The organism is Brevibacillus sp. NRS-1366 (assembly GCF_050467985.1).
The window spans coordinates 1-99,030 of sequence record NZ_JBITPN010000041.1 but is presented as its reverse complement, the minus strand read 5'-3'; the positions used below and the strand labels follow the sequence as shown (position 1 = coordinate 99,030).

Annotated in this window: 130 protein-coding genes; 119 read left to right on the top strand and 11 right to left on the bottom strand. The window is 45.4% G+C overall.

From position 1 onward, the window contains the following. The first annotated feature begins 146 nt into the window (after nt 1-146). From ACIFQN_RS26850 to ACIFQN_RS26760, 19 genes are all read left to right on the top strand, one after another. A complete protein-coding gene (locus ACIFQN_RS26850; RefSeq protein ID WP_429836103.1) occupies nt 147-875 on the top strand; it encodes an RcpC/CpaB family pilus assembly protein in 729 nt (242 codons plus the stop codon). After that, the gene (locus tag ACIFQN_RS26845) at nt 872-2,278 is read left to right on the top strand and encodes an AAA family ATPase (protein ID WP_429836102.1); all 1,407 of its coding nucleotides are present in this window, start codon (nt 872-874) and stop codon (nt 2,276-2,278) included. The genes ACIFQN_RS26850 and ACIFQN_RS26845 overlap by 4 nt, the downstream gene beginning before the upstream one ends. 12 nt (nt 2,279-2,290) lie before the next feature. Continuing rightward, entirely contained in the window at nt 2,291-3,778 is a 1,488-nt protein-coding gene (locus ACIFQN_RS26840) for a CpaF family protein (RefSeq protein WP_429836106.1), read from the top strand. 10 nt (nt 3,779-3,788) lie between these two features. Further along, nucleotides 3,789-4,688: a type II secretion system F family protein gene (locus ACIFQN_RS26835; protein WP_429836101.1), complete on the top strand. Its 900-nt coding sequence runs from the start codon at nt 3,789-3,791 to the stop codon at nt 4,686-4,688. Nucleotides 4,689-4,690: 2 nt separating this feature from the next. Continuing rightward, the gene (locus ACIFQN_RS26830) at nt 4,691-5,599 is read left to right on the top strand and encodes a type II secretion system F family protein (RefSeq protein WP_429836100.1); all 909 of its coding nucleotides are present in this window, start codon (nt 4,691-4,693) and stop codon (nt 5,597-5,599) included. A 66-nt stretch (nt 5,600-5,665) separates the two neighbouring features. Continuing rightward, nucleotides 5,666-5,842: a pilus assembly protein gene (locus ACIFQN_RS26825; RefSeq protein WP_429836099.1), complete on the top strand. Its 177-nt coding sequence runs from the start codon at nt 5,666-5,668 to the stop codon at nt 5,840-5,842. Further along, nucleotides 5,839-6,336 carry an A24 family peptidase gene (locus tag ACIFQN_RS26820; protein ID WP_429836098.1) on the top strand — a complete coding sequence of 166 codons (498 nt, stop codon included), beginning with the start codon at nt 5,839-5,841 and terminating at the stop codon, nt 6,334-6,336. The genes ACIFQN_RS26825 and ACIFQN_RS26820 overlap by 4 nt, the downstream gene beginning before the upstream one ends. Continuing rightward, nucleotides 6,333-6,764, top strand: a complete 432-nt coding sequence (locus ACIFQN_RS26815) for a TadE/TadG family type IV pilus assembly protein (RefSeq protein WP_429836097.1) — start codon at nt 6,333-6,335, stop codon at nt 6,762-6,764. The genes ACIFQN_RS26820 and ACIFQN_RS26815 overlap by 4 nt, the downstream gene beginning before the upstream one ends. Continuing rightward, nucleotides 6,761-7,270 carry a hypothetical protein gene (locus ACIFQN_RS26810; RefSeq protein ID WP_429836096.1) on the top strand — a complete coding sequence of 170 codons (510 nt, stop codon included), beginning with the start codon at nt 6,761-6,763 and terminating at the stop codon, nt 7,268-7,270. Before ACIFQN_RS26815 ends, ACIFQN_RS26810 begins: the two co-directional genes overlap by 4 nt. 98 nt (nt 7,271-7,368) lie before the next feature. After that, entirely contained in the window at nt 7,369-7,986 is a 618-nt protein-coding gene (locus ACIFQN_RS26805; protein ID WP_429836095.1) for a hypothetical protein, read from the top strand. A 109-nt stretch (nt 7,987-8,095) separates the two neighbouring features. Then, nucleotides 8,096-8,374 carry a hypothetical protein gene (locus tag ACIFQN_RS26800; RefSeq protein ID WP_429836094.1) on the top strand — a complete coding sequence of 93 codons (279 nt, stop codon included), beginning with the start codon at nt 8,096-8,098 and terminating at the stop codon, nt 8,372-8,374. Between the two features lie 156 nt (nt 8,375-8,530). Beyond that, nucleotides 8,531-9,289 carry a hypothetical protein gene (locus ACIFQN_RS26795; protein WP_429836093.1) on the top strand — a complete coding sequence of 253 codons (759 nt, stop codon included), beginning with the start codon at nt 8,531-8,533 and terminating at the stop codon, nt 9,287-9,289. A gap of 2 nt (nt 9,290-9,291) precedes the next feature. After that, a complete protein-coding gene (locus ACIFQN_RS26790; protein ID WP_429836092.1) occupies nt 9,292-10,167 on the top strand; it encodes a hypothetical protein in 876 nt (291 codons plus the stop codon). Continuing rightward, a complete protein-coding gene (locus tag ACIFQN_RS26785; protein WP_429836091.1) occupies nt 10,164-10,952 on the top strand; it encodes an SAF domain-containing protein in 789 nt (262 codons plus the stop codon). Before ACIFQN_RS26790 ends, ACIFQN_RS26785 begins: the two co-directional genes overlap by 4 nt. Further along, entirely contained in the window at nt 10,949-12,067 is a 1,119-nt protein-coding gene (locus ACIFQN_RS26780) for a hypothetical protein (protein ID WP_429836090.1), read from the top strand. Before ACIFQN_RS26785 ends, ACIFQN_RS26780 begins: the two co-directional genes overlap by 4 nt. Continuing rightward, nucleotides 12,067-13,416 carry an ATPase, T2SS/T4P/T4SS family gene (locus tag ACIFQN_RS26775; protein ID WP_429836089.1) on the top strand — a complete coding sequence of 450 codons (1,350 nt, stop codon included), beginning with the start codon at nt 12,067-12,069 and terminating at the stop codon, nt 13,414-13,416. The genes ACIFQN_RS26780 and ACIFQN_RS26775 overlap by 1 nt, the downstream gene beginning before the upstream one ends. Nucleotides 13,417-13,682: 266 nt before the next feature. After that, nucleotides 13,683-14,312 (top strand): hypothetical protein, encoded by a 630-nt coding sequence (locus ACIFQN_RS26770; RefSeq protein WP_429836088.1) that lies wholly within the window; start codon nt 13,683-13,685, stop codon nt 14,310-14,312. Beyond that, nucleotides 14,312-15,151, top strand: a complete 840-nt coding sequence (locus tag ACIFQN_RS26765; protein WP_429836087.1) for a hypothetical protein — start codon at nt 14,312-14,314, stop codon at nt 15,149-15,151. The genes ACIFQN_RS26770 and ACIFQN_RS26765 overlap by 1 nt, the downstream gene beginning before the upstream one ends. Before the next feature lie 13 nt (nt 15,152-15,164). Then, nucleotides 15,165-15,311, top strand: a complete 147-nt coding sequence (locus ACIFQN_RS26760) for a hypothetical protein (protein WP_429836086.1) — start codon at nt 15,165-15,167, stop codon at nt 15,309-15,311. Between the two features lie 144 nt (nt 15,312-15,455). Here ACIFQN_RS26760 and ACIFQN_RS26755 read toward each other — a convergent pair whose 3' ends face one another. The 4 genes from ACIFQN_RS26755 to ACIFQN_RS26740 all read right to left on the bottom strand — a co-directional run bounded on the left by ACIFQN_RS26755 (nt 15,456) and on the right by ACIFQN_RS26740 (nt 18,711). Then, a complete protein-coding gene (locus tag ACIFQN_RS26755) occupies nt 15,456-17,030 on the bottom strand; it encodes a recombinase family protein (RefSeq protein ID WP_429836085.1) in 1,575 nt (524 codons plus the stop codon). A 21-nt stretch (nt 17,031-17,051) separates the two neighbouring features. Next, entirely contained in the window at nt 17,052-17,405 is a 354-nt protein-coding gene (locus tag ACIFQN_RS26750; protein WP_429836084.1) for a hypothetical protein, read from the bottom strand. After that, the gene (locus tag ACIFQN_RS26745; protein ID WP_429836083.1) at nt 17,402-18,031 is read right to left on the bottom strand and encodes an ImmA/IrrE family metallo-endopeptidase; all 630 of its coding nucleotides are present in this window, start codon (nt 18,029-18,031) and stop codon (nt 17,402-17,404) included. Before ACIFQN_RS26745 ends, ACIFQN_RS26750 begins: the two co-directional genes overlap by 4 nt. A 299-nt stretch (nt 18,032-18,330) precedes the next feature. Further along, nucleotides 18,331-18,711 (bottom strand): helix-turn-helix domain-containing protein, encoded by a 381-nt coding sequence (locus ACIFQN_RS26740; protein WP_429836082.1) that lies wholly within the window; start codon nt 18,709-18,711, stop codon nt 18,331-18,333. A 145-nt stretch (nt 18,712-18,856) separates the two neighbouring features. Here ACIFQN_RS26740 and ACIFQN_RS26735 point away from each other — a divergent pair, with 145 nt between their 5' ends. The 15 genes from ACIFQN_RS26735 to ACIFQN_RS26665 all read left to right on the top strand — a co-directional run bounded on the left by ACIFQN_RS26735 (nt 18,857) and on the right by ACIFQN_RS26665 (nt 29,067). After that, nucleotides 18,857-19,105, top strand: a complete 249-nt coding sequence (locus ACIFQN_RS26735; protein WP_429836081.1) for a helix-turn-helix transcriptional regulator — start codon at nt 18,857-18,859, stop codon at nt 19,103-19,105. 16 nt (nt 19,106-19,121) lie between these two features. Then, a complete protein-coding gene (locus ACIFQN_RS26730; protein ID WP_429836080.1) occupies nt 19,122-19,295 on the top strand; it encodes a hypothetical protein in 174 nt (57 codons plus the stop codon). A 128-nt stretch (nt 19,296-19,423) separates the two neighbouring features. Beyond that, nucleotides 19,424-20,056: a helix-turn-helix domain-containing protein gene (locus ACIFQN_RS26725; RefSeq protein WP_429836079.1), complete on the top strand. Its 633-nt coding sequence runs from the start codon at nt 19,424-19,426 to the stop codon at nt 20,054-20,056. Further along, entirely contained in the window at nt 20,053-20,244 is a 192-nt protein-coding gene (locus tag ACIFQN_RS26720; protein ID WP_429836078.1) for a hypothetical protein, read from the top strand. Before ACIFQN_RS26725 ends, ACIFQN_RS26720 begins: the two co-directional genes overlap by 4 nt. Then, nucleotides 20,241-20,393 (top strand): hypothetical protein, encoded by a 153-nt coding sequence (locus ACIFQN_RS26715; RefSeq protein ID WP_429836077.1) that lies wholly within the window; start codon nt 20,241-20,243, stop codon nt 20,391-20,393. The genes ACIFQN_RS26720 and ACIFQN_RS26715 overlap by 4 nt, the downstream gene beginning before the upstream one ends. Before the next feature lie 53 nt (nt 20,394-20,446). Next, nucleotides 20,447-20,683, top strand: coding sequence for a hypothetical protein (locus ACIFQN_RS26710; protein ID WP_429836076.1), 237 nt, complete (start codon nt 20,447-20,449; stop codon nt 20,681-20,683). 43 nt (nt 20,684-20,726) lie between these two features. Beyond that, entirely contained in the window at nt 20,727-20,888 is a 162-nt protein-coding gene (locus ACIFQN_RS26705; RefSeq protein ID WP_429836075.1) for a hypothetical protein, read from the top strand. 192 nt (nt 20,889-21,080) lie between these two features. After that, entirely contained in the window at nt 21,081-21,311 is a 231-nt protein-coding gene (locus ACIFQN_RS26700) for a hypothetical protein (RefSeq protein WP_429836074.1), read from the top strand. A gap of 60 nt (nt 21,312-21,371) precedes the next feature. Beyond that, nucleotides 21,372-22,322 carry a hypothetical protein gene (locus tag ACIFQN_RS26695; protein ID WP_429836073.1) on the top strand — a complete coding sequence of 317 codons (951 nt, stop codon included), beginning with the start codon at nt 21,372-21,374 and terminating at the stop codon, nt 22,320-22,322. Then, on the top strand, nt 22,322-24,469 hold the full coding sequence (locus tag ACIFQN_RS26690; RefSeq protein WP_429836072.1) for a hypothetical protein: 2,148 nt from the start codon (nt 22,322-22,324) through the stop codon (nt 24,467-24,469). The genes ACIFQN_RS26695 and ACIFQN_RS26690 overlap by 1 nt, the downstream gene beginning before the upstream one ends. Continuing rightward, entirely contained in the window at nt 24,459-26,312 is a 1,854-nt protein-coding gene (locus ACIFQN_RS26685; RefSeq protein WP_429836071.1) for an ATP-dependent helicase, read from the top strand. The genes ACIFQN_RS26690 and ACIFQN_RS26685 overlap by 11 nt, the downstream gene beginning before the upstream one ends. Next, the gene (locus tag ACIFQN_RS26680) at nt 26,309-26,671 is read left to right on the top strand and encodes an HNH endonuclease (RefSeq protein ID WP_429836070.1); all 363 of its coding nucleotides are present in this window, start codon (nt 26,309-26,311) and stop codon (nt 26,669-26,671) included. Before ACIFQN_RS26685 ends, ACIFQN_RS26680 begins: the two co-directional genes overlap by 4 nt. A 28-nt stretch (nt 26,672-26,699) precedes the next feature. Further along, nucleotides 26,700-27,764 (top strand): DnaD domain protein, encoded by a 1,065-nt coding sequence (locus ACIFQN_RS26675; protein ID WP_429836069.1) that lies wholly within the window; start codon nt 26,700-26,702, stop codon nt 27,762-27,764. Nucleotides 27,765-27,784: 20 nt separating this feature from the next. Continuing rightward, complete coding sequence (locus ACIFQN_RS26670; RefSeq protein WP_429836068.1) at nt 27,785-28,513, top strand: Rha family transcriptional regulator; 729 nt, start codon at nt 27,785-27,787, stop codon at nt 28,511-28,513. Between the two features lie 17 nt (nt 28,514-28,530). Beyond that, complete coding sequence (locus tag ACIFQN_RS26665; protein WP_429836067.1) at nt 28,531-29,067, top strand: Holliday junction resolvase RecU; 537 nt, start codon at nt 28,531-28,533, stop codon at nt 29,065-29,067. Nucleotides 29,068-29,326: 259 nt separating this feature from the next. Here the strand turns inward: ACIFQN_RS26665 and ACIFQN_RS26660 are convergent, their stop codons facing one another. After that, nucleotides 29,327-29,545, bottom strand: a complete 219-nt coding sequence (locus ACIFQN_RS26660; protein WP_429836066.1) for a hypothetical protein — start codon at nt 29,543-29,545, stop codon at nt 29,327-29,329. A 74-nt stretch (nt 29,546-29,619) separates the two neighbouring features. Here ACIFQN_RS26660 and ACIFQN_RS26655 point away from each other — a divergent pair, with 74 nt between their 5' ends. From ACIFQN_RS26655 to ACIFQN_RS26620, 8 genes are all read left to right on the top strand, one after another. Further along, complete coding sequence (locus ACIFQN_RS26655; protein ID WP_429836065.1) at nt 29,620-29,748, top strand: hypothetical protein; 129 nt, start codon at nt 29,620-29,622, stop codon at nt 29,746-29,748. Between the two features lie 40 nt (nt 29,749-29,788). Beyond that, complete coding sequence (locus tag ACIFQN_RS26650) at nt 29,789-29,977, top strand: hypothetical protein (RefSeq protein ID WP_429836064.1); 189 nt, start codon at nt 29,789-29,791, stop codon at nt 29,975-29,977. Nucleotides 29,978-29,999: 22 nt separating this feature from the next. Then, nucleotides 30,000-30,749: a DNA cytosine methyltransferase gene (locus ACIFQN_RS26645; protein WP_429836063.1), complete on the top strand. Its 750-nt coding sequence runs from the start codon at nt 30,000-30,002 to the stop codon at nt 30,747-30,749. Nucleotides 30,750-30,786: 37 nt separating this feature from the next. Further along, nucleotides 30,787-31,536 (top strand): DNA-methyltransferase, encoded by a 750-nt coding sequence (locus tag ACIFQN_RS26640; RefSeq protein ID WP_429836062.1) that lies wholly within the window; start codon nt 30,787-30,789, stop codon nt 31,534-31,536. A gap of 623 nt (nt 31,537-32,159) precedes the next feature. Continuing rightward, nucleotides 32,160-32,480: a hypothetical protein gene (locus ACIFQN_RS26635; RefSeq protein WP_429836061.1), complete on the top strand. Its 321-nt coding sequence runs from the start codon at nt 32,160-32,162 to the stop codon at nt 32,478-32,480. Between the two features lie 36 nt (nt 32,481-32,516). Continuing rightward, a complete protein-coding gene (locus tag ACIFQN_RS26630; protein ID WP_429836060.1) occupies nt 32,517-32,804 on the top strand; it encodes a hypothetical protein in 288 nt (95 codons plus the stop codon). Nucleotides 32,805-32,990: 186 nt separating this feature from the next. Then, the gene (locus ACIFQN_RS26625) at nt 32,991-33,281 is read left to right on the top strand and encodes a hypothetical protein (protein WP_429836059.1); all 291 of its coding nucleotides are present in this window, start codon (nt 32,991-32,993) and stop codon (nt 33,279-33,281) included. 254 nt (nt 33,282-33,535) lie between these two features. Continuing rightward, nucleotides 33,536-33,904 (top strand): hypothetical protein, encoded by a 369-nt coding sequence (locus tag ACIFQN_RS26620; protein ID WP_429836058.1) that lies wholly within the window; start codon nt 33,536-33,538, stop codon nt 33,902-33,904. A gap of 16 nt (nt 33,905-33,920) precedes the next feature. Here ACIFQN_RS26620 and ACIFQN_RS26615 read toward each other — a convergent pair whose 3' ends face one another. Beyond that, nucleotides 33,921-34,292, bottom strand: coding sequence for a hypothetical protein (locus tag ACIFQN_RS26615; protein ID WP_429836057.1), 372 nt, complete (start codon nt 34,290-34,292; stop codon nt 33,921-33,923). A 164-nt stretch (nt 34,293-34,456) separates the two neighbouring features. Between ACIFQN_RS26615 and ACIFQN_RS26610 the strand changes: the two genes are divergently transcribed. The 38 genes from ACIFQN_RS26610 to ACIFQN_RS26425 all read left to right on the top strand — a co-directional run bounded on the left by ACIFQN_RS26610 (nt 34,457) and on the right by ACIFQN_RS26425 (nt 63,053). Beyond that, a complete protein-coding gene (locus tag ACIFQN_RS26610) occupies nt 34,457-34,963 on the top strand; it encodes a hypothetical protein (RefSeq protein WP_429836056.1) in 507 nt (168 codons plus the stop codon). A 245-nt stretch (nt 34,964-35,208) separates the two neighbouring features. Continuing rightward, nucleotides 35,209-35,415 (top strand): XtrA/YqaO family protein, encoded by a 207-nt coding sequence (locus ACIFQN_RS26605; protein WP_429836055.1) that lies wholly within the window; start codon nt 35,209-35,211, stop codon nt 35,413-35,415. Nucleotides 35,416-35,513: 98 nt separating this feature from the next. Then, on the top strand, nt 35,514-35,726 hold the full coding sequence (locus ACIFQN_RS26600; RefSeq protein ID WP_429836054.1) for a hypothetical protein: 213 nt from the start codon (nt 35,514-35,516) through the stop codon (nt 35,724-35,726). Between the two features lie 21 nt (nt 35,727-35,747). Continuing rightward, on the top strand, nt 35,748-36,254 hold the full coding sequence (locus tag ACIFQN_RS26595) for a sigma factor-like helix-turn-helix DNA-binding protein (protein ID WP_429836053.1): 507 nt from the start codon (nt 35,748-35,750) through the stop codon (nt 36,252-36,254). Nucleotides 36,255-36,323: 69 nt separating this feature from the next. After that, the gene (locus ACIFQN_RS26590; RefSeq protein WP_429836052.1) at nt 36,324-37,730 is read left to right on the top strand and encodes a hypothetical protein; all 1,407 of its coding nucleotides are present in this window, start codon (nt 36,324-36,326) and stop codon (nt 37,728-37,730) included. A 124-nt stretch (nt 37,731-37,854) separates the two neighbouring features. Then, the gene (locus ACIFQN_RS26585) at nt 37,855-38,064 is read left to right on the top strand and encodes a hypothetical protein (protein WP_429836051.1); all 210 of its coding nucleotides are present in this window, start codon (nt 37,855-37,857) and stop codon (nt 38,062-38,064) included. 78 nt (nt 38,065-38,142) lie between these two features. Continuing rightward, nucleotides 38,143-39,282: a terminase small subunit gene (locus tag ACIFQN_RS26580; RefSeq protein WP_429836050.1), complete on the top strand. Its 1,140-nt coding sequence runs from the start codon at nt 38,143-38,145 to the stop codon at nt 39,280-39,282. Continuing rightward, entirely contained in the window at nt 39,279-40,682 is a 1,404-nt protein-coding gene (locus ACIFQN_RS26575; RefSeq protein ID WP_429836049.1) for a terminase large subunit domain-containing protein, read from the top strand. Before ACIFQN_RS26580 ends, ACIFQN_RS26575 begins: the two co-directional genes overlap by 4 nt. Nucleotides 40,683-40,696: 14 nt before the next feature. Beyond that, on the top strand, nt 40,697-42,244 hold the full coding sequence (locus ACIFQN_RS26570; RefSeq protein ID WP_429836048.1) for a phage portal protein: 1,548 nt from the start codon (nt 40,697-40,699) through the stop codon (nt 42,242-42,244). Then, a complete protein-coding gene (locus tag ACIFQN_RS26565) occupies nt 42,241-43,149 on the top strand; it encodes a minor capsid protein (protein WP_429836047.1) in 909 nt (302 codons plus the stop codon). The genes ACIFQN_RS26570 and ACIFQN_RS26565 overlap by 4 nt, the downstream gene beginning before the upstream one ends. Nucleotides 43,150-43,207: 58 nt before the next feature. Beyond that, complete coding sequence (locus tag ACIFQN_RS26560; RefSeq protein ID WP_429836046.1) at nt 43,208-43,420, top strand: ribosomal-processing cysteine protease Prp; 213 nt, start codon at nt 43,208-43,210, stop codon at nt 43,418-43,420. Then, nucleotides 43,417-44,091: a hypothetical protein gene (locus ACIFQN_RS26555; RefSeq protein WP_429836045.1), complete on the top strand. Its 675-nt coding sequence runs from the start codon at nt 43,417-43,419 to the stop codon at nt 44,089-44,091. The genes ACIFQN_RS26560 and ACIFQN_RS26555 overlap by 4 nt, the downstream gene beginning before the upstream one ends. Before the next feature lie 14 nt (nt 44,092-44,105). Next, nucleotides 44,106-45,089 (top strand): phage major capsid protein, encoded by a 984-nt coding sequence (locus ACIFQN_RS26550; protein WP_429836044.1) that lies wholly within the window; start codon nt 44,106-44,108, stop codon nt 45,087-45,089. A gap of 29 nt (nt 45,090-45,118) precedes the next feature. Next, nucleotides 45,119-45,289, top strand: coding sequence for a hypothetical protein (locus ACIFQN_RS26545; protein ID WP_429836043.1), 171 nt, complete (start codon nt 45,119-45,121; stop codon nt 45,287-45,289). Then, a complete protein-coding gene (locus ACIFQN_RS26540; RefSeq protein ID WP_429836042.1) occupies nt 45,270-45,587 on the top strand; it encodes a DNA-packaging protein in 318 nt (105 codons plus the stop codon). Before ACIFQN_RS26545 ends, ACIFQN_RS26540 begins: the two co-directional genes overlap by 20 nt. Beyond that, complete coding sequence (locus tag ACIFQN_RS26535) at nt 45,575-45,961, top strand: hypothetical protein (protein ID WP_429836041.1); 387 nt, start codon at nt 45,575-45,577, stop codon at nt 45,959-45,961. The genes ACIFQN_RS26540 and ACIFQN_RS26535 overlap by 13 nt, the downstream gene beginning before the upstream one ends. Further along, nucleotides 45,961-46,458: an HK97 gp10 family phage protein gene (locus ACIFQN_RS26530; RefSeq protein WP_429836040.1), complete on the top strand. Its 498-nt coding sequence runs from the start codon at nt 45,961-45,963 to the stop codon at nt 46,456-46,458. Before ACIFQN_RS26535 ends, ACIFQN_RS26530 begins: the two co-directional genes overlap by 1 nt. Next, nucleotides 46,448-46,915: a hypothetical protein gene (locus ACIFQN_RS26525; RefSeq protein WP_429836039.1), complete on the top strand. Its 468-nt coding sequence runs from the start codon at nt 46,448-46,450 to the stop codon at nt 46,913-46,915. Before ACIFQN_RS26530 ends, ACIFQN_RS26525 begins: the two co-directional genes overlap by 11 nt. Then, entirely contained in the window at nt 46,905-47,108 is a 204-nt protein-coding gene (locus tag ACIFQN_RS26520) for a hypothetical protein (RefSeq protein ID WP_429836038.1), read from the top strand. Before ACIFQN_RS26525 ends, ACIFQN_RS26520 begins: the two co-directional genes overlap by 11 nt. Then, nucleotides 47,109-48,524, top strand: a complete 1,416-nt coding sequence (locus tag ACIFQN_RS26515) for a phage tail sheath N-terminal beta-sandwich domain-containing protein (RefSeq protein WP_429836037.1) — start codon at nt 47,109-47,111, stop codon at nt 48,522-48,524. Between the two features lie 11 nt (nt 48,525-48,535). Next, nucleotides 48,536-48,937 (top strand): phage tail tube protein, encoded by a 402-nt coding sequence (locus ACIFQN_RS26510; RefSeq protein ID WP_429836036.1) that lies wholly within the window; start codon nt 48,536-48,538, stop codon nt 48,935-48,937. Between the two features lie 30 nt (nt 48,938-48,967). Beyond that, nucleotides 48,968-49,399: a phage tail assembly chaperone gene (locus ACIFQN_RS26505; RefSeq protein ID WP_429836035.1), complete on the top strand. Its 432-nt coding sequence runs from the start codon at nt 48,968-48,970 to the stop codon at nt 49,397-49,399. Nucleotides 49,400-49,599: 200 nt separating this feature from the next. Next, complete coding sequence (locus ACIFQN_RS26500) at nt 49,600-51,939, top strand: phage tail tape measure protein (protein WP_429836034.1); 2,340 nt, start codon at nt 49,600-49,602, stop codon at nt 51,937-51,939. Nucleotides 51,940-51,994: 55 nt separating this feature from the next. Further along, nucleotides 51,995-52,255, top strand: a complete 261-nt coding sequence (locus tag ACIFQN_RS26495; RefSeq protein WP_429836033.1) for a hypothetical protein — start codon at nt 51,995-51,997, stop codon at nt 52,253-52,255. Between the two features lie 52 nt (nt 52,256-52,307). Next, nucleotides 52,308-52,892, top strand: a complete 585-nt coding sequence (locus ACIFQN_RS26490) for a hypothetical protein (RefSeq protein WP_429836032.1) — start codon at nt 52,308-52,310, stop codon at nt 52,890-52,892. Nucleotides 52,893-52,908: 16 nt separating this feature from the next. Further along, complete coding sequence (locus tag ACIFQN_RS26485; RefSeq protein WP_429836031.1) at nt 52,909-53,901, top strand: XkdQ/YqbQ family protein; 993 nt, start codon at nt 52,909-52,911, stop codon at nt 53,899-53,901. After that, nucleotides 53,898-54,317 carry a DUF2577 family protein gene (locus ACIFQN_RS26480; RefSeq protein WP_429836030.1) on the top strand — a complete coding sequence of 140 codons (420 nt, stop codon included), beginning with the start codon at nt 53,898-53,900 and terminating at the stop codon, nt 54,315-54,317. Before ACIFQN_RS26485 ends, ACIFQN_RS26480 begins: the two co-directional genes overlap by 4 nt. After that, nucleotides 54,314-54,754: a DUF2634 domain-containing protein gene (locus tag ACIFQN_RS26475; protein WP_429836029.1), complete on the top strand. Its 441-nt coding sequence runs from the start codon at nt 54,314-54,316 to the stop codon at nt 54,752-54,754. The genes ACIFQN_RS26480 and ACIFQN_RS26475 overlap by 4 nt, the downstream gene beginning before the upstream one ends. Then, nucleotides 54,751-55,860 carry a baseplate J/gp47 family protein gene (locus ACIFQN_RS26470; protein WP_429836028.1) on the top strand — a complete coding sequence of 370 codons (1,110 nt, stop codon included), beginning with the start codon at nt 54,751-54,753 and terminating at the stop codon, nt 55,858-55,860. Before ACIFQN_RS26475 ends, ACIFQN_RS26470 begins: the two co-directional genes overlap by 4 nt. Further along, the gene (locus ACIFQN_RS26465; protein ID WP_429836027.1) at nt 55,857-56,429 is read left to right on the top strand and encodes a putative phage tail protein; all 573 of its coding nucleotides are present in this window, start codon (nt 55,857-55,859) and stop codon (nt 56,427-56,429) included. Before ACIFQN_RS26470 ends, ACIFQN_RS26465 begins: the two co-directional genes overlap by 4 nt. Further along, nucleotides 56,429-56,710 carry a hypothetical protein gene (locus ACIFQN_RS26460; protein WP_429836026.1) on the top strand — a complete coding sequence of 94 codons (282 nt, stop codon included), beginning with the start codon at nt 56,429-56,431 and terminating at the stop codon, nt 56,708-56,710. Before ACIFQN_RS26465 ends, ACIFQN_RS26460 begins: the two co-directional genes overlap by 1 nt. After that, a complete protein-coding gene (locus tag ACIFQN_RS26455) occupies nt 56,710-56,982 on the top strand; it encodes a hypothetical protein (RefSeq protein ID WP_429836025.1) in 273 nt (90 codons plus the stop codon). Before ACIFQN_RS26460 ends, ACIFQN_RS26455 begins: the two co-directional genes overlap by 1 nt. A 68-nt stretch (nt 56,983-57,050) precedes the next feature. Next, nucleotides 57,051-60,599, top strand: a complete 3,549-nt coding sequence (locus ACIFQN_RS26450; protein ID WP_429836024.1) for a DNRLRE domain-containing protein — start codon at nt 57,051-57,053, stop codon at nt 60,597-60,599. 29 nt (nt 60,600-60,628) lie between these two features. After that, nucleotides 60,629-60,817 (top strand): hypothetical protein, encoded by a 189-nt coding sequence (locus tag ACIFQN_RS26445; RefSeq protein ID WP_429836023.1) that lies wholly within the window; start codon nt 60,629-60,631, stop codon nt 60,815-60,817. Nucleotides 60,818-60,829: 12 nt separating this feature from the next. Beyond that, a complete protein-coding gene (locus ACIFQN_RS26440; RefSeq protein WP_429836022.1) occupies nt 60,830-61,105 on the top strand; it encodes a hypothetical protein in 276 nt (91 codons plus the stop codon). Between the two features lie 657 nt (nt 61,106-61,762). Continuing rightward, complete coding sequence (locus ACIFQN_RS26435; protein ID WP_429836021.1) at nt 61,763-62,080, top strand: hypothetical protein; 318 nt, start codon at nt 61,763-61,765, stop codon at nt 62,078-62,080. Continuing rightward, nucleotides 62,077-62,367: a phage holin family protein gene (locus ACIFQN_RS26430; RefSeq protein WP_429836020.1), complete on the top strand. Its 291-nt coding sequence runs from the start codon at nt 62,077-62,079 to the stop codon at nt 62,365-62,367. The genes ACIFQN_RS26435 and ACIFQN_RS26430 overlap by 4 nt, the downstream gene beginning before the upstream one ends. Beyond that, nucleotides 62,364-63,053: a glycoside hydrolase family 73 protein gene (locus ACIFQN_RS26425; protein WP_429836019.1), complete on the top strand. Its 690-nt coding sequence runs from the start codon at nt 62,364-62,366 to the stop codon at nt 63,051-63,053. Before ACIFQN_RS26430 ends, ACIFQN_RS26425 begins: the two co-directional genes overlap by 4 nt. 45 nt (nt 63,054-63,098) lie before the next feature. On the opposite strand, the gene ACIFQN_RS26420 is transcribed toward ACIFQN_RS26425, so the two are convergent. Beyond that, a complete protein-coding gene (locus tag ACIFQN_RS26420; protein WP_429836018.1) occupies nt 63,099-63,350 on the bottom strand; it encodes an AbrB/MazE/SpoVT family DNA-binding domain-containing protein in 252 nt (83 codons plus the stop codon). 464 nt (nt 63,351-63,814) lie between these two features. Here ACIFQN_RS26420 and ACIFQN_RS26415 point away from each other — a divergent pair, with 464 nt between their 5' ends. From ACIFQN_RS26415 to ACIFQN_RS26380, 8 genes are all read left to right on the top strand, one after another. Next, nucleotides 63,815-64,357 (top strand): hypothetical protein, encoded by a 543-nt coding sequence (locus tag ACIFQN_RS26415; protein WP_429836017.1) that lies wholly within the window; start codon nt 63,815-63,817, stop codon nt 64,355-64,357. Between the two features lie 134 nt (nt 64,358-64,491). Further along, a complete protein-coding gene (locus tag ACIFQN_RS26410) occupies nt 64,492-65,031 on the top strand; it encodes a hypothetical protein (protein WP_429836016.1) in 540 nt (179 codons plus the stop codon). Between the two features lie 13 nt (nt 65,032-65,044). Continuing rightward, on the top strand, nt 65,045-66,052 hold the full coding sequence (locus ACIFQN_RS26405; RefSeq protein ID WP_429836015.1) for a hypothetical protein: 1,008 nt from the start codon (nt 65,045-65,047) through the stop codon (nt 66,050-66,052). Nucleotides 66,053-66,152: 100 nt separating this feature from the next. Then, complete coding sequence (locus tag ACIFQN_RS26400; protein ID WP_429836014.1) at nt 66,153-66,368, top strand: WYL domain-containing protein; 216 nt, start codon at nt 66,153-66,155, stop codon at nt 66,366-66,368. Beyond that, nucleotides 66,358-66,600, top strand: a complete 243-nt coding sequence (locus ACIFQN_RS26395) for a hypothetical protein (protein ID WP_429836013.1) — start codon at nt 66,358-66,360, stop codon at nt 66,598-66,600. Before ACIFQN_RS26400 ends, ACIFQN_RS26395 begins: the two co-directional genes overlap by 11 nt. Continuing rightward, nucleotides 66,585-66,926, top strand: a complete 342-nt coding sequence (locus ACIFQN_RS26390; RefSeq protein ID WP_429836012.1) for a YolD-like family protein — start codon at nt 66,585-66,587, stop codon at nt 66,924-66,926. The genes ACIFQN_RS26395 and ACIFQN_RS26390 overlap by 16 nt, the downstream gene beginning before the upstream one ends. Before the next feature lie 11 nt (nt 66,927-66,937). Further along, nucleotides 66,938-67,183, top strand: coding sequence for a hypothetical protein (locus tag ACIFQN_RS26385; RefSeq protein ID WP_429836011.1), 246 nt, complete (start codon nt 66,938-66,940; stop codon nt 67,181-67,183). Between the two features lie 52 nt (nt 67,184-67,235). Then, nucleotides 67,236-68,063, top strand: a complete 828-nt coding sequence (locus ACIFQN_RS26380) for an ATP-dependent DNA ligase (protein ID WP_429836010.1) — start codon at nt 67,236-67,238, stop codon at nt 68,061-68,063. A 135-nt stretch (nt 68,064-68,198) separates the two neighbouring features. Here the strand turns inward: ACIFQN_RS26380 and ACIFQN_RS26375 are convergent, their stop codons facing one another. After that, on the bottom strand, nt 68,199-69,326 hold the full coding sequence (locus ACIFQN_RS26375; RefSeq protein WP_429836009.1) for an amidase domain-containing protein: 1,128 nt from the start codon (nt 69,324-69,326) through the stop codon (nt 68,199-68,201). A 93-nt stretch (nt 69,327-69,419) separates the two neighbouring features. Then, a complete protein-coding gene (locus ACIFQN_RS26370) occupies nt 69,420-69,758 on the bottom strand; it encodes a hypothetical protein (RefSeq protein ID WP_429836008.1) in 339 nt (112 codons plus the stop codon). 235 nt (nt 69,759-69,993) lie between these two features. Between ACIFQN_RS26370 and ACIFQN_RS26365 the strand changes: the two genes are divergently transcribed. After that, a complete protein-coding gene (locus ACIFQN_RS26365; RefSeq protein ID WP_429836007.1) occupies nt 69,994-70,731 on the top strand; it encodes a hypothetical protein in 738 nt (245 codons plus the stop codon). Nucleotides 70,732-70,912: 181 nt separating this feature from the next. After that, nucleotides 70,913-71,302 carry a hypothetical protein gene (locus tag ACIFQN_RS26360; RefSeq protein WP_429836006.1) on the top strand — a complete coding sequence of 130 codons (390 nt, stop codon included), beginning with the start codon at nt 70,913-70,915 and terminating at the stop codon, nt 71,300-71,302. Nucleotides 71,303-71,336: 34 nt separating this feature from the next. On the opposite strand, the gene ACIFQN_RS26355 is transcribed toward ACIFQN_RS26360, so the two are convergent. Beyond that, nucleotides 71,337-71,585 carry a hypothetical protein gene (locus ACIFQN_RS26355; RefSeq protein WP_429836005.1) on the bottom strand — a complete coding sequence of 83 codons (249 nt, stop codon included), beginning with the start codon at nt 71,583-71,585 and terminating at the stop codon, nt 71,337-71,339. A gap of 2 nt (nt 71,586-71,587) precedes the next feature. Next, nucleotides 71,588-71,944 (bottom strand): sigma-70 family RNA polymerase sigma factor, encoded by a 357-nt coding sequence (locus ACIFQN_RS26350; protein ID WP_429836004.1) that lies wholly within the window; start codon nt 71,942-71,944, stop codon nt 71,588-71,590. An 867-nt stretch (nt 71,945-72,811) separates the two neighbouring features. Here ACIFQN_RS26350 and ACIFQN_RS26345 point away from each other — a divergent pair. The 29 genes from ACIFQN_RS26345 to lysS all read left to right on the top strand — a co-directional run bounded on the left by ACIFQN_RS26345 (nt 72,812) and on the right by lysS (nt 98,760). Continuing rightward, the gene (locus tag ACIFQN_RS26345; protein WP_429836003.1) at nt 72,812-73,144 is read left to right on the top strand and encodes a hypothetical protein; all 333 of its coding nucleotides are present in this window, start codon (nt 72,812-72,814) and stop codon (nt 73,142-73,144) included. Between the two features lie 3 nt (nt 73,145-73,147). Then, nucleotides 73,148-73,300: a hypothetical protein gene (locus ACIFQN_RS26340; RefSeq protein ID WP_429836002.1), complete on the top strand. Its 153-nt coding sequence runs from the start codon at nt 73,148-73,150 to the stop codon at nt 73,298-73,300. Further along, nucleotides 73,300-73,722: a hypothetical protein gene (locus ACIFQN_RS26335; protein ID WP_429836001.1), complete on the top strand. Its 423-nt coding sequence runs from the start codon at nt 73,300-73,302 to the stop codon at nt 73,720-73,722. Before ACIFQN_RS26340 ends, ACIFQN_RS26335 begins: the two co-directional genes overlap by 1 nt. Before the next feature lie 55 nt (nt 73,723-73,777). Continuing rightward, the gene (locus ACIFQN_RS26330; RefSeq protein ID WP_429836105.1) at nt 73,778-74,341 is read left to right on the top strand and encodes a hypothetical protein; all 564 of its coding nucleotides are present in this window, start codon (nt 73,778-73,780) and stop codon (nt 74,339-74,341) included. Between the two features lie 138 nt (nt 74,342-74,479). Next, complete coding sequence (locus ACIFQN_RS26325; RefSeq protein ID WP_429836000.1) at nt 74,480-74,821, top strand: DUF3870 domain-containing protein; 342 nt, start codon at nt 74,480-74,482, stop codon at nt 74,819-74,821. Between the two features lie 241 nt (nt 74,822-75,062). Then, a complete protein-coding gene (locus tag ACIFQN_RS26320) occupies nt 75,063-76,001 on the top strand; it encodes an ABC transporter permease (RefSeq protein WP_429835999.1) in 939 nt (312 codons plus the stop codon). 26 nt (nt 76,002-76,027) lie between these two features. Then, nucleotides 76,028-76,915, top strand: coding sequence for an ABC transporter permease (locus tag ACIFQN_RS26315; RefSeq protein WP_429836104.1), 888 nt, complete (start codon nt 76,028-76,030; stop codon nt 76,913-76,915). Between the two features lie 5 nt (nt 76,916-76,920). Continuing rightward, the gene (locus tag ACIFQN_RS26310; RefSeq protein ID WP_429835998.1) at nt 76,921-77,946 is read left to right on the top strand and encodes an ABC transporter ATP-binding protein; all 1,026 of its coding nucleotides are present in this window, start codon (nt 76,921-76,923) and stop codon (nt 77,944-77,946) included. A 132-nt stretch (nt 77,947-78,078) separates the two neighbouring features. Further along, nucleotides 78,079-79,737 (top strand): peptide ABC transporter substrate-binding protein, encoded by a 1,659-nt coding sequence (locus ACIFQN_RS26305; protein WP_429835997.1) that lies wholly within the window; start codon nt 78,079-78,081, stop codon nt 79,735-79,737. 150 nt (nt 79,738-79,887) lie between these two features. Beyond that, nucleotides 79,888-80,982, top strand: a complete 1,095-nt coding sequence (locus ACIFQN_RS26300) for a dipeptide epimerase (RefSeq protein ID WP_429835996.1) — start codon at nt 79,888-79,890, stop codon at nt 80,980-80,982. A 2-nt stretch (nt 80,983-80,984) separates the two neighbouring features. Beyond that, entirely contained in the window at nt 80,985-81,902 is a 918-nt protein-coding gene (locus ACIFQN_RS26295) for an NlpC/P60 family protein (protein WP_429835995.1), read from the top strand. A gap of 27 nt (nt 81,903-81,929) precedes the next feature. After that, nucleotides 81,930-82,889, top strand: coding sequence for an ABC transporter ATP-binding protein (locus tag ACIFQN_RS26290; protein ID WP_429835994.1), 960 nt, complete (start codon nt 81,930-81,932; stop codon nt 82,887-82,889). A 252-nt stretch (nt 82,890-83,141) separates the two neighbouring features. Further along, nucleotides 83,142-84,086 (top strand): sigma-70 family RNA polymerase sigma factor, encoded by a 945-nt coding sequence (locus tag ACIFQN_RS26285; protein WP_429835993.1) that lies wholly within the window; start codon nt 83,142-83,144, stop codon nt 84,084-84,086. A 160-nt stretch (nt 84,087-84,246) separates the two neighbouring features. Beyond that, on the top strand, nt 84,247-85,119 hold the full coding sequence (gene hslO, locus ACIFQN_RS26280; RefSeq protein WP_429835992.1) for an Hsp33 family molecular chaperone HslO: 873 nt from the start codon (nt 84,247-84,249) through the stop codon (nt 85,117-85,119). Nucleotides 85,120-85,147: 28 nt separating this feature from the next. Further along, entirely contained in the window at nt 85,148-86,050 is a 903-nt protein-coding gene (locus ACIFQN_RS26275) for a peptidyl-prolyl cis-trans isomerase (RefSeq protein WP_429835991.1), read from the top strand. A gap of 81 nt (nt 86,051-86,131) precedes the next feature. Next, a complete protein-coding gene (gene cysK / locus ACIFQN_RS26270) occupies nt 86,132-87,064 on the top strand; it encodes a cysteine synthase A (RefSeq protein WP_429835990.1) in 933 nt (310 codons plus the stop codon). A 119-nt stretch (nt 87,065-87,183) separates the two neighbouring features. Next, a complete protein-coding gene (gene pabB, locus ACIFQN_RS26265) occupies nt 87,184-88,695 on the top strand; it encodes an aminodeoxychorismate synthase, component I (protein WP_429835989.1) in 1,512 nt (503 codons plus the stop codon). A 1-nt stretch (nt 88,696) separates the two neighbouring features. After that, nucleotides 88,697-89,281 carry an aminodeoxychorismate/anthranilate synthase component II gene (gene pabA / locus ACIFQN_RS26260; RefSeq protein WP_429835988.1) on the top strand — a complete coding sequence of 195 codons (585 nt, stop codon included), beginning with the start codon at nt 88,697-88,699 and terminating at the stop codon, nt 89,279-89,281. A gap of 138 nt (nt 89,282-89,419) precedes the next feature. Further along, nucleotides 89,420-91,063: a PhoX family protein gene (locus ACIFQN_RS26255; protein WP_429835987.1), complete on the top strand. Its 1,644-nt coding sequence runs from the start codon at nt 89,420-89,422 to the stop codon at nt 91,061-91,063. Between the two features lie 20 nt (nt 91,064-91,083). Beyond that, nucleotides 91,084-91,323 (top strand): twin-arginine translocase TatA/TatE family subunit, encoded by a 240-nt coding sequence (locus ACIFQN_RS26250; RefSeq protein ID WP_429835986.1) that lies wholly within the window; start codon nt 91,084-91,086, stop codon nt 91,321-91,323. An 83-nt stretch (nt 91,324-91,406) separates the two neighbouring features. Next, entirely contained in the window at nt 91,407-92,141 is a 735-nt protein-coding gene (gene tatC, locus ACIFQN_RS26245; RefSeq protein ID WP_429835985.1) for a twin-arginine translocase subunit TatC, read from the top strand. Nucleotides 92,142-92,175: 34 nt separating this feature from the next. Then, the gene (gene pabC, locus ACIFQN_RS26240) at nt 92,176-93,021 is read left to right on the top strand and encodes an aminodeoxychorismate lyase (protein ID WP_429835984.1); all 846 of its coding nucleotides are present in this window, start codon (nt 92,176-92,178) and stop codon (nt 93,019-93,021) included. Nucleotides 93,022-93,072: 51 nt separating this feature from the next. Beyond that, the gene (gene folP, locus ACIFQN_RS26235) at nt 93,073-94,269 is read left to right on the top strand and encodes a dihydropteroate synthase (RefSeq protein ID WP_429835983.1); all 1,197 of its coding nucleotides are present in this window, start codon (nt 93,073-93,075) and stop codon (nt 94,267-94,269) included. After that, nucleotides 94,262-94,633, top strand: a complete 372-nt coding sequence (folB, locus tag ACIFQN_RS26230) for a dihydroneopterin aldolase (RefSeq protein ID WP_429835982.1) — start codon at nt 94,262-94,264, stop codon at nt 94,631-94,633. The genes folP and folB overlap by 8 nt, the downstream gene beginning before the upstream one ends. Further along, nucleotides 94,630-95,160 (top strand): 2-amino-4-hydroxy-6-hydroxymethyldihydropteridine diphosphokinase, encoded by a 531-nt coding sequence (folK, locus tag ACIFQN_RS26225; RefSeq protein WP_429835981.1) that lies wholly within the window; start codon nt 94,630-94,632, stop codon nt 95,158-95,160. The genes folB and folK overlap by 4 nt, the downstream gene beginning before the upstream one ends. Further along, nucleotides 95,112-95,321: a helix-turn-helix domain-containing protein gene (locus tag ACIFQN_RS26220; RefSeq protein ID WP_310768017.1), complete on the top strand. Its 210-nt coding sequence runs from the start codon at nt 95,112-95,114 to the stop codon at nt 95,319-95,321. The genes folK and ACIFQN_RS26220 overlap by 49 nt, the downstream gene beginning before the upstream one ends. Nucleotides 95,322-95,407: 86 nt before the next feature. Next, nucleotides 95,408-96,436, top strand: a complete 1,029-nt coding sequence (gene dusB / locus ACIFQN_RS26215; RefSeq protein ID WP_429835980.1) for a tRNA dihydrouridine synthase DusB — start codon at nt 95,408-95,410, stop codon at nt 96,434-96,436. Nucleotides 96,437-96,656: 220 nt separating this feature from the next. Next, nucleotides 96,657-97,133, top strand: coding sequence for a transcription elongation factor GreA (gene greA / locus ACIFQN_RS26210; protein WP_103110461.1), 477 nt, complete (start codon nt 96,657-96,659; stop codon nt 97,131-97,133). Nucleotides 97,134-97,236: 103 nt separating this feature from the next. Continuing rightward, complete coding sequence (gene lysS / locus ACIFQN_RS26205; protein ID WP_429835979.1) at nt 97,237-98,760, top strand: lysine--tRNA ligase; 1,524 nt, start codon at nt 97,237-97,239, stop codon at nt 98,758-98,760. Nucleotides 98,761-99,030: the final 270 nt, after the last annotated feature.

The window sequence follows — 99,030 nt, the reverse complement described above, 5'->3', positions numbered from 1 at the left end:
TCATGCAGATCCAGTTTTGAATGAACGAGCGAATATAGATGAATGTGAAAACCGTGCAGGAATGACTGCACGGTTTTTTTCTGTTTCTTTTTTTGTCCCTAAAGCTTTCTGTAAGCTAGAAGCAGCATTAGGAAAGGAGGAGGAAAATGTCTATACACCCGCTGCGATTATTGGCACTTTTACTGTTAGCAGTATGTGTCGGTGTTGGCGCATATACCATTCTGAAACCACACACAGTCGCCTATACTCAATTACGGAACAGCGTGGGAAAAGAAAGCGGGCAGTTATTGGAAGCAAAGGATTTAGAACCGCTGATACTTACAATGGGAGGTATTTTTCAAAGGTCGAGCTCACCGATACCAGGCTTAATCCCTTGGGCTGAAGCTTCGAATTTAATTGGTCTGCCATTTATACGCCCAGTAAAAGGCGGTCGTCCACTCTTGGAGAGTGACTTGGAGAAGGCGGGCCATATTCAAAGTGAGGCGAAGTTGACTGAGCTAATGACTGGAATGAGCATTCCCGTCGATAATGTGGCAGGGGTATCTCCCCATGTATCCACTGGCGAGCGAGTTCACGTCTATGCTTCATTTGAAGATGACAGGGGTGCACACTCCGGATTACTCCTGCAAAATATGCCGATTATTGGGGTACAGAGAGAAATGGAAGGGAATCAACCGAATCTGGTAGCTGTTACCCTTTCTCTCACACGTAATGAAGCGGTTATGTTAACCCATGCACTCCATTACGGCAAGATCCGTTTAGGATTAGCGGCAGTAATCGAAGGGCAAAAAGCAGGGGTAGGCGATGCACAGTTTGCTGCTGAGCTAATGAGAACAAAAAAACGATGGAGTAATCGTGAGGAGGAACGTGAGTGAAAAAGCGTTTGCTCATAGTAGATGACGATAGAGAGTTTAGCAATGTATTAAAGGAACAACTGGCCGAAAGTAAGTGGCTGGAAGTTTGCGGCCTTGCGACAGAGGTCGATGAAGCGTGGCAAATGCTGCAAAGAACACGTCCTGACATGGTGATTTTAGGTGGAATAAAAGAGGCGGAACGAGGCGTACTTTGTCAACAATTTCGCCTGGCCTATCCTCAACTTTCATTCATCGCTGCTTGCTCACCACAAGAGCTCATGTGGGAACCGTTTTTTCGCAACCTAGGTATTTGGGTAGTGGCGAAGCCAGTGCAACCAGGGCAACTAGAAGCATTAGCAATGGTACCTCAAGGAATGATGGCAGGAAGTGTCCATCAGAATCATCCAAACCCTCTTGAAGTCCCACCCCCCTTACATGCACCTACCAACCAGATACAGCAGCCCACCGCAGAGCCCTTTTCCGAGTCCTCTTACGGGGGCAGCACAGTACCGAAGCACCTCATAACGGTTTATGGACCAAAGGGAGGGGTAGGCAAAACGTTCATTTCACGAGAGCTGGCTATTTTCTTCTCCATGCAAAGAAGAGAAGGGCGACCAATGCGAGTACTAGCGGTCGATTTCAATCTTGACCTAGGAACTTTTGCAACAACACTAAATTTGCCGCGCACCCCCAATCTCTTTACATGGGTACAGGACATTGATGTCCAACTGCAAGCATTTGTTCAGCGACAAGGAAGAGATCCGTTCACTGTACGCCACGAAGAGTGGCAGGAGTATGCCTCCGCAGTTACTTTGTCTCCACAAGACATCGAGAAGTACATCGTATGTCATGCAGAAACCGGTTTGCATGTATTAACATCTCCACGTGATATTAGGCACAGCTTTGAGATTCGGGATTATCACCTATACCTCATTCTGGAGACGCTAAAACAAAGCATATATGACGTTATTCTGATTGACACCGCACCCGATACAACAGACGCCACCATTCAAGCCCTTTTTTTTGCTGAGCATGTGGTGATGGTTGGCAACCCGATAGTCGATTCCATTGAAAATATCCAACGGCTCCTGAAATTACTAAGGGAAGCCGAGTACCCCGAAGAACGAATACAGGTGTGTATGAACCGACTTCAACGAAGAGAAATGTTTACTCTCGACGAGATCAGAGCGTACTTTCAACTGCACCCAAGCAGGAAAATATTTTCGGTCCCGGATGATGCAGAGGTCAAAAAATCTATCAACACGGGCGTTCCTGTCATGATGCATCCGGGTCGAATTGCTGCAAAAGAGGCGATCGAAACCCTTGGGAAAGCTCTATTGCCAGTAGATACGGAAAATACAGGCGTTACTCCAAAAGGGAAAACAAAGGACCGGTCATCACTTTTGCGATGGCTATGGGGGTAGGGGAGGAACATGATGTTTGACAAGAAACAATTGCTTGGAATCCCAAATCAGGTACGTGGTACAAAAGATTTACTCTCAATTGGAAGAGAAACGGCTCGGACTCCGACAACCTTAAATGAAAAGATGCAAGCAACTATACCGCAGCATTCGGGAGAAAACTGGATTGGCCGAGATGCAGAGACTTCGGTTCGTACACAGATTGTAGAAAAGCATGGAAAACGTTTGTGGGAGGAGAAGCACTCTACTGCTTTTTTGGATGAGCTGACAGCTGATATCAAAATGTTGCTAGAAGCTCAAACACCACTCTCATCACTGCATTTGGAAGCAGAAGTAAAGAGACTGCTGCATTCATTGACGGGGTGGGGCCCACTGGATGCGTTATTAGAAGATAACGACATTAACGAGATTCTATTTCATCGGTTTAACTATCTGGTCGTGGAACGGAAAAGCACAGGAAGATTAGAATCGCCTGAGATAGATGTTTTTCGTGATGAGGAGGAAATGCTCCGGTTGCTCGAACAAATGGCAGCAACGATGGGGCGCGAGTTTAACGAGACGAAGGCGGAATTACATACACAACTACCAGACGGCTCTCGTGTTGCGGCTACACATCGCTCTATATCGCCAGATGGTCACATGCTTACTATTCGAAAACACCGTGACTTGCTCAGTGAATCCGATTATTTACGTTACGGCTCGATCTGCGAGCCTATGCTGCTGTTTTTAAAGCGAGCGGTAGGATTGTCGCGGGCATCTGGGATAGTAAGTGGCGGAACAGGATCAGGCAAGACGCACATGCTGAATCTCATCTCCCAGTATGTCCCCACTTACTTGAGCATTATCACTATTGAGGATGTGCTGGAGATGAAGCTGCAGCATCCTTTCGTACGCAGATTTTTGGCAAAACCGGCTAATTATGAAGGAAAAGGAGGTTTCTCCATCCAGGATTGTGTACGCCTTTCCCTCCGCAAGCGGCCTGATGTGATTATGGTCGGAGAGACTCGGGGTGGAGAAATTGTCGATATGCTTTGGGCGATGAATACAGATCATCCCGGGAGTTGGAGTACAGCCCACGCCAACTCACCACGAGCTTTGGTCGACTCTACGCTGCCCATTTTGTTCGGAAAGGCAGATGAGGTATACAGCTCAGAGGAACGGAACCTGATGATTGGATCGGCACTTGATCTGATCGTTCAGGTCAAACGTTTTGAAGAGGACGGAAGCCGCAAAGTTGTTGCTATCACGGAGGTAGTAGGCACAGGACAATCACATGAAGAATGGATCAAGCGTGCGTGTAATATTAAACAAGTCCTACCGGATCGAGTTTACTTACAGGATATTTACATATACGAACCGACAGGGATCCAGGATGGGAAAGTGACAGGTCATTTTAAATGGACAGGCTATCGACCTGAAAGATTAATCAAGCGTTGGCTGGAAAAAGGTTTATCACGAGAAGAAATAGATCAGGTCTTTTTTACACAGCCAATACCCGTGTAGGAGGGAGAGCATGGGAGATTTCAGCTTGCCTATCGCTTTTGGTATCGGATTGGGTACCGTCTTGCTTTTGGTTCCGGAGAAGTTATTTTTACGAGAGCCATCTGGCAAACACGCAATTATCGGCCTGCTCCAGCAGGATAGAAAAACGATATGGGACAAATTGAATGAGAGATTAGCGAAGTCGCGGTCGGGGTGGGGGGTCAACCAGTATGTGACCCTCTCCTTTTTATTTGGCCTGCTTTCCTTCGGATTATGTAGCCAAATTTTGCAGTCATGGTGGTTAGCGACACCTGCGTTGCTGGCAGGCATTTTATTTACGGAGCGACTGGTCAGTGTATGGGGAGCAAAGCGAAAGGATCAGTTTGAGGATAGGAACGTGAAGGCTATTCGACTCATGGCCAGTGCATTGCGAACGTCTCCATCATATTTGCACGCTTTTGAACAGGTAGCAGCGAGTCCATATTTGGCGAGAACTGTGACGGATGAATATCGTCGCATAGTTGAGTTGTTACGAGCACAAGTACCGCTAGAGCATGTCATGAGCGAGTTTTATCAGCGGACGGGATCAGCAGATGTAAAGTACTTGGCTACGATTGTTCAAATTCAACGGGAAATGGGCGGGGATATGGCTAAGACGCTGGATTTGGCTGCATCCTCTATCTTGCGCCGCAGGCAGTCACTTCGGAGGCAAAAGTCCGCGATGGCACAAATCGTTGCACAAGTTAATCTGCTGAGCGCCATGCCATTTGTATTTGTAATAGCGCTGTACTCGAATAACCCCCATCATTTTGACTCTCTGACCGCTACGCTAGGCGGCAGATTGCTTATCCTGGGTTCTTTATCCTGCATTTTACTAGGGGGAGAGGCGATTCGATACGTCGCTCAAAAAAGCGTACTTCAGGGAGGCTAAACATGCTACTGATTTGCATCGTGACAGGTATAGCACTGTTTTTGTATGGTCTGCCAGCTTGCTTAGGAAGGGGAGGAGAAGTTGATGGTACTCTTTTGGGTAGAATCGATCAGGAACAGCAGGCCCAGATAGAACAATCATTCCAACGCGGGCAAACACGATGGACGGTCATTCGTTTGTTAGAAAAGAATAAGTATCTGATGAACAGACTATGTGTATGGACAGGAATAGATCGGCAAAAAACAGGAGAAATTTTGACGAGACTGGGCTGGAATGTAAGTCTGTCTGAAATCATTCTTCTCAAGGGAATCAGTATGGTGTTTATTGTATCGGCTCTTCTTTATCTAGTGGTTAACGTATATGTAGAGCAATCGCTGAGAATGGCAAACGGTCTTCCTTTAATCGGGAGTATGCTGTTGTATTTGCTCCCTACCAGATTGCTAGATTGGGGAGACAAACGAGTAAAAGCCCAAATTCGGGAGCAGGTACCTGTTTTTTTTAGTATCGTTCAATCTTTGGTTGAGGCAGGGATGCCAATCCAGGCAGCAGTTAAAGAGACTGCACGTCGTTTTGACGCCAGGCTTGGACATGAGCTAACGCGCCTTGAAGTCGAAGAGAAACGCTACGGAACATGGAGAAAAGCGTTAGAAGAGCTAGCATTTCGTTGGGAAGTAGACGCACTAACAACCATTGCTCTGGAAATGAATGAGGCGATAAGCAAGGGGGTGAGTATTGCCCAAATGCTCGCTGTTCAAGTAGAGGAACAAATGAGACAACAAGAAGATGAGGCATCTACCCACATGAATCGTTTAAACATCCGATTGCTCCCTTTTGTGATCTTGTTGATGGGAGTGCCTTTGCTGTTCCTAGTTATGGGGCCGGCATTGATTGGCATCGGTGATCGTCTGTAAATATTTTTGCGAGAGGCACTGTCTTTTGGCAAAGTGAAAAATAGAAACCGTAAAGGAGTGAATGGAATGTCCATTATTACAAATTACCTAAAGCGTTTTTGGTACGAGGAAGACGGTGTCACCATTGTGGAAATGGTCATTATCGTAGCGGTTATCTTGATTTTGATCATTCCTACTCTATCCACGCTGGGTGAAGCAGAGGATGCGAAATTAAAGGAACTCCAAGATATGATCAGCAAATGATGAGCATGGTTGTCTTTAGCCTTTTAGCAATTGCAGCTTGGTTTGACTGGCAGAGGCGCAAAGTTCCAAACATGCTTACATTTCCTGTGCTGGCTGCAGGTTTATTGTATCAATGGCACGCTGGATCAGTGGCAGTGGCGTTGACTGGTGTGGCGGGGGCTTTTCTTCTAACAGTCGGACCAGTAGTTTTCAAGGGAATGGGAATGGGTGACCAAAAGCTGTTGATGGCAGTAGGCGCTTGGAGCAGCTGGGCGGAGATATATCCATTGTTTCTACACTCGATATGGTTATGTCTACTGTTCATTTTAATTTACCCGCGTTCCTGGTCCCGCCTACGAGATAACTTACGTGCTATGGCGACGGGGTGGATTGCACATCGACAGTTTTGGTTGCCGGGAATGGATCGAACAGCCCTTTCCTTCCCGTATGCTGTTTTATTGTTAGGTGCATTTCTGTTCCAGCATTATTTACATTTCATGGGGACAAGCCAATGAAAAAGCGGATTGGCAGAGTGGTTAAAACGATTCTACACGACGAGCGCGGCAGCCAAATAATCGAATTTATTTTGGTGTTTCCTTTAGTGTGGCTACTAATCATGTTTTCTTTTGATCAATTCAGTATTTTGTACAACAAACAAAAGGTGATGGCTGCTGCCTATGAAGCTGGAAGAATCGCTTCCGTCCAGCCGAATTACGGATTAGCTACTTATCATGCGACCGAGCGTGGGGAAGCTGAACTGAGTGAAGGGATCGGCGTAGCCAATACAGGGGTACGACTTCAGATTAAAGGAGGAGGCTGGAAGAAAGGGAACCATGTAAAAGCAGAAGCCACCATTTCGTTTCGACTGTTAGCGACGGGGACGCTATATGAGATAACAGAGAGCTATTACATGATGATAGAAAACGCGGAGGCTAAAAAATGATCCGTTTTTATATTTATCTCAAGCAGCGAATGGCAGAAGAGCATGGATCCATTATGATAACAACGATCTTTTTTCTCTTCTGTTTAGGTGGCCTTCTTTCGCTGTTGTTATTTTTAGAGCAGACCGATTTGTTGAAAATGAAAATGCAGCATACGGCTGATCTTATTTCAAAAGGTGCTCGAGCCGCTGGAAAATGGGAGTACGTTGACAGCGAAGGGGAAAAGCAGATGCGGCTTTTTGCTACGACGGCTGAGGCCGAGCAGCAAGAAGCAGACATTATCCGTGGGGCGCGAGAGGAAGCCGAAATATTGTGGCAGCTAAACAGTTCGGCTTTCGATCGAGGGAATATGGAGGCATATGCTATCCATCAAAAGGGAGAAAGGTCATATCTTTATCTCCAGGGAATCTATCATGTTCGGGTAGAAGCAGCAAGCAATGTCCCTACGCTGTGGGAGGACCTCGATGTGAAATTGGGTCGGGTCTCTCAATCAGGAATCTATGATTGAAGTCGTACTTGTTTGATTGGCGCGCTGTTATTTTTGTCCTAAGCCATCATGGTAATTTTGAAGTATATTCCAAAAATGGTTATAGGAGTGAGGAAGCAGTGCCGTCAAAAATAGTGGAACGGTACAAACGCATTCTCAGCGGAGAGCAGAAACGATTTTCCCCGTACGAGTTTGAAGATGCGCAGTACCGAAAGCAAAAAGTACAATTAGTGGTTCGTTACGCGATTGAGCATGTAAAAAAGTGGACACCGGAGCAAGCCCGGCGGGAATTGAGTATCCAAGACATTAAGCAACTGAAGCTGCATCTGGTAAGGGAATATATAGAGCCGCCAATAGAGGCAAAGTCTGAAGATGTCTATTATTTTGTCGAGTTCGCTTATCCTTATTTGCCGCGTCTCCCCGAGGAGCAGCGCGTACTGTGGGTCTATCAGGAGGTACTTACTGGTATTCGTCGACATTTTCCTCCACTGTATTTTCAAAGCATCAAGGGAGAGGAACGAGCAAAGATTTGTGTCGATTACATGTGTCATCATTTGTTGAAGCTGCCTGATTTGTATCAACTGCCCAAAATATTCGGGAAAACAGAGAGAGCGTATAGTCTTTTAAAAAAGTATCGGTTAAAAATTTTAGTCGACACACTCTATTTTTCTCCTTTCGATATGGTAACTGAAATGTATCCCGAATTAAGTAATCCAGCCTTCTGGGAAGACAGTTGAAAAATATTTGCAACAACCCACTGTCTTTTTTTACGGTATTAATAGTTTCATTGGCTTATAAGCACATGAAACGGCCGTACTCTACAGGTGAGAGAAGGAGGCGTTGCGCATGGCAACAGTGGAGGCTCACCAGCAGTGCTCTGCATCTATGGAGCAGCTTCTCGGGCGGCAGGTCCGCTACCAGAAGCACAGGCCCGGTCGGAATCTTTCGGTGGAAAGATTACCAGAAGGGACCTTCCAAATCGAATCGATACATCGATTTGGTAACAGAGTAGTACTCAATGACGGGATAATTGTAATGGAGAATGCTCCGACCGTCATGGAGCGCGGAGGAAGGATCGCCCTTCTGTTCGCAACAGGAGAAGAACTCTATTTTTTAGCAGAGTAATTCTCATGATCGCCTTGCACGGATGCGTGTAAGGTGATCATTTCATAAAGGTAAATCGGAATATTAAAAAAACAAAAAATATTTGACGTGTGGCGAAAGATGTAGCAGAATGTCAATTAATATAAATAAAATGTAAAATAATGGGAGTGATTATTAGTGTTGGCAAATAGTGCTATCGAATTAGTCAACCGCTGCTATGAGGAGACAAACAGCTTGGTTTCGATTGAAGAGTTGAAGGAATCGTTTATCACTTTCGTCTTTGGAGATTATCAGGAAGAATTTATGGCTCGATACGATCTGGAAGAGTTTTATGAACATTTAGTTCAGCTCCAATTAACAAATTGTCGTAAAGATTTTGATAAAGCGGTAGAGGAATGGTATGTAATCCAGTACGGCTGCGTATCAAATGACGCAAATTATCACGACATTTTATTTACTCTTGTGAAGGAAGCAGTAGTTCTTTACCAATCACAAAATCGAATGGCACTTATACGAGACGTTACAAAACTACTCACGATTCCAAACGGATTTATCGCTCGATGGAAAAATGGACTATTGCAAGAACGCTCCCTACCAACATACTTTAAATACTTGATGAAATTGGGAGTTCGCTCACAAGAAGACATAGAGGCAATCGTTGATATGTGGCTTTTGGAATATCCCAATGCGTTTGATAAAAAGCAGCAGCAATTGTTCGCTAATCCACCAAAACGAGGCAGACCAAACAATTTAGAGCTAGCCTTGTTGATAGAGATGGCGATGAAAGTAAAGCCGGAGATGACTTCTCAGGAACGGGAGCGATTGCGTAAAATTTACTATTATCACCGGAAGTCACTAACGATTCGAGAAATGGTTGAAAAATTTCGGAATTATATTTTGAGTAAAAACAATACGACCGATTTTCAGGTAGGTTAGGCATGTATCATCAAATGAGTCGCTTCGTCTCCCGTTTCCGTGACCTAGAACAGAAGGAATTTACTCCTACTGGCGAGGAAGAACGGCAGTGGAAGATACTTAAAGACAAGCTTGCTTTACCGCTATTCGAAGAACAAATGGAGACTTTTAATCGAAAATGTATTGCAGTAACGAGTCTCTATGTGCAGGCCGGTTCCAGTTTTATAGCTGGGAATATCGCATACGCTTGGGCTGAGAAAGGAATTCCTGTTACTCTTTGTGAACTGCCAAATGCGATTTCCTACTACTACTTTGCGCTTGATTACGAGCGTAGGACTAATCAACAAGCGTATAATGCTTCCACATCTATGCTCCTCATGCAGAACAATCATCTCCGCATCCAGATAGAACCCCCTTTGAATCATCAACAGAAATCTACCAACATAGACATGGCTAACTGGTTACTACGAATGAGCAAGGTTAGTCCGATTGTCCTTATAGATGTATCTTCCCGCTGGACACACGAGGCTAAACAAATTTTTGAAATGGCAGACGAAATATGGGTAGTATTTGATGGCGACCTCGCCAGGCTTACTCGATTATTTTTAACGGAGACAGCACCTTCGTGGTGGACGTCCGAAAAAAATAAATTGAAATTTATTGCAAACAAGTGGAACAGTCGGTTATCTCGTTCCAGTGTATTAAAAAAAGTGGAAGGGACACTCTCCCTTTGGAACGTTGAACCTGGTCCTACAAAAGTGGAGTATATGTTACCTCTGATTGATGGGGAAAAGACAGCAACCGCGCATTCAAAAGGAAACTTGTTGCTGGAGTTTTTTCCTGAGGAAGTAAGTGAATTCCAATCGCTGATTCACGCTTATAAAGGAAGGATGCTATGAAGAAGCAAGCCTTGTTTATTATCTGCTTGATATCGTTTCTGTTGGCAGGTTCATCATTCTACGCTGCGACCCAGTACATTGATGTGATGGCAGCAGAGAGATTGTTTGCCCCTGTTGTAAAAGTAGCTCCGGGAAAAGAAATTTCCCCATTTGAACCGATTACGCAAGATGATGTTGTACTCGTCCAGGAAGGAATAAATGAAATTTTACCTGATTCCGCACGTGACTTGGATAGCGTCTTGGGGAAGCGTAGCACGCAAAGCATGTATGAAGGGGAGCAGTTGCTAACCAAAAAATTAACTGATTCTCAGTTGCTGCCTGTAAAGGGACAGGCAAGATATGAATTTCCGTTGTTATCCATTCAACCACTGACAGAATTACGTAAAGGCGATCACGTAAAAATTTGGGTGAAATACAAGAGTATTAGCGAGCTACAAGATTATCCTGACCCACTTCAGTTTAAAAAGACGAATGACACGGCTGAACTCTTATTTGAAAGCCAACTGGCCAGTGTGAGAGATAGTAACGGTATTGAAATTTATACGTTGAAGCCAAGCCTACTTCCCTCTCCTGATCAAATGGATGCCGTATTTCATGGTTCCCGTGAAAAGCCGCTGTTGAACGGTGAAAAACGATTCAGAGACTATCGAGTGCAGCCTACAGCGCTACCCGCTTTTGTAGGTTTCAATCTCACTGACCAACAGTATGTGATCCTCAATGAGGCGATGACATATGGCGTTTTACAGGTGGGTCATATCATGGTTTCAAAGGAGCAAGCTTCATGAAAATTCTAGTGTGTTATCCTATGAAGTCGTTGGTAAAAACATATATGCCTGCTTCTACCGAGGTCTTAGTAGCCGAGTCTCCAGAGGATTTTTCACGCCTCGTTCATTTATATCAACCTGATGCTGCAGTCATTTTTTCCGAAATGTATATGACACCGGCTTGGGTGTGGCTGCCTGCGATAAAATCGACGTTGCCGAAAAATGCTCCGCTCATCATCGTTCCACTTTTCAGAGATGAAGCGATAATCAAACAAGTAGCTGAAGAATTGTCATTAGAGGGTATATATCTACTTTCCGCTAAGCTGTCTCAGGAGGAAATTCGCAGCAAAATTAGTCTAATTCTTGGCTTTATTGAGGAGTCTACCGGGTACATAACAAGTGAAAATGATGGGCTTGTGTATGCACTAATGAGTTATGGGGCTTCAGGTATCACCACTTTTTGCATCAATTATCCCATCCTATTAGCAAAGCAATACCCCGATAAGCGTATAGTCGTTCTCGATATGAATCATGCAAAACCTGACCTTACCCGTTTTTTCAAACTGCAGCAGCATCAGTTGGCACTTTTTCGGCCAGATTTTTTAAATATTCATACGGCAATCAAGCGCAATTGGAAGAGTGTATGCAAACAAAGCGTACACATGCCCAATTTGTACTATGCTCATGCAGCAAGCAAGTGGAAGAGCTGGGAAATAACTAATATGATTGCTGCTTTCCGCAAGCAGTTTGACTATGTATATATCGACTGGGGATTCTGCTTCCCCGAGACAGAGGCGATGCAGCGATTGGTGTATACGGCTGATCGCAACCTCTTGTTTGTCAGGTCAGACCCATTTAGCATCGAGAGCTCTAGAGAATGGATCGGTACGTGGAGGGAAAAGGGAGTGCAGTGCGAGGTGCTGCTGAGTCATCTGGACCAGGGACAGCCATTCCGAATCGGCGAGGATATCGCCTTGTATGGTATAGTACCGCGTATTTCAGAAAGTAGGCTAAAGGAATCCCAGAGAAGCAACAGTGTTCTGGTTGAGGAGTTTTTTCCACCTAAATTGTATATCAGCAGCCTCAAGGAAATTGCCAAAGCTGAGTATGAGGTCAGAAGAGCGGTGTCGGGCTAATGAAAATAATGGAACAGCAATGGACAGCGTCTTGTTTGCAAAATGTAGAAGATATTAAGCAAGCAGCAAGGGATTACCTCAATCATTTCGGCACAAGCAGAGACGAAAAAATAGAAATGCAACGAATCCTATCATTGGCCGAGCAAGGTAACCGGGACAGTCATAATCATATCATTCTTCGTCTACAGCATTATTTTGAAGAGGTTATGAAACGTCCTGTAACAGAAGAAATTTTGCCACATGTTAACGGATATGAGGGGCTTGCTTTTGCGACATACGGGTGGGGCATTCTGGATGCTGTTCTCCATCTTTCTCCCTGGGTGGAAGAAGTACGGATCTCAGCAAATCGGAAGGTAGCGTACTTAGAGCAAGGAGAAAAGAAATTTCTTTCTTATGTTCCTACATGGAAAGAAGTAGAGACGCTCCAACAAAAACTAACAAACGCTGCAGGCCTATCCTTTAATGAGAAAAAACCACGCTTGAGTGGTTACCTTGATGCTTTAAAGGCGAGATTGACGATGTTTACCTTTCCTTATTCAAGAGTGCCGACCATTCTGGTGAGGCGTTTTACTACACCGTCTTTCTCATTGAGCGATTTAAGGAATCAACAGCGCCCAACGTTTGATCAGAGTGTTCAATGCTTGCTTGAGCAACAAGTATTTGGACGAGGAAATGTTCTCGTGATTGGTCCGATGGCTGCAGGTAAAACAACACTGATGTTATGTATGCTGAAGATGAAGGACCCGCTTACTGAGTATGTAACCATTTTTGAAAGCGAGCACGAAATGCGTTTCGGAGATGTTTGGCCCGGAGAAGTAATCGAGCTTCAAAACGTAGAAGAGATTGGGATTGATCTGGCCTACTGCTTCAAGGATATGTACCGATCCACAGCTAACACCATTCTGATTGGGGAAATTAGAGAGCCTATCGAAGCGTATCACTTTATCAACGCAGGCATTCGTGGAACAGATGCTACTATCGGTGCGATGCATGAACGATTTCCACATAAGGCGTTGCATGACCTGACAGACCTGGTTTATCAGTATGGGGGTCGTAGTATCGAGTTGACACAAGAGAGAATTAGTAGGGCGGTCAATTTTGTTAACTCTCTCACTTATCGGAATAATGGCCATCGGTTCATCGACGCCATTCATGTAACAGAATGGAACGACACCTTTAATCGCGTTGATTCCATTCCGTTAGTAAGTCGCAATATGCAAACAGGGGAGTACGAGTGGACAGGCAAACAAATCAATCCACATCTGATTGAATACATGTGTTACATCGGTAAGGCAGATATCGGTGTATTGAAAGAGCTACGACTTACAGACATAGGCAGACAATTATGATATACATGCTGCTCATTCCCATGTTCTTTTGTATTTTCATTGGTTTTTTGTTTCTAGGCTTGCATCTGTACAAAGGTTGGTCAACACCCCGCGTTTTCTTTCCGCGAACAGTTGAGGTCTGGAGAGAAAGATTCCTGAAGGATGCTACACGTCGTCTGATATACGAACGATACGATCGCTGGTGCCAAATAGGAGGGGGAACTCCAGAAGCTCATCTTCTCCTTTCTCTCATTGGAAGCGTCGCTGGATTTGTTTCGGGGATATTGTTGGGAAACCTAATTGTTTCTTTGTCTCTGTTCGTATTATTTTTATTGCTGCCGAACTTATTGCTGTATGCTCGCTATACAGTCCGAATCAATAAGAAAATTAGCTCGTTCTGCCGGTTTGTTGAATTATTTGCGCGTTATTATAACAGTCGGAAAAACATCATTCTCACGTTTCGGGAAATGATTGACGAGTGCCCGAAAGAATTGCTTCCCGATCTATTGCTCTTAAACAACAGTCTGACAGATGGCGGGAATCCCGTAACAGCCGTAGAACAGTTTGCGCAGCGGCTGGGTCATCCTTGGGCCTTTGATTTTGCGATGTATATTGCGAGTGGCTTGGAAGGTGAAACGGAAGATATTCAGGCCCCGCTTAACAGGCTAACGAATGAAATGTTTGTCCAGCAGGATGAAAAGGAAGAGCGAGATAGTGAGATTTACTCGATTTGGATTAGCTTGTTGGTAGTAATAGCTATCTGTATTTGTCTAATACCATACAATCAAAGTCTACTTCAAGACTCCTATCGCCTTTATTTTTATACGCTAGATGGACAAGCAATATTGGCGCTCGCTGTAACAGTTTGGTCCTTCTCTATTTTACTTGCCTTCATTTGGGGACGGAGGTATCGCTAATGCCTATATTTGTCATGTACACGTATCTAGGATTGGGAGCGCTGTTCGTCTTTGTTGCGATATTTATGATAGGCAAGAATGTCGTCAGTATATCGAGACCCAGATTGTTTGTTTCAGGAGTATGGTGGCGAAAGTGGGAGCAGACCGTAAAGGCAGATGAGGACGAGCAATGGGAGCAACTGTTAGCTCGGGCGGGAAGGCCTTTTGGATGGGGAAAAGCGGAGTGGATATTTCTCCAGCTTCTCAGCGGCAGCTCAGTGTGCATTTTGATTCTGCTTTGGGTCATGGTGAGCCGAGTCGAATCATTCCCTCTCTTGTCTATGTGTCTGGCTTGTGCTGGCAGCTTCATGATGCCATACATTGGTTTGAAAATGTGGGCGGGACATCGTGAGGATATATTAAGTACAGATATTGCCCGGTTTATTAATCGCTATGTGACACTCTTGGAAAATCAGGTTCCTATCTATAGCGCCATGGTTAAAGCGGCGCGCCCTACGAGAAAACTGAAGGAGTATGTACCTACGTTATCTGAGTGGAACAAAGATCCTGATGAGGCCTTGGAGAGCTTTAAACGCAAAATGGGAGTAGACGATGGGGTTATTCTTGTTTCTAGTATGCGGACGATTGAGCAACTCAGTGAAGGACAAATAAGTGTTACCATGCAGCGAATGGAGTGGGCTGTAGATCATCGGAGAATGTTTCGCCATCGTAAAAAAATCAAATCACTTGGAATTGGCTATAGTGTGATTGTTTATCCAGCCTTTTATATGGGGCTTTTGGTTGCGATGTTTCCGTGGTACAAGCTGCTAACAGAAATTCTCGACAAATATTTAACCTAAGGAGGGGCTGCTCATGACTAAGCTCTTGTCCATCATCATGTGCATCGTATTCTCTTTGGGAATCATCGTTTCCAGTCTTGCAAATATAAACAACTCTGTCGTACGAGAGGGTGGACTTCGGGATCGTGCAGTGACTTGGATAGACCAGGCGATACCTTGAGGAGATAAAAAGGTTTAGAAATACTAATTACTATTATTCATAGAGGAGAGTGTACATATGTCCAAAATGTTCTTTATCTTTTTAGCATGCGTTATGGTTTTAGGTATCGGCGTAAGTTCATACGGATACGAACTTACATGATACCTATGCGAGCTCAGGGACCTTAATATAAAGTGTGAGCCTGAAGTCTTTCTTTTTCTCCCTTGTGTATACAACTTCCTCCAAGACTTGCTTTAGTAAAACGTTTTTTTGCTTCACATTAGCCTTCTGATACGTCTCCAAGACACGAACCACCGTTGGGATAATTTCCTGACGGGCTTCCCGCACCTGATTGACTCTCCCTAACTCCGCCTGGGCTGCTGCAATTTCCTCTCGCCACTTATTCATCTCTTCTAAAATTGCTTTCTTACGTTCGCGATATGTTTCGAGGTCGTATGCACCCAATTCCAGCAATTCATGTGTTCGAGCATTTTGCTTTTCCAACTGTTCAAGACGAGTTGCTTTTTGACTGATGATTGTTTTAATGGCAGTCACATCGTTGGTCTCTTCGTGCTTCGGTAAAAAATCCTGAATTTCCTGCACAGCAACAGTATAGTTCTCCAACCAATGGGTTAATTCTTGCAAAATCTTTTCCTCTACAAGATGTAAATAAGTAGCTGAGTTTTTTTTGCATACACAAGAAACAAGGGCAGGGGTCCTGAGATTTGTTTTCCTCCGCATCATCCGCCCACAAGAACCACACTTAATCAAGCCAGCTAAGGGGTTTTGTAATTCGTACGATTGTTTAACAGGCAGGTTGCCTCGCATTTTTCCTAGTATCTGTTCACGTTCATCCCATGTCCACGCAGCATCATGTGCTTGATTTCTACTGAGCTGCCACTGGTCGGCAGGAACTGGTCGTGCTTTCTCCCGTTGTTTTCCGCTCTCATTGTCAAAGTACTTTCGCCGCTTTTTCTTGCCGATCGCGAGGTATCCGGTGTAATGGACATTTTTCAATATCGTGATCACTGAATGGTGGGTCCAAATATCTCCAGAAGGAGACGGGATACTCATCTCATTCAATCTGGTCGCAATTAAACCTGTTCCAAGATTAAGCTGTTCGTCCATGTACCATTCTTTAATCATTTTCACTATCTTGAAATTCTCATTTGGAATGAGTCGAAGGGTTTTGGGCTCCACATCGTAGCCGTAAGGTGGCCGTGTGAAAACATACCGTCCTTCTTTTACAGAACGGACTCTACCAGCATGAAGGTTTTTCTTGGTGTACTTCAACACTTGGCGGTTTACAAACCCACGCATCTCAAGGCTACTTTCGCCTTCTTCCGTTTCCAAGTCGATAAGACCCTCGTATGCTGTAACCAAAAGGGTTTCCGTAACTTGAAATGCCTCAATAATTTCACCTTGGTCTTTCAATCCGCCACGGCTGAGACGGGAGGTGTCGATGCAAAGAACTGCCTTGTACATGCCTTTGTACATGTTATCAAGCAGCTTCATCATTTCTGGACGACCGTCAATTCGTTCTCCACTCTTTACTTCTTCCAGGATATCTAGAATGGTGAAGTTGAAACGGTGTGCAATATCTAATAGCTCTCGACGATGGCGAGCAAGTGTATCGTATGATTCACCACGCTTCTTTGCTTCTCGTTCTGCCTGGATATCTTCACGGGATTTACGCAGGTATATAACAACATCTTGTAAACCTTCTGGATAGTATGGCATATGGATTCTCCTCTCGTTAAGTTACGTGCAAAAGACGTTTAGCTGGAATAGTTCTTCCAGATCAGCAACCTGGATCACCAGATGTTCTATATCCCAGTAATCAACTCCGCCTTCAACAGCTCGTCGCTTTAGCGGAGGGAGAAGAATACCAAACTTCCCGGGTTTATCAGCGCTAAGGATCAAGTCTCCTTGGGTAACAGTAATTGCCAAAGAATCTGGTAAGAAATCTTCGATTCCAATAGGCTCAAAAGGGGCAGATACAGAAACGAAAACCTTTTCCCGATCCCAGGGCAGCTCTCCCTTACGGATGCTGATCATGTACTTCTGTGGCACCAGTTTATCTTCATGATAATCATGAAATACACGAATCTTCATCGAATAATCACTCCCTGTCCTTTTTGCATTTTTCGGTCAATCGCGAGACGGAATATCTTCTTAGCATCATCGCACCAGCTGGCTGGATCTGCTTTCTTGTATCGGCTGTGCTCACGTTCGATACATTCCTGTTCCCAAGCACCCGCACTGATTCTTCGCTTTATTTGATCCCATCGTTCATGTGCAGTATCAATTGGGACTCTGAATTCGGAAGCAAGCAAGTAGGGAACATCCCTTTCGTATTCAGGCACAGGGAGGTTCATTATCATATAAGCGGGCATCATAGCGTAAATGGCGAAGTGTTCAGCTTGCTCTTCTTGGAGTTCACGGAATAGATCAGGTAAACCAGATTGATCGCCAGCATGCCCTCGAAGCAAGTGGCCAAACTCATGAAAGAATTGTTTGCGTTGTTCTTCTAGTCCTAGCGTGTTATCAATTACGATACAGCGATACTTACCTTTTTCAAAAGCTAGAGAAGGGGCGTCTTCGTAGCGAAGTTTTATACCTGTTCGTGCAGCAATCAGACTTTCTTGTATATCTTCTGGATGCCAAATTTCAATGGATTGATAAAGTGAGGTAATTTGTTTTTCGAGCTCGGTTGGTTTGTAATAGATCCATTGCAGCATATAGGCCTCCTAAAAAACGGGAATGTATGTTCGTTTTTGAGTTGAAAAGAAAAGCCCGAGTTGGGCTTACTTATTATTTTTCACATGTTACACCGTTGTGAACTCGATCTAGAGTAGATCTTTATTTAGAGAGGTGCTGATCCAGCAGCATTGGCTGCATTGTAGTGTAGTATATCGTTTCACAAGGTACAACTTGTAGTCGTAGGTATTAAATAGTAGAGGTATTTGGTTCTTTTGATAAATATTGGTATACCATATAGAAGAAAAACACGCAACATGGTGTGCTGCGTGTCTTGTTGTCAATCCTTGTTGTTTTCCTCGTCAGCCTCTTGCTCAAGAATGTCTATTAATTTGAGTGCCTGTTTACGTCTTCTTTCATCAAGCTTGTCCCACTTGTGATACAGGATACTTGTGAGTTCGTCGGTATTGTTTTTATTATCGTTATTATCGGATGGGGAAGGTTCGTTTGTCCGTCCCAAAAGATAATCGATCTGCACTCCGAAGAAGTCAGCGATTCTTTCTAAGCGTTCTCGACGAGGCAACCCTTCATCTGAGGATTCTAACCGCCTTATCGTAGATTCAGGTATATCTAAAGAGGCAGCAAGAGCTTCTTGTGTAAGGCCTTTTTTTGTTCTCAGTTCCTTTAATCGCTCTTTAAAACCCATTGATATCACGCTCATTTCTTGCTCCTATTTTACTAGTAATTGCTCATAAAATAAACGTTCAATATTTGAACAATTACATATTGACAGGCTCACTTTATGAGCGTATATTATAAGCGTAAGGTTCATTAAATGAGCGTTTAGGAAAGTGAGGTGAGTCTCGGTGAAAAAGCTTGTTCCGCGCATTAACCTAATTAGTTCCCGCAAAAACATTGGCATGACACAGGATGATTTAGCAATGGAAGCTAAATTATCTCGTGGGATGCTATCAAATATTGAACGAGGATATACCCTTCCGTCCCTACCAGTAGCATATAGAATTTCGAGAGTACTTAAAAAGTCGATGGAGTATCTTTTTTTTGAGGAAGACGCTCAAAAAATGAACATAATAAAGAAATCCAAACCGGTATGAAAGGAGATGACTGCGCTTGAAAAGCAACCTGGCTCCAAGTGATCAAGAATACACCGCTCACCTTGGCCGTTCTGATCCGCAAAACATCATGGTTTATGTAAAAGTTGTGCCACGTGAAGAAATGACCCGGAAGTTGGCTCCTATCATAGCTGATATCTACAGGAGTAATCCTGACAACGATAGGAGTTAAGTGGACTACAAGGACGATTGAGCTTCGCTATTTATAAAAATTCCCCCATCGCGAGCAACGAGGGGGAGTCTGGAAGATGAGCGTAGATTTATTGTACATCGACAATCAAATAGAAAAGAGGAGAACAGATGGGGAACAGTAGCACGACGATTTCACTTTACTCTCGCTCTCGGATACATGATATCTGCGATTACGCCTATCAAAATCAGCGTACAGGCGAACAACTGACGTACGAATCACTTGGTAAAAGGTTGGGCAGGTCAGCCCGTTGGGTATCGGATGTGATTAACGGACGGGCTACACCATCAAGAGAAGACGCAGAAGCGTTTGTAAGAGAATGTGGCAATCACAGATCAGTACGCATGCTGAAACACTTGTATGGAGACGCACCACCGCCAACTGACCCGCGCTTAATGATCAACTTTACAGCCACTTTATACAACTTGATCAAACAATGTCAGGACGTTATCAATGAGGCGCAAGTCTTGATCGAGTGGGAACGTACTAGAAGGCCGTGGGAAGCTTTAACGGCTGATGATGAACGAATCTTAAAAGTAGCAGGAAAGCAGATAGAGGACCTTTTCCAGGCCGGGGATGATGTACATATCTTGATGGATGAACGGTACGGCATTAACCCTGCGATACATCAACATAACTGGCTCGTTGAAGCCAGGGCACAAGAAATTGTGGTGAGTGATCCACGTGAGTTAATGCGCCGTGAGCGTCAAGAAATGCTCTTTGCGGGAGGGACACTTCTATGAACCCGAACCACGATTGGAACAAACGTGTTTTAGAGATATTAGAAGGAACATTTGCATACGATGCGGCTATGACGAATCTTCTGATGCCAAAAATCGCAAAGCAATATACGACTCCAGATGAGCAGAACGAAAACTATCGAGCAAGGTTGCTTCACTATAAAGCTGATTTAAAGGAGAAGAGAGTATGAAAGATCTGACAACAACTCAAGGCGTCATTGAATTGGTTTGTGACGGAGATCGACCAGTAGGGCGTAAGGTCATAACCATTAGCGAAATGGTTGAAATGGAACTAATGATAGAAAAAGAAAAAACCGCCTGCAGCGAACAGACGGCTTAGAAAAACTATACGTAACGGAAGGATATCACATCTATCCAAGGAGGACAAGCCCAATGAAACCTGTACACATCCGTATTCAGGAGTTGCAAAAGGAGATTGAAAATCTATCTGCCATGAAAGGTGAAGCACAGGCAGAGCATACAGAAGCAGACGACCTTCAGCTTCACTATCGCAATAAACGTGATGCTGCCGAGGTCCGCATGTTGGAGCTTCAAGACGAAATTGAATACCGCCTTAGTGAGATCACAGCATTAGAGGAGTCGATGCAAATTGAACGCGCCAGCGCTTGATCTACCAGAGTATGTCGAGAATACAGAACCTGGAAGGCAACGCATGTTGGAGTTATTGGCCTTCGATGTAGATGACAGCGGGATGGAATGGACCGTTCAAGATGTCATAGAGGAGCTTGAGCTTTTGGTAGATACGAAAGCAACAATGGCCTATGAAGACTTCATCGATGGGGTAAGAGAACAAGCGAGGCGATTACTCAAATAGTCGAAACTGGGGCAATTCGCCTCAGTCTGCCGGAGATGACCGCCCGGCACTGACGACCGCATAAGCGGATCGGGAAACTGAAGACAGGTCTTACATAAGCGAGGCAAAAAGTCGTGGCGCAGTCATAGGAGCTGCAACGGCCGCGTAGAGGTTGGGACGCGGCAGCCTCGTGACAAAGGAAGGAGGATGACTGTGGGCTGGCATAAGCCTATCAAACCCAACAAGCGTACGGATCTGATCCATCAAACGGGAAGACTCAAGCATAAAGTCACCATTGTTGATGCAGATGAGAGCTTTCATGGAGTGAATGTGAAAGTGCGTGACTTTAGAGGCGAGGAATACTGGACCACGCTGGATGACGTTGAATTGGACAACGAAAAAGACCCCGCAGCAACGGAGTCTTTAGGTGAAACACGCTACTAGAATTCGGTTACTTCTAGCGTAGCGCGTTCGCCTCCAAAAAACAAGCAGGAGGTTATTGAATTGACAACACAAGCAGAATTAATGACCACTGACCAGTTGAAAGAAAGAGTCATCATGCTAGAAAACTGGGGCAGGATGTATCGGGATCAAAATGTTGCAATTCTAGGTGATGGGGAAGTATTTATCAAACGAACAGAGGATGGGCTGCTGAAATGCGTAAAAGGACGAGTTGATTTTGCGGAAAGCAAAGGAGAACTTGCTGTCGTCCAGGGAAAGGCAATGGTTACTGCTAAAGGTTACTACAAAGCGAATCAGATCGCTGGTATATCCATTGTGACGCCAGAGAAATTGACCTTACCAGATGGAAACATAGTGGTGAATCCTTACCCGATTATCGATCCAGAGAGCAGCACGATTTCAAAGGTATGGGTTAAGAAGATAGCCATTGGGTACTCGCCTACAGGAAACCTTGTAATTAGCTCGGCAACTCTACTGTATGACGTGAATATGTACTTCATACAGGATTTGATAAAAAAAGTCAAAGATAATGCGGCAATGGGCCGCGTTTGCCTGGAACAAAGTCTGACAGAAGATGACAGGAAAACAGGTGGTTTTTACAAAATCGAAGGTCAGTTTGGAATATGGGTTGATTTCAATCAAAAAGATACCTTTAAAGCCGTTGAAACCTTTATTCAAAAGAAATTATTTGCAGAACGGAATGCACAGAGCATTTGTGAGCGACTGGTACTCTCGAAGCATCCTGCATTGGCATTCAGTTTTGTGAACTTTGAGGGGCCAGACAAGCAGCGGAAAGCTTCCGTTCCTGTAATTGGATATGTCAACGATTTTACCAGAAAGCAACTTCTGTACATTGCAGATCAGGCAGAACGCGGTGAGGAAATCAACGTGAATGGTAAGGCGGTAGAAGTTATTGATACCAACGCTACTGCATCACAGGAAGAAATCGAACAGGTAAATGACAATGATCCGGAAGGGGACGTGACCTGGTAATGAGCAAAATCTCAGCGATAACTATGCAGAACTTGAAGGGTACCACGGACAAGCAGGTATTAACGGGAAAGGATATCTTTATCGGGCCGAATGGATCTGGGAAGACTACGAGGCTACAAGCATTGCAGATGGCGCTACTTGGGTATGTACCTGGTAATGGTAAGCGTCCCGCCGACAACTACAAGTTTTCTTCAGACGACAGCGTAATGGGCATTGGGTTGGAAGTGGGTGGATTTAAATTTACACGAACATTTGAACGAACAATCAAGATGAGCAAGGGCATTCCGAACCCTACAATATCTGAAACCGTATCAGTGTCTCCAGCACGCGGTGAACGAACGGAGACAGAGCGGAAAACAAGAGTAGCGGCTGAGGTTGGTAACTTCCCGGTCATGTTAGATTTCAACGAATTCCTTTCGCTCTCAGATGCGAAGCGCCGCGATTTCATCTATGGGTTAAGCGCGGGAATTAATGGGGGCTGGGATAAAGAACGCGTAGCACGGTACCTAGAAGAACGGCTACTGACCATGGATATCGAGGTCAAATCCCCCGATCTGTTTCAAGCGTTGCAGGAAATTATCCAAGCTGGCTTAGCAGAATATCAAGACGGAATGACCATCGATGAAGGGCTGCTGGCAATTCGGGGATACGTATCTCGCGAATGGACGACGTGGAAAGAGAAGGCCAAGAACGCCGAAGGTGCAATAAAGCAGCTTGCTGAGCAAAAGAACAAAATGGCAGAGACAGACCGGAATATTGAAGCGAACAAAACAGAGCTTGCCGAAATGCGAGAGCAATTGGTGCAGACTGAGGCGCAACTGGCACGAGACACGGAAAAGAAAAAAGCCATTGATCGTAGACTTGCAAGGTTACAAGAGTTAGCGAGCTTGATTGATCGGCTGGCCGCACAAACACCAGATCCAACGAATTGGATTGATCAGCAAATTGAATCAATTGAGTCGCAAATGGTTCATATGGAGGAATCCGACGAGTACGCTGTGCTGGCAAAGGAAAAATCAGATTTGCAGAAACAGCTTACACAGATTCAACAGTTCGATATCCCTCAATTTAATCGAGATATTACCAGGTTGACAACGGAACGGGCATCCATACAACAAACAGTGGATACCATCAATCAGGCTAACGGAGTTTGCGTTATTCAAAAGCAGATTGCTTGCAATAAAGACTTTTCATCTTATCTCCAACATGCAGCAAGTCAACTTACAGAAAAAGATGATCAACTGATCGCGCAACAGGAAAACCTTCGCATTGCTTCTGAACAGGCAAATGAATGGCAGATCCAGATAACCACAATTGAACAACGTATGTCAGCAATCATGCAGCAAATCACTCGACGCCAACAAGAGAATGCACAAGCAGCTAAATCTATCCGCAATTTACAAGCACAGAAATCAGCCATCCTTAATACGGAACAGAAGAGACTAGATGATCTGAAAAGGGCTCAAGATGAGCGTGAGAAGCTACAGAATGAGTCCATTGATCCAATCGCACCACTGGATCTGTTGGAAACCCGTAGAACCGGGCTGCGTGATCAAATTGACCAATTGCAAAGCAAGGTGGAGGAGCAAGAAAAGGTCCGTAATCAAATGGTATCGCTTCGTTCTTCGATGCTGGCAAACAAAGAAGCTGAGTACAAATCCGAGGCGTTCAAGATGCTAGACCAAGCTCTAGGAGCAAAGGGCATCCAAGGGGAGATTGTGAAGACGATGTTGGAACCAATGCGAGAGGATATCCAGACGAATTTGCGAGCACTGGGCATGGACAAGCCGGTATTCTTCCAAACAGAGTCCGACACGGGACAAGAAATCTTCCAGTTCGGCTGGGAAGAATGGGGACAACGCCGTAATTTCGATGCGCTTTCCACTGGACAGCAGATGATTTTCCTCATTGCCTTTCTGGTTACTGTTCTGGATCGAGCAAAGCCTCCAGTAAAAGTGCTGGCACTGGATAATTTCGAGAACCTTGATGAAACCAATCTCAAGAACGTTCTGCAAGGGCTGGACAAGCTATCAGATAAGCTGGACAACATCCTCATATCCGGTGTGATCGCCCCTTATGACATCTTGCCTGATGGATGGATGGTACATCAGGTAGGACTCAAGGAGGCTGCTGAAGATGTTGCTTGATGGACTTAATGCGGAACAACGACAGGCGGCTACATCAGGCAGCAAGGTAATTCTCTGCTTGGCTGGGGCGGGTACTGGGAAGACGAAGACACTCACAACTCGGATCGCTTATCTCCATGAAGAAAAGAGGGTGGGCACAAGCAACATGCTCGCCCTGACCTTCACCCGATTGGCTGGACTGGAAATGAAAGAGCGTATTGCCAAACTGATTGGCGAGGACCAAGCAAAGAAACTCTTCTGCAACACCTTCCACTCCTTCTGCGTAACCGTTCTACGTGAATGGGGGCATCGGGTTGGGCTGGAGCCGAACTTTAGTATCTACGACCATGATGACCAGATCGCGATTATTTCAGCCGTCTTAGACGAGTTCAAATACGATGCCAAGGTACGACAGGTACTGGACGACATCAGCAAGCTGCAGTTTGGTCAGGAAGCGCAATGCTACACCTACGATTCGGAACAGGCGGCGCGGGAATATCTCAATCGATTGAAACAGAGCAACGCTGTCAGTTTAGACGAATTATTGCTCAAGACGTTGGAGTTAATGAAGCAAGACGATATTTCCGCATACTACCGGAACCAATACAGATACGTCTACGTGGATGAGTTCCAGGACACGGATAACGTGCAGATGGACATTATTCGAGCAATGGCACCTGACAATTTGTTTGTCGTCGGAGACGATTACCAAGCGATCTACGGATTTCGCGGGGCCAACGTGCAGAATATCTTAGACTTCCCTACTGAGTACCCAAGTTGCGAGGTAATCAAGTTGGAGCGAAACTATCGGTCTACAGCGCCAATCGTTGAGGCTGCCAATCTCTTGATTCAACACAACCAGAATCGAACGGACAAAAAACTGATCAACGAACTACTGGGTGATGGGATCGAGTTGGTGGAGTCAAGTAACCCAGAGGATGAAGGTAACTTTATCAGTCAGGTGGCCTCCTCCCATAAGGAGAAAGGGAATAGGCTTGCTGACATCTCAGTTCTTGCCCGTACAAACGGACAGTTGGCATTCATCAAGGAACAGCTAACTGAAGCTAATGTGATGGCGACTGTAGTCAACCGGGATGCTGATCCTCTTAAACGAACAGATATCAAAACACTGATCAGCTTTCTTAATCTAGTCGTGAATCCAAAAGATGAAAAAGCACTTTGGTCATGCATTAACTTTCCGCAAAGCCGCATGACAGACCTTGAAAAAGCTATGTTGCTTTCAGGTACAGATTGGTCCAGTGAGCGGGCTCTGGACATCATGCGAACGAACGGAAACAGCAATGTGCGGGCCTTTACAACTTTGATTGACAGCTTGCGAAATTCTGAAGAAATCAAGCTGTTTGACATTAGTGCCTACGAAGCTTTGAAACAAGCCTCTTATGCAATGGGATTAAAGAGTCTCTATGAACAAAAGGGATTACAAAATCGGGTGGCAGACATGATGGCAGCTCTCCACTACACACGGTGGTGGTGCAATCAACAAGAGGCTGCAGGGGAACGGAATAACATTGAGGTCTTCCTAAAATGGCTACGTATCCGCGATATTCAAGATTTCTATCGGAAAGATGAGGATGCCGTTCAACTGCTTACCGTCCACGGTTCCAAGGGTCTTGAATTCGATACGGTGATTCTTGCCGGTATGAACCAAGGAACATTTCCTTCCAAACGGACAGAGGACATGGAGGAAGAAAGGCGGCTCGCTTACGTCGCTATTACACGAGCTAAACGTCGTTTGTTCCTCACAAGACCACGCGAAGTTGCTTTGTACGGAAAGAAGACATATGAGGCTATGCCTAGCCAATTTGTTAGGGAAATGGGGCTTAAAGGGGGGGGACTATCATGAGTATGTTCAATGAGGTCCGCGCAGTACCAAAACCTAATCATAAAAGGCGTGTGAAGAAGCAAAAGGAACGTGGAAAAATCACTTCAGAGGTTATGGAAGAGGTATGGGAACGGGATAAGGCGTGCTGCGTGCTGTGCAGGAAAGGATTGCCGCATGTCTGGACCTTGGAAGGACATCACATCATATTCCGAAGCCAAGGTGGTACTGGAGAGCCATGGAACGTTGCTCTGGCATGCGGGCCAGTTACACAGACAGGAACTTGCCACTGGAAGGCTCACAACACGAGAGCTGGTCGTCTAGCGTTTGTGGAGTATCAACAAACTGTGCTCCTTCCTCTCTATCGGGTAGGGGCATCGTAGAAAAAGGCAGAGGAGGGAAACAGCGAGGATGATTACCTGGTTTCGATTGTATCCTGAAATACTTCAGGACCCTAAGCTACGTAGGTTTACCACGGCGCAAAAATGGCTTTGGATTACAGCGATGTGCGAAGCGTCCCAAGCGAGTGTAAGGGGAAAGCTTTTCATAGCTGAGGGGATAGAGTACACAGATTCCGACTTAGCACACGCTGCAGGGTTACGAGCAGACGAAATTGACAAAGCTACGGGATTTATAGATTTATGTGTCACTCTCAACATGATGGAACGTCACGCGGATGGGGGCGTGACACTCGTTAATTTTTTAGAAAGACAATACGAAAAACCATCTGATCGTCCTGACAAGACAAGAGAACGAAAACAAAAGCAAAGGGCGAGAGAGGCCGAGGAGAAGAGAAAGGCTGCATTCGCAAGTGCGAAAGATAACAGTGATACCAAGGGAAATGAAGATGATCACTCGATTGTCACAGGCGAGTCACACGGCGTCACGCTTGGTCACGCGCTATATACAGATACAGACTCAGATACAGATTCAAATACAGAAACAGAGAAAGAAAAAAAACCACTACCACCCTTACCCTCCTCAAATCCAAATAATGAACCAGTGGTAGTGGTGGTAGTGGTAGGTGATCGGGACCTTCATGTTTACAAAAGTGTCATTGACCTGTACAAGCACTACTTTGTCTATGAACCAAACTTAACCATCATGAATTTACTACATAGCTATCTCGATGAAGGGTTACAAATGGACTTACTGGCTTGGGCAATGCGTGATGCAGCGGAGAAGGGAAAGGACTGGAATTATGCCAAGGGCACGATCAATAACCTTTTCTCTCGCGGAACCAGAACAGCAGAACAAGCTGATCTCGCGGACAAGGAGCACAGAAAGAAACAGGAACTGAGGCGCTCAGGCAAGGTCGTCCAACTGGTAGACAAGCTTCCTGATTCAGTGGAGTGGCAAAGAGAACAAGAGAAAAATGGACGAATTTTTGAAAGAGGAAAACTAATTGCGGAGGACCCGGAACTTGCAGCAATGCTTACGGGGTTGAGAAAACGCCAAAAAGCGGCGGGCAAATAATTTCCCAAAGGAGGATTACCATGAGCAAACTTGTTTTTATCGAAAATGGACGTCCAGTAACGGACAGCCTGACAATCGCGGAAGTTTTCAATAAAGACCACCGAAACGTTCTGCGGGATATCGAGATCCAAATCGAAAAGCTAAACGAAGCAGGCGAGCATAAATGGGGGGTGCTCAACTTTGAGCAGACCCAGTATCAGCACCTACAGAACAAACAGTGGTACCCAAAATACAACATGACAGAAGATGCATTTACGCTTATTGCGATGTCATACGTTACACCAGAAGCTATGAAAATGAAGATCCGGTTCATTCAGGAATTCAAAGCAATGCGTGAGCAGTTGACATCAAACATTGTGCCACTGGATGAACGACGAGTAAGGATGGAACTTTTCAAGCAGGCGATCGAACACGAACAACGGCTGGACAGTGTTGAGAAAAAGATTTTGGAAATTGACTACAAGGTTGAGACACAAATCACTTTAACAAGTCGCGAGCAACGAATTTTGCGAAAGGCTGTTCAGAAGCGTGGTGTGGAACTCGCAGAACAGGTTACCTTCCGCCAGTTGACAATGGTCCGGGACGGAATTGGAGAGGACTTGCAGAAAATTCGCTCGCAGCTGATCAGGGAGCTGTATCGGGACCTCTGGGATCGCTTCGGAGTCACCAGCTACGCTGACATTCTCAAGAAGGATTTGGATGCTGCTCTTGGATATGTGAGTAACTGGATACCACGTCAGGTAGCGTGAGGCTGGGAGGAGAAGCCATGAAGCTGAAAACAAGCCAAGCCAACAGAGGAAAAGGCTTTGAAGACATTCTGAACTATACCAATCTTCAGTATGAACAAGCTGGCATTGCACTGATTAACAAACGGCCTACTCCAATAAAGCCTACGAAAACGAAAGGCAGCCGTGTCCTTGCAGGCTACTTCGAAGAAAAATCCACCGTTGATTACGATGGTGTATACCGTGGACGAGCCATTTACTTTGAGGCAAAGAGTACCAGAGAACGTACAAGATTCGACCTAGCTAACATCAGCAAGCACCAGATTGAGCACCTGGAGAAGGCTGATAAGAGTGGGGCGGTATGCTTCCTCTTGATCGAGTTTGCAGCATTTAGGGCGACCTATTTCGTATCGTTATCTTTTATTCGAATGGCGATGGTTCATGCACAGAATGGTGGTCGTAAAAGCATCCCAATCGAAGACTTTGAAGTGTATGGATGTCTGGTTACACAGACTAATCGAGCAATATTAGACTATTTAGTCCATGTGGACAAGCTTATTGGCAACGGTGCTGCTTGATAAGAGAGGGAGTGTGGAAGTTGAGCGACGACACACAGAAACCAAAGCGAAACAGCCCAGTGATCATACCAAAAAAAATCTACGACTGGGCACGAGAAACTAATGCTGTCAGTCAGGTGAACAATTACAAAGTTGGCGGCGGTAGGCCGTCCTGGAACGGGAGGAAATAGGCATGAACATGAGTGCTGCGGAATGGATGGCATGGCAAAAGAAAGTCATTCGTGAAGAGTTGCGTGAAGAGCAGATAGAGGATTTTGGGCTACTCAGGGTAGCGTAGCCCATGACCATCAAATAGCTCTCGGATGTGATTATATACTCGGACATTCAGGTCTGGGAAGACGATCGCCACATCGCCAGGTGACAGATTCAAACGATCTGAAGGCTGTTCAATCGAGTAAGGCACTTCTAAGGCGTCTAAGGCCTCTTTCAGATAGCTAATTTCACTCCAGTTGACCGAATAGTAAAACGACTTTTCCATAAGATCAACTCCTTTGCTGTCATTATGGCATAGGGAGTTGATACAAAAAAGGAACCATTTAAGGAGGACTCTCAATGTCAATTCCCAAGGTGAAGTCTTATCAGGTAAGCAAAGGAACTATACGTAAAATTCGTCTGACTGAGGATGAGACACTTCTTCTCAAAAAGGAGATGAGATCAAAGCTAATCAGTTACCAGGGCTAGGGTACACAAGCTCAATTTAGTTAAATAGGCGGTGGTAGCTTTGATTAAATACTACTCAGTTCTAGGGAAAGATGGAGCGCTGGACGGACTATTCCAAACAAACAGTCCGATGGAATATATGGCGACTACGTTGCAACTCAAATTGAACGGTTATAAAGGCAAAGTGAAAGAAGTTACTAAAAAGCAGTACGATCGCCTATTGAAAACCGCTAAGGAGACATTCCATTAAGTTGTAAGGAGGCGGAAGGCGCATGAAAATGCTGTCGTTGTTCAGTGGGATCGGAGGTATCGACCTGGCAGCTCAATGGGCCGGCATCGAAACGGTAGCGTTCTGTGAGATTGAGCCGTTTTGCCAAAAGGTTTTGCAAAAGCATTGGCCAGAAGTTCCAATTTTTGAAGATGTGAGAACGATGAATAAACAGCAGCTCATTGAACAGGGGGTCATTAGAGATGGGCGAGCAATTGACATTATTTGCGGAGGATACCCTTGCCAGCCTTTCAGTCTTGCCGGGGAGCGCAAAGGCGAAGCAGACGACCGCCACCTCTGGCCGGAGGTTAGCCGTTTACTACAGGAAGTCAAACCCTCTTGGTTCGTTGGTGAGAATGTTGCTGGACACGTCACATTGGGGCTCGACCAAGTGCTATCTGACTTGGAAGGAATCGGCTACACCGCAGAACCGTTTATTATTCCAGCTTGTGCCGTCGGTGCCGACCACAGAAGGGACAGAGTTTTCATTGTTGCCAACTCCAACAGCCAGCGATTACAGGGGGGGCAGATCGCCAGAAGCGGCGATAAAGTGCGGGAGAGGACCGACGAACAATTTCAGGGATTACTGCCGGCAAGTGTATGGGCTCCAATATCCGCCTCCGATCTTAGTCGAGAAGCTTATGGGGTTCCCAACAGGATGGACCGAATTAAGTCCCTCGGAAACGCAGTAGTGCCAGCACAGGTATATCCGATATTGGCTGCAATAAAAATGGTTCACGATCAAGCAACTTAACAAAATGCTCAAAATGTAAAGCGGGAGGTGAGCGCAATTGATCAACACGATCATCCATGGGGATGGCCTGAAAGTAATGGGGGACATTGAAGATGGTTCAGTCGATATGATCCTCTGCGATTTACCTTTTGGTACAACTCAAAGCCCTTGGGACACGGTAATTCCTTATGACCCACTTTGGCTGCAGTATGAGCGAATTATCAAAGATAACGGAGCGATCGTACTGTTTGCCAAATCACCATTCGATAAGACATTGGCAACCAGCAACATGAAGTTGTACCGGTACGAATGGATATGGGAAAAGAATAAAGCAACTGGGCATTTGAACGCCGGGAAGATGCCGATGCAAGCCCATGAAAATATCCTTGTCTTTTACAAAAAACCACCAACATACAACCCACAGATGACTGATGGACACAGACCAATGAATTATGCAGTTAAGAACAACAATACAACCGTTTATGGCACAGCGAAGTGCGTACCAAACAATGCAGGCACTACCGAAAGACATCCAAGGACCGTACTTAGGTATCCGGTAGTGAATAATGACAGTGCCGAACGTATTCATCCAAATCAAAAACCAGTTGAGCTTTTGGAATACCTGATTAAGACGTACACCATCCCTGGCGAGTTGATCTTGGATAATTGCTCAGGCAGCGCAGCAACTGCAGAAGCGGCAATCAGGACACATCGTAATTATATCTGCATCGAACAGGAGTGGCATTACGTTCAGAAATCACGAGATCGAATTAAAAACCTTGTGATCCAAGAGTCATTGTCGATTTAACATAATGTGTAGGGGGTTAAGGCATTATCTGAACAGCTCTCGAATCTTCCGGACAAATTGTTTTAGCGCAAGTGCATCAGTGAGCAAAATCAGTATGAAGGGAACAAGAAAATACTCTCTACTGCTACTGCTCGATCGAAACATTTCAAGATAGTGGAGAACGACCAAAAGAACAATATAAAGTAAGTTCAAAAAAAACAAGAAACGACTTGGTATCAACGTTGAGAAAATAAAACCAATAACAATCAAGATAATACAGAGTACAAAAAACACTGACTGTCACCTCAGATACTTATCCAATCTAAGGTGATGATAACACAAATGGAATTATCATACAGGTTTGCTTGTAGAACTTACACAATAGTTATTAAATCAAATCCTTTTTATCTCGAATATCGATACGATTATTCCAAGGGTGCCTGATATCAGTAATAGGATGGATAAAAATGAAATAGGTTCACTCAAAATGGAGTGTAGACCTAGACCTATTAGAAGCAAACTTGAACCCAAAGAGGAAAGGACTCTAAATTTTTTCATCAATAAACCACCTCGTAATCCAAATATTACCACAAACTTTTGTAGGTGGCTTTACAAAACGGTAACTGTAGAAAGGGGTTAGGTATATGAAAGTCCAAGATGTCACGAATTTATCTACAATGTTCGGTGGAGAAGTAACTAAGTTGTTACCAGTGTATTCGGAAATACCGGATGAGTTTGGTTTGTATAGCAGAAACAAGTGGGTTGAGGTAACGTCTGATTGGTTTTTCAAGGGAATCAGAAACTATAAATGGACGCCAAAAGAAGACATTGACCAAACCAAAGCATTACGTCATATACAAGCGTGTTTAGCATCGTTTGAGATTCAACACGAACACAAGATCAGAGGGTGCGCTTACTTATTGAGCCAATGGTTCGATGATGTGAAATATGAAGCAAAGGAATGAACAAACCACACGATTTGTTAAATAGGGGGATTAAGTATGCCAATCATTGACGAGTACGGTTCAAGACAGCTGCATTTTGGGTCCGGTGACATTAGTGTCGGAGGTGGCACTTTGGCAATGGATGAGGTTGTAGGTGTTATTACTTTTCAGCAACAAGTACTACAAGAGGTGGGCACCCGTTCAGAAAATGAACCGGGTCACGCGCTAGAGCCTAACGAAACGCCAGTGCGAATGACGTTCGATCGGGTGGAAAGCATAGATGTGGTTATGAGACAGCTGCAAGAGGTCAAAAAAATGATGGTCGAAAAGATGGCGATGAAATGAAATGCGAGCATGTTTTCAGATACATGGGCGAACGGAATGAAAAGAAGGAAAATTCGGAAGGGCGCACCTACTACGTGTATTACGATCGATTCTTTTGCGAAAAGTGCCTAGAGCGTGTGGAGAAGAAAAGTAGAGTCAGCCGTTTATTTAACTAAACAATCGATGTGATAAATGGGAGGGATATATGTGAAAGAGTCTGATTGGATTCATGCCTACCATAGCGCAGGCGAAATCACTGGTTACATTACAGAAATGTCTGGTGAAATGTTGACTGTTTACGTAACGATCCCTTCTGACATTGGTGAAATACAGATCAAGAGAGCGAGTGCATGGCTGGCTGAAGAGCATACACAAATGCAGGACATTCCCTCTTTACTTGATCTGTCTTTGCTGACGAAGGACAAAGAATGGTTCGAGGAATTGAGAACCGATTTGTCGCTGCGTGAACAATGGGTTCGATACCACGCGACACGTTAGCACAATCGATTTGTTAAATGGGAGGTAATTGCGATGTTTAATCAAGGAGATATTGTTGAATACATTGATTCAGATGGTGATAGGAGCGTTCATTACATTAGCCTCTATCGAGAGGACAAAGGCAAGTATGCATTATGTAGGAATTCATGCGAAATCGGCTATGTCGGTAAGGACTATAAATCAGATAGGTTAGTTTTCGAGAATAGGCTTCGATTAGTAAAAGCCATTTAACAAAACAAATGGAGGGGTTTAGGATGCCGATCATTGACGAGTACGGTTCAAGACAACTGCATTTTGGCTCCGGTGACATCAGCGTTGGCGGTGGTCTGCTGGCGATGTATGAAGCTGTGGGAGTTGTTACTTTCAAGCAACAAGAACCGAGGGAAGTCGGATCACGTTCAGAACATGGACCCGGCCACTCGCTAGAACCCGGCGAAACACCCGTACGGATGACGTTCGATAATGTGGAAAGTATCAATGTCGTCATCAGGAAACTGGAAGTGGTTAAGAGGATGATGATTGTGAAGCTTGAGTCGGGACGTGACGTGTGTAGTAAGTGCGGGCTCGTAGAATTACCAGTCAACAGCCCGTTCCATCGTTGTGAGGAGTGCCGGAGCAGATAGGTGATTTAACAAAACATTACTTGTGATAATTAAACCTAAATTCTTGATTAACCCAAATATCGTTTTGTCTGATCACTTTAGCGGTGGCTTCACATTTAATTCCATCGTGGTCATATGTAGCGACAACAAAATAACCGTCACCATTGTGCGTCACAGTAACAATTTTGAAATTCTTGAGCCGTTTATGACCACGAGGAATTTTCCATGATTCATGTGCTTCACATTCATGTCTAACATGCCGCTCAAGTGTCCAATCCTTTCGGATCCAGTGATCTATCGAATTGATGATATCCCTGACTGGTGGCTTTGGATGTAAATCTACTGCATAAGTGTTTGCGGTAATAAATGAAAACAAAAAGAAGCTAAATAAAATAATTAATTTCCACATCGAAAAGTCACTCCTTCAACAGTAACTTTTCCGACTGCAAAGGAAAATATCATCATTCATACAGATTATTTAACAAAAGAGAAATTGTGATCATCAATATTGTTGCATTTGATAACTGACCATAGTATAATGTTATCAAAGACAACAAAGGTGCGGTGATGATCATGATTATGGTGAGTAACGCTGAAATCGAAAAACTGTTTGGCTGGAAAAAGGGGAAGGCAGGGGTTTATGCGAGTAGAAACATCCTGCCTAACCCAGTGCAAGTTCTGTCTTGTGGTCGTCTTTGGAACCTGGATGACATACTGTTCACTGCAGCCGAGCGCGGGTGGGAAGTAAAGCAAGAATCCCTGAACGAGATCCATAAGTCTGTTGTCCAAAACACACCAGAATCTAAAGAGGCGTTACAAGCAGAGATCAACAGCATGCAAAACTACCTCAGAAGCTTGCAAAATGATATTGAGAAAAAAGAGAAGCATAATCGGGATTTGGACGATGCTGCCATGTCTATCGAGCAACAAGTTGAACAACAGAGGGCAAAGCTGGTCTTCATGCAAAATGAGATCGCTGAACGTGAAACAAAAGTGGATCGTCTGAGGGAAGAAGAAAAGCGACTTGATGAGTGGATAACACTTAAGCAGACGAGTGTTATTAAAGATAACAAAGCGTGAGAAATCATTGGTTTAACATACTATTTCGGGAGTGAAAAAGAATGGACAAAAAATGGGAACTGCTTTATGAGCTTTTTGAAAATGGCACGCTGACCAAAGAAGAGTTTTTGCAAATACGAAAAGAACTTCAAAGTAAAACTGAAGAAGATAAGTGAGCTGAAAAAGAATAAGCCCCCAGCCGGGAGCCCGAATATGTGTTTGCCAACCATATTATACCACGGGCAACCGGACAGGGGGAACGGAAGATGAGCGTAAGAGCGAAAGAAGTACAGATAGATATTCAAACCATGACTATCACAGTTCCTGTAGGAAAAAATCCAGCCATGATTCTGGTAGATCCAAAACAGGGAAAAGCAAAGATAGTCCCACTAGTAGAACATGGTGAAACCGTGGTAAAATCAAGTCAGGGAAAGATTTCCAAGGTTGATTACCGCGAGAGCGAATTATTTTAATATAGCCTGATACCGAGAAACGGGAGGGCGTCAGATTCACACCTAAACATGGGTGTGTTCTGGCGTCCTTTTTATTTTGCCTGAAAGGAGGACGAGTCATGGCAAAGATCCGCGACATTATGGAGTTTAAACGGAAGAAAGAGAAAAATCCGATCTGCTTCGCGGAGCATTTGAAGAGGGCGAATGATCGATATCATAAGCCGCCGCCGATTAAGCCGGCTGAGGTCATGTCTATTGATCAGATAAAACGATTAATGGGCGATACGGGATCAAGACAGTTCCTAAAAGACAAAGGAAACGTACGTAAATAGATGCACTGAGGAGGGGTTCTCATGCAAGATTTGCTGAACGAATACAAAGAGACCAAAAAAGGATTAAATACCGCCTACGAGGAACGCAGATCGGCTGCTGAAGTAGGAAATGAAGAGGCAATGGCCGAACGACAAATGATCGGCGAAATGCGGGGAGAAGTGGAATGGATCATCGAATGGTTGGAGACCGGCCGACGCCCAGGGAACAAGCGTGGTATTGAACGCCAAGCTGCGTACCAACGCGAGAAGCTAATGGACCCGGTACGCATGCAGGCTTTTGTTGCAAGGAGTACAGCAGGCAGCCCAGCAAACCTCACTGAATGGCAACGGCAGCAGATTGAAGATGCTCTATGCTGTTTGACTGAGCGAGAGCGTGATTGTTATGTATTGGTTCATGGTGAGGGCTTTTCATTCGAGCAAGTGGCTGAGCTATTGATTCTATCAAAGAGCAGTGTCCAGACATATGTCACCCGAGCTCAAACGAAAATTTCAGATCGATTAAATAATAGCTTATTCCTTGTGGGATAGGCTTTTTAATTGGTACAAAATTGTTAATGATGTATTGATTTGGTAAAATAACATAAAGGAGTGTGGACAATGGAAAACCTAGGACTAACGTTACTAAAAAACAAGAAAACTAGATCATTACTCATTCATAGTGAAACAATAAAAGGTTATCCAACCATACTGTCCTTTATAAGGAAAACTGAAGAAGTAACTGATGAAATAATTGATACCTTACTTTCTGAATCTGATAAACGTGTTGTCTACGATTTGTTCCCAACAATAGTCGAAAGTTGTCATAACGAATGGCGGGGGAATCCTGATCCAGAGGACGTCCTTGATGGAGATGATCGTGTAGAATGCACATTGTGCGGAAGAGATAACAAGCTTATTTTTTACATTCATAACATTATGAATGGAAAAAGAATAAATGTAGGAAGTACATGTATTAACTTGTTTACACACGATACTTTGTTTGAAGGAAAGTCTAAAGCAGAAGTTATCAAAAAAGCACGTAGAAATCAAAGGTTAAGAATGATTAACGAAAAAATTCCAGGAATCAAGAGAATTATGGATAATTGGGAAGACGATCTAAAAAAATACGATGTGCTTATACCTAGTTATATAGAGAAAGAATATTTAGAAATTGGTTTACATGCAAGTCGAATCTTTAATGATTATCTAGACAAAAAAGCTGACAAAAGCGTTTTTGATGAAATATCAGTATTTCTAGAAAAAAGAAACGAATTGATATTTCAAATGGAAGTTTACTGTAAGGAACACATAAACAATCGGTTTGTTGTAACAAGAAAAATCGTTCAACAACTGGAAAGAGACTCAGATGGGGAAACGATTAAAGAATTAAAGAAAACGGGATACATATCTTCAAAAACCGCGCCAAAAATTAGGGAAGAAAAATTTATTAAAGATTTAGAGATAGACTTTAAAAGCATGTTAGAGACACTTTCTGCGGATCTACAGGATCTGGATTATTACAATGGCGTCCTGAAAATAACTCCCTTTAGTGATAAACCATTATTAATATTGACTCCAATTGTTAAGTTTTTGACTTATTTTGGCTGGGTAATATTCAAAGATGAAAAATATGTTGGCTTTACAATGTCAAATCTACTTAGAATCAGCAAGGTAACCGATATTGCGTCAATTGAATATATAATATCTAGTATTGATTTTCTGCTTGGTAAAAGTAATAAAGTTCGACTTTACTTAGATGACTACGATAACAAGTATGATCGGTACGAATTTTCAGAGATGGATATTCATGATTTACGGAATGACAAATATGTCACTGTAAATCTACATGGATTTATAGACGACTTTAAATTGGCATTAGTAAATAGTGATGAATGGGTTGCGGGAGAATTAATAAAATACGTTGATAATCTTTCTAGAGACAAATACTCTCGTTATACGCTTGAAGAATTGAAGGAGAAGCACTATCGCAGAATATATAGAGAAACAGAAAGAATGTTTAAATAAGGGTTTATGTCATACGAATGCCACCTATAAGTGAAAGGACTTTTTCTTTCGCGAACCCCTCCATTACCGCCCCGGGCAACCGGGCGGACTTTTTGTTACAATTCAAACATGGAGGAGAGATAATATGAAAACGAAAATGATACAACAATTTTTACATCTTAGACGCGAAGAAGACCAAGTTTTTGCTGGTGTATTAGGAAAAACAATTAGGCAAATGGAGCAAACATTGCCGTTTGAGCAGATTGTTGTCAGACAAGTCGTACCGCATGAAGACGGGTCATTCACTGTGATCTTGGATTGTTATTATGACGACAACAGCCATCTTGATCAATAAGGTTGACATTCAGACAGCACCATCGCGGTGCTTTTTCTTTTGCAAAACAACTCAAACAATGGTGGTGGTGATCATGTAGTGGCTAGAGCGAGAGATCCAAACCGAGACAAAGCATATGAGATATGGAAGCAGGCTAATGGCGAAATCAAACTGAAGGACATAGCGGACCAACTCAGCATTTCAGAAGGCACTGTACGGGGATGGAAGAACAAAGACAAATGGGAGTTACCGATCAACAAGCAGCAGGAGTCTCCAGCAGCCGATATTGTGCCAGAAGATGATGAGCTATATGATCAGGCCGTCTACATCGTTGTAGAAGCTCAGACAGCCTCAGCCAGTCTCCTGCAGCGGCATTTGAGAATTGGCTATACCCGCGCAGCGAGGCTTGTTGAACTGATGGAGCAGAATGGTGTCGTTGGTCCGTACGAGGGTAGCGCTCCGCGCAAGGTGTTTATGAAAACTGCACCAGTATCCACACCAGCGAGTCCAAATACCGTTCCAAAACCAAAGGAACGTTCCAATCAATCGGAACGGAACACTCCGAACGTTCCAAAAGATATGGAACGCTCCGATCAGGTGATAGAACACAACGATCCTCCTCCAGAAATCGATAACGAAGACGGGTCTCTGACTGATAAGCAGAGGCTTTTTGTCATGGAGTACCTTCGAGACTTCAACGCTACCCGAGCTGCTATGGCTGTTGGCTACAGCAAGAAAACGGCCCATGTCATTGGATGGGAGAACCTTAGAAAACCTAATATCCAAGCTGAGATCAAACGGCAGAAGGAATCCATTGTAGACGACCTTGGTGTTGGTGTTCAGCGTGTAATTGTTGAGTACATGAAGATCGCGTTCGCTGACATTTCTGAATACGTGGAGTTCGGACAACAAGATGTCCCGATGTTCACCGAAGAGGGTATACCTATTAACGATCCGAAGACAGGCGAACAGATGACCTACAAGCGTAACTTTGTTGTTTTCAAGAGTAGCGAAGAAGTGGATGGGTCACTAATCAGTGAGGTCAAACAAGGCAAGGACGGTGTTAGCGTCAAGCTTCATGACAAAATGAAGGCTCTAGCGGCACTGGAAAAGTACGTGGGCTTTATGACGGAAGAGCAACGGTGGAAGGTTGAGAAGTTAAAGCTAGAGATAGGCAAGCTGCAGTCTGGGGATGACGATCGACCCACAGAAGTGGTTGTACGGCGGTGGTCGCAATGAAGACAATCCATGTTGATCCGTTTGAGGGCTGGACACCACACCCAAAGCAAGTCGAAGTCATGCAGTCCGATGTGAGAAACATCATAATGAACTGCGGACGGCGCGGCGGAAAAACCAATGTAGGAGCAAGGAAGTTTTTTGATAACATCCTGGCCGACATGGAACGAGGGAAGGGATTACCCTACAAACCCCCTCGTAATCTGAAGGTAATGAAAAAGCCAAAACCGCGTCTTGAATACTGGTGTGTGTCGCCTACTTACGCCATGTCAGAGATTCAGCAGGAAGAGTTGGCCGCAGTTATTCCGGAAGAGATGATTGAGAGCTGGGATGCTTCCAAGAACCGTATCTGGCTGAAGGGATGGGTGCTGATCCAGTTCAAGTCAGCTGACAATCCGAAGACTCTCGTTGGTAAAGGGCTGGATGGTGTATGGCTGGATGAGGCATCCAAGATGAAGGAGCAGACATGGAGTGGTTACCTCTCCTATGCTCTTGCAGATAAAGGCGGCTGGAGCGTCTGGACAACGACACCTGAAGGAATGAACTGGTTCTATCACGATATCGTCTTGAACGGCCAACATACTCCTGCAGGCGGGCATTCAGATGAGTACCGCAATGATCCAGAGTGGAGAAACTTCTACTGGACCAGCAAGGATAATCCATTACCTGAGTTGCAAAGGAACATTGAACGCATGATCGAAACCATGCCGAAGAGATATGTAGACCGGGAGATTTTCGCTCGGTTTGATGTGTTTTTTGGGCAGGTGTACGAAGAGTTTAACCGATCGATACATGTGGTACCACGGATTGAATGTGAGCAAAAATTCAAAGACGGTCATTTTATTCATGTTGAGGCAGGCAAGGACTGGGGCTTCACTAACCCTGGCGTTACTCTGGTAGGGGCAATGACAGCCAACGGTGAACTGTGGATCGTGGATGCCGTCTACAAGGCACAGATGGAGATTCTCGTTCCTGGAAGCTCAGATAGTTGGGTAGCCAAGGATAAAGAACTGCTGAAAAAGTGGAAGATCAAACTGTTCTGGTGTGATTCAGAGGATGCTAGCAACATCAAGACGTACCAGACAAACGGTCTGCCAGCAAAGGCTGCACAGAAGCACCTTAAAGAAGGGATTCGGGCAGTCTCCACCCTGTTCAAAGTAAAGAGTGACAACAGCAGGCCGAACATCTTCATTTCAGATCATCTGAAAGAGATCATCCAAGAACTGACGAACTATCGTTATCCAGAAGGAATGACTGGTGATCGAGCTGAGGTTCCATTGAAGGAAAATGACCACTCCATGGATGCGTTGCGATATCTTGTATGGAACAGCAAGGTGTTACAGCAGTTGCTGATCGGCCGATTTAATGTTATCCCTTGGAAGATAGCTGAAAAGGCTGGTTGAGGAGGTGAAATTGTATGCAAACAATGCTTTTGGAGCAGTTTTACGAAGAGAATAAAGCCAACAATTCTTGGCGATGGGTGCTGGATCTCATCTCCAAGCACAAGAGCCGGGACTATATCTTAATGAGGCGGTATGTCGATGGAGACCAGGATATCCTCCGTCGATCCGAGGAGAAAGGGAAGCCCAATAATAAGATCGCGCTTAATTTTGCGCGTAAAATCGTCGACTATAGCACCTCATATATTGCCAGTAACCCTATTCGGTACTCTGCTAATGAGGCGGGAACTGACGTGGATGAGCATGTTAAAAAGCTACAAGCCGTCCTGGTGGACAACGATGAGGAGAGCTTGTCCTACGACATCATTGAGGACGGATCAATCGACGGCGAAGTATTTGAGTATTACTACTTTGACGAAGACGGGCAAATTTGTTTGGCCGAGTTTAAAGCAGACGAATGTATAGCTGTTTACGATATGACTGTGAAAGCGAAGTTAATTGCCGTTATTCGTTACTACACCATGACGGATGTTAGCAAGAACACAAAGACTATGGTGGTTGAGGTATATGACGAACATGAAATCACGTATCTTCGTCAGGAAGGATCAGTGCTCGTTCTAGATACAAGCAGAGAAAAGAATCCTGTATTACACAACATCACCGTTCATGTAAAAGATCAGGACGGTAGGTTGCAGCAAAAGCCAATTGTCCCATGGACGCATTACGTAAATCGGCGACGGAAACACCAACAGAATCGCGATGACGGGATGTTTGAGGGTATGGGCGACTTGTCCGATTTGAAGCCTCTGATGGACGCGATTAACAAGGCTGTCACCGGCAAGGTAGATGTGCAGGAGTATTTCAAGAATCCGAAGGTGCTCTTTGAAGATCTCGATCTGGATGAGCTGATCCTTTACGATCCGGAAGGAAACCTGATCACTGATGTGGAGCGGAAAAAGGAATACCTCGCGAAAATGTGGGCTACCTCGCAGATTCTTATTGGCGGGAAGGCAGTGCCAATCACCTGGGATCTACAAGACCAGCACGAAGAGAACACCATCAACCGTCTGATTGAATCGCTGCTTGATCAAACTGGTACTCCACATCTTCGGCCAGATCAGGTTGGGACGGCTCCGTCTGGCATCGCGTTGAAGATCATCTTTTATCACGCTGATATTAAGGCGGGCATCAAGATGCGTCAGTACGGCAAAGGATTTCGAAATCGTATTCGGATTCTGACAGGAATGCTGAATGCCAAGTATAAAAAGCAGTGGGATTACCAAGCTGTTGATGTGAAATTCAGTAAGAATATGCCAGTCAACCTGGTGGAGATGGTGGATATTGTAACCAAGCTGGTTGGTCAGTTGTCTTATGAGGAAAGGTTGGCGCTGCTGCCGTTTGTAGATGATCCACGGGCATCCCGTGAAAAGCTACTGGAAGAGCAAGACGAGGAAACCGAGCGTAGAATGAGGATGTTGGACCCGGACGCAATGGAAACCGAGGAGCCGTCAGAAGATGACTCAACACCCGCAGACGGAGAGCCTCTAGAAGGTGACGCAGCATGAGCAGAGAGGAACGGTACCAAGAGGAACTGGAAACGCGTATCACGAAGCACGGGGCCAAATTAAGAAAGCTGTTTACCAAGGCAAATAAGAACATCGTGCAAGAAATCACCGACCTCTATGCTCGTTATGCGGATAGTGGCGAGGACTTAGTGTCTTTGATCTACAATGCTTCAAGGCTGGATCAGGTTATGGCAACCGTTAAAACGATTCTCCATGCTCTTCGCGTAGAAGAAGAACAGCAGCTACGTATCACATGGGGCGATGAGTACAAGCTCAGCGTTTATCATCATCTCTATTTTCTGGAACAGGATTTGCAAATAGGAGTTAGGCTTCCACAACTCAATTCCAGTATGGTGCTTGCTGCAGCGGAGCGACCATGGCAAGGCAGACATTTTTCCAAGCGAATTCGGTTGCGTACCGATCTGCTGGCGGCTGCCATGGAGGATGTGATCACGCAGGGTGCTGTTCAAGGTTGGGGCGTATCCCGGACAGCAAGGGAAATCACCAAACGAACATCAGAGAGCTGGTCGAGCGCACTTCGTCTTGCCCGGACAGAACTAAACCGGGCGGCGGCACAGGGGCAAACAATGGCCTACCAAGCCAACGCCGATATCGTGAGCGAAAAAGAGTTTTGTGCCACGTTGGACAAGCGGACTTCTTCACAGTGCCGCAAGCTGGACGGGAAACGGTACTCATTGGATTACGATACGGCCGATAACCCTGGGCGCGATGGCGAGAGAATTCCGAACCACCCGAATTGCCGATCCTACTGGCGGCCTGTCATGAAGTCGAGTGTTCTGGAGAAATTGGATCGTGAGCGCTCATATCGCATAGATAACGAGCGAGGCTACACAGCAGCCCGTACTTATGGAGAATGGGCGAAGCAAAAAGGAATAGCGGCATAGCATAACACCTGAAAATGCGAGGTGTCTTTTTATTGCCCTGAAAGGAGGCGAGGTCGATGTGATCAGGATTCAAGCGTACCTAGACAATGGTGAGATGAAAATTCACGCGGTTGGCCATGCAAATTATGCCGCGCATGGAAAGGATATCGTCTGCGCCGGTGTTTCTACCATCATGCAGACTGCGTTGCTTGGGATTCAAGCGATTGCACAGCAATATCCCGAGCATGTGTCTTTAGAAATTCAATCCGAGGAAGGAGAAGAAACGAAATGAAAAAGTCTCAATGGTTATTTCGCTTGCAACGATTTAATGAAGGGGGTGGAGACAGCGGACAAGATGGAACTGGTCAAGGCGGGGGAGGCCAGAGTAACGCCTCAGACTCTTCTAATTCGAACGGTGGGAACCAACAAAATACGGGTTCTGATTCAAAAGGAGGGGAGGGTAATCAGGCGGCAGTATCATTTACATCGCGGCAAGACTACGATGCTGCTCTGCAAGGAGCTGTAAGTGACTTCCTCAAAGGCTTAGGCATTGAAAAAGCTGACGACTTGAAGGGAATTGTTGATACTCATAAACAACAATTGGAAGCCCAGAAGACTGCGGAACAGAAATTGTCTGAACGGGAAACCGACTTGAAAACAGCTAACGGTACCATTCAAAGTCTGCGCATCGAAAATGCCTTCATTACAGAAGCAATCAATCAAGGAATTGATGCGGACAAGCTTCCTGACGCTATTCGCCTGGTTGATCTGACAAAGGTTGAGGTGACGGAGGCGGGCAAGATCAAGAATATTGAAAAGCACGTCACAGAGTTGATTACAGCAAAGCCATGGTTGAAAAGCGACGGTACACCGCGCGGAAATACTCCAGCGGCCAAGCCGCCTACCAATCAAAAAAGCACGATCCCAAATATTTCAGACCTGCGCAAAATGCAGCGAATCTAAGGAGGAATATTCTCATGATGAAAAAAGATAATGAATCTACTGTTATGGCACTGCTTTCTGCTTTCACATTCGACCTTCAAAAATTTGCAGAAGGAGCAATGCTCAGTAGCGAACTGACCGGATTGATTCCGGAAGAAACTTCTCAGGAAATTGTGAAGGATGTAGTCCGCGGTTCAGCTATTTTAAAGCTTGCTGAACTGGAGCCAATGACCACGGCGACCAAGAAGATTCCTGTTCTGTTGGACGGACCTGGTGCCTACTGGGTTGGTGAAGGCGAGCGCATCCAAACTTCCAAAGCCACCTGGGCACAAGTTACGCTCAACGCCAAGAAACTGGCAGTAATCGTACCTATGTCGAAGGAAGCTCTTAACCGATCCCGTGTGGATGTATTCGAAGAATTAAAGCCTTACATTGCAGAGGCTTTCTATACAAAACTGGATGCAGCTGCATTCCTCGGAACAGCTTCGCCGTTTGCGAGCAACATCCTGACTGCTGCAGTTAACTCTGGCAACAGCTTCACACGTGGATCCGTGGCAGGACAGAATCTTGCAGATGACGTAAATAGCGTCATGGCATTGATTGAAGCTGATGACCAAGAGCCGCGTGCTTTTGGCGCCCACTTTGGTTTGAAATCATCTTTGCGCGGTCTGAAAAACAGCCAAGGTGATCCGCTCTACCTGACATCCGTGCGTGATGGGGTTTCCGAAGACTCCCTTTACGCCTTGCCGATTGAGTACTGCCGTAATGGAGCATGGGACAAAACGAAAGCGGATCTGATCGCCGGTGACTTTAAAAAGGCGAAAGTCGGTATTCTGCAACAAATCGAATACGAAATCTTGAAAGAGGCTACATTGCAAAGCGTGAATGCTGCGGATGGTAAGCCTCTTTCTCTTGCTGAGCAGGACATGGTTGCCTTGAAGGCGACTTTCCAAGTGGCATTCTTGGTGGTAAAAGAAAGTGCATTTGGCGTGCTGCGTCCAACCGGATTTGTCTCTTAATAGATTTTCATGAAAGGAAGTGTTGAGCCATGAGTAAAGCAAGCGACATCCTCGTAATCAGCAAGGGGAAAGAAAAGCTGAAAGTGACGCGAAAAGCGTTTCAGGTGATTTATGCGCAGCACGGGTACAAGGTTGAAGATGACCCATCCCCAGATACAGAAAAACCGCCGGTGACAACAAATGGCGATTCTGACAAGTAGTGAGCTGATCGGGTTTTATCCGGAATTCACCACTTGGGATGGGCCACGCCTTGACGCGGTAGTATTGCGGGCAAATATTTTCGTAGAGGGACAGGTGACGATTCCCGATCCTGTCCCTGGTGAATTAAAGCTTGCTGTCGCCATGATCGTCAAAGACATGGCGCAAGACCGTAGGCTGAGCAGCACGAAGCAAGGGGACTACCAAGAGTCGTTTTCCTACGTGAGCAATGACCCGAAGGTGGAGACGATCCTGAAAAAATACAGGACGAACAGGGGACAGAAGCTGTGGATGATTTGAGCGAATACAAGCGGCTCCTGTGCCACACATTTACCCTTCTGGATGTAGGGGGGGATGCTGACCCATTCACAGGGGGAAAAGATCGCTTAGAATGGCTCCCAGTTGCTCAAGGAGTGCCTTGCAGGGTATCTGGTTCCCCTGGACGCATTCAACAGCTTACTGGGCGGCAGGCGACGCCTCAGGACTTCTTGATGCACACACTTCACTCTGATTTGAAGGCGGGGCTGCGCATCAAGATCGAACAACCGGAGTTTGCTGGGAACCTGTATAAAGTCAGTCTTCCCTATCCTGTGTATGGTGCCGAAAACCTTCACCATTACGAAGTAGTCATTACAAAGATTGACCCGGTAACTGGAGAGGAACCTGAAATCTGATGGCTAAGGTGAACAAGAAAGACCTGGAACGTCAGTACAAACGCTTGAATAAACAGTCCAAACGAGAAGTACAAGTTTCTATGGATCGGGTGGCTCGTGCTGCTGGATTGCAGGTTTTAAGGGGAGCACAAGATAGAGTGCCGTCACGTGACGGCCTTCTTCGTGCTTCACTGATGCTTGGTCACAAAGAGAACGTTTTTGATTTTGTGTTAAACGGGTTACGTGCCGAAATTACAATCGGTACCAGCCTGTCATATGCACGTTACGTAGAAGAGGGCTTCACGCAGCGTAAGGGACAGTTTGTGCCGGGTTATTGGGACAAGGAAAAGTTTATCTATGTCCCTGATCATCCTGGCGGAATGATACTGAAAGGCAAGCGGATTCCCGGTGTTCATTATCTCGCAAGATCAGAAGCTGAAGTGGAGTCGATTATGGACGAGTTGGTAAAAGAGGAACTAGACGATTTGGCAAGGAGGTTATTCCCTGATGGGCGATGATGTGTTGTCAGTTCGACACTGGTTGTTTTCCCTGACGGGAATCCGAACAGAGAACCTTTTAGTACCCAAGGACTTTAAACGACCCATATGGTTTGTTGAGGAGCCCTTTCGTATTCCAGAACCACGGCGCGCAGATGCGTATCGCGAAAAAGGGACTATGAATTTTGTTCTGATGGCAAAGGATGCAGAGCAACTCACGACTCTATCTATGGTCATCAGGCAGAACCTTGCGGATCGTCGATGGATTCTTCCACTCTACGGTTCTGATAGGCAGCAGAAAGGTCACCTGCGAGAGTGTCGTTTGACCATGAGCAAACCGGATAATTTGGACCGATCATTCGAGTTGAAATATACGGCTTATATCCTGTATACGCCTATTGTATACGATCCTCTGGAGGAGATTCATACTCGATTTGATTCAACGTTAGAGAGAGGGGGAAAGCCAAATGGCTCGTAAAGAAGGAACGTCCGATGGTATAAATCAGCCGGTTGTAAAGTACAGCAAAGAGCAGATTTTGAAGGTGGCAGCGCAAAAGTTCGAATTGAATCGGACTGAAGCAATTGCGGCCTTTTTTGATGCTCCAGCAGAACTTTCTGTCGCAGAAGCTGAGGAACACGTGAAGAAGTTTAAGGAAAGGAAGGTGAAGTAAATGGCAGGACAATATCAACCAGGGGAAGAGAAGGTACTTTCCGGTCCTTACTCTTTCCTCAAATCGTTCATCGAAGAGCAGACAACACTTGGACTACGAGGAAAGTTTGCGATGCCAATTGTTGCAGATTGGGGCCCGATCGGTGATTTTGTCACCGTTCGAAATAAAACATCTGCTGAGAAAAAATTCGGTAAGGTGGAGGACTTCGACCTGATTTGGGCAACTGATCCGCAGCCCATCGAAGTTCTTCTTTACCGTGTGGCTGGTGACAGTGCAAAAGCAGCCAGCGCACTGTTGAAAAACGGTGAAACAGACGTGCTTAAAGGCACGGCCAAGTGTAAAGGCAAAGACGGCGATCGTCTAAAAGTGGTCATCCAGCCGAATATCTTGGATGATACCAAGCTTGATGCCCTCACTTATTTTGATTCGGTACTCGTAGAGACACATACTTTCGCCACAAATGATGAACTCGTCAGCGTGTCAACGAGCAGCGATTTTATTGGGTGGGAGAAACTGGCGGATGAACTACCTTCACCTACGGCAGGAACAAACCTGATGGGCGGCGACAGTGGTACAAGCGTAGAGGCCACGAAGTATACGGCATATCAAAACGCGCTGAACGGTCAAAAGGGCAAATTCGGGGTATTTACTCTTGGTATTGCTGATCCGGGATTGAACGCAGCTGCGCAAGATTGGACCGACCAGCAGTATCAGTTGGGCAATTATGTGAGATTTGTTTTTGGCGGCGATTCAACCAGAGATCAAAATAAATCAGCTATTATGCAGGCGAGTAAGGATGCCAATAACATGGCGGTGGTCAACTGCGGCAGTGGCTTCACATGGAAAGGAAAGTCGTATCCAAGTGCCAAAAAAGCGGTCTACATTGGTGCTTTAATGGCAGCATTGCCGCTTAACTACACGATGGCACTCTTTATTACTCCGTTTGACTCATTAACAAAGGAATGGGATGAGGACACCGACCTGACTGAACTTGTAGAAGCAGGAACCCTCATGCTCAACATGGATAACGGTCTTGTGATCATCCAGGAGCCGGTGAACACTCTGACGGTTCCAGGGGTAGATCAGTCGAAAGAGTTTGGCAAGATTCGTGTAGCCGATACGATGCTCTCTATCATGTACGCAGAGGAACAGGCAGGCAAGGAGTGGATCAGGCAGCAACCAAACAGTAACAGCCCAGCACGACGGGCGGCTTTCTGCCAAATGATGAAGGATGAAGTGTTCAGACCATTGGCTACGATTGAAGTGATTGCTTCGAATTACGAATACATCGAGGATCCAGAGTATCACGGGGAAGATCCGGTGTATACGCCTGCCCGTAATGCTGGGCATTTCATTGCAGGCTTCAAACACCAAGACGCTCTCGAGAAGATTTATACCTACAACAAAGCGAAGTGAGGTGATATAGCATGGCAGAAACGTATTCTGGTACCCATGGTCATTTTTTCGATCGAAATGGTAACGAACTGGACGAGTGCATTGGGTTTGAGCTCAACGAAGAGTTTGACAAGGCAGAGAGCAAACGAGCCGGGAGACTTCGAAAGGGGCACCGGGTTGTAAGTTCTTCCGTGAGTATGACCGCCACGTTTGAGCGGACATCCAATGTGCAAAAGTTGATTCAAGAATTGTCGGCCAATCCCGAGAAGAAGGTCAATTTCATCGGGGCCTTGGACGATCCGGTTGCCGGGAAATACCGTGTGGCAGTAAAAGGGTTCTCTCCAGATTCGCTGGCGCTTGCCAAATGGGCGCACGGAGAGATTGACGAGGATACCCCTCTTGAAGGCACGGTTGATGATTACGAATTCATTTAATTAGGGGATACCCCATAAGGAGGAAATGTCATGAGTGAATTTTTAACTATGGAAGAATTTTTGGGAATGAACACTCAAGCAGAAGAGAAAGGGGATTGGGAGTGGAAGCGTAACAAAGTCAAACTTCCCATTCGCTCTGTTCCAGGTGATGTGTACTACAAATCACGTAAAAGCGCGATCAAAGTATCTGTAACGGGGAAGAAGAGTAAGGCAGAGCGCAAAGTAGATTTTGATGATCTTCGTTATAAAGCAGAAATCATTATTGCTGGAATTGACACGGATCGTACTAACTTCCGAATTGATTCCCAGCAGGTGCTGGCGAAGTTCGATAAAGTTGCAGCTGTTGATGTCGTGCCATGTATGTTCCGACCAAACGAAATTGATTCGTTGTATGATGCCATTGCCGCAATCAGCGACTTCGCAGAAGACGAGGAGGCTGAGGAAGAGGTAAAAAACTCATAAAAGAGAGCCCAGAGTTGGCTCTCTTTTCTTACATTTGGCAAGAGAAAAACAGGCTGCCGTCCGAAATACTATGCCTTCCTGAACGTGAAAAGCAATTCGTGCTGGTATCGACTGCTTTGGAGATCGAGAAGAAGGCTGATCAGGCAAAGAAGATGGAAAGGGCGAAAGGTCGACGAGGTAAAGGGAGGAGGAGATAGCGTATGGCAATGACTACAACACTTGCGTTTCAGGATAGAATGTCCAAGCAGCTCTCCTCCATCATGAAATATCTCGGGAGTGTCTTGGATTCCTTGGATGAGGTGGAGGATGCGGCATCCGAATTTGAGCAGGCGCTTGATCACCTTGATCATATTCCCATTGTAGATTTGTCGGATGCTTTCTCCGATGTCCAAGATGAGGCAGCTAGAGCAGTAAAACGAATGGATCAGGTTGACCAAGCGGTTGATACAGTGGACAGTACAAAGATCGGTCGCTTAGAAAAAGCCCTAAGAGACGCGGCAAAGGCTGGAGAAGAAGCTGCGGAGTCTCTCGACCATGTCGATAAGGTTGCAGGACACCTTGAAGAAATTGGGGGACTAGCAACCGCAGGAGGAGCAGTCGTTACTGCTGGTTTATCGACTGCCGCAGTGTCCGCATATGGAATGGATCAGGCGCTTGGCATTCTTCAAGCGAATGTGGGTGCAACTGATCAAGAGATGATGAGCATGTCGGAAAGTGTGAAAGGCCTGTTCACATCAGGTTTCGTAGAAACGCCATTGGAGGCTGCGGAAGCATATGGACGACTTCGCCAACTACTTGAAGGTACAGATGAGCAGATAGGTAAGGTTGGCGAGGGTGCCCTTGCTCTTGAAAAGGCATCGTTTGGAAAACTTGATCAAGATGGAATTGCCAAAGCTCTCGACATGATGCAAGGTCAATGGGCTACTGATCCGATAAAAGGATTGGATATGATCACGGCTGCCTACCAGCAGGTGGGAGATAAAGCAGATGATCTACTCGATACAATCTGGGAATACTCACCGCAATTCAAAGAGGCGGGGATCAGCGCCGAACGAATGATGGGGATGTTTGTAGCGGGGGCTGACAAGGCGTTCAACTTTGATAAGTTAGGAGATGCTTTCAAAGAGTCATTCGGTATTCGTTTGAATAAGGCTCTTGATGAAAATGCTTTAGGAGCACTAGAAGGAATATTCGGGGAAGACAAGATGTTCAAGATGCTCGACCAGATAAAAGCTGGTGGTAAGGAAGCGGAGCAAGCCATAATGGCAATCACTGCCGGGATAGCTTCCATTGAAGATCAGAAGGTACAAGACGATGTTCTATCTAATGTTTTCGGCACGCAATATGAAGATGTGGGCCGTGATGCACTACTAGCAATGCTTGATGCTGGCCCACTTGAGGGTTTCGCTGGGAAAACGAGTGAAATAGTCGGTCAAGTAACAAATGCGTGGCGGGCGATGGCAAACGAAATGCAACTGGCATTTGAGCCGGTTGGAGAGTCTGTTCTTGACGTTGCAAAACCTATCGTTAGCTTTCTAGCTATGATTGCCAAAGGGATTGGCAATTTCACTAAGGAGCATCCGTTTATTACAAAGGTGGCTGTTTCCTTTATGATGTTGGTAGCCGCATTAGGAATGGTAATTGGGCCAATTGTTTTACTCGCAGGGCTTTGGACTCCGATCACAGTTGGGTTGCGTGTAATGACCACTGCTATGAGCGGATTTGGTTTGTCATCTTTAGCGGCTTTATGGCCCATCCTATTAGTCGTCGCGGCTGTTCTTGCATTAATAGCAGTAGGCTGGTGGCTTTATGAAAACTGGGACATGGTCAGCGCCTATTTGGTAGCAGGGTGGGAATGGGTCGAATCAATGGGGATTGCCACCTGGAATGGGCTTTCTGCCTACTTTGGTATGGTGATTGAGTTTTGGAAAGGGCTCTTCACTGGGTTCATCCAGTTTCTAACGGGAGACTGGTCAGGGGGGTGGGAAACGATAAAGGCCACGTTCTTCAATGCCTTTACCACGATTGACGGATGGTTTGATGGATGGATCAGTGGTCTTTTTAGTAGTGGACAAAAGATCATCAGTACAATAGTTGATGGGATACTATCGGTGAAGGACAAGGTAGCTGATGCTCTTTCCAGTGTTTTCGAATGGGCCGATCAATTTCTCCCTCATTCTGATGCTGATTTGGGGCCGTTCTCTCGTTTGACTGATAGTGGTATGGCAATTCCAGAAACAATGGCAATTGGTGTGGAAGCTTCAGGAGATTCATTAGCTGCAGCTATGGATAGTGCGTTTAGCCAGGTTCCAAGCTATACTCCTTCTCTTGCATCGTCTAGAGCAGAACAGTCGTTTTCCAATGGACAGTCTTCTAGCGATACTTTCATTGAACTTCAACAAACGATTCAGGTAATTGTTCAAGGTGGGAATGTTAGCGATCCTGACGAAGTGGAGAAACTAGCTGAAAAAATTGCAGAAATCGTCGCAGAAAAAACGGGACATATATTTGCTGGGACTGGAACGGTTGTTCTTGAGTAGAAGGTAAAGCCTTCCTGTCCATAGAATACATCTTCATAGAAGGAGGTGTATTGCAGTGGGGATCTTCGGTGGAAAAAAGGATTCTGAGTCAAAGGTTGATATGCTCGTAATAACATCTGATAAGCTGGAACGGGACTATGAGCCAATTGGAACCGTATCAGTCTCATCTGCAAAGATAACAAGTGACTTGGACGTTTTTGTTAATATGCTTGCGCTGAAAGCCAAAGAGCAAGGTGCAGACGCAGTTATCTGTTTTAGATATCAGTATAGCGGAGCCGTACATGTTGCTTATGGCACCGCAGTGAAGTTTAAGTAAATAGGGAGGCGCTCTACAAACGTAGGGCGTCTTTTTTATTGGAGGTAGGGAGATGAAATTCAAGCATCTGGAGTTCTGGTTGACCTGGAACAACAATGCGGAAAAGCTACGGCTACCCATCCTGCCGCCAAAGATATCTGTAAAGGTTGGGCATCAATACACAGACATTGAACTGGTAGGAATCGGTGAGGCGACGATTATCGGTGATCCAACTCTGGAAGAGTATTCATTCTCTACGGTTTGGCCGGAACAATACGACTCTGGCATTTGTGATTATGATGGTTTTCCCTCGCCAGAGGAGTTTATCGCGACCATTAAAAGGTGGAAGAACACTGGATACCCCATCCGGTTCACAGTTACTGGGAGTTCTATCAACACACCAGTAACCATTCGGGATTTCCCATACGATTGGGACGGGTTTGATGTTGAATTCAGTTTGACGCTAAAGGAATATCGTTTTGTAACCCTTGAAAGTACCAAGGTGAATATCCAGTTTCAAACGACTGGAAAAGGGAAGAGGCCAGATACCCAATCAGCGAATGTCTCATCCACCAAAAAGAAAAAGGACAAAGACAAGGAAAAGCTGGTCGAAAAATATCTATCACGCGGGAAACCACAATTAAACAAACTGCAGTAAATGTGAGGTGTACACCATGCAGCCCAGGTATCAGTACGAAATACGCATTCAAAAGCCTGGGAAACAGGCTATTCGAATGCCATTCACAGAAGCAACATGGTCAGGTAGCAGGCAAGAAGCAAAGCGTACGCTTGCAGTGAAGACAAATAAAGGTCGTGATCGCTTCTGGCCAGACGTCAACGTAGAAGAGGGTGATCTCATGGAGCTGATATCTCTGTTTAGTGGGTCACCTCGTTCTCTTTTCACTGGCATGGTAGTTGATCTAGGGAAAACCACCAAAGGTGATATTAACCCTGTAGCCTATGACTTCGGCTTCTACCTGCTTAACAATGATGTCGTTGTAGTTTCGACTGGAGAAGCAGCTGATCGGCTCATAACCCGGATCTTTCAGCAACATGGTATTCAAATAGGTGGTATCGGACGGATGCCATCCGTTGAAAAACAGATAATACGTGGAAAGAGTGTCTGGGATGCGGTGGTGGACATTCTCAATCAGGTGTACCAAGCAACTGGGATACGATACTGGTGTTGGATTGAACAAGGCAAGGTGTATGTAGGTACCCAGCGCGGCCAAACCGTGCAGTGGAAAATACAACAGGGAAGTAATCTTCTGGAGGCTAGCAGGAAACGATCGATCGCCAACATGCGCACCGTTGTGAGAGTGGTCGGTAGTGACAACGAATCTGCTGCTATCCTTCATGAGGAAGTGGATCAAACAAATATCAAGCGATACGGACGGATGGTTAAGGTTATTGAGATGAGAGACAAGCAGAAAGGTAGCGCGGTTGCTTTGGGTAAACAGGAACTGCAAAACTTAAGCAAAGTCAAGGACGAGGCTTCGGTAAACGGTCTTGGGATAGACGATGTCATTGCAGGTAATCGAGTAGAGGTCTTCGAGGAGATTACCGGACTGCAGGGAACGTACACTGTTTGGGGAGACAGTCACACGATCAGACCTGGTTACCACGAAATGAAACTGCAGTTGCAGATGGAGGTGAACGGGGCGTGAATGGGTTTCAAAAGCTGGCGATGGTGTTCGGGAGCCAGCAAAGTAATAGCACTCTGAAGAAAGAAGACGTGAAAAAAGAGGTACGTCTGGAGTTTGCAACAGTTCAGACCCCTGAGCCAGAATTATCAATCCTTATCGACGGGATGACTGTTCCTTTTGGTAAGGATTTTTTGTTTGTCGCTGAGGGGATAACCAGGCACAAGCGGATTGCGACGATCACACACGAACAGGATGTGGAGCGCGACGTGGGTGATACGGTACCGTTTCCGAAGGATAGCGATTCGGACGGTGACCTATACAGAAAATTGGCATACGTTGAAATGCAGTTGGAAGACGTGCTCAAAGCTGGAGATCGCATTGTAGTGGCTTCTGTTAATTCTCAATATGTCATCGTGGATCGGGTGAGAAAAGCATGAGTATCTTTCCGGAAATCATGAATCAAGTTGAACCGATCGAACAGTCGGCTGCCTCAGAGACGACTTCGTTACGAACGTATGCTTTTGATATAGAGAAGGGAGAGTTTCCTCTTCAGGCATCTGGAAAGCCAATAGTGTTAGATGGTCCAGAAGCAGTCCAACAAAACGCACAGAAGGCGCTAAGCACTGACCGCTATACGTTCCCGATTTATACGTCGGTGTATGGGAATGAGCTCAAGGAGCTGATCAGAGAAGACGGTACCCGGGAATGGAAACAAGCAGAAGCTCAACGTCTTGTTCGGGAAGCTGTGGAGTATCTATATGGCATCGAGCGTTGCGAAAACTTTGCATTTAAGTGGAATGGAGCCTCATTGAAAATCGATTACTTGCTTGTTACAGAAGACGGAGCCTTCCCACAGGAGGTGATAGTCGAATGATCCAGATCCCTACGGAAGAGGAAATTTATAATAGGTTGATTAACAGGTATCTAGGGATTACAGGGCCCATGAATGTTGACGAGGGCAGCATTCCTTACGATTTCCTAAAGCCGACATCGATGGAAATTGCAGAAGCCTATCAATTTGTTTTGGCTCTATATTATGCCCTTTGGGTGGAATTTGCGGATGGTGACAATCTGGACCTTGCGGTAAGTACGCAGGGGATCGTAAGGAAATTAGCTACTTTGGCGAAGCTCCCGACCCCACAATTAAAACTGGTTGGTTTGTCAGTTGATATCATCCGAGCAGGTACCCGTTTCATGACAGAGGGAACTTCCCCTATGTTTTTTGTTGTACCAGAAGATGTGAGACTGGACGGACTTGGTAACGGACTTGGGTTGTTAGTTGCCGAGGAGGCGGGTCAACAAGGCAATTTGAAAGCAGGCACAAAGCTTTTGCCTGTCAGCACGATCAACGGGCTGCAATCGGTGGAATTGTTGGCCGACCTGGAAGGCGGTACAGATAAAGAAACAGATGCAGATCTTCGAAATCGTTACTGGCAGAAAGTGCGGCGGAGGGCTACCTCGGGTAATGCAGCCCATTACATTGAATGGGCATTGGAAGTATCAGGAGTAACCGAAGCGCGCGCTTTTGAAAACTTGGACGGGCCTAATACTGTTCGAGTTGTGTTACTTGGACAGAATGGCCAACCACCAGACTCCACGATCGTAGCAGCGACAAGGGCACACATCCTCTCCCAGAGACCGCTTGGGCCAGGAGACGACGGTATATTCGTGATGGCAGCTACTCCAAAGTCATTTGATTTTTATTCAAAGGTGAAATTACTCAAGAATTTCGAATTGGAGGATGTGACACCGGCTTACAAGACAGCCTTAGGTGAATATCTCTCAGATTTGCTGGAATCAACAGACGCGGATGATACAACTCGACCTATTGTTTGGACAAAGACAGGGGCATTACTTCTAGGTACAAAAGGTGTGGAAGATTACAGCAATCTCACAATCAATGGTGAAGCGGTAAACAGTACGTTTGGACCAGATGAAGTCCCAGTGCTGGGAGCGGTTACTCTTGAGGTGATGACATGAGCCAGCGTCTAATCAACCTTATGCCTCCGTACTACAAAAATTCCAAGATTGCAAAGGGCATCTTTGGAGCTATAGAAAGCGAATCGGATGGTTTGGTAGCATTTGGTTTGGATGTCATACAACAAGGCAACCCGCGACTTGCTACCTGGGGTATCCAGCAATGGGAAACAGATATGAAACTCGCTGCTGTTCCAGAAGCAACTCCGATTGAGCAAAGAAGGGCGCGAGTATTATCCCGAATGGGTACACCACCGGTTGTAACACCAAAAGAAATGGAAAGGTTACTAGCAGAATTCACACGATCACAAAAAGCCAAGATTGTGGAATACGGTCGGGAAAAGCGATTCTCCATTGAAGTCGGTTTGAATGATCTGACGGATTTAGCAGGTATGTCTTCTGTTGCTCAGGAGATGAAGCCGAAGCACCTATCATTTGCACCTTCTTTGGGAAGTGAGGCAGCCATTAGTTTTGATGAACAAGTCTTTATGACTTCGAGACGATATCACAAAGTAAGCGAATTCCGAGTAGGGATGAAGCCTATGAAGTACCAAAGTGAGGTGAAGCTTTGATGGACCAAGCCTATTTAGAGAGAGTTGCAGGTGACCTACGTCAGCGAATATCAAGTCTGATAGTAAACGATCAGCCAGTTGGAATTCGGAAGGTTGAACAGAGTGGAGCTGGTGTGAACGTGATCACTAATATGGTGAATGGAATTGCCAAGGTAACATCAGTAAAGCTTCTTGATGAAAACGGTGGTCTTATCACACGGCGCACTGCAAATATGGACGTTCCTGATAGCCAGATTCTTGAATTTCGCTTTGAGTTTACCGTGAAAGGAGAGACCTCTTAATGTCCTATGATGCAAAAACGGATTGGGGATACGATGATGATGTAACCGAGCATGACATTAACCGTTGGGAACGCGGCATTGAGGATGCTCATGTTGCCATTGCTATTTTGACCGCTGACGTCTCCAATCTGAAGACGCGTATGAATGTGCTGGAAAGCACGTTGCCGGAGAACTTTCTGTATAACCACTTCAAGGACGATCTTTCCACGATAGACGGAATCAAAGTAATTAGGGGCTACTACAATGAGGCGCAGAGTCGGTTGGAGGTGTAACGATTGGAAGAAATAGGAACCCGTCGAACTAACGGCCATTTGCAGAAGGTTAGGGGAGGGGGAGGAACATGCCGGGTTATACTTTAGCGAAAACGAATACGGTAGTAAGGGACACGTCCATCCAGAAGGATTTGCCTACACAGAATTACAGCGCAAGCACCTCGCTTGTCGTAGGGGTGGGCACGACATCCAATGCAATAACTAGAGCGTTGTTATTTTTTGACCTTGGGATGATTCCTAATGACGTCGTAATTGATAGTGCCAACCTGACATTTTTTCAAACTGACGGGGCTACTTCAAAAACGGTAAATGTCCATAAGTTAACCCAGAGTTTTACGGATTCAACTAACTGGAATACTCAGCCATCTTTTGAGGAAACACCTTCCGCGTCTTTTGTTTCGGTCGGTTATGGTAATGTGGATGTGTCGGTGGACATTAAAAACTTGGTGCAACGATGGGTAAATGGAGAAACCAACTATGGATTGATGCTGAAAGCTGATGACGAAATCACGTTGAACACCTTGAGGCACTTCCAAAGTTTTGAGAATGCAGGAAAAAACCCAATGTTGACCATCATCTACTCAATCCCGACAACAGGCAAAAAACAGATCGAAGTCATTTCTAACAACTTTTCGCCAGCTTACGTTGCTTCTGATACATCTATCTCGGTTCCGATGCAGGCAGGCGCAATATCAGGAGATTTGTTAGTTATTAACCTGTTGGTCGGAAATCAATCCGCTAACGTTACTTTTCCTCCTGGTTGGAATGTTGTCTTGACGACTAATCTATCAACCACAGTAAAAGCTGTTTTAGCAACAAAAACACATAGCGGAAGCGAATCAAACCCTGTAGTTAACGTTAGTGCAGCTACGTACATGTTAGCGAAAATGTCTGCATTCAGAAACGTTAAGGGGATTGTTTCTGCCGATGGACAAGGCGCCCTTTCGGCAACGTCTTTCGTCCCTATTACCGCCACAAAGACTGTCGCTGTGGAAAAAACGGTGTTCGCTCTTTTTAATACGACCATTGGTAACACTTCGTTCACTCCACCGCTAAGCTACGCAGAAGGTTATGACAACACGAACACAAGAACTGCACAAATGTCATTCAGGTACATGCACAGCGATAAAGACCAAACGACGAGTGAAGTTACGACAACGCCTGCTTCTACAAATAGCGGAACGAGTCAATTGCTTGTTCTCGAACCGAATAGCGACCCAATAGTCACTCTCACGTCACCAGCAAATAATCAAACTATCAAACAAGGCACGGACATTAACTTTCAATGGTCTGGTAGCGATCCTGATGGTGACGCACTCACCTATACATTGCAGGTAGGCACATCAGCAGGAGCATCTAACACTTATAATGCCAGTGTAGGGAGCGCCACGTCCAAGAAGGGAATCAGCTCTGCATGGGCAGTAGGCATGTATTACTGGAGAGTTATTGCCGACGATGGAAAAGGCGGGGTAATAAGTTCTGATGAAGGTGTTTTTGGTCTCGCAAAAGGGAACCTGGTTGCGATATCACCTGCAAACTCAGTAGTAAAAGACACTCGTATTAATAGCGTCAATACGACAACTAACTATGCAACAGAGAATACCCTAGCGGTTCAAGGCGGTTCAACCATTGACAGGACGTTGCAATTGTTCGATTTGGGGTTGATACCTAATGGCGCCATTATCAATAGCGCGGTATTAAAATTGAACAAAGAGTCAGGCCCAGCAAGTACGGTTAATCTTCACAAAATAACGTCGAGTTGGGTGGACACAAGTGCGACATGGGCAAATGCTCCTAGTTATGATACAGCACAACCAACGCCTCTTGCTTTTACAACAGCAAATGGGTTACATCAATTTGATGTGAAAACATTAGTACAAGATTGGGTAAACGGAGCAAAAAACTACGGGATGTTATTCAAACTTCCAAATGAAGCAACCAGTGTAAACATCCAATTTAGTTCAGCTAATCACCCCACAGTAGCAAACCGACCAGTTTTAGAAGTCGACTACTCAATCCCGACAACAGGCAAAAAACAGGTGGAGTATGTGGGGGCAGGAACACTTGGGATTACAAATGGTTCATCAAGGACGGTTTCATTACCGACTGGTGTACAAGAAGGGGATTTACTTCTTGTATGTTTAAACATTAACAATACAACATCGGTTGTAACTGCACCATCAGGATGGGTCTTATCTCATTCAACGACAGGCAACGGTATTACCTATCGTGTGTATAAGAAAAATGCACAAAGTGGAGAAGTCAATCCAGTATTCACCTACAGCCCAGTCGGCGAATCGGCATCAATAGCTTATGCGTTTAGAAATGTAAAAGGCGTACATGCGACTTCACAGAATGCCATTACATCAAACCAATCAACATCGTACCCTTTGAGCATTAGTTCCACTGTAGATAATACACTTGCTATTGTGATGACATCGGTATTTGCAGGAGCGACTTTTACTTCTCCACTCAGTTATGCTTCTAAGTTCTCGACGACTTCTACTGATTCGAAGTCTTTCCATTTGATGCAACGTTATTTACACAATTTAAGATCGCAGTCACAAGCAGAAATGACAGTTGCTTTGTCAACCAGTACAACATCGTATAGTACAGCTTTATTGCTTGAACCAAAGACTAACAGCATGCCAACAGTGTCACTCACATCGCCTGCCAATAATCAGACATTGGCGGAAGGAAACACGCTTCCAGTTAAGGGAACTGCGAATGATCAAGATGTTGGGGATTCAGTAACCGTTAGATACAAGATTAATAATGGGGCAGCCAAGAATCTTGATTCAAGGGTTCCGAATGGCAACCCTTTTTCTTTTTCTAAAAATCTTACATTCAGCAATAAGCGGCTCTATGACGGTGCAATCGACATAGTAGGCGTTGATTTGGCTGAAAACGTGGATCATACCCTAACAGTTTGGTCAGAAGACGATAAGCAAGGTAAGAGCGTAGAGGAAACTCGGAAGTTCAAGGTCGTATGGAATCGACCACCCGTTATCTCTGGGGCGAATGAAAATCTTGGGACTATTCTAGTACCTCCGTCGAAAACATACTCGGTTACAGAGCCTGAGACTGACACCTTCACAATCACGGAAAAGGTCAACGGAACAGTCATTGATTCTTTTGTTGGAGTTGCCGGACGACAGGAGACCGTCACGATTCCTCATGATTTATGGATCAGATTGGATTTGGGCGTTGCACACTCCCTTATCGTCGAGGCAATTGATAGCAAAGGGCTGAAATCAACCAGGACCTATACCTTCACTCGTACCGAAACACATATCGAGTTCATGCTGAATTTCGATAACCCTGCTGTGGACGCTCTCTTTACGTTAGACGGCATGCCAGAACGGGTACTGTTCACTCTTGAGCGATACCTACCACCCGGTTCTGAGATTGAAAGCGTGCTGGTTACCAACAATTTTTTGGATGAGGTTGCAACATGGGAAGATGCGACAGGGGCAGTCAGTGGTGGGCGCGGCTATCTCTTCACAAACACTACTAAAACAGCAGAGGACTGGGCTATCTGTGTTTGGGCAACTGTCGCCAAAGGAACCGCTACGCAACGAGTGCATGTGGATGGCTATGGAGGTGCGTTCGATTGAGTATAAAGGTTCAAAACGTGAAGAGCATCATGGAAATTAGGCAGAAGCAAAAGGAAACCCCAGAGGCAAAAATTGCAAGGCTAGAGGCAGAAAAATCCCAACTTGTCGGGGAGGTTAGCCAACTTAAAGCAGAAAAGGCAACTCTTGAAGCACAAGTCGTCCAGGTCAATGCGGATTTGATGGGTTTTATGGAGTATTACTTTGGAAATCAACCATAGGGGGAATGTACAATGGCAGTCTACTCTTTCCGCACGTCAAACTATGCTTACAACATTTTCATCAGCGGAATGCAACGATTTACCCCATCTGATGGTTTTGGTGGTATCCCTACAGAGTACCATGAACCTGTGAAGCAGTTTGCAGCTAAGAACTACACAGCAAATCCTTACGCTGATGAGGAAAACCGCACACGCCAACTTGCTGTTGGTCTCAATAATGGCTGGATTACACAGCAGGAGTTTGATGATACAAGTTCGTACATCGAACCAATCCAAGCTACAACTTAAGCGCCTTGTCCATATGGATAGGGCGTTTTTCTATAGGGAGCTGCTGACGTGGCTCCCATTGTAAATGAATTAACTTTGGATAGGTTCCCAACGCGTGCAGCTTGGTTAACATGAAGGTGCCCGTTGTAAAAACCTTCTTTTCCGTTGATGGAACGCCGTGTGCGATGAAAGTCGCCCGCACGGTGTAGGCTCGAACGAAAACCCTCAAGTACAGAAGGGGATAAGTCGAGAATAGCTCAAAACCGATTACTGACTTAGTTGCTAATGGCACCGCCAAAAATGAACTGGGAGATGTATTTGTACTTCTGTCATTTTCTCAACTAACCGGGGTTACCTCGGCTAAAATTCAATATTCAACAGACCAACAAACATGGCAAGATGCGGAAGTGGATAGCCCTATTACCTCTACAACGGATGAAGTATTTGCAAAATTACCATCCTTCGCTTCCGGGACCTATTATTTCCGGATGATTGTTGATGGAGGGCAGCGAGCGGGTGTGTCCAATATAACAAGCAAATATATTGGGTAATCATCATTTCCATCAACCAGCCCTCGGGGGTAATCCCGGGGGTTTTTTTCACCAAGACTGACAGCCAGCCTCGAACCGATCGGGGCTATTTTTATTGCCCCGAGGGGGTGAGGAGGGCAAAAGGACCGTGGACGAAATCAAAGACTTACAAAAGGGGATTACTGAGATTCTGGTAGCAATCGGCAAGATCGAGACGGAGATCAAGCAGTTGTCCAGCATGTCCGGCAAGCTAGAGCAGACAGAGAAGTTGGCTATCGAAGCCTTGCAGAGTACGAAGGCAGCGCACAAACGAATAGATGAGCTCAGCAAGCAACTGGATGAATTGGAGAAGAAAATCGAGGAAGACAAGAAACAGAACAAGGACGACAAAAAGTGGATCGTTGGCACCGCACTCGGTGCAGTTGCTCTCATTTGGAATTTCATTAAAGGTGGTGTAGGGCATTGAATCAATCAGACCTATTAGTATTGGCCCAGCAGTATATGGCAGACAAAGCACTCATTATTGTGGTTGTTCTCCTGGTGCTCGGATACTTTTTGAAGCGCACTCCACGAGTACAGGATTGGATGATTCCGTGGTCTCTTACACTGGCAGGTGTTGTGTTGGCCTGCGGCATTTTACAGGCATTTACGGTTGAAAGTGTCGTGCAAGGTATTTTAGCTGCTGGTATTGCTAGTTTGACGCACCAGATTTGGAAGCAGACGACAGAAAAGAGAAAGGATGATGCCGAATGACCCAGCAAGAATTTATCGCAAAGATCGCACCAGCAGCTGTAGAGGACATGCGTCGCACAAAGGTACCTGCATCGCTGACGATTGCTCAGGCGATCCTGGAAAGCAATTGGGGAAAAAGCGGACTGACTATCAACGCCAATAACCTATTTGGAATCAAAGGGACGGGAACTGCAGGTAGTGTTAACATGCCTACAACGGAGTATGTTGGAGCTACTCCAATTGCAACGAGTGCCAAATTCAGAAAGTATAACAGCTGGGACGAATCTATCGCTGACCACTCAGCTCTGATCCTCAAAGGCACAAGAGACAAGCCTACTCGATATCATGGGGTACTGGGGGCAGATTATAAAACCGCCTGTCAGAAGATCAAAGACGGTGGGTATGCTACCGATCCAGCGTATCCTCAGAAGCTGATCAGCTTAATTGAGAAATACGAACTATACAAGTATGATGTTGATAAGTCTGACAACTCTGTGGATAAAGAAGCGCCAACATTGAAATTAGAGGATTGGGAACGCGAAGCTGGCTTGAAGGCAATAGACAATCTTGCTGCCAAAGTACTTCTGAATGATCCAGATAAATGGAAACAGAGACTAAAAGACGACCCGAAAGGTGTTCTAGAAGAATTGCCCTGGCTGGTGTTTACACTTCTGGACCGTGCAACCGATAAAATATCGCATCAATAGTGAAGCCCTCCTTCGGATTTTTTGTCCGAAGAGGGCTTTTTTTGATTATTGCGATTCATTTTTTGCTTCACTAACACAGGATGAACAGATCAGTTTCTCTTTAAAGCGGAAAGTATCCAAGGCATTACCACAGAATACACATGCCGGTTCATACTTCTTTAATATGATACGTTCATCATCAACATAAATCTCCAGTGGATCCTTGATGTTAATATCAAAAAGGTCACGCAGCTCCTTCGGAAGCACGATACGTCCCAGCTCATCGACTTTTCTAACAACCCCCGTTGCCTTCATCATATTCCTCCATTTTTATATAAATAATAGTGAATTTTACTAATTTAAACAATCGCAAAAAGAAAACCAAGGAAAAAGAGCTGATAAACCGATACGAGTATTTGCCGGCACGGATAAGAAACGGTTTCGCCATGGTCGGAGGAAAGCAAGCATGGTCGTGGCTGGTAACCCGATTGTATCGTTTTTTACGAGAACGTACTTGCCGTATGGACGAGCGTTCTGACTCATAAAATAACTTTTGTGGGTCATCAGAGGCGAAACGTATGGGAATGTGTCCCTGGATGTGAGGTAGTTAACATGATGCAACCAGCAGTATGGAGTGGTTGAAGAAATCCTTGTAGGGACGATTTCTTCTTGATAGAAATCTGCTGTGGATTTATTTACACTTTGGGTAAATTTAGGTTACTAAAAACCAGTATTTGGGTATATAATTGGGTAATAAGACACTATTGAGAGAGGTGAGGAGGATGAAGTTTTTTCTGTACAGTTCAATGGTTGAAAAGGCGATGATTAACATGCCATCAGAGTGGTACGGATCCATTCACCTCACCTCTGATAAAAAAATCGTTGCCCTAGATGAGTCAATAGCTGATAGGTCCTATAATATTAACCAAATTACCAGTTTGGGGTTAAAGGACATCTTTATATTACAAGACTCATTTCTTGAAGTTATTAAAGATGCAAGTAAGTTCAGATTAGTACCTAAGAGCATTGCTTTTGATGTAGATATTGAAGAAGAAGATCTAGATGAATTGAAAAGCTTGTTCAGTTGTGGAGAATTCCTGAAGGCAGCAAAAAGAATAGCTCTATTAATGGATGAATATGAATGTGAGATTAGATCTTTAACTTTTTTTGATAAAAATGTAGCTGAGCTGGTCGAAATTTCAAAAAATGGCGTAATATATATTTTAGGAGATTTTAATGTAAATGAATGGTTTGAAAAAGCATACTATTTTTATGTATTAAGTGACTACAGGCTGCCAGACGAGGCTGGGGGGTTATTGCAATAAATCTCCTTAAAACTTCTTTTCCTGCTTTAGCATTAGAATTAATAAAACTATCAATAATCAGTATCACTCATTTATATGCAGGCTCAACTTGGACAAGCAATACTATAAGTTCAACAATTTGGATTGTGTCGGCAATGTTTATGTATTTATTTTTAACATGGGCTTTTCATTTTAGAAGGGCAGTTAAGCTAGAAGTTAAACTAATCAATAATAAAACAAAAAAGAATGAAACTGAATTACATGATTCAAGCCAAGAGAAAGAAAAGACAATAAAAATTGGGTTCACATTAGAACGAAGGGTCAGTATATTTTCATTACTTGCGAGATTATTAATAAAGAGAGGGAAATTGTATATAAAGGTTACTTCTAATTCAGATGACCTGTTACTTATAGCAAAAAACAAAGCGGAGTTAATTGAAGTAATTGATGAACTTGATGGTTTCTCTATTGATATTACTGAACAAATCAATAAAAGTCTCTCAATTGGTATTGCCTTTCCACATGAGAAAAATTATGAATTTGTAGTGAGTACAAAAAGAGGTATAAATAAAACGCCAGAGAGGAAAGTTCTGGTATACACAAATATTATGTTCGAAAAAAAAAGAGCTGGATTCCTATTTAAATCCTTATTTGAGGTGCATGATGGGAAACATACAGTAGAGATTTTTCCTTGAGGGGGCAATATTAGTGAAAAGGACCCGCCTGGTATTATGGGCTCTTGATCCTAGATTAACTTTAATAGAGGTACAAGATAAACTCAAAAAAGACTACGTTCAGCATATTGGTGATCTTCTTCAATCCTCTGTACCAACGATTGAGAAAACTTTGAATCATCGTTGGATAGTGTATGACAAGTCTTTTCGTCAATCGCGAATAGCTAACAAACCAATAGAATATATTTTTGCAAAAGGAATTTTAGAACTACAAAATGGACCTAGAGATTTAAGGTTTGATAGAGATGGAAGACTGATGCCGAAACATGCACGCGTAAAAGAAAAAGAAATAGAAACGTTATTTTTTGAAATGGAAGGACGTGTGTATTCTGTCCTGGCTACAGCAGAATACCTTGAACCTAATGTTAGATCAAAACTTTTTTTAAAGGATCATGAGTGGGGACACATTGACTATCGAGAATTACCCCAATATAAATTTGACCATAATTTTTTTAATTGGTTAATACTAAAAAAAGGCAAAACGATTAAAGATCCGTTTGGGAACGAACTTTCTTTATTAGATGTTGCAGGTTTTTCTGGGGAGTCTCATAGAGGGGCTTCAACTTTTACTGGTTCGGGTGGGAATATTGCTAATCAACCAGTAACACAGACAATGATAAGTATGTCTTCACCTTTCCACAAATTAGAACTAACTTTGGAATATCAACATATGAGAATCCACTTTGAATTGGGTAAACTCTCTGAATGCAAATACGATGATGAAAAAACATATAAAAAAAGTGGCCCAGATGAACATGGATTTGTAAATGTTCACGAGGCCATTATAAGTATCTACTATGAAATTATACCTCTTTTAAACGCGGCATTCCACAAAGAAATTTTAGATGGTACATTCCGACTAAGATATGATCAGTACCAAAAGCAAACTGGTCTGCATGTAATTGAGGATATTGCAAGACAACTTGATCTTAGTTCAGTCGATATTTTATCACTTAACTTTTTCAAAGGAAAGAGTCCTTAAAAAACAATCTCCCACTTATCAGTGGGTATTTTTTTGTCTTGTTAAAGGAACTAATGTTCGTATATAATGCAAACAAATGTTCTTGTCGGAGGCGAGCGATGTGTTAAAGGAACTGCAACGAGCAATAGACCAGCATCAACATACTCAAGTCATCTACCTCGGCAATGATGGGCAGATGACTTTGCGAACCTTGCGACCGCTAGAGGTATCGGGCAACAGATTGAAAGCTTTCTGTCTTACCAGACGAGCGCCGCGCATTTTCATCATCGACAACATTCTGGCTGTTGAACCGGTGGTGTTTGGTCGTGCTGTCTGATATCGAAAGGAAAGTCCTGCGGGTCATCGCCAACTACTCAGCCGGGCGGCGTAGGACCCCAACGGTAGACGAATTGTGTATTAAAACGGGTCGCAGCCGTGGCGGTATCATGAAAGTGCTTGAAGTTCTTGCAAAAGAGGAGTATATCGAGTGGAAGAGATCAGATCCAGATCACATGGTAGTCTTGGAGGCTTGGGAACGGAAGGAGCATGACAGATGGCGAGCAAAGTAGAGAACGTATTTGCGGCAAGTCGCTGGGTATTGTCAGAGCAACGCGAGCTGTATCTCCAGATGAAAGAGGACGAAAAACTTGTGCGAATGCCTGAACTCGAACAGGACGAACTCGAATCATTCCATTACCAACTAAGAGACGCCGGACGAGAGAACTATGCTGTCACCATTACTTGGTGGAAACACAAGAAGGATAGCCTGGGAACGACTTGCGTGATGTGGGGAAAGGTTGAGTGGATCGACATGAATACTAGGCGAGTTAAGTTGCTTACTGACGAGGATGTCCAATGGATACCAATGGATACTATAACCGAAGTAAAAGGCTAGGAGGTAATATCATGGCAAAGGCAACTACACCGAAACGACCGACACGAGATGAATTTGAATTAGAAGACTTAGGCAATCAGCTTGTGGAAGCAAAAGAAGATGGAGACGAGAGGAACTTAACCGTTTGGGGCTTGACTGAGAAAGTGCGTGGGCGGATCACAGTGCTTGATTCACGTACAAGATTGGTCCATATAGATGAAAACGGAGTAACAAGGAAAATACCCTTCTTGGATATTATGAAGGTTAGTTACGAGTAATTACCAGCGCTCCTTATGCCTTGAATTGATACAATTGTATTGGTGATGCTATATGGAATTTATATCTCCAATGCTGCTGGAACAGAGAGATAAGCCGTTCTCGGACGGTCGCTATATTTTTGAACCCAAGATCGACGGTCATAGATTAGAGTTGTCCAGAAGGAACGGGGTTACCCGCCTTTACACTCGCCACAACAACGATGTAACGGCGAAGTATCTCGAACTCTTAGCTGATGGCCCTGACATCGTATTGGACGGTGAGCTTGCAGTAATGGACCCTGAAACGGGTATACCAGATTTCGAATTAACAATGTCCAGGTTCCAGTCGAAAAAGTCCCGGCTTCCTATATCATATGTGGTGTTCGATATTTTGCATTACGATGGAGTTGATCTGCGTGATTTGCCGCTGATGGAGCGCAAGGATGTTCTCGATAGAGCGATCACAGATACGCCGACGATAAGCAAAATTGCTTATATTGATGGGCGTGGCGAGGACCTTTACGACCTGATTGTTAAACGTAATATGGAAGGTGTAGTCGCCAAAAGAAAAGACGGTCGATATCATGCTGGCAAGCGTACAGACGATTTTATAAAAATCATTAACTACTCGTATGCCGACGTGAGCATAGCTGGCTATCGAAAAGGTGAATTTGGATGGTTGGCACATGTTAACGGACGACCTGCAGGTGTTATTGAGCTTGGTGTACCACCAACCCATAAACAGGCATTCTATGGAGTAGCAAAACCTCTTATTACGGGAGAGGATCGCGATTTTGTCTATGTTCAGCCTAAGATAAAAGCACGGGTTAAATTCCGGAATTGGACGAGGAGTGGGATGCTTCGATCACCTGTATTTCTAGAGTTTGTTTTACCGGCATAGTATTAAATACTCGAAAACCCGTCTCTTATCACCACAGGAGACGGGTTTTTCTGTCTAGTTAAACGGCTAGTTTCTTTATGATTTGCTCAAGTAAGGAAGGGGAGGGGAAAGACCAGTTATAGCTAGCTAAATAGATTATTCATGGATATCAATTAATCTGTAATCGCACTCATCATATTTTGAAACGAAATAATCCCAAGCAACGTTTTTTCTATTTGAAGAATGATAAGAGACGAGTGGAATATCATATCGCCCATTATTAGTGAGTTTCGTTACGATGGCAGTATGGTTCCAGTCTCCATCACTATCAATGTCGTATTGTACTACATCCCCCAAACGTAGTTCACTAGCGTAATCCAACTCTGAACCGAAGATAGTATACGAATTAGTAGCTACTTCGTAGAAATCATCAACGTTGATCCAGCTATTTGAGACGTCCCATCTATCACGATAGAACCATTTTTTGTAGTTACCTGATGTGGTACCTCTTTCGGGAATTCCACCATAATTCAGTGCTTGTGAAACAAAGTTTGTGCAATCGTTGTTCCAGTAATAGTAATCAGGATTTGGACTTAATGCATAATCAAGGGCGTAATCAGCAGCATCCGAACCATCGTACGAATATGACGCTAACGCAGCAGTTTGAGGGGCTTTACTAGCTGCTTGTTTCTGCGAATTTTGTTTTTTTGCGCTTTGTTTTTTCAATTGAGCTTTAAAGTCTTTTCCCTTTTCAATAATATCATCACTACTTGTATCCGTTTCTAGTGTGTCCGAAGACATCTTTACAATTTCAAAACCTTCTGAAGTTCCATGAGAATTTTTAAGGAGGCTATTCTTATTCAGTGATGTAGCTGGTTTAGTAAGAATTATCTTCACGTCATCTGCAAAACCAGATTCAATTGAGTCATTGACAACAAATTCCTGAATAAGGTAGATATCTACCTCATAATTATCTTTGTTTTCTGTGACATCCTTAATATCATAGGAAACTCTGTAATCAGTTACTTCAAAGTTTTCAACATCGATAATATATTGAAGATAAACTGAGGTTTCATCGTTTTTATCAAATGGGAGACTGCTTATATCTCCATTATTAATTGCCTTCTCTCTTTCTTTGAAGAAGTTATCAATCGCTTCTCGAAGCTCTGGTGTAAACTGCTTTTCGCTGACTTCTGATTTTGCAGCGAGCACTTGTGTTGGAACAACACTAAATCCTAACGTTAAAGACAATGCAGCGAATAATGCAAATTTTGCTTTCTTCACAAAACATTCACTCCCATATTTTCCAAATATTTGAATCGTCTTTATATTACATCTATCCGGAAAATATTACAATATTAAATTCGGGTTATTGGGTTATTTATCCGTATATGTAAGTCTTTCGCGGATTACTTTCCATTGTAAAGCTTCATATACTAGAACATATTCATAGTGATTTACGCGCTTTTTCCCTTCACTAGTAGTGACGTTTTTATTAACATCAACATAATATTTACCTTCAGCAAATTGGATATTGGTATGATTTTCAGCGCCTTCATTTGCCAGTTCATTTGACTTTTTATTGTGTTCATTGATCAATTCCCTAACCGTCAGAAGGACGCCCATTTTACCAGGTAGGTCTTTGAATTGAAAAAAAACGCTTAGCGCAATAGAAGCCAGAACAACACCAATGATCCAATTCCTAGTCTTATTCATATAAATCACCCCATTTTTCTAGTTCTAATGAAATTAAACGGTATATGATCACCTCCAGATCCCATAATATAATACGATTTCTATAAATTGGAAGTTTCTGTAGGTACATATAATTTTAAAATTTTTTCTGCAAAATTTATTAAATCTTGTTGTAAAAGTGGCGCTAATTTTTCCTATAAGGGTGAGGACGACATTATTTTAGGGTCGTTCATCCTAAATAAAAGGAGAACACAGTATGCCACAAAATTATGAATACTTCACCCTTGAAGGGGCACCGATGTATGGAGGTTACAGCGGGCCACGGATGCTCACAATCAAAACGAAGTTAGATAATATTAGAACCAAAACCATTTTGCGACCACTTTCAACTACTACGGAAACAGGTATTAATGGGGGATTTTTTGCTGCAGATAATGGATACAATAATCCTCCAACAGCTGCTAGGTCTATTTGTTACAATAAATTTGATGATGGTGACGAAGTAACTTACGAAGGTCAAACCCTCCCTGAGATTTACAAATACAATGGAACCTCATCAAATCCAAAGTCTAGAAAAACTGCGGTACTCTATGAGGATAGCAATGGAAATACCAAAGCTGCTTACATGTACGCAACAAAACTTTCTGAGGTTTTGGACCGGTATAGTACAGCAACAAATGTTATTGGGGGAACAAGCTTCAACGTTTCAGATTGGAGTGATACAGCGTACTACGGACCGACACCTCGTACAGTTTTTGCTTGGAAAGGCTCCTATGCCTACTTGATTGTAGTTCCTGATGCTATTAATGTGCCTTTACTGAAAGATTCGTTAACACATGTTGGGCTTGATCCAACAAATGCAATCGTGTTGGACGGATCTGGTTCTAGCTCAATTCAAGTAGATGATGATGATAATGGACTAGACGAGGATTTTAGTTTCTATGGTGAAGATCGATACCTCTTCAACTTTATTCGCGTGAATAAAGATTATTAATTTAATAAGGGACTTAATCTTTCAAGATGGCTATGGTCCCGAAATTAAACATAGAAGGCATCCCCACTTATTTTCTTGAGATGGGGATGCCTTTTTATGGGTACTTTATCCTGAAATTGGATAAGGAGGTTTTTTGATAGCAAGTTTTGATTTATAATACAACAGAAGGAGGAGGAAATTTATGGATTTGCGATTGAGGCCGTACCTATTAATAAATGTCGGCTTAGCGATATTGTTTTATGTGCTGGAAATTATAGTAGAATATTTTGATCCAGGTACAGAAGAGTATATGAAGTTAAGTAATTCAGCAAATGCTGTGTTCTTTAATTTCTTTTTTTGGGGACCGATTATTCTTATTATATTGTTAGCTAAAAATGGAGTGGCACTTTATCTGAAAAGAAGGTTTCTGCCGAATGTAAATAAATTTCTCTTTTACTTGTTGGTAGGGGTTATTTTTTCTGCAGTATATTCATGGAAAATGCACGATTATTCAGTGTTCATTTACCCATTGATCCCACTCTTAGAAACATTACTTTTTGGTTTCTTGTACGAGAAGAGTAGGGATAAATAAGTAATATTAGAGAGCAAGCCATGTAGAGGGAATCTCATAACATGGCTTTTACATTTATAAGGCTGCTGTTAAGTTCTAAACCGGCTTGCTCGTCACGAATAAGGGAGATGAACGCCATCTTCATTTGTTGAATACTATCCTCACGTGGTTGCTTTATGAAATTTGCCATAGTGATCATTTCTGGTACGAATAAATCAATCAAAGCTTCCAATGCTTGATTATTTGTTCTCGCCTGTTGCAACAAATTTAAAAAATCACGATCTGAAATCTCGTCAAGTGTCATTACTAAGCACCTTTTTGAGAAGTACTTAGTGACTTGCGCAGTTGATTTAAATACTTTCGTTTACAAGCGTTTACCCATTGCTGGGACACATTGAGTTGTTTGGCAACGTCCGATTCAGTTGCACCTTCAAGTACCAGTCTTTGGATAATAAATCTCCCTGTATCGGTTAGGTTACTCAATATTTCCTCAATGTACAGGTTTAGATCAAAGCTCGCCTGATTATAATCACAGTGAAGAAATTCTATTGGTTGTCCTAAATATTGTACAAAGTGGTTTTGTTTTTTTACTTCGTATTGAATACGCCAGGCTATTCTTCTAAGTTGGAGCATATATGCCTCTTTGAGCGATTTATTTTGCATACGTTCCTCCGATCATTAATAGTTACATAGACACTCCTTAAGATGCGAACCTATGTTCTATTATACCATGTTTACCAAAAATGCTCAAAGTGACTTGATACACATTACGTAATTACATCTAAGAACAATGTACTAACAATGAATTTTTAACGTAATCATTGACAAGTCTTGATTAAAGTTTTTATAAGTAAATGTATGTAATGAAAATACAGATAAATGTAAGCGTGAATGACGTGTCAGGGTTATTAATAAAAAAACAAGGAGCTAGTATTTTTTATCTACTATCTCCTTGTTTTTTTATTGAGCAGATTCAAATGATGTACCATTAAACTTGTAGATAGATGTAGCTTGGTCAGATTTGGGTATAACCTTATTGTCGTTAACAGGGCGTTTGTATAATGATGAGAAAAAGTATAGATGCTCGCCATCAGTATTATAAGAACTTTTTTTAGAATATGGCACTCTTTTGCTGTAATCATGTAAGTTCATACGGAAACGAATTAAGCCCAGCAGCAAACGATTCTGCTGAAAGCATTAACAGATCCATCACTTCTCTGAATTACGATACGAGAAACGAAAACATCAACTACCGGATGCAAAATGGCACATCCTACACGTCAAACTGATGCTGCACCATCACGTTTTTCTCGTCATTTTGATTATGGTAGGAAGTCTCATATCCTTTCTGTGGGCTTCCGGGCCAGAGGAGCAGTTACGCCAGACACAACAAGAAAGGGTGTATAGAGCGACGACGGTTATCTTCCATTAGAAGAGACCTGCGTTCTCGAAAACATGGTTAAGTTAAAAGTATTTCTCATTTGCTTGTCTGTCCTGATTATAGTTACTTCCGCTTTGGGGGCATATCACATGTATGCCATGGAACGAGCAATTGCGCGAGGTATCTATGCCGATATTCTTGACGATATGCAGGATATTGGCTATCTGGAGCCGTCCTTGGCCGATTATTATCTCGATAAAATGGGGGAGCTGGGTTGGGACGTGAGTGGCGATGTATTCGCTGGGAGCTGGCCGCGTGTAGAGAGTGCCCGTGCACGGAAGGAGCGGCAGGAAGACGTAACGCTTGCTGTTACCGTTACCCCGTCCAAGGTAGCCCAGTGGTTACATCGCTTTGTGGAAGGAGACACGTCATTTTCCTTTGCTGGTAGTCGTCCATCTGAATATTTTGATCCGGGGTGGTAGTGGATGAATAAAATGATCACCATCTTGGTTTTGCTGGCTCTGGTCTTACCTCTGACTGTGAACCTTCTCTTTACCGGACCTGACAATCTATTGTCGGCGTGCACCCAGTTTTTCGGTGATTTGCTCACGAATGTGACGCGATTTGGTACAAGCTGATGGGACAATTGATTGCCGTGATTCTCAATGTCATGGTGCTGCTGATGGTACCATTAGGAATTTTACAAATTCATACGGTAGTTCAGGCACGTAACGAGCTTTTGGAGGTAAGTGCTGCCGCTACGAAGTACGTGAGTAACCACGGGGGAACCAGTGAAGTGGAGCTGCAGCAGAAGGTTCGCGCTTTTATCTCACGGGAGCTGGCAGAAAAGCAACTGTCTCTTTCAGATCCTGAACTGTCAGTCAGTGTCACCCGTACCCGCGCTGTCGATCCGATCCTTTTAAGTCATGAGGACGAGTTCGTGCTGCAACTGGCAATTCCATTTCCGCGGTTTACAAAGCTAATACCGATGCCGTCAAAGACTCTACAAGTAATCCGTCAAGGGACGATTAACGTCATGGATTATGACTTATCATCATAACGGCTCCAGTTAGGAGGCTATCACTACGGGTATCAACGTCTTATCCATTTCGGTTATCCTGTTCTTTTTATTAGTGGGAGCATTTGTTGTGGATGCTGATGTGGCTATGCAGAAAAAAACAGAGGTGAAAATGCTGCTGGAGCTGGCTAACCACCATGCGACCTTTGCTGTCGACCCTGTCCTGAAGACAGAAGGGGTGATCGATTTAATCGAAAATGAGGCACTTCAGCGTTTTGAAAGACGCATGAAAGAAAATGGCGGTTACGTTCGCGAGCAATATGCGTTTGTGCCAGCCGCAGACAGCATTACGACTGACCCTATTCCTTTTGGCCGATACTACGTGGATTTTCGTTCTTGGGAGCAGGATCTGCAATTGCGTTTTGAGTATAACGGGACAAGGTTTGTGATGGAGCAAGCTACACCAGGGGCAGTACGACCAAAAGGGGGGCGGTTGCAGATCACGGTCGTAACGGAGCAGGGCGAAGAGCTGCGGCTCGCACCGAAAACGATGGTCGGTCCATCCCATGTGATTGTCGCCTACGTGGACGAGCGTCCTTTTTTGCCAATGCTGCCAGCTCACGCCTTTCCCGTTGTTTCTGTCGAAGAAGTGAAAGATTAGTCAGACTTATTTACAAATTATGAATTTCTCTGGTACTATGTAAGAAAGTGCTTAGCCAGCTTGCGATTGTGAGGAAGTCGCTCTCCGAACGTCTCGCATGGCCGGTCCTTTAAGCATAGTAAAAGTGGGGTTTTTGATTTGTTTGATAAAGATACCATTTATATTGTTGGCGATGCTCAATCTTCTTCCAACAATCCGATTACGCAGCAATTCAGTGCGTTTTTTATCGGGTTGGTCGTCGATACTTCCAACGACAAGATTGTAGAGGCTGCTTGTTCCTCTACCGTCCAACTGACATCTGACTTTGCCCGATCGATCTTCATTGGTCATTCCATTATGGCGTCAGAGGCGATTGGAGAAGAGATTCGCTACCGATATTTTGGATCTTCGCAAAAAACATTGATTGCTGCGTTTAAAGATGCACAAAAGAAGTACAAACAAGCTATTTCCGTGAGAAGTAAGGCAGAGATTGCTAAATAACGAACTAGATATGCTGCTTTATTTATCCGTATGCACGGCATACACGTAAGTAAAACCCAGCAAATGCCCGAATTTACGAGCATTTGCTGGGTTTTTTGACTGGATCAGAAAGTATTGATTTCATATAACTGCTTCCTGATTCAGCAAGAATAACCCTCCACTAAAGCGCGGTCGCTCCTCCTTGAGCAGGCCACGATAGAGGTTTTATTAATCGGATTTTGGATGAAAAGGAGGAGAGTCCTTGCTATCTTTTGTTTTCCGCAGATTTATCTCCATGATTGTTACGTTATGGCTCATCATTACCCTCACGTTTTTCCTGATGCATGCGGTTCCTGGCTCTCCTTTTGAAAGAGAGGGCAAAGCCCTGAACGAATCCGTCGCGCAAAACCTCAATGCGTACTACAACCTGGATAAGCCGTTGATGGTCCAGTACGGGCTGTATTTGCAAAAGCTGGTGCAGTTTGATCTAGGTCCATCGACTGCGAACAGCGCGGATACAGTAAACAAGATGATTGCCCGCGGTTTCCCTGTATCGTTCCAGCTTGGTCTTATTGCCGTCCTGTTCGCCATCGTCTCAGGTATTGGGCTCGGCGTGATCGCGGCCCTGCGGCATAACCGTTTGATTGATTACGTGGCTATGATTATTGCCGTTATCGGTATTTCGATTCCCAGTTTTGTCGTTGCTCCCCTGCTGATCAAATATTTGGCGGTTGAATGGAAGCTGTTGCCGACCGCGACCTGGGGTACTTGGCAGCACGTCATCATGCCTGCACTGGCATTAGGATTTGGGCCGATTGCCATTATTGCTCGCCTGACGCGTACCAATATGCTGGAGGTACTGACGCAGGAATATATTGAAACGGCTCGTGCCAAGGGGTTATCTCCCGCAACGATCATTTTGAAACACGCGCTGCGCAATGCGATTTTGCCTGTAGTCACGCTGCTTGGTGCGCTGATCGCCAACGTTTTGACGGGAAGCTTTGTCATTGAGAAAATCTTTGCGATTCCCGGAATGGGTAAGTATTTTGTAGCTGGCATTATCAATCGTGACTATTCCGTCATTATGGGGACGACCGTCTTCTATAGTGCCCTCTTGATTTTCATGATGTTTGTCGTCGATGTGTTGTATGGCATCATTGATCCGCGAATCAAGCTACATCGAAAGGAGAGCGAAGGATGATCGTTTCTGACGACTTGTTTATCCCGATGCGCAAAGACAACCTGAATGCGGAAGCGATTGTGCGACCTCAACTTACGTTTTGGCAGGAAGCCTGGCTCCGTCTGCGCGGAAACAAACTGGCCCTAATGGGATTGGTCATCATTATTTTGCTGGGTGTCATGTCGACGATTGGCCCGATGATTTCGGGTCATGAATATTCAAAACAGTCGATTATCTCGAAAAATCAAGCGCCATCCGAAAAGAACTGGTTTGGAACAGATGAGTTTGGCCGAGACGTCTTTACTCGTGTCTGGTACGGTGCGCGCATTTCCTTGTTTGTTGGCTTTATGGCTGCTCTGATCGACTTTTTCATCGGTGTTCTCTATGGAGGGATTGCAGGTTACGTGGGAGGACGAGTCGACAACATCATGATGCGATTTGTTGATATTCTCTACGGATTGCCTTACTTGCTCGTTGTCATTTTGCTCATGGTTGTGATGGGGCCGGGACTTTTGACGATCATTGTGGCCTTAAGTGCCACAGGCTGGATCGGGATGGCCCGTACCGTCCGCGGTCAAGTCTTGCAAATGAAGAGCTCCGAATACGTGTTGGCTGCAAAAACGATGGGAGCCAAGCCGTTCTATATCATTCGCAAGCATCTCTTACCCAACACGATCGGCATCATTATTGTTTATGTGACTTTGTCTGTACCGTCCGCGATCTTCTCGGAGGCGTTCCTGAGCTTCCTCGGTCTGGGTGTCCAAGCGCCCATGGCTAGCTGGGGCGTGATGGCGAACGATGGACTATCAACCATATTGTCCGGTCATTGGTGGCGGCTCTTTTTCCCGGCTTTCTTCATTTCCTTGACAATGCTTGCGTTCAACGTACTTGGTGATGGACTGCGCGACGCGTTCGATCCGAAGGCAAGGAGGTAAGCGACATGGATCATACGGAAAAATTGCTGGAAGTAAGCGGGCTGCGTGTCACGTTTAAGACGCATGGCGGCGAAGTGAACGCGGTTCGAGATGTGAATTTCAGCTTAAACAAAGGGGAGACGCTGGCGATTGTGGGCGAATCCGGCTGTGGGAAGAGCGTAACGGCCAGAAGCGTCATGCGCCTGATCCCTGAACATATCGGAAAAATTGCAGGCGGCAGCATTATGTTTAAAGGCAAGGATCTCGCAGTACTGCGCGAAAAAGAGATGCGGGAGCTGCGCGGCAGAGAAATTTCCATGATTTTTCAGGATGCGATGACCTCGCTCAATCCTACGATTTCAATAGGCGAGCAGATCATGGAAGGGATTATCCGTCACCAGAAGGTCGCCAAAAGCGAGGCACGTAGGCAAGCCATCGAAATCCTGCAGCTTGTCGGGATCGCGAACCCGGAAAGCCGTCTGGGGCAGTATTTGCATCAGTTTAGCGGTGGGATGCGCCAGCGGATCATGATTGCGATCGCGCTCGTCTGTAAGCCGTCCATCCTGATCGCGGATGAGCCCACGACTGCACTGGACGTAACCATTCAAGCGCAAATCATCGACCTGTTCAAGAGCATCCAGCAAAAGACAGGCGTTTCGATCATCATTATCACGCATGACTTGGGAGTTGTCGCCAAAATTGCGGATCGGGTCAACGTCATGTATGCAGGGAAAGTCGTAGAATCAGGTCCAGTGCGTGACATTTTCTACAATCCGCAGCATCCCTATACAAAGGGCCTGCTGGCTTCAATGCCCAGGCTCGATGCAGATCGCGAAATACCGCTCAGCCCGATTCCCGGGACGCCGCCTGATCTGTTTGCTCCGCCGATTGGATGTGCTTTCGCAGCCCGCTGTGATTATGCTCTTGAAGTATGCCGCAATTATCAGCCTGCCGAATCCAATGTACACAGCAAGCATTCAGTCTCCTGTTGGTTGCAGGATCCGCGCGCCAAGAAGATGTTGGCTGCCATGCAGGCTCCGACCGGTACTTGATCGTCATAGTTCCTGATGCTTCGGAACGGATACGCAAAGCGAATTGCCCATTCTTTCCGTGTAAAAGAGGGTGTCGTCCAACGGCGCTATCCTTTTACGATATAAATAAAAAAGTATAAGGGGGAAGAAACAGTGAAAAAATTATCAACCATCCTGCTGTCTGCTTCACTGGCTGTTTCCATGTTCATGGCTGGATGTACATCGGGTCAACCAACGAACAATGAATCGGCTCCGCCAGCGGGCAACAATCAGCCGAATACGCCAGCCCCAGGGGATCAGGCAGCCAAGCTCCTGCTTTTGAACAACATCAAGGAGCCTACATCCCTGGATCCGCCAATCGGCTTTGATCAACCGTCCTACGACATCTTGAACAACTTGATGGAAGGCTTGACCCGTCTGGATGAAAATCAAAAGATCCAACCAGCCGCAGCTAGCGAATGGAAAATATCGGAGGATGGCAAAACATATACGTTTACCTTGCGCGACAGCAAATGGAGCAATGGTGATCCTGTAACGGCACATGACTTTGAATACGCATGGAAGCGCATGCTGGATCCCGCGTTGGCATCACCGGCATCATTCCTCGCCTATGTCATCGAGGGTGCAGAGGCTTACAACAGTGGCAAAGGCAAAGTAGAGGATGTAAAAGTAAAAGCTGTGGATGATAAAACATTGGAAGTCGTACTGGCTGAGCCCGCTTCCTGGACACTTCTCTTGGCATCCAACCCAGCCTTCTTCCCTGTACATAAAGCAACGGGGGAAAAAGATCCAAAATGGGCAGCCGAAGCCGCTACTTTTGTCGGTAATGGACCGTTCAAGCTGACTGAGTGGACACACGACAGCGAACTGAAAATGATGAAAAACGAGAACTACTGGGATGCAGCGAATGTAACCCTGGCAGGCGCTGTGTGGAAAATGATTGATGACGAGAATACCGAGTACCAAATGTTTACGAATGAAGAGCTGCACAGAACGACAACCGTTCCAGCCGACATGGCTGACCAGTTGTTCAAAGATGGCAAAGTTTATGTAAAAGATGGTGCTGGCACAGAGTTTTATCGCTTCAATGTGACCAAGGAGCCATTTGACAATGCCAACATCCGTAAAGCGTTCAGCTTGGCGATCGACCGTCAAACATTGGTTGACCTCGTTCTGATGCGCAAGCAAAAGCCGGGAACAGGCTTCGTTTCTTTTGGCTTGCCAGATGCGAATGGTTCGGGCGATTTCCGTCAGGTAGGCGGAGATCTAGTGAAATTCGACGCAGCAGAAGCGAAAAAGCTGCTGGAACAAGGAATGAAGGAAAAAGGCTACACGAAGCTGCCTGAGGTTACTCTCACGTACCGTAGCGGAACTGCCAACGAAAAAACAGCGCAAGCGGCTCAAGAAATGTGGAAGCAGACGTTGGGTGTAGATGTGAAGCTGCAAAAAGTAGAAGGAAAAGTTCTGACCGATATGCAAAAGCAATTGCAGTACCAAATTGCTCGTTCTTCCTGGCTGCCTGACTTCGGGGATGCCATCAACTTCCTGGATATTTTCCAATCGAAGAGCGGTAGTAACCGTACCGGTTGGAGCAATGCGGAATACGACAAGCTGATCGAAGGTGCTTACAAAGAGCCAGACGATGCCAAACGTCTGCAAATGCTGCATGACGCAGAGAAAATATTGGTTAACGATGCTCCAATCGCACCACTCTACTTCTACAACACATCTCTTCTCACTAGCGACAAGGTGAGCGGAGTCGTAAGCTCTTCTCTCAGCTATGCGGACCTGAGAAAAGCGGTCGTGAAGTAAAAACAGTTTGCCGGGAGAAGTCATTTCAGGCGGATGGAATGACTCTCCCCCCTTTTTTGCTGATTATTTTAATAGTGCTATAATTTAGTATGTCATTACGAAAAAATACAGATAAAGAAAGCTCAAGCGCTAGAGAAGATGGAGGAAAACATGATTATTCAAGCCATCGAAGTAAAACGAATTTCTGTCCCATTGAAAAAACCTTTTAAAACCGCTTTGCGCACGGTGCATAGCCTGGAGTCTGTGCTGGTCAAAATCACTTGCGACAATGGCATGGTAGGGTGGGGCGAGGCTTCTGCAACTGTCGTCATTACAGGAGACAGCATTGAAAGCATTGAATCCGCCATTAATAATACAATGAAGCCACAGCTCATTGGCCTGAATCTGGTTGCCTATGAGCGAGTATTCCAGACGCTGCACCAGTCTATGGTTGGCAACACGAGTGCCAAAGCTGCTGTAGACATCGCGTTGTACGACCTCATTTCGCAGCGGGCAGGGATGCCTTTGTACCAATTCCTGGGTGGATATCGTGACCAACTGGAAACGGACTATACAGTCAGTGTCAACTCACCGAAAGAAATGGGCGAGGACGCAGCGGCGTACCTGAAGCAAGGTTTTAACGTTCTGAAGATCAAGGTAGGAAAAGACAATATTGAGGATGATATTTTGCGCATTCAGGAAATTCGCAAATCCGTGGGCAATCAGGTGAAGATTCGTCTTGATGCCAACCAGGGATGGAATGTAAAAGAAGCGGTTCAATCCATTCGTAAAATGGAGGACATGGGACTTGGCATCGAACTGATTGAACAACCTGTAAAAGCGCATGATCTGGAAGGCTTGAAACGGGTAACGGATTCGGTCGATACGCCGATCATGGCTGACGAGAGTGTATTTTCGCCGGCACAGGCCCTGAAGGTTCTGCAAAACCGAGCGGCTGACATGATTAATATCAAGCTGATGAAGGCAGGTGGCATTTTCAAAGCACAATTGATCAACCAAATGGCTGAAGAACACGGCATTCCATGCATGGTTGGCAGCATGATCGAATCGCGTCTAGCTGTATCGGCTGCGGCACATTTTGCGGCTAGCAAGAAAAACATTACACGGTTTGACTTTGACGCGCCGTTGATGCTTTTGCACGATGGTATGGAAGGCGGCGTGACCTACGAAGGACGATTGATGACCATGCCGGAAGCGCCAGGACTAGGGTTTCACTCCGTAAATCTGTGGGAGGGAGGAAAATAATCATGAGAACAGCGATCGTTTCTGTCTCCGTTGCGACCGTGTGGACCAAACCAGAATCGCCTCGTGATATAGACCAGGCGGCACTCACATCACCTGTAGACGTACGCAGTTGGCTTGCTTCCCTCACTGTCGATGAAAAACTCGGATTTTACGACAACAATGCGATCCAAACACAGGCATTGTATGGCACACGAGTCGAGGTGCTGGAGGAGCAGGGGGACTGGTCTCATGTCCTGATTCCCGACCAGACCTGCAGGAAAAATGAGCGTGGTTATCCGGGCTGGATTCCATCGCGTCAGCTCGCTCCGTGGTCTGCGGCATTTGACGTAGAAAACGGGCAAAAGCTGGCGATGGTAACTGCTGCATTCACCCGCTTGCACATGTCCGACAAAGAACCAGGCATTGAGCTCGCCTTTTTGACCAAGTTGCCTCTCGTGGAAGAAACGGGAGACTGGATAAGCGTATCAACACCGGACGGCGTAGGCCTTTTGCGAAAAGAAGATGTTCGCATCGTGAACGCAAATGAGCCAGTTGAGCTGACCGGTAATCGCGGAGAAGCAATTGTAGAGACGGGCAAACGCTTTCTGAATTTGCACTATTTGTGGGGAGGCATGTCCTCCTACGGGTATGACTGCTCAGGCTTTGCCTACAACATGCATCGTTCTTTAGGCGTCCAAATTCCACGTGATGCCTCTGATCAGGCGAGAGCCGGTCAATTGATAGAAAAAGAAGATTTGCTTCCGGGCGATCTGCTATTTTTCGCTTATGAAGAAGGAAAAGGAAGAGTCCATCATGTGGGCATCTATATGGGGAATGGCGAAATGATTCATTCTCCGGATTCGCGCAGCGCCATCGAAATCGTCAAGCTGGATGGCTACAAGCTGGAAAAGGAACATTCTATCTCCAGACGTTACTGGTAAATGGATAAATGGGGGAGGAGTGGCCAGATGGAAAGAAAGAAACTGGTCCAGGTCAAGAACCTTACAAAAACCTTTACATTGGAAAAAGGACTCTCACTAAAAGCGGCCGATAAGGTCTCTTTTGATATTTATGAAGGGGAGACTTTTGGACTGGTAGGGGAATCTGGCTGCGGAAAATCAACGACGGGACGAACGATTATTGGCTTGTACCAGCCGACTTCAGGTGAGGTCATTTTCGACGGTCAAAGTGTTCATCGAGCTACTTCCGGTGAGCGGGGCAAGCTCACGCGAAACATGCAGATGATTTTCCAGGATCCGTATGCGTCCTTGAATCCGCGTATGAACATTTCCGAGATTATCTCCGAAGGTCTGAACCTAAATGGGCTCTATAAAGGTAAAGAGCGGATGCAACGGGTAGTCGAGCTTTTGGAAATGGTCGGTCTGCAAAAGGAACATGCGAACCGCTTTCCTCACGAGTTCAGTGGTGGGCAGCGGCAGCGGATCGGAATCGCGCGGGCGCTTGCCGTCAACCCGCGATTCATTATTGCAGATGAGCCGATTTCTGCTCTGGACGTATCCGTTCAAGCACAGGTCGTCAATCTGATGAAGAATTTGCAGCGAGAGCAAAACCTCACGTATTTGTTTATCGCGCATGACTTGGCGATGGTAAAGCATATCAGCGATCGCATCGGCGTGATGTATCTGGGCAATATGGTGGAAATGACCGCAAGTGAGAGACTCTATGAATCCCCCAAACATCCTTATACGCAGGCTTTGTTGTCCGCAATTCCCGTACCCGACCCCGATCTGGAAAAGAGTCGTGAGCGGAGTATTATCGAGGGAGACGTTCCGAGTCCGATCAATCCGCCCAGTGGATGTGTATTCCGTACTCGTTGTCCAGTCGCCAAAGAAGTATGTGCCCAGCAGAAGCCTCTCTGGCAGGAAGTGGACACAGGCCATTATGTCGCCTGTTATCTGTATCAATAAAACTAGTACGACAGGCAGATAATTCGACAAGATTCACCAGCCATCCCTACGTGTCGGGGGATGGTTTTTGTCGTATGTCTGCACCCTATATTAAGGAAGGGTTACCAGAACAAAATCGGGGAGGAGAACTGTTAATATTCTGTAAACGGGCAGGAATCGAACAAGTTTTGTCGAAATACGGTAACAGTAAACCATTTCGTAACTCGCCTAACTTCATCGTGAACTTCCATTCCAGAGAAGTGAGGGTTGCATATGACTTTGAGTACCTCCTCATTCCATTCCACTCCTGCCAGGTGGCGGGAAGTCGAAACTCAGTTGGGAATTACCGTGCCCCGGTCGCTACGATCAGACACGTCTGCCTTGCTGTTTTTGGAAAGCGTCGCTGCAACACCCATGTTGGACAAAGAAGAAGAGTTAGCTTGTCTCGTTCGCTATCAAAAGGATGGCGATCTGGATGCGCGCGAAACTCTTGTGCGAGCCTATCTGCGCTACGTCGTCAGTACGGCTTTGCGACATTTGAAAAGAGGTATGCCATTCCTGGATTTGATTCAGGAGGGCACGATTGGTTTGTTTACCGCAATTGACAAGTTTGACGTGGGACGTGGTGTTCGTCTCTATCATTACTCGCATTGGTGGATATCCCAGGCGATTACTCGTGCGATCAACGACAAAGGGACTTTGATTCGCATCCCTGTGCACATGCATGAGCAAATTCGCCAGTATCAAAAGCAAGTCTTGCATCTCGTACATGCGCTGAACCGTACGCCAGATCGCTCTGAAATTGCAGGGCTGTTGGACATTCCGTTAGAAAAGGTAGATGCGATAGAGCTTGCCTTGATGATGAAGATGGAATCCATTGACGCTGAGCTGGATGGCGATACATGGACGGCCGAGCATGAAGACGAGTGCCTCAGTTATGCAGAAATCATGGACGATGGCTTGTCCTCCCTCGATGACTGGATTGAAAAAGTCGATTTGCGCTCTCAGATGCGGGCTGCTTTGGAGAGACTGAGTCCTCGGGCGCAGGAAATCATTTCTATGCGATATGGTTTGTATGATGACCAGGTTTACACGTTGGAGGAAGTAGGCAAGATGTTTGGTCTTACCCGTGAGCGTATTCGCCAAATCGAAGCTACAACGATTGATCGATTGCGCACACAAAAGTCTTCCCGAGTTTTAAAAGAGTATTTGACCTGAATCAGGTCATCAACCACCCCCTTTCGATGAGAGAGGGGTTTTTTTGCGTGAAGGATGAAGTGCTCGGGAAGGCAGTGGGAAGAGGCGTAATCTCCATTTCTTGTGGTACACTGTTACAAGCAGCTTCAGATTTTTTTATTGTGTAAAGGAGGATCGCCAAATGAGCGATTATATGATAAGAGCAACGGGATTTAACGGGCACGTACGGGCCTTTGCAGCACGCACCACGGGTACTGTTGAGGAAATTCGCCGGCGTCATGACATGTGGAATACAGCGACTGCGGCAGCGGGCCGTACATTGACCGTGACGCTCATGATGGGGGCTATGTTAAAAGGAAACGAGAGCATCCATGTCAAAGTAAAAGGGGGAGGACCAATCGGACAGATCATTGCAGAAGCCAATGCTGACGGTGAAGGAGTTGCCTATGTAACTGAGCCTCACGTTCATTTTGATCTCAATGAAAAAGGCAAGCTGGATGTTGCTCGGGCCGTGGGAACAGACGGATTTGTATACGTAACCAAAGATCTGGGATTAAAAGAGCCGTATCAAGGCAGCTCGCCAATCGTATCTGGGGAAATCGGAGAAGACTTTACGTATTACTTTGTTACGTCAGAGCAGACTCCGTCGGCTGTTGGTGTTGGTGTGCTCGTAAATCCAGAAGACCGTTCTGTTTTGGCGGCAGGGGGATTTATTCTCCAGCTAATGCCAAATACACCAGATGAAGTGGTGGCAATGATGGAGGAGCGTTTGAGCCAGCTTCCGCAAGTATCTCGCATGATTGGCGAAGGACTTTCACCAGAGGAAATTTTGGCGCGGGTTTTAGATGAGCCAAAATACCTGAGCCGCACGGAAATCAACTTTTCTTGCAAGTGTTCAGAAGACAAGGTCGTCCAGGCACTCATTAGCTTGGGGAAGGGCGAAATGCAGAGTATCATCGAAGAGCAAGGGGAAGCAGAAGTCCACTGTCATTTCTGTAATGAACGTTACTATTATGACAAAACCGCGCTCACGGAGATCTTGAAAGACATGTAAGCGTGGTGAGAGCAAGGGAGAGGGTGGCATGACCAACGTAAAAGGGTTGTGGGCTTTCATTGGGGCGCTTGTACTGCTGTTGCTTGCTGTGACTTGGGGCTATTACCAGACGTCCAGCAAGCTGCAGTCAGCCGCGGTTGTAGGGGATAAGACGATCAGTGAAGCGGAGTATGTAGCTCTCCTCAAGCAAAAATTCGGCAAGCAAGTGCTGGATGACATGATTAATCGGGAAGTCGTTTTTCAGGAAGCCAAGCGTGCGGGTATTACTGTTGAGCCGCAGCAGTTGGAAAAAGAGCTGGCTCAGATAAAAGAAAGCTACGGGAGCCAAACAGACGAAGAATTTCAGGAAGCGCTTCAGAGGCAAGCAGGAACGAACGTGGAGGCGCTCAAGCGGGAAATTACGTATCAAATGCTGCTGCAGGCACTGGCTACCAAAGACATTACCGTCAAGGACGACGAATTGCTGACGATCTACAACAACCACCCACAGCGATACTCTCGCCCGATGCAGGTACATCTGTATCAGATCGTGGTCGCTTCACAGAAAGAAGCAGGACAAGTATCAGCAGAGCTAGAGCAAGGCGCCAATTTCCAAACTCTTGCCAAAGAACGATCGATCGATTCACTTACAGCTCAAAATGGCGGGGACATGGGGTGGATCTCCATGAATGGCTCCCGGTTGCCGGATGAGGCCAAAACGGTAATTGCCGACTTGGGAACGAATAAAAACAGTGCAGCCGTAAAAATGGGAGATAACTACGCGATCTATCGCATTGCTGAACGCAGAGAGGCCGAGCAGCGCACCTTTGAGGAGATCAAAGAGGACTTGCGGCGTGAGGTAGCGTATGCGCAAGTGGAATCGCTCGATACCGTGCTTGAGCAGCTGCGAAAATCGGTAGGAGTAAAGATTTCTGGGCAAATGCCTCATTGACCAAATGGGCAACCGTTGATATAATTATGACAATAAATCCTAGCGTTTTACTCGGTTATTAAAATTAAGGGGGCAGGACATATGCGTGTGGCCAATTCCATTACTGATCTAATTGGGTATACTCCATTAGTCAAGCTGAATCGTGTTGTAAGTGATGAGATTGCAGACATTTATTTGAAGCTTGAGTTTTTCAACCCTGGGAGCAGCGTGAAAGACCGGATTGCCTTGGCAATGATTGAGGCGGCAGAAGCAGATGGAAGTCTGAAGCCAGGTGATACCATCATTGAACCTACGAGCGGAAATACCGGAATTGGCCTTGCGATGGTTGCTGCCGCCAAAGGCTATAAATCCATTCTGGTTATGCCAGAGACGATGAGTATCGAGCGTCGCAATCTGTTGCGGGCTTATGGAGCAGAGCTTGTATTGACACCAGGCGCCGAAGGTATGGGCGGAGCGATTCGCAAAGCGGAAGAGTTGGCGAAAGAAGATAGCACCTATTTCATTCCGCAACAATTCAAAAACCCCGCAAACCCAGCCATTCATCGCGAAACGACTGCGCGTGAACTGCTGGAACAAGCACAGGAAATCGGCGGTGTAGATGCCTTTATCTCCGGAATTGGAACAGGTGGAACCATTACCGGTGTCGGTCAAGTGCTTCGTGAGCACTACCCGAATGTCCAAATTATTGCTGTAGAGCCTGCAGCTTCTCCCGTTCTATCCGGAGGCAAGCCGGGACCACATAAAATTCAAGGGATTGGGGCCGGTTTTGTTCCGGATATTCTCGATACCGGCATCTACGATGAAATTATCAAGGTAGAAAACGAGGATGCTTTCGAAACGTCGCGCCGTGTTGCTCGTCAGGAAGGCATCTTGGGCGGAATCTCCTCTGGAGCAGCCATCCATGCGGCATTGCAAGTAGCGGCAAAGCTCGGCAAAGGGAAAAAGGTGATCGCAATCATTCCATCCAATGGCGAACGCTACCTGTCCACTCCGCTTTATCAGTTCGAAGACTAATATCTACAAACATCTAGACCACGGTATGCCTTTTTCGGCGCCGTGGTCTTTTCATTCATATAGGGCGCCTATATAATGAACGGATAGAACCTACGTAAAAAACCGGAGCGTGAAGAGGAGTGCCATTCCCTAGTTATGCAGATAGCCAGAACTACGCCAAAACCTATCCGTTGGTCCCACTAGCCGTTCGTGGTAAGTGGGCCCATCAAGTTGATCCGTGGCAAGTGTTAAAAAGCTTACAGCCGTCGCTGCGAGAGGCCGTCCTTTTGGAAAGTGGTCGAGCAGGTCGGTATACGTTTTTGGCGTATCAGCCGATTGCTACCTTGCGCAGTCAGTTTGGGGAAACGTTGGTCATCCACCCGGACGGTCATGTGGAGAGCTTGATGGCCAAAAATCCATTGGATGCACTGCGGAATTTGCTTGCACGGTACCAGACTCCAGTGATTCCAGATATGCCTGATTTTTCTGGAGGAGCGGTAGGCTACATGAGTTATGACATGAACCGTTTTTTTGAACCGACGCTCCCGCAGATCGCGACCAACGACTTACAGTTGCCTGACCTGTATGTTATGATAATGCAAGACCTTCTAGTCTTTGACCATGAGGCACGCGAGATCATTTGTCTGACCCATTTGTCTGCAGACACATTGACCGAAGACATATACCGACAGGCCGTAAAACGTATCGAACACCGCCTGGATCTGCTTACTTCAATGGTAACGAACACAGATGATACGGATTGGGACAGCTTGCGAAAAAGACCGTTGTCGCATGAGACTGAGGCGTCAGTATCGTTTGCCAAGGATCAGTTCGAAGAGGCTGTGCGTCGTGTCCAAGAGTACATCGCCCAGGGAGACGTTTTCCAGGTCAACTTGTCTGTTCGGCAGAGCAAGCCGATGCAGGTAACGCCACCTGACGTTTACGAAGTCCTGCGCAAGCTGAATCCCTCTCCTTACATGGGATATATGAGCTTTCCCGAGTTTCAGCTAGTCAGCGCTTCACCTGAGCTATTGGTAAAGGTGAAGGGCAAAGAGGTGCATACACGTCCTATTGCCGGTACTAGGCCGCGCGGGCAAACAGATGCCGAGGACGAAGCTTTGGCACGCGAGCTAATCGACAATGAAAAGGAACGGGCCGAGCACGTCATGCTAGTGGATTTGGAACGCAATGACTTGGGAAGGGTTTGCCGCTTTGGAAGTGTGGAAGTGAGCGAATTCATGGTCGTGGAGAAGTACTCCCACGTGATGCATATCGTCTCCCATGTCAAAGGCGAGCTGGCAGAAGGCAAAGATGCCTTTGACGCAGTAGCTGCAGCTTTCCCTGGAGGAACGATTACAGGGGCGCCCAAAGTGCGGACGATGGAAATCATTGAAGAGCTGGAACCGGTCAAGCGTGGAGTGTATACGGGGTCGATCGGCTGGTTTGGCTTCAACGGCGATGTCGAGGTCAATATCGCAATCCGCACCATGGTGGCAGTGGATGGCGTAGCTCATGTTCAGGCAGGAGCAGGCATCGTGATTGATTCAGTGCCAGAGGCAGAGTATCGCGAGTCCCTGAAAAAGGCAGAAGCGTTGTGGAAAGCACTTGAGCTTAGTGAGCAGAGAATGATGAGCCCTAGAGGAGATGAGTGAGATGATTTTGATGATTGATAACTATGATTCGTTTACGTACAACCTGGTACAGTATGTGGGCGAGCTGGGTGAAGAGCTGCAGGTCCATCGGAATGACAAGATCACACTCGAAGAAATTGAGAGGCTGGCTCCTGATTATTTGATGATTTCACCAGGACCGTGCACACCGAATGAAGCGGGAATCAGTATGGAAGCGATCCGTCATTTTGCCGGAAAGATTCCGATCATGGGAGTTTGTTTGGGACACCAGTCCATTGGGCAAGTTTTCGGCGGAAAAGTAATCCGCGCCGAAAGACTGATGCACGGGAAAACATCGGAAGTCTTGCACGATGGAAAAACGATTTATGAAGGCATTCCCTCTCCGTTCACAGCAGCCCGCTATCACTCCCTGATTGTGGAGGAAGAATCTCTGCCGAGTGTGCTGGAAGTGACCGCACGAACAGCCGAAGGTGAAATCATGGCAGTTCGTCACCGGGAATACCCGATCGAGGGTGTGCAGTTCCATCCGGAATCCATCATTACCCAGCATGGCAAGCAGCTATTGAAGAATTTCCTCACCACCTATGCACGTCACACAGCAGGATAACCAATAGATGACCTGATACCGCCTTTTACCGGGCGGTATTTTTTGCGTTTGTTTACACACTCTTTATACAGCATTAACCTAGCCTAGACATAACGCTCGTACAATGGGAAGTACAAGAAGAAAAAAGGAGCGATATAAATGGATGTAAATCGTCGTCAATTTTTAACCTATCTAGGAGCAGGAACAGCAGCATTGGCTTCGGTGGCAACAGGAATCCCTGCACTGGCTGCGGGTGGCGCACTCTCCGGAAAAACAGCGGATCATCTATTTGGACTCGATACAAAAAAGCATCATTTCAACCCGAAATTTAAAGAGATTCATCCAACGACCAAAGATGATGTGGTGCTCCCCGAAGGTTTCAAATACGATGTGGTTGCATCTTATGGCGATAAAATCAATGCAGCAGGCGATACTTTTGGTTTTAACAACGATTTCACCTGTTTTTTACCCATTGAAGGCAAAGCAGATCATGGGCTGTTGTGGGTAAATCACGAATATTTGGGCGAGTTGGAGTATTACGTGACTGGCTATGACACGTTGAATGCCAATGCTGATGATAACAAGCGCACACCTGCGCAAATCGAGAAATATTTGTACGCGCTGGGCGGCTCAATTATTGAGGTTAAAAAGGAAAACGGAAGATGGAAGCTGGTTTCCGATTCCAAATACGGTCGTCGTGTAAGTGGATTGACCAAGCATGTGTTGACCGGTCCGGCAGCATCCATAGCAAAAGAAGTAACGGGTACTTTTGCCAACTGCTCCGGCGGGGTAACCTTCTGGAACACTGTGCTATCCTGTGAGGAAAACTATATGGATGTCGTAGGCGACTGCAAACTGCCAGAGGCCAACCATTACGGCTGGGTCATTGAGGTAGATCCTTTCGATCCGAAATCCACACCGAAAAAACATACAGCACTGGGCCGTTTCTCCCATGAAAATACAGCAATGGTACTGGCTCCATCAGGTCAGCTAGTCGTATACATGGGCGATGATGCCAAAGACCAATACGTGTACAAATACGTATCAAAAGGCAAGTTTGATCCGAAAGCAGGGAAAAACAACTCCAAGCTGCTAGAAGAAGGTACCCTGTACGTTGCTAACTTTGGCAAGGGCAAATGGATAGCACTCGATTACGCAACCAATGAGGCTTTGCAAAAAGCTGTGAATGCTGACAAAAAACCGATGTTTGCCTCCCAAGCTGACGTATTGATGAACTGCCGGGATGCTTCCAAAGCTGTAGGCGCGACACCAATGGATCGTCCAGAAGACCTGGAAGTCCACCCGATTGATGGCTCTGTCTTCATCGCTCTGACCAACAACGATAAGCACGGTAATTTCTACGGCCAAATCGTACGTTTGTTTGAAAAGGATAACGACCATGCTGGCGGCGAGTTTACTTTTGAAATTTTTGCAGCAGGTGGTCCACAAAGCGGCTTTGCGGCTCCTGACAACATGGCGTTTGACAGCGCAGGAAACCTGTGGGTGGTTACCGATATCTCTTCTACCTCTACGAACACAGGTATTTTCAAGACTTTTGGGAACAATGGCGTATTCTTTATCCCTACCACGGGTAATAGTAAAGGGATAGCCTCCCAATTCGCTTCCAGCCCAGTTGGCGCAGAAATGACTGGTCCTTGGTTTACACCTGATGAAAAAACACTGTTCTTGTCTGTGCAGCATCCAGGTGAAAACCTCAAGGGTTATGACCAGCCGACGAGCCACTGGCCAAAAGGCGGCAATTCTGTAGCCATGCCGAGTGTGATTGCCATTACTGGTTTCTAGGACAAGGAGTGTAGCGGAGTATGTTATCAAGCATTGGGATTCCTGGTCTGATTTTGATTCTGATTATTGCTTTGGTCATTTTTGGACCGAGCAAACTTCCTGAGATCGGTCGTGCCTTTGGGCGTACGCTGACTGAATTCAAATCGGCAGCTAAAGATTTGACCAAGGATGATGATGAGGTCAAAGACAAGACTAATAAGGAAGCGGTCGTTGATCTTTCTGTAAGTAGTACCGAGGACGCGTTGAAACGAGTCAACTAACCATTTTGCAAAGGGGGGCGGTGCGCCAAAGAACGCATCGCTTTTCCTGTTTGATTCTATAAGCGCACACGGGAGGAAATCACGTGAATAAAGAGATGCCCTTACTGGAGCATTTGACGGACTTGCGTCGTAGGCTGTTGATTACTTTGTCGGCACTTGTTGTAAGCATGGTGATTTGCTTTTTATTTGTCGATCACATTTATCAGGCATTAGCTAATCATTCGGGAGAAAAACTGGCGATTCTCGGTCCGGGGGATATTTTGTCGATTTATGTCAAATTGTCTGGAGTTGGCGCGCTTGCTCTCACCATCCCTGTGGCGGCTTATCAAGCTTGGCGCTTTGTTGTACCTGCCTTGGAGGAGCGGGAGCGAAAAGTTGCTCTGATGTATATTCCTGCTCTATTCTTGCTGTTTCTGTTCGGATTGTCCTTTGCGTACTTTGTATTATTTCCGATGATGTATCAATTTGTTCTAGGGCTATCCAACGGGAACTTTGAGCTGGTGATTACAGCGAATGATTACTTTACGTTTATGCTTAATTTGTGCTTGCCGTTTGGCCTTTTGTTCGAGCTGCCGGTTGTGGTTCTTTTCCTCAGCCATTTAGGAATTCTTAATCCACATCGACTGGCGAAAATGCGAAAACCGGCGTACCTGATACTCTCCGTCATTTCTATTACAATTACACCACCTGATTTTTTATCTGATGTGATGGTGATCGTCCCGCTGATTATTTTGTATGAAATTTCAATTACGATCTCTCGTTTCATACACGGAAAACGCACGCGTGAAACAGCGCTTTCGTCGGAAAATATGGTATGATGCTCTCGACAATATTATCGGGAGCGAACAATACATGCACGTATACGTAAATGGAAAGATAAGTCCTGCCCATGAGGCTGCGGTATCTGTTTTAGACCACGGTTTTTTGTACGGGATTGGTCTATTTGAAACTTTGCGAGTGTATGACCACAAACTGTTCTTGTGGAATGCCCACTACGCCCGGCTTAGCTCCGGGCTTTTGGCGTTGCAAATTCGGCCAGCATGGTCGGAGGAAGAATTGAAGCAGGCAATCATGCTCACAGTGGATGCAAATGAATTGAACGATGCTTATGTGCGCCTGAGTGTGACTGCCGGATCAGAAGGGGTAGGTCTGGTAGCAGATGGCTACGAAAGGCCGTCCTTGTTTGTGTTTGCCAAGCCGGTTGCAGCATTAATCGATCCACCCCAGTCAAAATGCTTGCAGACACTATCCATAGCGCGTCAGACAGCTGAGGGCCATCAGCGGTTTAAATCGCACAACTATCTCAATAACGGTTTGGCCAAGCAAGAGGTGGGGACACGCCCAGATGTAGAGGGTTTGTTTTTGACCCATGACGGCTACTTGGCGGAAGGGATTGTAAGCAATCTGTTCTGGATAAAGGATGGGGTGTTATTTACGCCCTCATTGGATACGGGCATTTTGGATGGTGTGACCCGCCAGCATGTACGGACGCTGGCTGAGCAGCTTTCCATACCAGTAGTCGAAGGGCGGTTTCGCAGCGAGGTGCTGCTTGATGCGGACGAAGTGTTTGTGACCAATTCCGTGCAGGAGATCGTACCAGTGAAGGAAATCGACGGACATGCAGTCGCTTCCACCTATGGTACATACACCCGTGAACTGCACCGCGCCTACCGTCATTCTGTAGCGATGGACGCGTAAATTATGGTATGCTACTAATCAACATGCTAAGGCGGAAAAGGGAGTAAGGCTATGAAGTACAATCCATTCCGAATCCACGCGGCTACGTATGCGGAAGTGGTGTCGGAGCTGTCCAAAAGGGGCGTTGTATCTCCAGAATGCGAGCGATTGGCTGAGTGGAGAGCAGGCTTGATGATTCATCTGGAGAACTTGAGCAGACCAGATGCCCTTCTTTTGCGGGAGGACATGCTGTCATCTGGAGGAGAGGCTGTCATTTCCGATGATCCAGTAAATGAGGATATGGTTTATGTACTCCTCTTGGCAGGACACAAGCAGTTGGAACAAACGCTACAGCGAATTTCCGACAAAACGGCGGGTTTGTATGCTGCAGTGGCAGAGGTACGGGAGATTTTGGCTAGACCTGCAGAGCTGCGCAAGCGACGAGAACTGGTTTGTGGCCGCCATGTTTTGCCACTCGGAGAACGTACGCTGGTCATGGGAATTTTGAATGTGACGCCGGACTCCTTTTCGGACGGTGGGCGATTTGTCGACGTAGATCAGGCATTAGCTCAGGCACGTGCCATGGTAGAAGCGGGAGCGGACATCATTGACATCGGTGGGGAATCGACAAGACCGGGAGCGGAGCCTGTAGATGAGGCAGAGGAGCTCGACCGGGTTTTGCCGATCATTCGGCTGTTGTCTGAACAACTAGAGGTTCCCCTGTCCATTGATACGTATAAAGCAGCCGTCGCTGACCGGGCGATTTCGGCTGGAGCACACATTATCAATGATGTGTGGGGAGCTAAACGGGATCTGCGGATGGCAGAGGTAGCAGCCCGTCACAATGTCCCGATCATTTTGATGCACAATCGAACAGACACAGATTACAAGGACTTCTTTGCAGATTATGTGAAGGATTTGCGTGACTCGGTACAAATCGCTTTGGATGCAGGAGTAAGACAAGAGCAGATTATTCTCGACCCGGGAATTGGGTTTGTGAAGTCTGTTGATCAGAATTTGGAAACGATGAGACGTCTAGATGATCTGGTTGCCTTGGGATATCCCGTCTTGCTTGCTACCTCCCGAAAAAGAATGATTGGACACGTGCTTGACCTTCCAGTAGAGGAAAGAGTGGAAGGGACAGCGGCGACGGTCGCGCTCGGTGTAGCGAAAGGCTGTCGTATGGTCCGGGTGCATGATGTGAAGGAAATGAAGCGCGTCACCAAGATGATGGACGCAATGTTAAAGGGGGGCATTCCCGTTGGATAAAATCTACTTCAGCGGTATGTCATTTTATGGTTACCACGGGGTGTATGGAGCCGAAGCAGAGCTGGGGCAACGCTTTCTGGTTGATCTGGAGCTGTCCATGGAACTGTCTCGGGCGGGAACAAGTGACGATCTCCATGATACAGTGAATTATGCTGAGATTTTTACCTGTGTGCAAAAGGTTGTAGAGGGCGAGCGCTACAACTTGGTGGAAAGGCTGACCACAGAGGTTGCTCGGCAGCTGCTCACGCAATTTCCTCTGGCAGAAGTAAAAGTGAAGGTAACGAAACCGAATCCGCCGATCAAAGGTCACTATGAAGGTGTAGCGATCGAGATGATACGCAAAAGAGAGGATTTTGCTCTATGACGGTTTGTGCGTACATCGCGCTTGGCTCCAATTTGGGAGATCGGGCCGAGACTCTGAGCCAGGCGTTAAAAAAATTGAACGATCAGCCAGGCATCCGCATCCTTCGGGTTTCCTCTGTTTATGAAACGGAACCATTCGGAAATGTGGAACAGGGAGCCTTTCTGAATCTTGCTATCGCAGTAGAAACCTCTCTGTCGCCAGATGAGCTGCTGAATACAGCTCTTTCGGTGGAGCGGGAGCTAGGGCGCGTGCGCACCATTCGCTGGGGGCCGCGTACGATTGATATTGATCTCTTAGTGTACGGTCAGTCCCGTATTTCGCAGGAGAATCTCGTGATCCCTCATCCAGGAATCAGCAAGCGCGCGTTTGTGCTCGTTCCATTGCGCGATGTATGGGAGGGCGGCGTTCTGCCCGAGTACAACCAGACTATTGATCATTATCTTTCGTTTTTGGTAGAGGATCACAAGGGGGTACGTGAGTGGGGAACAATCAATTGGGAAATCGAATCCGATCTTTCCGAAAGCTAAAGGGGTATACACAGCAGTCCCTTTCGGAAAAGCTGGGAGTGTCGCTGTCGTTTGTCGGTTCGCTCGAGCGAGGTACACGTGTACCAACTGAGCCGGTTTTGCGTAAAATCGCCAGCACTTTACAGGTCGACTACGATGAATTATGTGCTATAAATAAATAATGACTTTTGGATAGGTCTGCCCTCTCCAAGAACCCGCCTGCGATCAAAAGAGCGCGTGCGTTACGGGAATAAGGAGGTTATCATAGATGAAAATCGGAAATATTGAGTTGAAAAATAACGTGGTACTAGCGCCGATGGCTGGGGTATGCAACCCTGCCTTTCGTTTGATTGCCAAAGAGTTTGGCACCGGGCTGGTATGTGCGGAGATGGTAAGTGATAAAGGCATCGTGCACGGCAACAAAAAGACAATGGATATGCTTTTTGTCGATGAGCGCGAAAAACCGCTGAGTTTGCAGATTTTTGGCGGTGACAAGGAAACATTGGTTCCTGCGGCGAAGTATGTCGACCAACATACGAATGCAGATATTATTGATATCAATATGGGTTGTCCCGTTCCGAAAATCACGAGCTGTGATGCGGGGGCGCGCCTTTTGCTTGACCCAGAAAAAATATATGAAGTGGTCTCTGCCGTTGTCGACGCAGTGGAGAAGCCAGTTACTGTGAAAATGCGACTTGGCTGGGACGAAGAGCATCTGTATGTCCTTGATAATGCGCGCGCTGTAGAACGTGCTGGCGGAAAGGCGATTGCCGTTCATGGACGTACCCGTGTGCAAATGTACAAGGGACACGCTGACTGGAGCTGGATTGGAAAAGTAAAACAAGCTGTCTCCATTCCGGTAATCGGAAATGGCGATGTGGCTACTCCAGAAGATGCACGTCGGATGCTGGATACTACCGGCTGTGACGGAGTTATGATTGGACGTGCTGCGCTTGGTAATCCGTGGATGCTGTATCGAACCATTCAGTATCTGACAACAGGAGAACTGGCCCAGGAACCGTCCGTGCGTGAGAAAATGGAAATTTGCCTTTTGCATGCAGAGCGTTTGATTGCATTGAAAGGTCCACGTGTAGGTGTGCTCGAAATGCGCAAGCACGCTGCCTGGTATTTAAAGGGCCTTAGAGGCTCGACTCATACCAAAAATTTGGTTAATGCTGTCGAAACAGAAGAAGAACTTCGTCGGACTCTGCTCGAATATGTCGATTGGGTAGAAAACTACGCAGATGATAGTGAAGAGCCGGTGGAATCAGCGCGAGACGAGGCGGTTAGCTACTAAATTCAATAGCGCATTCCAGACATTGACAAGGGTTCCTTCATATCCTATAATACTCCGTAATATTGGGAGTAAAGCTGCCAGTCCATCCTGGCAGCTTTACCTTTGAATCCTCACAACTGATTGTGCTGAAGCTGTATATTGTATAGAACAACTACATATAATCCTTTGTACTTTACCCAGTGCAAATGGAATCATTTTTTTAAAACGGGGGAATTGAATCATGTCTGAAAAAGAAGTCATCCTTACGCCAGAAGGTTTAACGAGACTCGAACAAGAGCTCGAAGATTTGAAAACGGTTAAACGCAAGGAAGTAGCGGCACGGATTAAAGAAGCGATCAGCTTTGGTGATATTAGCGAGAACTCTGAGTACGAAGAAGCGAAAAATGAGCAGGCGTTCATTGAAGGCCGCATTTTGACTCTCGAAAAAATGCTCCGAAATGCTCGTATCATCACCAATGATGACGTTGATACCGGAGTCGTAAGTGTCGGTTCCAGAGTAAGACTGAAGGATTTGGAGTTCGGAGACGTTGTAGATTACACGATTGTGGGATCTGCTGAATCTGATCCGATGAACAACAAGATTTCCAACGAGTCTCCAGTAGGCCAGGCGCTCCTGGGTAAAGCAAAGGGCGCAGTTGTTGACGTAAACGTACCTGCTGGAACTATCCAGTATGAGATTCTTGACATTAACTTGTAAGTAGCTGATTTGTGGCGTACCTTTTAAAAGGTACGCCGCATCGCTATTTAATCGCAATTGTACAAGATTGTTAAAGCAGGCATTTTTTAGAGGAGTGGATACAATGGCAAACGAGCAAGATTTGCAACAAGAGGAACAACAACAGCAAGAAGGACTTCACGAGCTTCTTCAAGTGCGTCACGACAAAATGAACCAAATGCGTGAATGGGGCTTTGATCCGTTCGGAAAAAAATTCGAACAGACTCATCATGCTGCTGATATTTTAAAGACCTTTGGAGACAAGTCCAAAGAAGAGCTGGAAGCAGAAGAAAATGTAGTAACGATTGCTGGTCGTTTGATGGCTAAGCGTGCGATGGGGAAAGCGAGCTTTGCTCAATTGCTGGACCGTTCTGGACAAATTCAGATCTATGTGCGTCAGGATACGATTGGTGAAGATGTACACAAGGTTTTTGATTTGAGTGATATTGGGGACCTGCTCGGTGTGAGCGGGGTTGTATTCAAGACCAAAACGGGTGAGCTCAGCGTAAAGGCGAAAGAGCTAACTTATCTGACCAAGTCTCTGCGTCCATTGCCAGAAAAATATCATGGCTTGAAAGATATCGAAACACGCTATCGTAAACGCTATGTAGATTTGATTGTGAATCCTGAAGTGCGGGATACATTTATTACTCGTAGCCGTATTTTGACGTCGATGCGTCGCTATTTGGACAACCTTGGCTACTTAGAGGTAGAAACGCCGACTCTCCATGCCATTGCGGGTGGTGCTTCTGCTCGTCCGTTCATCACTCATCACAATGCGTTGGACATGCAGTTGTACATGCGTATTGCGATTGAGCTTCACCTGAAACGCCTGATCGTTGGCGGTCTGGAAAAGGTTTACGAAATTGGTCGTGTCTATCGTAACGAGGGTATTTCTACTCGTCACAATCCAGAGTTTACGATGATTGAGCTTTATGAGGCTTATGCTGACTATCAAGATATCATGAACCTGACAGAAGAATTGATTGCACACATTGCGCAAGAAGTGTTGGGTACGATGAAAATCCAGTACCAAGGAAAAGAAATTGATCTGACACCGAAATGGCGCCGTGTACACATGGTTGATTTGATCAAAGAAGAGCTGGGTGTTGATTTCTGGCAGGAAATGAGCGATGACGAAGCTCGTGCTCTGGCGAAGGAGCACGGAGTATCTGTTGAACCGCATCATACCTTTGGACACGTGGTCAACGAATTCTTTGAACAGAAGCTGGAAGATACGCTTATTCAGCCTACATTTGTCTATGGTCATCCAGTCGCGATTTCTCCATTGGCGAAAAAGAACGATCAGGATCCTCGTTTTACAGACCGTTTCGAGCTGTTTATTGTTGCGCGTGAACATGCGAATGCGTTCACAGAGCTGAATGATCCAATCGATCAGCGTGAACGTTTTGAAGCACAGTTGTTGGAGAAAGAAGCGGGCAACGATGAAGCTCATGAAATGGACGACGATTTCATTGAGGCATTGGAATACGGTATGCCGCCTACCGGAGGACTGGGTATCGGGATTGACCGTTTGGTCATGCTATTGACCAACTCGCCTTCGATTCGTGATGTACTGTTGTTCCCACATATGCGTGCTCGTGATTAATAGCAAGGTGAAAAGCCGTCTGATTAATTTCAGGCGGTTTTTAATTTTTTACTTGCACTAAAATAATTAAAGTGTTACATTAATACCTGTTCTTCTCTCGCTTACATAAATCCATCACAACCGATTTGAAATTAACACTTGCTTTTACATCGGGTTATGTGATAGATTGATGAGGTCGCTGTTAAACAAGTTAACAAAAAAACATGTTGACACGGCCTGAACAACCTGATAAACTAAAATGGTTGTTGCGAAAATGCTCTTTGAAAACTG

Excerpts from the sequence above, each read along its gene's own strand:
- ACIFQN_RS26850 (WP_429836103.1), top strand. The coding sequence starts at position 147 with ATGTCTATACACCCGCTGCGATTATTGGCACTTTTACTGTTAGCAGTA.
- ACIFQN_RS26840 (WP_429836106.1), top strand. The coding sequence starts at position 2,291 with ATGTTTGACAAGAAACAATTGCTTGGAATCCCAAATCAGGTACGTGGT.
- ACIFQN_RS26835 (WP_429836101.1), top strand. The coding sequence starts at position 3,789 with ATGGGAGATTTCAGCTTGCCTATCGCTTTTGGTATCGGATTGGGTACC.
- ACIFQN_RS26830 (WP_429836100.1), top strand. The coding sequence starts at position 4,691 with ATGCTACTGATTTGCATCGTGACAGGTATAGCACTGTTTTTGTATGGT.
- ACIFQN_RS26825 (WP_429836099.1), top strand. The coding sequence starts at position 5,666 with ATGTCCATTATTACAAATTACCTAAAGCGTTTTTGGTACGAGGAAGAC.
- ACIFQN_RS26820 (WP_429836098.1), top strand. The coding sequence starts at position 5,839 with ATGATGAGCATGGTTGTCTTTAGCCTTTTAGCAATTGCAGCTTGGTTT.
- ACIFQN_RS26815 (WP_429836097.1), top strand. The coding sequence starts at position 6,333 with ATGAAAAAGCGGATTGGCAGAGTGGTTAAAACGATTCTACACGACGAG.
- ACIFQN_RS26810 (WP_429836096.1), top strand. The coding sequence starts at position 6,761 with ATGATCCGTTTTTATATTTATCTCAAGCAGCGAATGGCAGAAGAGCAT.
- ACIFQN_RS26800 (WP_429836094.1), top strand. The coding sequence starts at position 8,096 with ATGGCAACAGTGGAGGCTCACCAGCAGTGCTCTGCATCTATGGAGCAG.
- ACIFQN_RS26790 (WP_429836092.1), top strand. The coding sequence starts at position 9,292 with ATGTATCATCAAATGAGTCGCTTCGTCTCCCGTTTCCGTGACCTAGAA.
- ACIFQN_RS26785 (WP_429836091.1), top strand. The coding sequence starts at position 10,164 with ATGAAGAAGCAAGCCTTGTTTATTATCTGCTTGATATCGTTTCTGTTG.
- ACIFQN_RS26780 (WP_429836090.1), top strand. The coding sequence starts at position 10,949 with ATGAAAATTCTAGTGTGTTATCCTATGAAGTCGTTGGTAAAAACATAT.
- ACIFQN_RS26775 (WP_429836089.1), top strand. The coding sequence starts at position 12,067 with ATGAAAATAATGGAACAGCAATGGACAGCGTCTTGTTTGCAAAATGTA.
- ACIFQN_RS26765 (WP_429836087.1), top strand. The coding sequence starts at position 14,312 with ATGCCTATATTTGTCATGTACACGTATCTAGGATTGGGAGCGCTGTTC.
- ACIFQN_RS26760 (WP_429836086.1), top strand. The coding sequence starts at position 15,165 with ATGACTAAGCTCTTGTCCATCATCATGTGCATCGTATTCTCTTTGGGA.
- ACIFQN_RS26755 (WP_429836085.1), bottom strand. The coding sequence starts at position 17,030 with ATGCCATACTATCCAGAAGGTTTACAAGATGTTGTTATATACCTGCGT.
- ACIFQN_RS26750 (WP_429836084.1), bottom strand. The coding sequence starts at position 17,405 with ATGAAGATTCGTGTATTTCATGATTATCATGAAGATAAACTGGTGCCA.
- ACIFQN_RS26745 (WP_429836083.1), bottom strand. The coding sequence starts at position 18,031 with ATGCTGCAATGGATCTATTACAAACCAACCGAGCTCGAAAAACAAATT.
- ACIFQN_RS26740 (WP_429836082.1), bottom strand. The coding sequence starts at position 18,711 with ATGAGCGTGATATCAATGGGTTTTAAAGAGCGATTAAAGGAACTGAGA.
- ACIFQN_RS26725 (WP_429836079.1), top strand. The coding sequence starts at position 19,424 with ATGGGGAACAGTAGCACGACGATTTCACTTTACTCTCGCTCTCGGATA.
- ACIFQN_RS26720 (WP_429836078.1), top strand. The coding sequence starts at position 20,053 with ATGAACCCGAACCACGATTGGAACAAACGTGTTTTAGAGATATTAGAA.
- ACIFQN_RS26715 (WP_429836077.1), top strand. The coding sequence starts at position 20,241 with ATGAAAGATCTGACAACAACTCAAGGCGTCATTGAATTGGTTTGTGAC.
- ACIFQN_RS26710 (WP_429836076.1), top strand. The coding sequence starts at position 20,447 with ATGAAACCTGTACACATCCGTATTCAGGAGTTGCAAAAGGAGATTGAA.
- ACIFQN_RS26705 (WP_429836075.1), top strand. The coding sequence starts at position 20,727 with ATGTTGGAGTTATTGGCCTTCGATGTAGATGACAGCGGGATGGAATGG.
- ACIFQN_RS26690 (WP_429836072.1), top strand. The coding sequence starts at position 22,322 with ATGAGCAAAATCTCAGCGATAACTATGCAGAACTTGAAGGGTACCACG.
- ACIFQN_RS26685 (WP_429836071.1), top strand. The coding sequence starts at position 24,459 with ATGTTGCTTGATGGACTTAATGCGGAACAACGACAGGCGGCTACATCA.
- ACIFQN_RS26680 (WP_429836070.1), top strand. The coding sequence starts at position 26,309 with ATGAGTATGTTCAATGAGGTCCGCGCAGTACCAAAACCTAATCATAAA.
- ACIFQN_RS26675 (WP_429836069.1), top strand. The coding sequence starts at position 26,700 with ATGATTACCTGGTTTCGATTGTATCCTGAAATACTTCAGGACCCTAAG.
- ACIFQN_RS26670 (WP_429836068.1), top strand. The coding sequence starts at position 27,785 with ATGAGCAAACTTGTTTTTATCGAAAATGGACGTCCAGTAACGGACAGC.
- ACIFQN_RS26665 (WP_429836067.1), top strand. The coding sequence starts at position 28,531 with ATGAAGCTGAAAACAAGCCAAGCCAACAGAGGAAAAGGCTTTGAAGAC.
- ACIFQN_RS26660 (WP_429836066.1), bottom strand. The coding sequence starts at position 29,545 with ATGGAAAAGTCGTTTTACTATTCGGTCAACTGGAGTGAAATTAGCTAT.
- ACIFQN_RS26655 (WP_429836065.1), top strand. The coding sequence starts at position 29,620 with ATGTCAATTCCCAAGGTGAAGTCTTATCAGGTAAGCAAAGGAACTATA.
- ACIFQN_RS26645 (WP_429836063.1), top strand. The coding sequence starts at position 30,000 with ATGAAAATGCTGTCGTTGTTCAGTGGGATCGGAGGTATCGACCTGGCA.
- ACIFQN_RS26635 (WP_429836061.1), top strand. The coding sequence starts at position 32,160 with ATGAAAGTCCAAGATGTCACGAATTTATCTACAATGTTCGGTGGAGAA.
- ACIFQN_RS26630 (WP_429836060.1), top strand. The coding sequence starts at position 32,517 with ATGCCAATCATTGACGAGTACGGTTCAAGACAGCTGCATTTTGGGTCC.
- ACIFQN_RS26620 (WP_429836058.1), top strand. The coding sequence starts at position 33,536 with ATGCCGATCATTGACGAGTACGGTTCAAGACAACTGCATTTTGGCTCC.
- ACIFQN_RS26615 (WP_429836057.1), bottom strand. The coding sequence starts at position 34,292 with ATGTGGAAATTAATTATTTTATTTAGCTTCTTTTTGTTTTCATTTATT.
- ACIFQN_RS26610 (WP_429836056.1), top strand. The coding sequence starts at position 34,457 with ATGATTATGGTGAGTAACGCTGAAATCGAAAAACTGTTTGGCTGGAAA.
- ACIFQN_RS26605 (WP_429836055.1), top strand. The coding sequence starts at position 35,209 with ATGAGCGTAAGAGCGAAAGAAGTACAGATAGATATTCAAACCATGACT.
- ACIFQN_RS26600 (WP_429836054.1), top strand. The coding sequence starts at position 35,514 with ATGGCAAAGATCCGCGACATTATGGAGTTTAAACGGAAGAAAGAGAAA.
- ACIFQN_RS26595 (WP_429836053.1), top strand. The coding sequence starts at position 35,748 with ATGCAAGATTTGCTGAACGAATACAAAGAGACCAAAAAAGGATTAAAT.
- ACIFQN_RS26590 (WP_429836052.1), top strand. The coding sequence starts at position 36,324 with ATGGAAAACCTAGGACTAACGTTACTAAAAAACAAGAAAACTAGATCA.
- ACIFQN_RS26585 (WP_429836051.1), top strand. The coding sequence starts at position 37,855 with ATGAAAACGAAAATGATACAACAATTTTTACATCTTAGACGCGAAGAA.
- ACIFQN_RS26575 (WP_429836049.1), top strand. The coding sequence starts at position 39,279 with ATGAAGACAATCCATGTTGATCCGTTTGAGGGCTGGACACCACACCCA.
- ACIFQN_RS26570 (WP_429836048.1), top strand. The coding sequence starts at position 40,697 with ATGCAAACAATGCTTTTGGAGCAGTTTTACGAAGAGAATAAAGCCAAC.
- ACIFQN_RS26565 (WP_429836047.1), top strand. The coding sequence starts at position 42,241 with ATGAGCAGAGAGGAACGGTACCAAGAGGAACTGGAAACGCGTATCACG.
- ACIFQN_RS26555 (WP_429836045.1), top strand. The coding sequence starts at position 43,417 with ATGAAAAAGTCTCAATGGTTATTTCGCTTGCAACGATTTAATGAAGGG.
- ACIFQN_RS26550 (WP_429836044.1), top strand. The coding sequence starts at position 44,106 with ATGATGAAAAAAGATAATGAATCTACTGTTATGGCACTGCTTTCTGCT.
- ACIFQN_RS26545 (WP_429836043.1), top strand. The coding sequence starts at position 45,119 with ATGAGTAAAGCAAGCGACATCCTCGTAATCAGCAAGGGGAAAGAAAAG.
- ACIFQN_RS26540 (WP_429836042.1), top strand. The coding sequence starts at position 45,270 with ATGGCGATTCTGACAAGTAGTGAGCTGATCGGGTTTTATCCGGAATTC.
- ACIFQN_RS26530 (WP_429836040.1), top strand. The coding sequence starts at position 45,961 with ATGGCTAAGGTGAACAAGAAAGACCTGGAACGTCAGTACAAACGCTTG.
- ACIFQN_RS26525 (WP_429836039.1), top strand. The coding sequence starts at position 46,448 with ATGGGCGATGATGTGTTGTCAGTTCGACACTGGTTGTTTTCCCTGACG.
- ACIFQN_RS26520 (WP_429836038.1), top strand. The coding sequence starts at position 46,905 with ATGGCTCGTAAAGAAGGAACGTCCGATGGTATAAATCAGCCGGTTGTA.
- ACIFQN_RS26515 (WP_429836037.1), top strand. The coding sequence starts at position 47,109 with ATGGCAGGACAATATCAACCAGGGGAAGAGAAGGTACTTTCCGGTCCT.
- ACIFQN_RS26510 (WP_429836036.1), top strand. The coding sequence starts at position 48,536 with ATGGCAGAAACGTATTCTGGTACCCATGGTCATTTTTTCGATCGAAAT.
- ACIFQN_RS26505 (WP_429836035.1), top strand. The coding sequence starts at position 48,968 with ATGAGTGAATTTTTAACTATGGAAGAATTTTTGGGAATGAACACTCAA.
- ACIFQN_RS26500 (WP_429836034.1), top strand. The coding sequence starts at position 49,600 with ATGGCAATGACTACAACACTTGCGTTTCAGGATAGAATGTCCAAGCAG.
- ACIFQN_RS26490 (WP_429836032.1), top strand. The coding sequence starts at position 52,308 with ATGAAATTCAAGCATCTGGAGTTCTGGTTGACCTGGAACAACAATGCG.
- ACIFQN_RS26485 (WP_429836031.1), top strand. The coding sequence starts at position 52,909 with ATGCAGCCCAGGTATCAGTACGAAATACGCATTCAAAAGCCTGGGAAA.
- ACIFQN_RS26475 (WP_429836029.1), top strand. The coding sequence starts at position 54,314 with ATGAGTATCTTTCCGGAAATCATGAATCAAGTTGAACCGATCGAACAG.
- ACIFQN_RS26470 (WP_429836028.1), top strand. The coding sequence starts at position 54,751 with ATGATCCAGATCCCTACGGAAGAGGAAATTTATAATAGGTTGATTAAC.
- ACIFQN_RS26465 (WP_429836027.1), top strand. The coding sequence starts at position 55,857 with ATGAGCCAGCGTCTAATCAACCTTATGCCTCCGTACTACAAAAATTCC.
- ACIFQN_RS26460 (WP_429836026.1), top strand. The coding sequence starts at position 56,429 with ATGGACCAAGCCTATTTAGAGAGAGTTGCAGGTGACCTACGTCAGCGA.
- ACIFQN_RS26455 (WP_429836025.1), top strand. The coding sequence starts at position 56,710 with ATGTCCTATGATGCAAAAACGGATTGGGGATACGATGATGATGTAACC.
- ACIFQN_RS26450 (WP_429836024.1), top strand. The coding sequence starts at position 57,051 with ATGCCGGGTTATACTTTAGCGAAAACGAATACGGTAGTAAGGGACACG.
- ACIFQN_RS26445 (WP_429836023.1), top strand. The coding sequence starts at position 60,629 with ATGGAAATTAGGCAGAAGCAAAAGGAAACCCCAGAGGCAAAAATTGCA.
- ACIFQN_RS26440 (WP_429836022.1), top strand. The coding sequence starts at position 60,830 with ATGGCAGTCTACTCTTTCCGCACGTCAAACTATGCTTACAACATTTTC.
- ACIFQN_RS26425 (WP_429836019.1), top strand. The coding sequence starts at position 62,364 with ATGACCCAGCAAGAATTTATCGCAAAGATCGCACCAGCAGCTGTAGAG.
- ACIFQN_RS26420 (WP_429836018.1), bottom strand. The coding sequence starts at position 63,350 with ATGATGAAGGCAACGGGGGTTGTTAGAAAAGTCGATGAGCTGGGACGT.
- ACIFQN_RS26415 (WP_429836017.1), top strand. The coding sequence starts at position 63,815 with ATGAAGTTTTTTCTGTACAGTTCAATGGTTGAAAAGGCGATGATTAAC.
- ACIFQN_RS26410 (WP_429836016.1), top strand. The coding sequence starts at position 64,492 with ATGTTTATGTATTTATTTTTAACATGGGCTTTTCATTTTAGAAGGGCA.
- ACIFQN_RS26390 (WP_429836012.1), top strand. The coding sequence starts at position 66,585 with ATGGCGAGCAAAGTAGAGAACGTATTTGCGGCAAGTCGCTGGGTATTG.
- ACIFQN_RS26385 (WP_429836011.1), top strand. The coding sequence starts at position 66,938 with ATGGCAAAGGCAACTACACCGAAACGACCGACACGAGATGAATTTGAA.
- ACIFQN_RS26380 (WP_429836010.1), top strand. The coding sequence starts at position 67,236 with ATGGAATTTATATCTCCAATGCTGCTGGAACAGAGAGATAAGCCGTTC.
- ACIFQN_RS26370 (WP_429836008.1), bottom strand. The coding sequence starts at position 69,758 with ATGAATAAGACTAGGAATTGGATCATTGGTGTTGTTCTGGCTTCTATT.
- ACIFQN_RS26365 (WP_429836007.1), top strand. The coding sequence starts at position 69,994 with ATGCCACAAAATTATGAATACTTCACCCTTGAAGGGGCACCGATGTAT.
- ACIFQN_RS26360 (WP_429836006.1), top strand. The coding sequence starts at position 70,913 with ATGGATTTGCGATTGAGGCCGTACCTATTAATAAATGTCGGCTTAGCG.
- ACIFQN_RS26355 (WP_429836005.1), bottom strand. The coding sequence starts at position 71,585 with ATGACACTTGACGAGATTTCAGATCGTGATTTTTTAAATTTGTTGCAA.
- ACIFQN_RS26350 (WP_429836004.1), bottom strand. The coding sequence starts at position 71,944 with ATGCAAAATAAATCGCTCAAAGAGGCATATATGCTCCAACTTAGAAGA.
- ACIFQN_RS26345 (WP_429836003.1), top strand. The coding sequence starts at position 72,812 with ATGTATGCCATGGAACGAGCAATTGCGCGAGGTATCTATGCCGATATT.
- ACIFQN_RS26340 (WP_429836002.1), top strand. The coding sequence starts at position 73,148 with ATGAATAAAATGATCACCATCTTGGTTTTGCTGGCTCTGGTCTTACCT.
- ACIFQN_RS26335 (WP_429836001.1), top strand. The coding sequence starts at position 73,300 with ATGGGACAATTGATTGCCGTGATTCTCAATGTCATGGTGCTGCTGATG.
- ACIFQN_RS26315 (WP_429836104.1), top strand. The coding sequence starts at position 76,028 with ATGCGCAAAGACAACCTGAATGCGGAAGCGATTGTGCGACCTCAACTT.
- ACIFQN_RS26310 (WP_429835998.1), top strand. The coding sequence starts at position 76,921 with ATGGATCATACGGAAAAATTGCTGGAAGTAAGCGGGCTGCGTGTCACG.
- ACIFQN_RS26300 (WP_429835996.1), top strand. The coding sequence starts at position 79,888 with ATGATTATTCAAGCCATCGAAGTAAAACGAATTTCTGTCCCATTGAAA.
- ACIFQN_RS26295 (WP_429835995.1), top strand. The coding sequence starts at position 80,985 with ATGAGAACAGCGATCGTTTCTGTCTCCGTTGCGACCGTGTGGACCAAA.
- ACIFQN_RS26290 (WP_429835994.1), top strand. The coding sequence starts at position 81,930 with ATGGAAAGAAAGAAACTGGTCCAGGTCAAGAACCTTACAAAAACCTTT.
- ACIFQN_RS26285 (WP_429835993.1), top strand. The coding sequence starts at position 83,142 with ATGACTTTGAGTACCTCCTCATTCCATTCCACTCCTGCCAGGTGGCGG.
- hslO (WP_429835992.1), top strand. The coding sequence starts at position 84,247 with ATGAGCGATTATATGATAAGAGCAACGGGATTTAACGGGCACGTACGG.
- ACIFQN_RS26275 (WP_429835991.1), top strand. The coding sequence starts at position 85,148 with ATGACCAACGTAAAAGGGTTGTGGGCTTTCATTGGGGCGCTTGTACTG.
- cysK (WP_429835990.1), top strand. The coding sequence starts at position 86,132 with ATGCGTGTGGCCAATTCCATTACTGATCTAATTGGGTATACTCCATTA.
- pabA (WP_429835988.1), top strand. The coding sequence starts at position 88,697 with ATGATTTTGATGATTGATAACTATGATTCGTTTACGTACAACCTGGTA.
- ACIFQN_RS26255 (WP_429835987.1), top strand. The coding sequence starts at position 89,420 with ATGGATGTAAATCGTCGTCAATTTTTAACCTATCTAGGAGCAGGAACA.
- ACIFQN_RS26250 (WP_429835986.1), top strand. The coding sequence starts at position 91,084 with ATGTTATCAAGCATTGGGATTCCTGGTCTGATTTTGATTCTGATTATT.
- pabC (WP_429835984.1), top strand. The coding sequence starts at position 92,176 with ATGCACGTATACGTAAATGGAAAGATAAGTCCTGCCCATGAGGCTGCG.
- folP (WP_429835983.1), top strand. The coding sequence starts at position 93,073 with ATGAAGTACAATCCATTCCGAATCCACGCGGCTACGTATGCGGAAGTG.
- folK (WP_429835981.1), top strand. The coding sequence starts at position 94,630 with ATGACGGTTTGTGCGTACATCGCGCTTGGCTCCAATTTGGGAGATCGG.
- dusB (WP_429835980.1), top strand. The coding sequence starts at position 95,408 with ATGAAAATCGGAAATATTGAGTTGAAAAATAACGTGGTACTAGCGCCG.
- greA (WP_103110461.1), top strand. The coding sequence starts at position 96,657 with ATGTCTGAAAAAGAAGTCATCCTTACGCCAGAAGGTTTAACGAGACTC.
- lysS (WP_429835979.1), top strand. The coding sequence starts at position 97,237 with ATGGCAAACGAGCAAGATTTGCAACAAGAGGAACAACAACAGCAAGAA.